Raw genomic sequence first — 115,343 nt, 5'->3', positions numbered from 1 at the left:
ATTTGCTATATGATTATCATCTGGCAAAGTCCATGGGAGATAACCTGCCTTACAGTGAGAACTATAAAAAAGCGTTGTATATTGATGCTGTTTTTAAGAAGTATGGAACTACGCAGGCTGTATTCGACTCATCTATGGTTTGGTATACACGCAACACAGAAGTTTTATCGAAAATCTATGAGAAAGTAAAGAAACGCTTGAAAGACCAACAGGACGAAGTTAATCATTTAATAGCTTTGCGAGATAAGAAACCGAAAATGACAGAACCAGGTGATAGTCTTGATGTATGGCCTTGGTTGCGTATGATACGTTTGACCGGCGAGATGATGAATAACCGTTATTCGTTCGTATTGCCTACCGATACTAACTATAAAGACCGTGATACCTTGGTTTGGGAAGTGAATTATCGTTTTCTGGAGCCAATGCTTGCTGATTCTTTGAGAGCGGTAGCTATGGGTATGCAGGTTATCTACGAAAAAGATACGATAAATCATCTGAAGACTATAACCCGCCCGGGAGTTCAGCAAATACGTTTATATGCTGATACGCTGGGAGCTATGAAGGAAATTAGAGGTTTCATTTACTATCCGATGTTAGGCGAGCAGAAAGGGGGAACGCTATTAGCAGACCATTTCACTATGACTCGTTATCATTGCAAAGATACTCTCGCTTTTGCTGTTCGTGACTCCCTGAATAAGATAGAAGCTCTGAAAGCGGATTCTCTGAAAAAGATTTCGGAGGAAGAAGTGGTGGATTCCTTGCATAAAGTTGCCGAAGAACATAAAGAGGATGTCCAACGTTTGACGCCGGAAGAAATGAACCGTCGTCGTACAGGAACTCAACGTGAAAAGAAACCGGAACAGATCGAGGTGGAGCAACATATCCAGCAAGAGAGAATAGAACAAAGAAAGGAACGGCAAATGAATCAGCGCAGGCAGCAACAGCAAAGACGTCAAACTCGTTAGTGATATGAAACGATTTGCATCTCATTATTTATTCATGCCTGATGTTGGTTTTATAAAACAGCAGGTAGTGGAAATAACCGATGAAGGAGTTGTTCGAGATACATTTCCACTAACGGAAGAAATAGAGTCGGTTGAATGGATGCCGGGAGTAATTGTTTTACTTCCTGCTGACCAGCTTGAAGAAATAAAAAACACTGGGATGATTTTAAAAAATATCCCAGTGTTTCAAATTAATCCTTCCAATATTCTAAATCAATCTTCCCGGTGTTTTGAAGAGTCATTAAAAGAATTAAAAGAGAAGGGGGAAGTATTATTCCCTGTTTTATTTTATCCGTTTGATTTTATTTCCATGCAGCCTGTCGACGGAACTCGGCACAGATTACTGCGGTAGCTATGGCTACATTGAGTGACTCGGAGGTTTCTTTTCCTTGTGGATAATTGGGAATATAAAGTTTTCTATTTATTAAAGTTTCTACTTCTTTTCCTATTCCATTTCCTTCATTTCCCATTACGATCAAACCATTGGCGGTTAATGGCTGTTCATACATATTTTTCCCATTAAGGAAAGTTCCGAATACAGGTATATCTTCACCGAGTGAACGAATAAAATCAGGGAGAGAGGTATAATGTACTTTTACCCGCGCAATCCCCCCCATAGTGGCTTGTATGGTCTTGGGATTATAAACATCCACTGTGTTTTGCGAACAAATAATATGTTCAATGCCGAACCAATCAGCTAAACGAACAATAGTCCCCAAATTTCCGGGGTCCTGAACGTCGTCCAATGCCAGGCAAAGGGAATGGCGGGCAACCCCCGGGGTCAGAGTATATTGGGGCTGTTCAAAGACAGCAAGCACCTGCTGCGGAGTTTTCAGTAAACTGGCTCGTGAAAGATCTTCTTGAGAAACTTCTGCTATTTCATTTACACGAAGATCAGGATGTTCCTGAATCCAGGATGCGGTAGCTGCCAGGAAACAACAGGGAAAATGTCCGAGTAAATCGCCTACTAGTTTAGGACCTTCGGCTAGAAAAACTCGTTCTTCTTTACGTATTTTCTTTAGCTCAAGCGAATGAATATACTTTATTTTGTTTTTACTTAACAATACCATAAACTTTATTTTGTGACAAAGCTATAAAGATATTTCCAATCTATCCTTACTTTCCTCTCTTTTTCTTAATTTATTTTCCTCATCGGAAAATATAATTTATCTTTGTGAGCGCATTTTTTATGCTATCGATGTAAAACCGTATGAGGAAAAAATTTCTTTATTTGCTTGCTTCTGCCGCTATTTTGTCACTTGCTTCGTGCACATCCACAAAGTTTGTGCCGGAGGGTTCTTACCTGTTGGATGAAGTCAAGATTCGTACGGACCAGAAGAATATACGGCCTTCATCTTTACGAATGTATGTTCGTCAGAATCCTAATGCCAAATGGTTCAGCCTGATTAAAACACAGTTATATGTTTATAATCTTTCGGGACGTGATTCTACCAAATGGGGGAATAAATTTCTACGAAGGATAGGTGATGCTCCTGTGATATATAATGAAGAAGAAGCGCAGCGTTCTGAAGAAGAAATCACAAAGGCTGTTCATAATATGGGATATATGGCAGCAACGGTAAAGCGTTCCACTAAAATAAAGAAGAAGAAAATAAAACTCTATTACGATGTAACAGCCGGAAAACCATACATCGTTCAATCTATAAAATATGATATCAACGATCCTCAAATAGCTGCTCTTTTGAAACAAGATTCAGCAAAAAGTTTATTGAAGGAGAAGATGTATTTTGATGTAAACGTGTTGGATGCGGATAGGCAACGAATCACGGATAAATTACTCCGGAATGGTTACTATAAATTCAATAAGGATTATATAGGCTATACCGCAGATACGGTACGAAATACTTATAATGTAGATTTGACACAACACTTGCACCCATTTAAAACTCATGTCAGTGATTCGGCAAAGGCACATCAACAATATTGGATTAACAAGATTAACTTTATTACGGATTATGATGTATTGCAGTCGTCGGCATTGAGCAGTGTGGAGATTAATGACTCTATTAATTATAAAGGGTATCCGATTTATTATAAAGATAAACTGTATTTGCGTCCTAAGGTGCTTACGGATAATCTTCGTTTTGCTCCCGGAGATTTGTATAATGAGCGCGATGTACAGCAGACATATTCCAGTTTTGGACGCTTGCCGGCATTGAAATATACCAATATCCGTTTTGTAGAAACGCAGATTGGAGATTCGACAAAGCTTGACTGCTATGTGATGCTGACTAAAAGTAAGCATAAATCTATAGCTTTTGAGGTAGAAGGGACCAACTCTGCCGGTGACTTGGGAGCAGCAGCTTCTGTTTCTTTCCAAAATCGGAATCTTTTTCGCGGATCAGAAACCTTTATGATAAAGTTTCGTGGCGCTTATGAAGTGATCTCCGGACTTCAAGCGGGGTATGCAAATAATAACTATACAGAATTCGGAGTAGAGTCAAGTATTAATTTCCCTAATTTTTTATTCCCTTTTGTGTCTTCTGATTTTAAACGAAAAATTAGGGCAACTACTGAATTCGGCTTGCAATATAACTATCAGATGCGTCCTGAATTTCTGCGTACAATGGCTTCTGCTTCATGGAGTTATAAGTGGACGCAACGTCAAAAAATACAACATCGTATTGATTTGATTAATATTGCTTTCCTTTATTTGCCGCGAATTTCAGAAAGATTTAAAGAGGACTATATAAATAAAGGTCAAAATGATATTTTTCAATATAATTATCAAGACCGCCTGATAATAAATATGGGATATAGCTATAACTATAATAGTGTAGGAGGGGCTATTGTTAATAATACAATCGCTTCCAACTCGTATTCCATTCGTTTTAATTTCGAGTCTGCGGGAAATATAATGTATGCTTTGTCGAAGATGACTGGAATTAGGAAAAACGCTAATAATGAGTATGCCATTCTTGGAATACCTTATGCACAATATATCAAGGGAGAGTTTGACTTCTCTAAAAATATCAGGATTGACTATCGTAATTCATTTGCATTTCATGCCGGTATAGGTATAGCTGTTCCATACGGGAACGCAAAAACTATTCCGTTTGAGAAACAATATTTTTCGGGTGGAGCTAACAGTGTTCGCGGATGGAGTGTACGAGATCTAGGTCCGGGGTCTTTTGCCGGTAAGGGAAATTTGCTCGATCAATCCGGAGATATTAAATTGGATGCCAGTATCGAATATCGAAGTAAGTTGTTCTGGAAATTTCAGGGAGCTGTCTTTATTGATGCTGGTAATATCTGGACTGTTCGTGAATATGCCAATCAACCGGGTGGAGTTTTCAAGTTTAATAAGTTTTATAAGCAGATAGCAGTAGCTTACGGGTTAGGGCTTCGTCTTGACTTAGACTTCTTTATTCTTCGTTTTGATGGAGGTATGAAGGCTGTTAATCCGGCTTTTGAGACTAAAAAAGAGCATTTTCCTATTATTCATCCTAAATTTAGTCGTGATTTTGCTTTCCATTTTGCAGTGGGATATCCTTTCTAACCAACCATTTATTGCCTTCTTTTATTAGTTGGAGTGTATCTTGCAGAGAAGAAAACCGTTCCGCTTTTCCATTGATAGGATTGATAATAAATGCATTTTTTATTTGGCAGATTACTGTTGCCATTTCAGAGTCAGGAGTTATCTCACTCGAAGTAATGATAGAAGCTTTTGCCGCTCCTTGTGTTTTGAGCTGATCCAAATGATTTTGCTGAATATTAGATGCTAAAAAACTAAGATAGGATAGTGAAGACGGAGTACTCCATTCTTCGGCAACCGGATAATTGAAATTATAAAAAGATTCACAGAAATTGATAGCTATCTCCTCCAATTGAGTCTTGGGGTTCTGTTTTTGGCATGAAAAACAGGTGAATGTTATTACTGAAAGGATTAATATATGTATCTTCTTCATAGCATAGAATAGTAATATAGTGGATAATAAAAAAGAGATGAAACTCGTTTGAGAAAGTTTCATCTCTTACATATTTATTCTTTAATTATTAGCGAGCTGCAAACATAAGGTTGCTCATTGTAGCTTGGCGAGCTGCCATCATGCCTTGAGCATCCAAAGTTACATTCATTTTTTCGCCGTTCGGTAAGAACAAATCGGCAGTACCGTCGTTGTTCATCTTTATGAGTTCAGCACTTTCACCGTTTGCAACTACATTCCATGTATTAGCTTCTTTGTTATAAATCAAATCCATAGAAGCAGTTTCACCTTCTTTAGTAATGGAATATCCATTTTCAAGTGTCTTTACCATGTAATTGCCGTTCTCTCCTTTTACTTTCTTTACGTCACCTACGTTAGCCATCGGATTGGAACCACTCCAGAACTCGATAGAATTAATAACTAAAGCATCAGCCAGGTAGGACACTCCGTAAACCGGAACAATGTTGAAAGCTAGAAATACAAGTTCATTTACAAATTTGCTTCCAATAGATTGGTTCCAAGAAGATAAACGGTTGAATAAACCAAATGAACCTACACAAGAACTGAACAATAGGCTGCCACTAAGTAGCACTGCAACTAAAGTAAGTTTCTCTCTTTTCATGTCGAAATGTTTTTTAATTAATAAAAAATGTTTATAATGCCTCTGCTATATGTATGCAAATATAATATTTTTTAATTAATCAAGGTTATTATTTTCAATATTTGTGTTACTTCGATTTTCGCCGTTGCAGTTCGTTTCCTATTATGTGGTCTATTGAATATTTACCAGGACCGGCAATATACATAAGAATGAATACAACTAAATAAATGAAAGCTAGCTCCTTAACTGTAAATATATCATTCGCATGAATCACAAAGAAAGCTATCGCCATTGTGAAAATCATCGGAATCATTGCCAGCCGATATAAGAAGCCAATGATAAAAGCCATTGAACAGACAAGTTCGCCAAAAATAGCTAATCCGAGGGATAGGGGACTACCTATACCTAACGGATCAGGAAATGCAGTTGACAGTTCCTGAAAGTTACTCCATTTTTGTATACCATGGTTCATTAATAATATTCCGAAGATTATCCGGACCGCCAATAAGAACAAAGAAACTTTTGCTGTATTTGGCTTTGTAGGGAATAAAAAATTATAAATCATAAGTTGTTCTTTTTTTAAGTTCATCTCTATTTATATAAACATAAAATATCTTGATTTTGTTCTTTGCTCCAATTAGAATCAGAAAAAGACAAATCGGTAATAAAAGGATATGTCTATCGCTCTTATTACCGATTTGCCGAATTTAATATAATAGAAAGTTTTTATTTATTCTTTATTCAATATATAGTGATCGGCAAGTGCTCCTGTTATTTCCTGTTTGTCATCAGTTAATAAACGCACCCTGTTTTCTTCTACTTTATAATAAGATATTTCTCCGTTTTCTTCTTTTAGAGTTAACAAGTTACCTTTTAAAGTATATGTACCTTTATCGTCGAACGAACTATCTCTATCAATATATACGGAGTGAAGCGTATATGTCTTATCTGGATTTAATATTAAGGTTGTTTCAATGCCCGGACAGTCGGCCGCAGGGAAAACACCTTTGTATGTTCCTTCGTAATCAAGCGAAGTTTCCGCATTATGCATATCAACAACTTCGATTGTGGTACTGTCTGTATCTGTACCTTTGTTTGTTTTTGAACTATTTCCGCACGCCGCCAATAGGGTACACGAACATACCAGAATAAAAATTTTCTTCATGATTATTTTTTTTAATGATTAATCTAATTTAGTTTAATATTGTAAAGGTATGAATAATAATTCGAATATTGGCAATGAAAAGAAATGGGCAACTTTATTTATGAATTAATAAACTTTGTATCTTTGCGAAAAATATAAAGATATGACACAACATACTTATGACAATGAATCTGTTCAGGAATTGCTGAACTGGGCAAAGAAAATGCTTGAAACTAAAAATTATCCGACCGAGAAATATGAATTAAATAAGTGTACTACTATAATCAATGGTAAGACTTATTTGGAATCCTTAGTTGCAATGATCGGCAGAAATTGGGAGAATCCTACTTTTCATCCTACTATCGACCAATTATGGGAATTTAGAGAAAAGTGGGAAGGAAAAGAAGAGAATAAAAAACCGTAGCATCATAGCTACGGTGATTTATAAAAAAAGGAGAACTTTTACAAGTTCTCCTTTTTCTGTTTTGTACACCCTCAGGGATTCGAACCCTGGACCCACTGATTAAGAGTCAGTTGCTCTACCAACTGAGCTAAGAGTGCAACATTAAATTTTTATTGCAACTTCGGAACTTGTACACCCTCAGGGATTCGAACCCTGGACCCACTGATTAAGACTGAGCTAAGAGTGCTTATTTCCTCGTTTGCGGTTGCAAAAGTAGGTCTTTTATTTTATTTGACCAAACAATAATGCAGCTTTTTTACTATCTTTTTTTCGTCTTTATTCGAATACATAAAGCTCGGAAGGCGTATTTCGCTTTAAAGCAAGCAGTTGCACATCTTTACCTACAATGACTCCTTTGTTCTTTAATTTCCATTCTACCGTTTTATAGGCTAACTCCGGATGATTATTATCTTTGCTTAAATGGCATAACCAAATATATCGTAGATGTTCGGTGATATTTTCTGCTAAAAACTCGGCAGTATCAGAGTTGCTCATGTGCCCTGTCTTACTTGTAATTCGTTCTTTCAGATATTGAGGGTATGGTCCCATTTTAAGCATTTCCTCATCATAATTTGCTTCGAGAATCAGATAATTGGCTTTACTTATATAATGAGCAGCCGTAGGAGTAATCTCTCCAAGGTCGGTTAGAAAGGAGAATACCTTGCCGTCAATTTCAATACAGTAACCTACATTATCCGTTCCGTCATGAGGAACTTCAAAAGATTCTATATGGAAATCTTCTAAAGTTATAGGCTCTTTTTTCTCCAAATAACGAACTGATGAACTAAGTTTTTCCGTCATACAATAACTACGGTTGATTCCGGCATGAATACGCGCCGTTGTATAAACAGGGATATTCAGTTTTTCTCCTAAATGACCTACAGCCTTGATGTGGTCAGCATGATCATGTGTTATAAATACAGCACGAATACTATCCATCAGGATATTAAAGTCTTTCAGTGTCTTTTTTATAGTACGGATACCAATGCCAGCATCTATTAGTATTCCATAGGTTTCAGTACCCAGATAATAACAGTTCCCACTACTGCCACTTGCCAGGCTTATAAATTTTACTTTCATGTTTTATCCTCTTTATTAAAAATGCAAAATGCCGTCAACTTTTACAGCAAAGTGACGGCAAATATACGCAAAAAAGAAGATATTTATCGAGAAGATTTCTTCTTTTTGTCGATGGATTCGGTGATTTTTGCAAATAATAGCAATGCTATGGCGGCAATCAATCCGATAGCGGCAAAGTAATACCATATATAGTGCGCATTTACACTGGCTGCTTCCCATGCAGCATGCGTCTCAAATAAGGTAGGGTCCGGACAATATTTAGTCAATAGAATACCTGCCAGACCAAAGCCGAAGATTGAGGAAAGAAAAGAATGCAAATGGCTAAAGCCTAAATACATCCCTTCTTCTCCTTTGGGTGCCTGCAAGGAAAAATATTCAAGATAACGAGGTGAAATAAAACATTCGGCAAGTGCCTGTACAATAATTCCGGCAACCATCATCAAAGTAATATTGCTCATGCCAGAGATAATATCGTTACCTAATAAATTACCGCAAGCCATCAATAAAGCAGAAAAAGGAATTAAGAACATTCCTACATTCATTGAAGTAATTGCACTCCGTTTCGCCATTAGACGTGTTATGAAACTAACAAAACACACTACCACAAAAGGGTTCACATTAGCAATCCACCCTGGTTTCGCCGTCTCACCAGCCATACGGATTACGTATTTAGGCATAGTGGCATAAAGTTGTTGCTGTACCATCCAAAATCCGGTGACAATCAGTATGAGAATCAATAAACGCCAGTTGGTGATAATTTTCATAAATCCCCGGCTGATTTCACGGAGACTTTTTCCTTCACCTGCTGTATGTGTAGATTTATAAAGAAGTATAACGGCAAGCAAAGCAATAATTGTCATAGCACCGGAGAAATAATTGATATAGATATAAGCTTGCTCACCGATCACATTGCGTAAAGGATCAATAATTGTTTTACCAGTGAAGGCACCTATATTAACCATCATATAAAAAATTGAATAACCGCGAGCGCGTGTTGCCTCTGTCGTTTCTTTAGCTACGGAAGCGGAAATAATAGACTTTATAAAAGAACCTCCGACCATAAGTATAAATAAGACAGGAACAATAATCCACCGGGTATAGCTATCTGGCAAACCGTTAAACTGCGTAGTAGCACCATAGTTGACTAATCCTGCCGTTTCCAGTAACGTAGGTAAGACGCCCAATCCTAAATATCCGATAGACAATAAGGAGAATGCTATAATCATTGATTTCCGGAAACCGATCTTATCAGCATAAGCACCAGAAAAAATAGGAAGCAAATACAATCCTCCGGAAAAAAGTCCGGAGATCATACTTGCTTCAAAATCATTAAAACCTAAAATTGTGGATAGATAAATAGTGAGAACGATGAAAACGGCATAATATGCCATCCGTTCAAACAGTTCGACTGTGTTGCTGACCCAAAATGCTCTGGTAAAGCCTTTGGCAGCACGCTGAGGGGAATTGTTCATGTAGTTATGTTTTTAGTTAAAATGTTAATTCAGCGCAAAGATACGTTTTTTTGGCAGACTGTCCGTATCTTTGTGTAAAATTAGGTATTTAAACAATTATGGTTATAGCTGTTGATTTTGACGGGACGATTGTAGAACATCGTTATCCACGTATTGGCGAGGAGATTCCATTCGCTATTGATACACTAAAGTTGTTGCAACAAGAAAAACACCGTTTGATATTGTGGAGTGTACGGGAAGGAGCGCTTTTGGACGAAGCAGTTGAATGGTGTAAAGCCAGAGGGTTGGAATTTTACGCAATTAATAAGGATTATCCTGAAGAACAAAAAGATCATCAGGGTTTTTCCCGGAAATTGAAAGCTGATTTGTTTATCGATGACCGGAATCTTGGCGGCTTACCGGATTGGGGAGTTATCTACGAAATGGTTAAGGAAAAAAAAACATTTGCCGATATATATAGCCAAAACGAAGAAGATACAGCACCACTGAAGAAAAAGAAAAGATGGTTTTCTTTTTAATCGGTGAAGAAATTGTACGTAACTCAATAAAAAATCCCTCTGTTTGGATTTTGATTCAAACAGAGGGATTTTTTATTGAGTTACTATCTGTTAGAACTTAAAGAAGTTCTTTGCATTATTATAGCTGATATCTTCAATCATTTGATTTACACGCTCTATTTCAGAAGCCGGGATTTCACCATTTTCCACATCACGTCCCACCAAGTTACATAATGTGCGGCGGAAATATTCATGACGCGGATAGGAAAGGAATGAACGAGAATCAGTCAGCATACCTACGAAGCGGCTCAAAAGACCAAGTACAGACAATGCATTCATTTGTTTTTCCATACCGTCTTTTTGATCCAAGAACCACCAGCCAGAACCGAATTGGATTTTGCCGGGAATGGAACCATCCTGGAAGTTACCCAACATAGTAGCAATTACTTCGTTAGCACATGGATTCAAGTTGTAAAGGATTGTTTTTGTTAGTTTACCATTGCTATTCAAACGGTCGAGGAATTTAGCCATAGCTTTTGCCGTTGTAAATTCGCCAATTGAATCAAAACCAGTGTCAGGACCTAACAGCTTGAACATTTTGGTATTGTTGTTGCGGATAGCACCATAGTGGAACTGTTGGGTCCAACCTTTTTCCCAATCCATTTCACCGAAAATCACAAGCATTGCTGACTTGAATTTCAAAATCTCTTCTTTAGTCAACTCAATGCCACCATATACCTTATTAAATATAGTTTTAATTTCTACATCAGTATAATCTTCTGCATAAAATTCTTCGATACCATGGTCGGACAAGCGACATCCTTGTTCTGCAAAGAAATCGTGACGTTTTCGTAAAGCAACAACCATGTCGTCAAAGCTGGAGATAGTAACACCGCTAACCTCTGATAATTTTTCTACATAGGCACGGAAGTCGGCAGGAACTTCTACTGCCATTGCTTTGTCCGGACGCCAAGTTGGTAACATTTTGATTTCAAATCCGCTTTCACGCGTTTTGATATGATATTCCAGCGAATCAATCGGATCATCAGTAGTACATACGGTTTCTACATGGTAACGACGCATCATTCCACGAGCTGAATACTCAGGTTGGGCAAGTTTCTCGTTACATTCATCATAAATTTCACGTGCAGTTTTTGGATTCAATATCTTATTAATGCCGAAAGCTGTTTTCAACTCCAAATGAGTCCAGTGGTATAGTGGATTACGGAACGTATAAGGCACTGTTTCCGCCCATTTTTCGAACTTTTCCCAATCTGTGGCTTTTCCCGTACAGAAGCGTTCGTCTACACCATTAGTACGCATTGCACGCCATTTGTAATGGTCACCGCCCAGCCATATTTCAGTCAGTGATTTAAACTTGTAGTCGTCGGCTACCATTTGGGGGATTAAGTGACAGTGATAGTCGATAATCGGCATTTTAGCCGCATGCTCGTGATACAACTTTTGTGCAGTTTCTGTCTGCAGCAAGAAGTTTTCATCCATGAAGTTCTTCATTATTACTGTGTTTTAAGTATATAAAATTATTACTTTCTACATTTATACCTATATAGTATTGATTTTAAAGCTAATAGGCGTAAATATCGTTTTAGTTTTATTAACCGTTATCGAACACAAAAATAGAAAATTTACTTGGAGTAACAAAATAATTCGTATATTTGCAGCGATTATTTATAATATTTAAGTTTTAGCACTATGGAGGACCAGAACTATACTATAAAAGACATAGCCCGTATGGCCGGTGTTTCTGCCGGAACAGTTGATCGAGTATTGCATAATCGAGGTGACGTGTCTTCAAAAAGTAAAGCTAAAGTACAAAAGGTATTGGATGAGATTCATTATCAGCCCAATGTGTTTGCTATCGGACTGGCGGCTAAAAAGAAATATACTTTTATTTGTCTGATCCCATATTATATAGAACATGACTACTGGCATTCGGTAGTGGGCGGTATAGAACGTGCACGGCAAGAGTTACGCCCTTTTAACGTGAGTGTGAACTACCTTTGTTATCATCATGGAGACAAGAAGAGCTATCAGGAGGCTTGTCACACTATTAGAGACAGCAGTGTAGATGCTGTGTTGATCGCTCCGAATTTCCGGGAAGAAACAATAGAATTAACATCTTATTTACAGGAAAATAAGATAGCCTACGCATTTGTCGATTTCAATATGGAAGAAGCGAATGCATTAACATATATTGGGCAGGACTCATATAAAAGCGGATACATTGCTGCTAAGATATTGATGCGTAATTATTCATTGGGAGAAGGGCAGGAGTTAGTGCTATTTTTAAGCAATAATAAAAATAACCCTGCCGAAATACAGATGCAACGCCGTTTGAAAGGTTTTATGAGTTATATAACGGAAGAATATGATAACTTGACAATTCATGAAGTAGTGCTCAATAAGTCCAATCAGGAAAATAACCAGCAGACGTTGGACGAGTTCTTTCAAGCACACCCGAAAGCTGTGCTCGGAATCGTCTTTAATTCCAGAGTCTATCAACTGGGGGAATACCTTCGCCACGCAGAACATAGCATGAAGGGATTGATAGGATATGACCTTCTGAAAGCAAATGTAGACCTTTTGAAATCAGGTGATGTACATTATTTGATAGGGCAACGTCCCGGATTACAAGGATATTGCGGGGTGAAAGCCTTGTGTGACCATGTAGTATTTAAGAAGAGTGTCGATTCCGTAAAGTATATGCCTATTGATATATTGATTAAGGAAAATATTGATTTTTATTTTGAATTTGTATAATATCAACTTTATAAATTACAACTAACATGAAAGCATTAAACAAAGGAACTGCTCCTAAGACACAACGTCCGGAGCGTATTATCCAGTTTGGAGAAGGTAACTTTTTACGCGCATTTGTAGATTGGATTATTTATAACATGAACCAGAAAACAGATTTTAATAGTAGTGTAGTAGTGGTTCAACCGATTGATAAAGGTATGGTCGATATGTTAAACGCACAGGATGATCTTTACCATGTCAATCTTCAAGGATTAGATAAAGGAGAAACTGTTAATAGCCTGACAATGATTGACGTAATCAGCCGTGCATTAAACCCATATACTCAAAATGACGAATTCATGAAGTTGGCAGAGCAACCGGAAATGCGTTTCGTTATTTCGAATACTACGGAAGCTGGAATAGCTTTTGATCCAACTTGCAAACTTGAAGATGCACCTGCTGCTTCTTATCCGGGCAAACTGACCCAGTTACTGTATCACCGTTTTAAAACATTTAATGGTGACAAGTCAAAAGGATTGATTATCTTCCCCTGCGAACTTATTTTTCTGAATGGACATAAACTGAAAGAGACTATTTATCAGTATATTGAATTATGGAACTTGGGTGGTGAATTTAAAACATGGTTTGAAGAAGCCTGTGGCGTATATGCTACATTGGTAGACCGTATCGTTCCCGGATTCCCGCGTAAGGATATCGATACTATTAAAGAAAAAATACAGTATGATGATAACCTCGTTGTACAGGCTGAAATTTTCCATTTGTGGGTAATCGAAGCTCCACAGAAAGTTGCAAAAGAATTCCCGGCGGATAAGGCAGGTTTGAATGTTTTATTCGTTCCGTCAGAAGCTCCTTATCACGAACGCAAGGTTACTTTGTTAAACGGCCCTCATACAGTTCTTTCTCCAGTTGCTTATTTATCCGGCGTAAACATCGTTCGCGATGCTTGCCAACATGAAGTAATTGGTAAATATATCCATAAGGTGATGTTTGACGAGTTGATGGAAACATTGAATCTGCCGAAGGATGAATTAGAAAAATTTGCTACTGATGTATTGGAGCGTTTCAATAACCCATTTGTAGATCATGCAGTAACAAGCATTATGCTGAACTCATTCCCGAAATATGAGACTCGTGACCTGCCAGGTATGAAAACATATCTGGAACGTAAAGGTAAGCTTCCAAAAGGATTGGTACTTGGTTTAGCCGCTATCATTACTTACTATAAAGGTGGTGTACGTACAGATGGCGCTGAAATTGTTCCGAATGATGCTCCCGAAATTATGAATCTACTGAAAGAACTTTGGGCAACAGGCTGTACAAAGAAGGTAACAGAAGGTGTATTAGGTGCCGAATTTATATGGGGAGAAGACCTGAATAAAATTCCGGGGTTGGCAGAAGCCGTGAAAGCGAATTTAGATTCAATCCAAGAAAAAGGTATGCTTGAAACTGTGAAGGATATTCTTTTATAAAAGGATTATATAAAGTCAGCCCCACTATTCTGAAAGAATGGTGGGGCTGACTTTATACTGTCGTCTTGAAATGCAATTCCTTATTCTTCGGCTGTGTGGAGAATGAATGTAGTAGCACCAATTGTCACAATAGCACCATCTTCAATCCGTATCCGGTCTTTGTCTCCCAAAATTTCATTCATGAGAAATGTTCCAGTAAGGCTCGGAGCGTCCCGCAGTGTATAAATGAACTTTCCTTGCTTGTTACGCTTTATGTTGATAATACAGTGACGGCGATCCATACTCATATCTCCGCTTTCGATAGGGGTATTAATGACAGTTCCTACACAACGACGCCCTATCACATTATCACCTTCCTGCAATGGTAATATTTGCTTAAAGCCGAATATATTTTCGATCACTGTGATATATCCGAATTCTTCTTTGTGTACTTCGGCTTCTTCTTCCAGATTTTCTTCTTTTCTAAGAGCTTTTACCTTACTTTTCCCCAACCGGATACTAAATTGCTTGCCGCAATGCTCACACTCAAATACGAGCGATTGGCCTTCGCTATACTTAGTTTCATCAAAATAAAGGTAATTCTCACATTTAGGACAAAGAACTCGTTTCATGTTTTTAAAAGGGGGATTTTATTTTGCCAGTAACCAGGCATTCTTATAAGTTTCGTTTTTTCTCAACTCTAGCAATTGCTTGGTTGCTTCTTCGCGATTATCAAATGAGCGTATGCTGACACGTACCTTGCCTGCCGTATTGAGGGCTTTGGCTTCTGCAAATCCTTTTTCCTTTAATTGATTTGCCATAGCTTCTGCATCTTTCATGCTGATTCCGCCTGCTACAATAATATGGAAAGGATGATTGAAATTTGCTTGTGATTTAGCAGCGACAGGAGCAGAAACTGTTTCTTGCTTGTTGACTTTTACTTCTTTAACCGCAATAGGCCTTGAGGTTTTAGCTTTATCTACTGTAATTTTGGGAACAGATGTCTTTTGCACCTGTTGTTGTGTACCCCTACTCTTTACAGAAACAGGAGTTACTACAACCGATTGTTTCTCTATTTGCTCAAAAAGTTCACCAGGCAATAATTGCGCATAGTTGTTTTTCTGAATATCTGTATTTTCTACCCGGTTTGAGAAAGCAAAAAACAGTATGACAGCAGCAATCATAGCTACTGCATTACGGAGATATACACGATTGATCCTTATCTCATAAGTTTTCTTCTCTCTAGTCAGATTGGCTGGTATCAAGACCTTCTCTTTTTGTTGCAAAGTAGCAAGTTCGTGTATCTCAAAAGAATCCAAACCATATAATGAAGGAGTCGTTATCTTACAATCATAAGGTATAAACTCATAATTTCCATAAATATTATAATGAATCTCACCAACATTTTCCAAATGGGCTTTCCCTTCTTCGTGGAGAATCTCGATAAATGCACTTACTTCTTTTTCTACGATGCGAGTTGCATCAGCAAAGCTGGTATCGTATGCTGACATATAAGATTGTACCAATACTCCATCATTCAATTTTAATTGAGGATTAAAACCAATCGTACGGGTAGGGGGTAAAAAAAGATTTTCTTCTTTTACATGAGTTGCGGGAGCATAGTGTGCAACAAATCCACCAAATCCCGGAACGATGACGCAGTCGTTCTCCAATAGTAAAGCCTCTATATGTTGTGCCAATTCAATCATGTGTGCAAAATTAAGAGATAAATTGAATATATCCCAGAAAACTACGAAAAATTCACTACTTTTGCATCGTTTTATTTAGCACTATTAACAATGAACTATATACAGACGGAAATAGACGGAGTATGGCTGATAGAGCCTAAAGTATTCTTCGACGAAAGGGGATATTTTATGGAAGCCTTTAAGAAAGAAGAGTTTGAATCTCATATTGGTCCTGTAAACTTTGTGCAGGATAATGAATCGAAATCATCTTTTGGGGTTTTACGTGGATTGCATTATCAAAAGGGTGAATATAGCCAGGCTAAATTGGTCCGTGTCATCAAAGGGGAAGTTTTAGATGTTGCAGTCGATTTACGTAAATCGTCACCTACATTCGGAAAGTATGTAAGTGTACTGCTTAGTGAAGAAAACAAGAGACAGTTTTTTATTCCCCGTGGTTTTGCCCATGGTTTTGCCGTATTGAGCGAGGAAGCTATTTTCACATATAAAGTAGATAATAAATATGCTCCTCAAGCAGAAGCTTCTATTCTATTCAATGACAAAACATTGGGAATAGATTGGCCACTGTCGGAAACACAAATGTTATTATCCTCTAAAGACAGAGAAGGGACTGCCTTTAAGGACGCCGTATATTTTGAATAAACGACTAACAAACAATAGATAAGTATGAAAATTGCAATTGTGGGAACAGGATATGTCGGCTTAGTGTCGGGTACATGTTTCGCTGAAATCGGTGTAGACGTAACATGCGTTGATACAAATAGTGAGAAAATAGAATCTTTGCAGAAGGGGATTATTCCAATTTATGAAAACGGATTGGAAGAAATGGTACTTCGTAACATGAAAGCAAAAAGGTTGAAGTTTACTACATCACTCGAAAGTTGTCTGGATGATGTGGAAGTTATATTCAGTGCTGTTGGTACACCTCCGGACGAGGACGGAAGTGCTGACCTGAAATACGTACTGGAAGTTGCCCGTACCATTGGCCGCAATATGAAACAATATAAATTGGTAGTAACAAAGAGTACTGTTCCAGTAGGAACTGCCCCAAAAGTCCGCGCTGTTATCCAGGAAGAATTGGATAAGAGAGGAGTTAAAATAGATTTCGATGTTGCTTCTAATCCGGAGTTCCTAAAAGAAGGAAATGCAATCAGTGACTTCATGAGTCCGGACCGTGTAGTGGTCGGAGTGGAGTCAGCCCGTGCAGAGAAGTTGATGTCTAAATTGTATAAGCCATTTTTATTAAATAATTTCCGTGTGATTTTCATGGATATTCCTTCTGCGGAAATGACTAAATATGCGGCGAATTCAATGCTTGCAACCCGTATCAGTTTTATGAATGACATCGCAAACCTGTGTGAGCTGGTTGGCGCAGACGTAAATATGGTACGTAGCGGAATTGGTTCCGATACTCGTATTGGGCGTAAGTTCTTATATCCGGGCATCGGATATGGTGGTTCATGTTTTCCTAAAGATGTAAAAGCTTTGATTAAAACGGCGGAACTAAACGGATATCCGATGCAGGTACTTCGTGCCGTGGAAGAAGTAAATGAACTTCAGAAAAGTGTGCTGTTTGATAAATTAGTAAAACAATTTAATGACAACTTAAAGGATAAGACCATTGCTTTATGGGGATTGGCTTTTAAACCGGAAACGGATGATATGCGCGAAGCCCCGGCATTGGTATTGATTGATAAGCTGCTGAAAGCCGGTTGTCAGATACGTGCATACGACCCTGCTGCCATGCAAGAATGTAAACGTCGGATTGGAGATTCAGTTTATTATGCTTGCGATATGTATGATGCAGTACTTGACGCTGATGCTTTGATGTTGGTGACTGAATGGAAAGAGTTCCGTTTGCCTTCATGGGCGGTTATCAGAAAAACAATGGCACAACAGATTGTGTTGGACGGTCGTAATATATATGATAAAAAAGAAATGGAAGAACTTGGATTCGTTTACTCATGTATTGGTAAATAAGATAATAAGAGTATCTTTACTACAAAATTGAGACAAATGATAAAGTATGTGGCAATATCGTTAATAGCTATCTTTCTTATGGCATGTACCGGCAATAAGAATTCGTATTTTTCCGAGGAGGAGAAGGAAGATTCGAATGCCAAGGAAATGTTGCAGGGGATTTGGCTGGACGATGAAACGGAGAGCCCGTTGATGCGCGTAGAAGGAGACACAATTTTCTATGCAGACTCGCAAAGTGCTCCAATTGCTTTTAAAATTATACGGGACACTCTTTATACTTATGGGAATGATACGACTTATTATAAGATTGATAAGCAGGCAGAACATATATTCTGGTTTCATTCCATAACGGATAATATCATTAAGCTGCATAAGTCGGAGGACTTTAATGATTCATTGTCTTTTGTCCGTGAGGAAGTGGTTATTCCCACCTATACTGAAGTAACCAAACGCGATAGTGTAGTGATTTATAATGGCGCTCGTTATCGTGCTTATGTATATATTAATCCTTCCAAGATGAAAGTTATCAAAACAACTTATTCTGAAGACGGGATTAGCATGGACAATGTGTATTACGACAATGTGATGCACATTTGTGTCTACGAAGGCAAGAAAAGTTTATTTGCCAGTGATATAACGAAGCAAATGTTTGATAAGGTTGTGCCCGAGGATTTCTTGGTACAGGCTATTTTATCTGATACCAAGTTTTTAAAAGTAGACCGGAATGGTTTTCATTATCAAGCCATTTTAGCCATTCCGGAGAGTTCTGTATATAGTATAGCAGAGTTGGAAATCAGTTTTGACGGTACTCTGACTATTGCTTCAACCAAATAAAGATTTAGTTCTGCCTGGGAGAGGGACGGTTGTTCCCTTTTCCTCCTCCATTGTTTCTTTTTCCTTTGAAGTTTCTTCTCTTTGAATAGTTGCCGCCCTTATTACTAAAAGAACGTGGCTTATATTCGGGAGCTTCACCTAATTCTGTTGGAATAGGAATTTTATAGATTTCTTTTTCAAGGAAGTTCTCTATACTTTTAAAGTTACTCTGCTCTTTTTCACTGACAAATGTAAGTGCAACCCCATCGTTGTTGGCCCGTGCCGTACGTCCGATACGGTGCACATAATCTTCACTATCATGAGGAACGTCAAAGTTGATAACCAGGCGGATATCGTCAATGTCAATGCCGCGTGCCACGATATCCGTAGCTACTAATATATTAATTCTTCCGGCTTTGAAATCATGCATAACTGCTTCTCGTTGGACTTGTTCAAGATCCGAGTGCATTTCTCCTACATTCAGCTTCATTGATTTCAAGGCTTTTGTCACTTCCTTAACCTTGATTTTAGAAGACGCGAAGATAATAACACGTTCGGGAACTTCATCCATAAAAAGGTTACGTATAATTCCCAACTTTTGATTCTCGTAGCAAACATAGGCAGCCTGGATAATTTTATCGGCAGGCCTTGAAACTGCAAGTTTTATTTCCGATGGATTATTCAGGATGGTATTTGCTAACTGCTGGATTTTGGCAGGCATTGTCGCAGAGAACATGATAGTCTGCCGTTCTTTCGGCAAGTATTTCACTATCTGCATAATATCATCATAAAATCCCATATCGAGCATACGGTCCGCTTCGTCCAATATAAAATAAGAAACCTTGGAAAGATCTACATATCCAAGACTTAAATGAGCGATTAAACGTCCGGGAGTAGCAATAACTACGTCAGCTCCTAATGTAAGCCCTTTTTTCTGTTGTTCGAACAGGATACCGTCGTTTCCACCATATACCGCCACACTTGATGCAGGCATAAAATAGGAGAAACCTTCCATTTGCTGGTCGATTTGTTGCGCTAATTCCCGGGTAGGAGACATGATAACACAATTAATCGCATCCTCCGGATGTTTACCTTCGGATAGTTTATTCAGTACGGGAAGCAGAAATGCTGCCGTCTTACCTGTACCTGTCTGTGCCACTGCTATCAAGTCTTTACCCTCAAGTATGATTGGAATTGCTTGTTCCTGTATAGGTGTACATTCGTCAAATCGCATGGCATCGAGCGCCTCAAGCACATTTGCATTAAGTTGCAGTTCGGAAAACTTCATTCTTTCAATTTATTTGTTAGCAAAGATAAACTATTTTTCTCTCTCAATTACATATTCAAATAAGAATCTTTGAACCCTAGGAAATAGAGTACTCCATCAAGTCCGATAGTGTTAATGGATTGCTTGGCATTTGCCACAACTTTGGGTTTGGCATGAAATGCAATGCCGAGTCCGGCAATTCCTAACATCGGCAGATCGTTTGCACCGTCTCCTACAGCAATTGTCTGTGCAATATCCACTTTCTCGACCTGAGCTATCAATCGGAGTAGTTCAGCTTTCCGCTTCCCGTCTACCACGTCTCCCAGATAACGTCCGGTCAGTTTCCCGTCAACAATTTCCAACTCATTTGCATATACATAGTCGATGCCGTATTTCTTTTGCAGGTATTGACCGAAATAAGTAAACCCTCCGGAAAGGATAGCAATTTTATAGCCATATTTCTTCAGTACATACATCAATCGGTCCACACCTTCTGTAATAGGCAGACTTTCTGCAATCTCCTGCATCACAGACTCGTCCAGTCCTTTTAAGAGTGCTACACGACGCGTAAAGCTTTCCGTGAAGTCTATTTCTCCCCGCATGGCACTTTCTGTAATAGCTTTAACCTGATCACCTACACCGGCACGGATAGCCAATTCATCAATAACTTCTGTTTCAATCAATGTAGAATCCATATCGAAACAAATTAGGCGGCGCATACGGCGGTACATATTATCTTGTTGGAAAGAAAAGTCCATTTCCAGTTCGCTTGCCAGTTTCATTAATCCTTCCTGCATAGCAACTCGGTCTTTGGGAGTGCCTCTCACGGAAAATTCGATACAGGCACGGGTACGTGTGTCTGTCTTGTCTTCATCTAATGGGATACGACCTGTCAGACGCTTGATAGCATCAATGTTCATACCTTGCTCGGCCAATATCTTGGTAGCTGCGGATAGTTGCAGCGCAGAAAGTTTGCGCCCCAACACAGTCAGGATATAGCGGTTTTTACCTTGCATACCTACCCAATTCTCATACTGTTCGGTCGTGATTGGCTCAAACCGAATCGTGACTCCCAATGAAGAAGCTTTAAACAACAGTTCTTTCATGATGAACCCGGAATGTCTTTCTTCACTTTTGAAAAGGATACCCAATGACAATGTGTTATGAATATCCGCCTGACCGATGTCGAGAATGGTAGCATCATATTTGGCAAGTATTTCAGTCACGGATGAGGTCAGTCCCGGGCGATCTTCACCAGTAACTCGAATCAGAATTAATTCAGTATTTGATGGTTGCATAAGAAATAGACTTTAATCCTGCAAAAGTAGAGAAAAAAGTTCGTTTTTATGCTAAATAACATAAAAAGTTATACTCAAAAAGTAAGATTTTTGCTTGTTTTTTTGGAAGTTAATTTAATAATTACTTACCTTTGCACTTAATCAGCGGATTCCTCTTCGCCTGATGCCTGAAAAGACAACGTTTCGGGAAGAAACCACTGTTTAAGGACAGTCCCGGATAGTATTAACTAAAACCGAATTACATGAAACATGTAAAATGGATTTTTGTTGTATTACTGATTTGTTCCTTGACCGCTTTCGTTGAGAAAGACAAACCGACCGGAGGTTTGAGTGAGGGTGATGTAGCCCCTGATTTTAAAATCGAATCTACATCAGAAGAGCAACCTGCATTTAAACTGGCTAATATGAAAGGCCGTTATGTGTTGCTAAGTTTTTGGGCAAGTTATGATGCGCAGTCCCGGATGCAAAATGTAAGTTTGAGCAATGTGCTTCGTTCTTCCCGTAATGTGGAAATGGTTTCCGTATCGTTTGACGAATATCAGTCGATTTTCAAGGAAACCGTTCGTAAGGACCAAATAGTTACGCCCACTTGCTTCGTGGAAACAGAAGGCGAGGACTCCGGATTGTTTAAGAAGTACCGTTTGAATCGGGGGTTCACTAACTATTTATTGGATGGAAATGGTGTTATTATAGCCAAAAACATCTCTGCTGCAGATCTTTCTGCTTATGTAAAAGAAGTCGGTTGACGATTTTGGAAATGTAAGGAGAAAGAGGTATTTTTCGGTTCGCTGTCTGGCGAATAATGAAGAATAGACAAAAGAGGAAATGGATACAACAAAAAAGTTCCGCCTACACTTGCTTTCAAGCAGGAATAGGCGGAACTTCTATTTTATATATTCTTTATCCTTCTATTTAGGCGCCTTCTGGTACAGGAAGAATGCGATACCCGCATAAAGGATGTTGGGAATCCACACAGCGATAACAGGAGGTACGTTTCCATTAATAGCAAAAGTTGAAGTAATTGTCTGGAATAAGATATAAGAGAAACTCAATCCTAATCCGATACCCAGATGAAGTCCCATACCGCCTTTTGTTTTCCGTGACGAAAGCGAAACACCAATAATTGTCAGAATGAAAGAGGCGAATGACATGGCAATTCGTTTGTGATATTCAATCTCAAATTCCTTAATATTGGCAAATCCCCTTCGTTTCTGTTTCTCGATATAATCACTCAATTGAGGACTGGTCAGCATTTCCTGTTGGTTCTTCATAATCAGGAAATCGGATGGTTCCATGTTGATTATAGAGTCGATTTTGTCTCCTTTGGTGATTTTTTCCTTTAAACCGTCTAATTCGCGTACCATATAGTCATGGATAGTCCATTTGTGGACGGTAGCAGTATCATAAGTTATACGGCGTGCGGTCAAATGTGAAACCAGTTTTTTATCGACAAATTTATCCAAAGAGAAACGGTTTCCTGTCTTCATTGCGTTGTTATAGTTATCTATATATGCAATGACACCACTATCCACTTCCAACTGTACGTTACGTGCCGTATTCTGCTTTTTAGGTTTGATGTACCTATCTTCAAAGTTCAGGCGCGTCACACTTCCTTTAGGAATCACATACGAGCTTAACATGAATGTTGTTAATGCAATAATGGCAGCAGAAATCATGTACGGACGCATCATTCTCTTAAAACTCATGCCGGTAGAGAACATGGCAATAATTTCAGAATTTTCCGCCAGTTTGGAAGTAAAGAAAATAACGGCAATGAATACGAACAGCGGACTGAACAGATTAGAGAAATAGGGGATAAAGTTCATGTAATATTCAAAGATGATTTTACTCCAAGGAGCTTCATGCTCCATAAGCTTGTCCATCTTCTCGTTGAAGTCGAACACTACTGCAATAGAAATGATTAATGCAATAGCAAATACGTATGTCCCCAAGAACTTCTTGATGATATACCAGTCCAGCCGTTTTATAAATCGATTGCTTTTCATTCCTTATAATCTAGTTGATACTCTTTTAACCATCATCGGTTTCCAAGTAGAAAAATCTCCGGCAATGATATGTTTCCGGGCTTCACCCACTAACCATAGATAGAATGCCAGATTGTGTATGGAAGCGATTTGCATTGCCAGCAGTTCTTGTGCGTGGAAAAGATGACGCAGATATGCTTTACTGTATAGAGTGTCTACGCTGGAAGCTCCGTCTACTTCAATAGGAGAGAAGTCCATTTCCCATTTTTTGTTTCGCATATTAATGATTCCATCTTTTGTAAACAGCATGCCATTTCGTCCGTTTCTTGTAGGCATCACGCAGTCGAACATATCGACTCCCCGCTCTATGCCTTCAAGAATATTGACAGGAGTGCCGACTCCCATTAAATAACGCGGTTTGTCTTTGGGAAGAATTTCATTGACGATCTCAATCATTTCATACATCTTGTCTACCGGTTCGCCTACCGCAAGACCACCGATAGCATTCCCGTCGGCACCTTTAGAAGCTACAAACTCTGCAGACTGCTTACGCAAGTCGGGATAAACACATCCTTGCACGATAGGAAAAAGAGATTGATTATAACCGTATTTAGGTTCGGTTTCATTAAAACGTTGTATACATCGGTCGAGCCACCTATGTGTCAACCCTAGTGACTTTTTGGCATACGCATAGTCCGAGTCTCCCGGAGGACATTCGTCAAAAGCCATCATGATATCGGCTCCGATCGTACGTTCTATATCCATGACTTTTTCCGGCGTGAAAATATGCTTGCTGCCATCGATATGAGAACGGAATTCAGCACCTTCTTCCCGTAATTTCCGGATTCCGGCGAGGGAAAATACCTGAAAACCACCGCTATCAGTAAGCATAGGACGGTCGAATCCGTTAAAACGATGCAGGCCACCTGCCTTTTCAATCACCTCTAGTCCCGGACGAAGATATAAATGGTAGGTGTTCCCCAGAATAATCTGCGCTCGAATATCCTCTTTCAGTTCTGTCAGGTGTACTCCTTTAACTGTGCCCAGTGTACCCACAGGCATAAAGATAGGGGTTTGTATTTGCCCGTGGTCTGTTGTAATCAAACCTGCACGGGCATTACTTTTAGTGTCTGTATATTGTAACTCAAATGTCATTCCTGGCTGGGTTTCTTAACAGATAAATCAATGGCGTCCGCCACTTTTTCGTTTGTCAGAGCTATTGCAAATACCTCCTTTATGTCATTTACATAGTGGAAAGTCAATCCTTTCAGATAGATATCCTGAATTTCATCAATATTTTTCTTATTCTCTATACTCATGATGATCTCCTTGATGCCGGCACGTTTGGCGGCTAGAATCTTTTCCTTGATACCACCTACGGGAAGCACTTTACCACGGAGAGTTATTTCTCCTGTCATGGCAATATTAGCTTTCACTTTTCTTTGTGTCAATGCGGAAGCCAAAGAAGTAGCCATAGTGATACCTGCTGACGGTCCATCCTTAGGAATTGCGCCTTCAGGAACGTGGATATGAATATTCCAGTTATCAAAAATATCTTCGTTAAGCTGCAAAAGTGAAGCGTGCGACTTGATATATTCAAGTGCAAGCATAGCAGATTCCTTCATTACATCTCCCAGATTACCGGTTAATGTGAGACGTCCGCCCTTGCCTCTGCTCAAACTAGTTTCAACAAAGAGTATTTCACCTCCTACAGCTGTCCATGCCAATCCGGTCACTACACCTGCGTAATCATTTCCCTGATATTTGTCACGTGTATATTCCGGTGCACCTAAAAAGTCATACAAGTCTGTCGGCTTAATTTCCGTTTTAGCAAAATATCCGTCCGTTGCATACTGACGTGCAGACTTACGAAGAATCTTGCCAATCTTCTTTTCCAGTTCACGGACACCGCTTTCGCGGGTATATGACTCTATGATAGCTTCCAATGTTTCTTTCGGAAGTTTAATATCACTCTTCTTTAATCCGTTAGCTTCCAGTTCCTTGGGGAGTAAGTGTTTACGGGCAATCTCAATCTTTTCTTCCGTGATATAGCCGCTGACTTCAATTAGTTCCATACGGTCGAGCAATGGACCGGGGATTGTATTCAAGTTATTGGCAGTTGCAATAAACAAGACTTTTGACAGGTCATAATCTACATCCAGAAAGTTGTCGTGGAAAGAAGTATTCTGTTCCGGGTCGAGCACTTCCAACAAAGCAGACGACGGGTCGCCCTGGCGGTCGGCACTCACCTTGTCTATTTCATCCAGAATAAAAACAGGGTTGGAAGCACCGGCTTTGATCAAGCTTTTGATGATTCGTCCCGGCATAGCACCGATATATGTTTTACGGTGTCCGCGAATTTCTGCTTCATCGTGTACGCCTCCTAAGGACATACGTACATATTTTCGTTTTAATGCAGACGCTATGGATTTTCCGAGGGATGTCTTACCAACTCCCGGAGGACCGTATAGACAGATAATAGGTGATTTCATGTCACCTTTCAATTTTAGTACAGCTAAATGTTCCAAAATACGCTCTTTCACTTTTTCCAGTCCATAGTGGTCTTTATTCAATGTCTTCTCTGCATTCTTTAAATTCAGATTGTCTGTCGTATAAACTCCCCACGGAAGGTTTAGCATGGTTTGAAGGTAGTTAAGCTGAACACTGTAATCCGGAGATTGCGGATGAGTACGTTCCAACTTGGCCAATTCTTTCAGGAAAGTTTCTCTGACCTCCGCATTCCAGCGCATACGTTCCGCCTTCTGACGCATTTCTTCAATTTCCTGTTCCTGACCGCTACCACCCAACTCGTCCTGAATCGTTTTGATTTGCTGTTGCAGGAAATATTCGCGTTGTTGCTGGTCGATATCTTCACGGGCACGCATTTGAATAGATGCCTTGATTTCAGCCAACTGGACCTCACGGTTTAAGATTTCCAATAGGTGATAAGTACGTTCACGCAATGAGTTAATGCTTAATAAATCCATTTTCTCATCTTTCTTGAACGGAAGATTCGAACAAATGAAATTAACCAGGAACATTGAATTATTAATGTTCTTGATAGCAAATGCCGAGTCCTGGTGCATTACATCTGACGATTTGATATAACGCATTGTCAAGTCCTTGCAGGTTTCTACCAAAGCTTGAAATTCCTTGTCGTCTTTACTTGGAACATCTTCTTCCAAGAGTTCAATTTCACCTTTTAAATATGGATGAGTCTCTGTGATGTCTTTTAGAATCAGACGTTTCATTCCCTGAAGAATAACAGTCGTTGTTTGATCCGGCATTTCCAGCACACGTACAATCCGTCCTACAGTACCCACATTATGTAAATCCTCCAACTTCGGGTCTTCCGTATGGGCTGATCTTTGACATACCACTGCGATGTCCTTATGCTTTTTCTCGGCATCACGTATAAGCTTGAGTGAGGATTTTCGTCCTACTGTTATAGGAAGAAAAACTCCGGGAAACAACACCATATTACGAAGGGGGAGGACCGGAAGAATTTCACCAGATTTGACATTCACTTCAAATGCTTGCTCGTCGTTGCCATCATAGTCAGTAATCAGCGAGAAGCCATTGTTATCACCTACATCTTCCAATAAGTATCTTTCTTTCATCTTTTCGTTTTAATTTAGTTTATGTCATACAAATATGCATAAATCGTTTGCAAAGTTAATTGATTCTCTCTAATAATAAAGCACTGTTAGAATAAAAACACAAAAACAATGCCAAAATATAGAGCGATCGGAGAAGTATTCCATAATAATTATTTATTTTTGGCGATTTCCAGTAAAATAGTAGAATAAAACAGGTTTAAAAACAAGTGATAAAATGTCAAATCCTTATTTTCAATTTAAGCAGTTTACGGTATGGCATGATAAGTGTGCTATGAAAGTTGGTACGGACGGGGTACTTTTGGGAGCGTGGACTTCTGTTCAAGGTGCGCATAATATTCTGGATGTTGGGACAGGAACCGGGTTGGTCGCTTTAATGTTGGCTCAACGTAGTTTGCCGAATACAAATATTGTAGCATTGGAAATTGATGAAGCTGCTGCCGGGCAGGCTAAGGAAAATATTGTTCGTTCTCCTTGGAAGAAGCAGATAGAAGTAGTACAGGCTGATTTTAGAAAATATCAATCTCCTGAGAAGTTTGACGTGATTGTTTCTAATCCTCCGTATTTTGTTGATTCATTAGGATGTCCAGATCAACAAAGAAATTCTGCCCGGCATAATGATTCTCTGACTTATGAGGAATTATTGGAAGGAGTAACCGGTTTATTGACAGAAAATGGAACTTTTACGATTGTGATTCCGAAGGATGTAGCTGATAGAGTAAAGATGATAGCTTCTGAAAAGAAATTGCAGGCAGTCCGGCAACTAAATGTGATAACTAAGCCCGGTGGTATTCCTAAACGTACTCTGATTACCTTTTCTTTTTCTAATCAGGAATGCATTGTGGAAGAACTATTGACAGAAGTTGCCCGGCATCAATATAGTAAGGAATATATAGCATTGACTCGGGAATATTATCTTAACATGTGAGTAGGGGATTTGTATTCTCTCGATATTAATGTATTTAAAATGATAAATAGAAAGAATCTGATATCGCAAGTACTATAGCTTTTCTCGTCTTTTCAATAGAATTGATGCAATAATGTTTTTTATGATTTTTAAGAGAAATCGTTTTTTTAAGAGATTGACTTCTAAAACAATCATAAAAGACAGAGGATGAATTCATCCTCTGCTACCCAAGCTGTTTGTATCAGGATTTAATTCTTTTACAGCCTCTTCTACTACTTTCTTGGTCGGCTTGCGATAAACCTCTGCCTGTTGTACCGGCATTATCTCATTCATCATTCTTTCATATCCTTTTTGTTCTAACAAATGAATTTCTTTTTCATTTGTTTCTTTTTGTTTTCTTGTTTTCATATGGTTTTTATTTTTTAAGTTTCTACTTTGAAAACAGAAAACAGCAAAAGATAGTTCATTTTACCAGAATATATTTTCGATTAATTCATCTCAATAAACGCATTAATACATATCTTTGTCCATGTAACAGATCCCTCTTTACTTAAATTATGAAAGAAAATAAGTATGATAGTCTTCTTCAAACAGGATTTGAAATATTCGAATTAATAGAACCACAACCGAACGAAGTGATGTTGAACACTATTCCGGAAATGAAAGATGAGCTTCGACGTCCTATGATGCTTTTGATTTCTGCCAAAAAGAAATATTGAAATGCAAACGAATGAATTTCAGGGTATTGAAAAATAATAAGTAAAAAACATCCGTTTAGCTATTGTCAATTAAAAAATACTCCCTATCTTTGCACCGCTTTTGAAAAGAACAATCCTTCAGAAAGTAGCGGGGTGTAGCGCAGTCCGGTTAGCGCACCTGCTTTGGGAGCAGGGGGTCGTGGGTTCGAATCCCGCTACCCCGACTACAAAGAAAAAGGAAGTTCTGTTAAAAGTTTTTCGGGGTGTAGCGCAGTCCGGTTAGCGCACCTGCTTTGGGAGCAGGGGGTCGTGGGTTCGAATCCCGCTACCCCGACGAAAATATTAAGTCAAGAAATTTAGAAATAAAAAGCTGATGCATACTATGTTTCAGCTTTTTTTGTTTTATACAAATGATAAGTTGATTCTACTTTGTTTGTGACAGATAAAGAAGGCAATTCTTTGAATTATCTTTGAACTTGTTTATAGATATATATTTCTATTTGTTCATCATCTATAATATAAAGCGGTGCTTTAGGAGAGATAAAGCATAGCTTTACGATATCTAAAGCTATGGGTTATGAATCAGAAACAGATACTTTCTTTTATTTATCGGGGATAGAAGGTGAAGACCTCTCTTTCATGAGTTTTTCATATTATCCACAAGATACACAAAAAGACTGCAATTATTTAGGAAAAGTGAGAATAAACTTACTTCCTTTACCTGATTCTGATTTTACATTAATACTCCCTTCATGTAAAGTCATAATTTGCTTACATAAACTAAGTCCGATACCGGAACCGGATGTTTTGGTAGTAAAGAAAGGTACAAATATCTTATCAAGAACATCGGGCAAAATACCTTCCCCATTGTCAGATACTGTCAGAAGCTTATTGCCAGCAGGCGAAATTATTACTTCTACCCGAATATCCTTATCAGATTGCCTACCACAGGCTTCACGGGCATTTTTCAATAAATTGATGAGAACTTGCTCTATTTGAGCCCGATCTATATATAAGGTTAGGTCTGATGAAGGGATTTCAAAATGGATATATTCTTCCGGGAATAATTTCTTTAAATCCATACACAGTTCCGTGATAGAAACTTTGGTGCAGACAGGAGTAGGGATTCGTGTCAAGCGACGATAATTTTCAACGAACTCCAATAATCCTTTGCTTCTTCTATGAATAGTCTGCATGGCTTGTAACATAATGGAATATTCTTTTTCTCCAAGCAGTTTGGGTATCCCCCTTTCGCTCAGTGTTTCTGAAAGAGAGATAATCGGTGTGATAGAATTCATTATTTCATGCGTCAATACACGTATCAGCTTTTGCCAGGCTTCCATTTCATTTCGTTCCAGTACGGAATGGATGTTTTTCAGGCTGATTATTTGTTGCTCTTTTCCTTGTGTTACAAATTTCGTACAAGAAATAGCCATTTCCAAAACAGTGCTGTTTTGTTCAATACGAATAATAGGAATATCATTAATTGCAGAAGCTCTCAGGAGTGCTTCCGGTAATTGTGAGATCTGTCCTAAATGCGTGATAGCAGCTTGGTTCATCCATTCTATATGTCCGGCTTTGTCGGTAACAAGTACGGCTGTATCTACCTTATTTAATAAGTTTTCGTAATATTGATGTTTGATTTCCTCTGCTAATAATCTTCCCCGAAAATCTTTTAGGCTCTCTGAAAGTTCTTTTGCCCACTCATTCATTATTTTATTTTTAAAAGGCGGGTGGAAAGTTTGCATCATGTCATTGTATCGAAGTCCGTCTGTCAGCCGTCTCAATAAAATTATTTGCTTGAATTGCATACGGTATAGGTGTATACCAAAGGTTATTAATAGTATGATGCAGATAACGGTACTGAACCATAACTGTTTTTGAAACAACAGGCAACTTCCGATAGAAAGCAGCATTATAAATAAGATGTGTAAAATCACTCTGATTGCAAATCGTTTCATAGGCCTAGTTTTTCAAGTTTACGATATAGGGCAAAACGGGTTATGCCCAGATACTCGGCAGCACGGGAGATATTCCCTTCGCTGAGTTTCATTGCTTTCTCAATAGCTTGACGCTCCAGTTGTTCCAGATTCAGTATCATTTCTTCTTCCTTCCTCTGTTTAGGACTGGCATGGAAAAGAAAATTCTCCGGTTTTAATAAAGAGCCGTCTCCTAATATAACAGCGCGCTCTATTGTATGCTGCAATTCGCGTACATTTCCGGGCCAGGCATACTTTAACAGTTTGTTTTTGGCTTCCCGAGTCAGGCCACGCATATCTTTTTTATATTTACGTGCATACCGTTGTAGAAAATATTCAGCTAGTAGAATAATATCATTTCCACGTTCACGGAGTGGAGGAATATGTATTTCAATGGTGTTGATACGATAGAGCAAGTCCTGGCGGAAATTTCCTTCGTCCACTAGTTGACGGATGTCCGCGTTTGTGGCACAAATCAGGCGGACGTCAATAGGAACAGTCTGCGTACTGCCTAAACGGTTGATTTGTCGCTTTTCAATAGCTGTCAATAACTTCGATTGCATAGGAAGTGAAAGGTTACCGATTTCATCCAGAAACAAAGTTCCGTTAGTGGCAACTTCCATTCGTCCGGCTTTTGATTTTTTTGCGTCGGTGAAAGCTCCTTTCTCAAATCCGAACAGTTCGCTTTCAAAAAGTTGTTCGGGAATACTTCCCAAGTCAATAGTGACAAAAGGTTTGCCGTATCGGGGAGAGCAGCGATAGAGAAGACGGGCGATTACGTCTTTTCCTGTTCCATTTTCTCCTAAAATAAGGATATTGGCATCTGTGCTGCTTAATTTATTTATTGTGGTGAAAACTTCCTGCATGGCAGGAGATTCTCCTATAATATCTCCTTCCGAAGAATTCTGACCGCTAAGTAATTCTACCTGCTCCTTCAAAATGTTTACTTCCCGTTGAGAGTGACGTAATCGCATTCCGGAAGTAAGAGTGGCCAGTAGTTTTTCCTTTTCCCACGGTTTGGGGATAAAGTCTGTTGCACCGGCTTTGATAGCCCGTACTGCTTTATCAGTATCTGCATAGGCAGTCATAAAGATGACAATCGCTTGCGGATCGATTTTCAATATTTGCTTCAAGCTTTCGAATCCTTCCTGACCACTAATAGCGTCACGGCTAAAATTCATATCTAATAAAATAAGATCAGGTTGAAAAGTGGTCATGAAATGTTCGATTCGGTCGGGAGTGGTGGCTACCTTTATTTTTTCTGTGTAAGGTTCCAACAGCAGGTTTAGAGCGAAGAGGACATCTTCGTTATCATCTACTATAAGTATCTTTCCCAGTTTGTTTACTTCTTCCATTCTTTTAGCTAATTAGAATATAATCTTTTTCCTTTACTGCACCGGCAAAGATATGGATAATAATCATGTGTTGTATGTGCGATTACGCACTATTTTCGTGCGTATTTGCACGCTATTTTAAAAAGAAAAACAAGTATATTTCATTGATATACAAATATTTATATAAATGGCACAGGTTTTGAATTATAAATAACAAATAAAACTAAGAATGAATCTGAAAATAATCTGCATAAGTATTGGAATCCTGGCGACGGAATTATTGGCTGCTCAAGATCAGACAACAGAACTGTCATTGGAACAAGTTGTGAAGATTGCTCGTCTAGAGTCTCCCGATGCGCAGACGGCACGTCATAGCTTCCGTTCGGCTTATTGGAATTATAAATATTATCGTGCCAATTATTTACCGACTTTGAACTTGACATCCGATCCTAATCTGAATCGTGCCATTAATAAGATAACAATGGGGGACGGTTCCGTTAAGTTTGTTGAGCAGAATTTGTTGAATACTGATCTGACTTTGAATCTTTCACAAAACATACCTTGGACAGGAGGTTCCTTGTTTCTTGAAACGTCCGCACAACGTATGGATTTGTTCAGCGAACATAAATATTCGTGGCAGACTTCACCTATCATGATAGGATACCGGCAATCGCTTTTCGGCTACAATAGTTTGAAATGGGATAAACGAATAGAACCGGTACGCTATCAGGAGGCAAAGAAAAGCTATGTAGAGACATTAGAACTTGTATCTGCCAATGCGATTAATAAATTTTTTGCTCTAGCCACTGCCCAAAGTAATTATGACATAGCATCCTTTAATTATGCGAATGCCGACACGTTATATCGCTATGCACAAGGACGTTACAATATCGGGACAATAACGGAGAATGAAATGCTGCAACTGGAGCTTAACCTTCTTACAGAAGAAACAAATCGTATGAACGCCCGTATTGAAATGGATAACTGTATGCAGGAACTCCGTTCATATCTGGGCATTCAGGAAGAGAGGGAGATTCGTGTACGTGTCAGTTCCCGGATACCGGATTTCAGTATTAATCTGAATGAGGCGCTAGCATTGGCGTATGAGAATAGCCCGGATATACAAACGATGAAACGGCGCAAGCTGGAAAGTGAAAGTGCGGTTGCGAGAGCCCGTGCCAATGCAGGTTTGAAAGCAGACATTTATCTTCGTTTCGGACTGACACAGACAGCGGATAAATTACCAGAGGCTTATCGAAACCTTTTAGATCAACAATATGTAAGTTTAAGTATCTCCCTACCAATTTTAGATTGGGGACGGGGAAAGGGACAGGTACGGGTAGCCCGTTCTAACCGTGACCTGGTTTATACGCAGGTGGAACAAAGCAGGACGGATTTTGAATTGAATGTCCGTAAACTGGTGAAGCAGTTTAATCTGCAAACGCAACGTGTCCGTATCGCTGCCCGTACAGATGAAACCGCCCAACGGAGGAATGAAGTTGCCCGTAAACTTTATATATTGGGAAAATCTACCATTCTTGATTTGAACGCTTCCATTTCAGAAAAAGATAGTGCACGCCGTAATTATGTATCGGCTTTATACAACTATTGGAGTTTGTATTACACACTCCGTAGCATGACACTTTATGATTTTGAGAGTAACAAGTTGCTGACGGAGGATTATAATCTCCTCATTGAATAGGATAGAATGATTTTTTATAATTGATATAAATATAAAAACTATATAACCTCATGGATATAAAATTAGAAAAGAAACCGTGGTACATTCGTTATAGATACTATCTGACAGGAGGACTTTTGTTTATCTCCTTTCTGATTTATGTAATCGTCCTTTCATTAGGTCCCAGGAAGCTGCGTGTTGATGCCGAGAATATTCAGATAGCGGAAGTGAAAGATGCTGACTTTATGGAATATGTAGATGTAGAAGGACTAATTCAACCTATATTGACAATTAAAGTCAATACCCGCGAAGCAGGAAGTGTAGAAAGCATAGTAGGTGAAGAAGGCAGTTTACTTCAGCAAGGTGATACTATTCTTATTCTTTCTAATCCGGACCTACTTCGTAACATTGAAGATCAGCGTGATGAATGGGAAAAACAAATGATTACCTACCAGGAGCAGGAGATTGAAATGGAGCAAAAGAGCCTGAATTTGAAACAGCAGGCCTTGACGAATAATTATGAGCTTGAGCGTCTGAAAAAAAGCATTGCTCTTGACCGTGAGGAATATCAAATGGGAGTAAAGAGTAAGGCCCAGTTGCAAGTAGCTGAAGATGAGTATAATTATAAACAAAAAAATGCAGCTTTGCAACAGGAGAGCTTGCGGCACGATTCTGCTGTGACAATGATTCGTAAAGAACTTATCCGCAACGACCGGGAAAGAGAACGGAAAAAATATGAACGCGTTCATGAACGTTTGAATAATTTAGTGGTAACGGCTCCGATAAAAGGACAGCTTAGCTTTGTGAAGGTTACTCCCGGGCAGCAAGTGTCTTCCGGCGAAAGTATTGCTGAGATAAAGGTACTTGACCAATATAAAATCCATACTTCGCTCAGTGAATATTATATTGACCGGATTACTACCGGATTGCCTGCTACCATTAATTATCAAGGGAAGAAATATCCGTTAAGAATAACGAAAGTTGTCCCTGAAGTAAAAGACCGTATGTTTGATGTCGATCTTGTTTTCACAGATGATATGCCTGATAACGTAAGAGTGGGCAAGAGTTTCCGTGTACAGATAGAACTAGGGCAACCGGAGCAGACGCTTATTATCCCACGCGGCAATTTCTATCAGGCTACGGGAGGACAATGGATTTATAAGGTGAATGCTTCAAAAACAAAAGCTGTTCGTGTACCTTTGTCTGTCGGTCGCCAAAATCCGCAACAATACGAAATTACAGAAGGTTTACGGCCGGGAGATTGGGTTATTACGACGGGATATGATACCTTTGGCGATGCTGAGGAATTAATATTAAGATAAACAGACAACTTTAAACAGATAGTATGAAAACACTGAAATATGCAGTACGCTTTTTATTACGTGCGAAATCATATACGACTATCAATTTACTCGGACTGACACTTAGTCTAGCCTGTTGTATTATCTTGTCCCGTTATATTTATCGTGAAACAACAGTAGATATGCATTGTATAGACCGTAATCAGGTATATGGAGTTCAAGTGTCGTTTGATGGAAACCGGGTGTTGAGTAAGGCAGAAATAGGAAAGCGTGATAGTACTTATATAGATGACAATGTTATACTGACACGTTCAAGTGTAATATTGCTTGAGAATGATTATGTAGATTATCAGACAAATCGTTTTTCTGTACATGCCTTAATAGCTGACAATGCTTATTTCAGACTTTTTCCTTATCAAGTATTGCAGGGAGAGATTTCTTTGGAAGTTCCGGAATCAGCATTGTTAATGGAAGATTTCGCCAAAAAACTTTTTGGTAAAGAAAATCCGCTAGGTAAGGTGTTACGTTTTTCTAACGGTAAAGATATCAAGGTGACAGGTATATTGAAAAAGCCGGTAAATAAACAAACATTCAATTTCGATATAGTACTTTCTCATGCATTTTCGACAGACTGGGGACGGATGCCTTTGGAGTTTATTCAGTTTACTTCTGAGAAGGCAGTGGAACAAGCCAATCAAATAGGGAGTTATCCCCGGTTTATAAATCAAGATTCTCGTTTCGGAGATGTTCGTAAATACACATTCTCTCTTATTCCTGTCAGTCAAATGTATTGGGAGCAAGCATTACTTTACCAAACAGGGCCTAGTATGCTTGTTAGTGGGAATCGTTCTCATCTATTCATTCTTGGAGGAATTTGTTTATTGATACTGTTTGCCGGGATTATCAACTTTATTAATCTTTATTCTGTATTAATGGTGAAACGAGGGAGGACTTACAATCTTCGAAAAGTATTCGGTGCCAGTGGCAATACACTGTTTACGCAAATTTTCACAGAAAACGTTCTACTGATAGCCGTTTCTATTGTGTTTGCATGGTTTATTGTTGAAATAACATCTGTTTTTGTATCCCACTTGTTGGATAGCCGGATAGTCTATACTAAATTCGACTGGATATTGTCGATATCTATCCTGATATTCCTGTCTTTGACTGTAAGCCTGTATTCACATATAAAATGCCAGCGCTCTTTACCGGCTGTTGCTCTCAAGGCATTAGGTACCGATAAACGTTCTATTCGTTTTCGTATGATATTCCTTTTTGTACAATATGTTGTTACCTTTTTATTGGTCTTACTTTCCATCTATTTTAATAAGCAATTCAATTTGATGTTGCAGACAGATCCGGGATTCCGTACAAAAGATATAATTCAGGCAAATATGATATATGAATCGAACGATTATTCTTCGTATACATCTGAAACTGTAAACCAACGTAAAGAAAGAGTTTTAGCGATAGATCAACTGATAGATAATTGTCCGGATATCCAAAGCTGGACAACCGGTTTTTATTCTATTCTTGGGTTTGATTATTCTGCAGGATTTCGAAATGCAAAAGGAGAACTGGTTACGTTGAATCAGAGTTATGTTACCGACAGTTTCTTTAAACTCTTTGAGATTCCTTTTATTGAAGGAGATTTATCGGAAGCAGATAAAGAACAAGGAGGTGAAATTATAGTTGTCAACCGTGCCGCATTGGCTGCTTTAGGCTACACAAGTTGCAAGGGGGCTACTATAATTAATGAGCAGATGAGAAAGATAAAACCCGATTTACAGGCACAACCTATTGGTGCCGTAATAGAAGATTATTATGATAGACATGTAGGATTGGGTGCTCGCCCTATGGTATTTATCGTAAATAAACGGTTGAAGGGAGATTACTATCAGATTGCTTGTTATCCGGGGAAAACTCAGGTAGTCATCAATTATCTGAAAGATATTCAGAAAAAAGTATATGGTACGGAAGACTTTAAATATTCACTATTGGATGATGATGTGGCGGCACTCTATAAAAACGACCGGCGAATAGCCATGGTATATGCTATTTTTGCATGTATTGGAATTATAATAATCTGTCTCGGATTATTCGGTATTTCATTATTTGATATTCGTCAGCGCTATCGGGAGATTGCAATTCGTAAAGTAAACGGTGCATTGGTGAAAGACTTGTACTTGCTGCTTGGATGTAAATATTTGGTTGTATTGGGAAGCGCTTTTGCGGTATCTATTCCATTGTCCTGCTACTTGATTTATCAGTATACTAAAGCCCTTGTGATAAAAGCTCCGTTAAGCATGAATGTCTTTCTGATAGCATTGCTCGTAGTAAGTTGTATCTCTTTAGGCACACTGTGCTGGCAAATAAAAAAGGCATCACGTATTGACCCGGCCAAAATAATGAAAATAGAATAAAAATAATAATATATGATACGACACTATTTGAAAGTTGCTTTTCGTAATTTACTGAAATACAAGACCCAAAATATAATTTCTATCATCGGTCTTGCGGTAGGATTACTATGTTTCTGCATATGTATGTATTGTAGTCGTTTTGTTGAGACCACCAACCATTGTTTCAGTAATTACACTCGCATTGTGGAATTAAACCTTTATGATTATCAGACGGAAACATATTTTTCCGGTACACAAGTGGCTTTATCCGAAGAACTCCGCACATGGGCAATGGGAGAGGTGGAAGCAATTTCTTGTATGACATACTCGCGTGAACGTTCTTATCTTGCCGAAATTTCAGAGGAAAAATCATTACCATACGAACTTGAAACGATAGAAATAGATACTTTATACAATAAGGTATTCACTCCCCAAATAGTAGCCGGAAATTGGAAGACGGCAAGCCGGACATCTAATGCCGTTATTTTAAGTGAATCTACTGCCATAAAGATATTCGGTAAAATAGAAAGTGCTATCGGTAAGCATCTGACTCTGGCGCGACGACTCCATACTTCGCCTGAAAGTACTCCGAAAACAGGAGGTATTGTTTATACGGTACAGGCAGTAATGAAAGATATCCCGCTAAACAATGGTTTTAGTTTTATGACGCATACTGATGCAATGGTTCTGAACGATAGTGAAGGACTTTTCCGAAGTACGAAACGTCACGATATGACAGGAGCCAGAACCTATGTCTTGCTTTCTCCCAATACGAATATAGCTGAACTGGAGCAGCAGTTTGCTAAGCGTAATTATAGTTATACTATGTATAATCAGTCTTATGCGGTTGTTGCTAATTATATTAGCGACAGGGCACAGAAGAAAGGTGCTTTTGTGTTGGGATGGGTGACAGGAATAGTCGGTACATTGATATTACTGGTCGGACTAATCAATTTCTTTCACTTTCTGATCGGTTCTTTTCTTAATCGCACTAAAGAATACAGTATTATGAAAATGGCAGGATGTAATTGGAAACAACAATTCTGCCTGCTGTTTGTACAATCATTGATTGTGGTGGTTATATCTTCCTTTTTAGTAATATGGGGAATAGAATTGATTGGCAACCGAATGGATTTTTCTCTACAGGGCATTACAATGACTTTTCCGCCCGAAATTCTTTTGATACACGCTATGCAATATATCATTCTTCTTATATTGCTCTGTGCTGCAATTTGTCTGTTTGTATCTGTCCGTATTCGCAGAATTTCGATACAAACAGGCATTCATGGAGGAGTAAATAAACGTCGAGGTAAGCAGTGGGGACGTAACCTTATGCTGGGAATCCAGTTCTTTATCTGCTGGATATTTGTATCATTCACTGTCGCATTGTTTTTACAGTCGGAGAAAACAACCCAAACATTGTTTCATACGCTTAACCAAAAAGAAAAAGAAGCGATTCTTAGCATTCCATTAGACTATTCGTTTATGAAAAATGAAGAGAAGTTAAGTGTGGTAGAACGTTTTCAGCAACATGCAGGGGTAAAAGATGTCTTATTGGCAGATATTGCTTATACACAAGGAGTATCCGGAAACCTGTTGATGACCGAGAAAGGGAATGACAACTCCTGGACTGATATCAATATTATGTGCGTTCCGCTGAATTTCTTTGCTTTTATGAATATTCCGATAGAGGAGGGCAGAACTATCCGGACAAAAAATGACCTTGTCATGGATAAAGTATGGCAAAACAAACAAAAGAAGAATGTAATTGGAATGAATTTTTATGACCAAAATAATGATTATACCGTATGTGGAGTTTGTACTCCTTTCCAGGCTGATGTCCATTATCATAGTGGCGGCTATGCTTTTATGCTCTATGATCCTTCTGAATATGTTGGCCATTGCTATGTAAAATGTTACCCTGAACAACAAAAAGAAGTCGTAAAGTGGATTGAGAAAATCCGTCGTGAAGTACTTCCGGAGAATATATCGTATCAGGTTCGTACATTTCAAGACGACCTATATGAAATACAGGCTATGGAATATATGCTGAAAGATACTATCCTGTTTTTCGCAATCGTCAGTATCATCATTACCTTGTTGGGTGTATATTCCAGCATTACCCTCGATACTGAACGTAGACAGAAAGAAGTGGCTATCCGTAAAGTAAATGGAGCCGGAATGTCGCATATTATCTGGTTGTTTACCCGTTTGTATATAACTTTGTTGATGGTTACCGCAGCTCTATCCTTTCCGTTAGTATACCTAGTGTTACAGCTATGGAAACAAATATATACGGTATTCTTTAACTGTGGATTCTGGTTCTGGACAGGGATTTTTATATCTGTTGCTATGATAACGGCACTAACGATTTGGTTTCGTATCTTGAAGATTGCCAGAGTTAATCCGGTGGAGTCTATCAAAAATGAATAGGAAAACCATATTTGAATTAGAAAATAAAAGAAAACAAAATGATACAGCACTATTCAAAAGTTGCTTTGCGCAATTTGATGAAATATAAAACCCAAAATCTTATATCAACCATAGGCTTGGCTGTGGGACTGCTATGCTTCAGTATTTGTTTCTATTGTAGCCGCTATATGCAGAGTGTTGACCAATGTTTTAATAATTATCATCGTTTGGTAGACATCAATTTAGCTGATGAAGGTAGGATGTTATCCGGTACTCCTGCAATATTGGCGGAGAAGTTGACAAAAGAATATGGACATGAAGTAGAAGCATATTCCAGAGTTGCTTATGCACGGCAACGGCCTTTTGATGTGTATACAAATGATGAAAAGAAACTACCCTATACATTTGAATGCATAGAAGTCGACTCGTTTTTTAATCGTTTGTTCACTCCGACTGTTGTGGCAGGTTCGTGGAGAGTGGCAGCCTATACTCCTAATGCGGTAGTAATAACAGAAAGTACAGCACGCAAATTATTTCCATATAATCAGGAGGCTATCGGTAAACGTATGGTGATGACAAGCAAAATATGGTCTTCTCCGAAAACAACTCCTGATAGCGGAGGTATCTCATACACAATTCAGGCTGTGATTAAAGATATTCCAGCCAATGTCAGTATGAACTTCATGCGGACAATTGAAGTTCTCATTCTGAACGATAGTGAAGGATTATTTAAAATGACCGGTAATAATGACCAGACAGGCGTTTATACTTACGGATTGCTTCATGAAGGCAGAACAGCCAAAGATTTAAATGAAGTGTATAGAAAGAGTAATGTCACTCACCGAATGTTTAATTGCGATTATGACCTGATTGTTTCTCCAATTGGAAAAAGTAATGGCAACTCTGACATGATAACCATCTTTAGCTCAATAACTAGCATTGTAGCAGTTTTAATCTTATTAGTTGCTTTACTAAACTTTTTCCATTTTCAGATTGGAAGTATAATCAATCGCCAACGGGAATTTACAATTCGGAAGATAATAGGAAATGATATGTTTCATCTGGCAATGATGCTTTTTGTGCAATTGTTTTTGGTCATTGTAATCGCTTCTTTATTTATGTTCGGACTCATAGAAATATTGTCTTCCGGAATGCATATTTCATTGTCTGATTTAAGTTTGTCCATTGATAGAGAGCGTTTGATGTTACAAGCCGGACAATATATTATCATTCTTCTCATAGCAACATTTGTGATCTGTTTTTCTGTTGCTTTTTATATCCGTAGGGTAAACATACAATTAGGCATGAGCAATGGGCTTAAAAGTAAAAAGCATTTCTTTCGTAATAGCATGTTAGGAATCCAGTTTTTCATTTGTTGGCTATTCGTTTCTATGACTGTCGCTCTTTATTTACAAACAAATACTACAATATCTACGCTGTACAATACGTTGACTAAAGCGGAGAAAAATAGCATATTAAGTCTTAAATTGGACTATACTTTTATGAAAAATGAAGAAAAAGTTGCGCTTGTTGAACGTATCCGGCAGTATTCAGGCGTGAAAGATGTCTTACTTTCTGAAGACGGTTACTTAAATGGTAGTCCGGATCGTACAGGCATACAATTAGATAAAGACTCGGATAGGTGGCTGGAAATAAATATAATGAGGGTAACGCCTGATTTTATTTCTTTTATGAATATCCCCTTGTCAGCAGGACAAAATATGGAAGGCAATAATGATATATTGGTCGATGAAATATTTATGAATGAAAAAGAAAATATACTGGGGACTACTCTTTATCATTATAAAGACGCTTATACTGTACGCGGTATATTGTCTTCTTTTACTCCCTCGGTTTATGCTTATAAAGAGGAGCAGACTCCTTATGTTTTCTTTCCTATGAAAGATAATGGAAATGTAGGTCATTGTTATATCAAGTGTTACACAGATAAAAAGGAAGAGGTCCGCCAATGGATGACCCAACTTTTGCAGGAAGTGTTACCGGAAAGTGTTGAGCCCGAAATAACAACTTTTTTGGATGATATCATTGAACAACAGGCCATGGAAACTAAATTCAAGAATATAACTTTATTTTTCTCTATTGTAAGTCTGATTATAACTTTATTGGGAGTATATTCAGCTATTACTCTTGACACCGAACGTCGGCAGAAAGAAGTGGCAATCCGGAAAATAAACGGAGCGGGAATAAAACAGATTATCTTACTGTTTTCCCGGTTGTATATGTTACTTTTGACAACATCGGCTTTATTAGCTTTTCCTGTGGTATACGTCATTCTCCATATGTGGAAAGAAATATATCAGATATTCTTTAATGACGGGATATTATATTGGGTAGGAATATTTGTAGGAGTAACTTTATTGACTGCACTAACCGTTATCTTTAGAATCCTAAGGATTGTACGACTCAATCCTGCGGAAGTTATCAAGAATGAATAAATTCAATAATTTTTAAATAGTACAATTATGATTAAAACAATTAATTTACAGAAGATTTTCAAGACAGAAGAAGTGGAAACTTGGGCATTGAATAATGTCAGTATTGAAGTGAAACAAGGTGAGTTTGTTGCTATTATGGGACCTTCCGGCTGTGGAAAGTCAACGTTACTTAATATTCTGGGACTGTTGGACAATCCGACAGGAGGAGAGTATTATCTGAATGGAATGGAAGTTTCGAAGTACACGGAATCGCAGCGTACAAATCTCCGTAAAGGAGTCATTGGTTTTGTATTTCAGAGTTTCAATCTGATAGATGAACTGAACGTATATGAAAACATTGAATTACCTCTGCTCTATATGGGTATCTCAGCTTCCGAACGTAAAAAGAGAGTGGAGACTGCCATGGAACGAATGGCTATTACTCATCGTAGCAAACATTTCCCCCAACAATTGTCAGGTGGTCAGCAGCAACGTGTCGCTATCGCCCGTGCAGTAGTTGCCAACCCTAAATTGATCCTTGCCGATGAGCCTACCGGTAATCTGGACTCAAAGAATGGTAAAGAAGTAATGGGGCTATTGAGCGAATTGAATAAGGAAGGAACAACGATTGTAATGGTAACGCACTCCCAGCATGACGCCGGTTACGCTGATCGCGTCATCAATCTGTTCGACGGACAAGTAGTAACTGAAGTCAGCATGTAACATTAAAAGAGTATGATGATAAAACATTATCTAAAAGTAGCTTTCCGCAATCTGGCGAAATATAAGGTACAAAGTATTGTGAGTATTTTAGGATTGGCAGTAGGCTTTGTATGCTTTGCATTGTCTACTTTGTGGATTCGTTATGAAATGACTTATGATACTTTTCACGAAGGTGCGGAACGTATTTATCTGGTGCGTGCACATTATGCACATGAACCTGGTAAGATATCCAATTCTACTCCTTATCCTTTAGCTGATTATTTACAGAAAGGTAATCCGGAAATAGAGACAATGGCTTCTACTTCCGTACAGAAAGTTAAATTTCGTGTGAAGGATACTGAGAAGGATGTTGTGTCGGCTACTGCAGATTCTGTTTTGATGAACTTTTTTAATATACGAGTATTAAGAGGAACAGTGAACTTCTTGAAGGGAACCAATGGGGAAATTGCTATAACAGAAGAATTTTCTAAAAGGATATTTGGAGAGGAAGAGGCATTGGGTCGGGAGGTAGAGGTTAGTGGACATGCTTCTAAAGTTGGAGCAATCGTGAGTGGCTGGTCTTCTCATTCCAATATTCCATATAGTATATTAACTTCTGCCAGACATTATACACAATGGGGGAGTGCGAATGAAAACTTATTTGTTCGCATTCGTAAGGGGACAAATGGGGAAGAATTTCAGAAAAAAATTGCTGCTCTCCGTATCAATGAGATTGAGAAGGAAAATGAATTGGGAGAGCTATTATTGACCCCGCTATCGGCTTTACGCTATTCCGGTTATGTATCTCGGGAAGATACCGTGATTACTTTTAGCTATATCTTATATTTTTCATTAGCCGGTGGATTGGTCATTATCTGTTCGTTATTTAATTATTTGACTCTCTATATCAGTCGGTTATATATGCGTAGGCGTGAAATGGCACTTCGCAAAGTGAATGGAGCAGGTAATAAAGATTTGTTTGTTCAGTTGACCGTTGAACTATTGATTGTTCAGTTTATAGCTTTGGTAGCCGGATTGTTCTTTATTGAAATATGTATGTCCCGTTTCCTCGAGTTCACACGAATAGCTCCCAACTCTTATTATGGAGAGATTTTAGTATATCTGTTTATTGTGATAGCTTTGTCTCTTTTGTTGGCTCAGATACCACTATATCATTTTCGTCGCCGAACTTTGCAAGACGCTGTCAAAGGGAAAGTTTCAGTAAACAGACCGTATGCTTTCCGTAAGTTCGGGATTGTTATACAATTGATAGTCAGTCTTGTTTTCATATTCTGTACAGTGGTTATAATGAAACAGATTTATTTCCTGAAGCATACAGACTTAGGAATGGAACGTCATAATATTGCCAATGTTGCATTATGGAGAGGTGATATAAAACAGTGGGGCGGTAAGATAGCAGCTTTACCTATGGTGACCGAAGTTCTGCCTCCCCGTTATTTTCCGATTATCCCTACCGGACCAATGATGTATGCGGAAATGAACCATTGGGAGGATATGTCTGAAGCAGTAGAAGAACCTATAACTGTTGGCATAATGCCTGCAATGAAGGATTTCTTTGATTTTTATGATTTGAAATTAATTGAAGGCGAACTGCTCTCAGAAAAGAATGCTCCCAATGATATTGTAATTGATGAAAATACACTTCGGATATTTGGTTGGAACCAAGGAGTAGGAAAGACTTTGGGATATGAGAAGGATGGCAAAATTCTTCATTCATATAGAGTGGTAGGAGTTGTCCGGAATTTCTGTTATCAACCGCCTACAAGTATTCCGGGATGTATCGCTTTACAACAACCTCAAGCACAAAATTATCTGCTGTTTCGTGCCAGTATTTTATTTAAATTTGAGGAAGGTTCCTGGCACGAATGCCGGAAAGCGATTGAGGCCATGCATAAAGAAGATTTTCCGAATGCCTATTTACGATTGTTTAATGAGGAGGAAGAATATGATAAGTATCTCCGTTCGGAAAGTACTTTAATGAAGCTGTTGACTTTCGTATCATTAGTTTGTATTCTGATCTCTTTGTTCGGAATATTCTCATTGGTTACATTATCTTGTGAACAACGTCGTAAGGAGATTGCCATACGTAGAGTCAACGGGGCACAAGTATATCATATTCTTCATCTATTTTTCCGTGAGTATTTATTGTTGCTGGCAACAGCTGTTATAATAGCTTTTCCTGTTGGATACGTTTTAATGAAACAATGGATTGATCGGTATGTAAGGCAAACGCCGATTGAGGTATGGATATATGTAGCTATATTTGGAATTATAGGATTTTTTATCTTACTATGTATAGGCTGCCGAGTATGGAAAGCTGTTTTGCAGAATCCGGCAGAAGTAATTAAGAATGAATAATAATTAATGGTGATATTATGATTACACATTATTTAAAAGTAGCTTTTCGTAACTTAGTAAAATACAAAACGCAGACACTTATCAGCATAATTGGATTATCGGTTGGGTTTACTTGCTTTGCGCTTTCCGTATTATGGATTCGTTATGAAATGACGTATGATAATTTTCATGAAGGAGCAGACCGTATTTATCTGGCAGGTGATAAATTTGATTTGCAAGGAGACGGATTCTCTTATTATTCGTCAAGTTTGTTGGCTGATTATATAATGAAAAACTGTCCGGAAGTAGAAAAGGCTTGTCATATAATACAAGAAGACATAATACCCATTGAATATGAGAAAAATGTATATCAGACACAACAATTAAGAGTTGATTCAAACTTTGTCTCAATCTTTAATATTATTGTATTAGAAGGAAGCAACCGTATGAGATTAGAGAATAACCAGATTGCCATTACTGATAAAATTGCTAAGCAAATATTTGGAACTGAATCTCCGATAGGTAAGCAATTTATATTTCCTAATACAAATAATACAAAGATGACAATAGTTGCAGTGGTAAAATCATGGGAAGGTCATTCTTTATATCCTTTTGATATATTATTACCTTATGAGGATCAAGATCCACATTGGGGGAGTCAACGAAGCCATACACTTTTCCGTATTTACCCTAATAGTGATATAAATGCATTGGAGAAAAGATTGGCTAAATATGAAGTGCAACAAGACTCATATAAACAGTTAATGTCTACTCCTATTGCTTTATTATCTACCTTACGAAGTACACATCCGAGAGAAGATGTTAATGTCAAATTGAATCACATTCGTCTTTTTGCCTGGATTGGAGCTTTGGTTATTATTTGTGGATTATGTAACTATTTAACAATGCTTGTTACTCGTATTCGAATGCGAAAACGTGAATTGGCATTACGGAAAGTAAATGGAGCTTCTAATGGTAGTTTGCTGTCATTGCTTCTTTGGGAATTGGTATTGTTACTCATTGTATCATCGGGATTAGGACTTATGATAATAGAACTCATTTTACCGGGCTTTAGATCTCTATCACAAATAGCCGAGGATACTTCATTCTATTATAGTGAAACGCTTATGTATATATTATTATTAATATTGATAACTATAAGTCTGGCAGCCATACTTATCCGATATGTCAGCAAGCAGTCTTTGCTTGATAGTATTAAACATAAATCAAATCTTCATCTTTCCGGTTGGTTTTATAAAGGAAGTGTTTCCTTTCAATTATTTGTTAGTATTGGTTTGGTGTTTTGTACTATGGTGATGATGAAACAGCTGGATTATCTATTGAATTCAAAAGAACTTGGGTTGAATAGACATAATATAGGAGTTATAGCTTCCGGTTATGGATTTGAAGGTGTTCCTTTTAAAGAAATTCTGGAACAAATGCCTGATGTTATAGAATGTTTATATGGCTTTTATACTCCTATTCCTAAAATGTCATTTTATAGTTATGAAGTGAGGGAATGGGAAGGACAGGCGGACAAAGAACAACGTATCAAGTTAGAGAAGGAAACCATCAATCAGGATTATGCTAATTTTTTCCAAGTTGAAGTTTTGGAAGGTAATATGTTGGATGAAAAAGACGGGAAAGAGGCGGTCCTTATAAATGAAGCTGCGGCAAAGGCTTTTGGTTGGGATCATCCTATTGGAAAGAAGATACACCTGAACGAAAAATGTATAGTAAAAGGGGTTATTAAAAATATTTATTATAATGCCCCGATACATCTGGTTACTCCAGCTATATTCTTCTTGCCGGACAACAAGCAAAAAAGTGAAAGTAGAGGTCATTTGATTTTTAAGTTTAAAGAGGGTACCTGGAAAAATGTTTCTCAAAAATTGAGAGAAGAAGCTTATAAAGTTAATCCGAATGCAGAATTACGTTTGATTAATATGGAGGAGAAATACGATGAGTACATGAAATCGGAAAATTCTTTAAGTATGCTATTGAGTATTGTTTCCTTTATATGCATAGCAATTGCCGTATTCGGCATCTTTTCTTTAGTTACTTTATCGTGCGAGCAACGTCGTAAAGAGATTGCTATTCGTAAAGTCAATGGTGCCAGTATAGGAACAATTCTGAATTTATTCTTTAAAGAATATCTGCTTTTGCTTATCATTGCATCATGTATCGCTTTTCCATTAGGATACGTCATTATGAAACATTGGCTTAAAAGTTATGTAAAACAGACTCCGATAAGTCTTTGGATATATGGAGGAATATTTATTGTAATGCTTCTTATCATTTTCCTGAGCATTATTTGGAGAGTATGGAAAGCAGCCCGGCAGAATCCGGCAGAAGTGATTAAAAGTGAGTAAGAATATTATTTAATAAAAGCAATATGAAGAACCAGTTATCAGCTATCAAGGCCCTGTTTCGTTTTAGAATTTATACGATAATAAATATTATAGGGCTTGCGATTAGTGTAGCGGCAACATTAATAATCGTACGTTATATTCATCAGGAAGTGACCGTAGACCACTTTTGCAAGGATCTGGATCAATTATATATATTGACAGCTCAAAGAAGTAACGGTCATATTTCAATAATTGACAATACGGACAGGAATAATGATCCTAATTTTATTGATCCGATGAAGAATCCGGAAGTAGAAAAGTATTCATATTGCATTTCTTTTAAGGATGATTATATCATAGTTGATGATCACCGTTTTCAAGCCAATGTTTTAGTGACCGATAGTTTCTTTCTACAACTAATGGATTATCCTGTCATTTCAGGCATTAAGACTATTCAACGTCCGGATGATGCGATCATTACCCGAAAATATGCTAAACATCTTTTTAAGGATGAAAACCCGCTTGGAAAGCAACTTGTTTCTTCCGCAGGCTATACACTTACTATACGGGGAATTGTAGATGAACCGGATACCAAATCCTCTTTGCAGTTTGATTTGATAACTCCTGTGAATCAGGGAAAATATATGGATTGGAGCCGAATGGGATTTTGTATAACACGTTTGGTTAAGGGTACGGAGTTGGCTAAGTTTAATGAAAAAATCTCTAAACCACAGTCATTGATTTGTTTTAGTCATTCACCTATACAATTCAGGCTTTTTCCATTGAAAGAGCTATATTTTAATAAGGTGGTAAGCTCTGCATCCGGTTTCTTCTTAAGAGGAAATAAAGAACATGTTATTGTGTTGTCTGTTGTAGCATGTATGCTGTTGCTGGTCGGAATTTTCAATTTTATCAATATCTACACGGTTATTATACTGAAGCGGGCGCGTGAGTTTGGAGTTAAAAAGGTGTATGGTGCGAGTGGTATTCAAGTATTTTCCCAAATATATGCAGAAAATCTATGTATGGTTGCTACTTCAATGCTGATTATATGGATGCTGATAGAGGTTACAGCAGGGTTATTCGCAACTGTATATTCAATACCCGTGAAACCGGATCTAAAGTTTGATTTACTACTGTCTCTTATTATATTGTTCGGGTTACCGTTAATTACGTCTATCTATCCCTTTTTAAGATACAATTACTCTTCACCTATCACCTCATTGCGTTCAGTCAGTGTCGGGGGACATTCCATTGTGTCTCGTGCATTTTTTCTATTCGTTCAATATATCATCACTTTCTGTTTAATTGTGGTTTCCTTGTATTTTGTGCGCCAGTTATATACTATGCTTCATGCTGATTTGGGTTATCGGGCAAAGGATATTATATCTTGCCAATTCCTGTCACACGAGACACAAAACAGGAGGTATGCAAGTGATGAAGAATGGCAGAAAGAGCACGATTTGGAACAGCACAAAGAACAAGTCATTAAGCAGAAAATGAATGCGTGTCCTTTGTTCGTTACATGGAGCTATGGTGAAATTCCTATAAATCTGGAACCTTACATTAACTTGGAAGCGGATAATGGAGAAAAACATAAAGTAGCCCTTATGAATGCCGATAAAGAGTATATGGATATGTTCGGATTGAAACTGAAAGAAGGGAGGGAGTGGAACGACAAAGATCAGTTTGCCCAGTATAAAATGATTATCAACGAAACAGCTAAGAAGTTATTTCAAATAAAGAATATAGAGGAGGCTTCATTACAGCCGGAATCACGTTTGTGGTGGAGTATGGGAATAGATGAAGGGAAAAATCCTCCTTTCGAAATAGTAGGAGTAATAGAGGATTTTCGGACAGGACATTTGGCGAAAGGAGATGCTCCTTTAGCTATATTATATGATAAAGGAGATAATCCTACTAACCCTTTGATAGCGACAATTGTGGAAGGAAAGCGTAAAGAAGCGGTTGATTTTCTGAAAGAGTTGCATGATGAAGTGTTGGGACAGGGAGAATTTGATTACTCGTTTGTGGAAGATGAAGTGAAAAAGTTGTATGATGAAGATAAAAGAGCCACTCAGATCTATGTCACTTTTGCCGGACTGGCTATCTGCATATCCTGTCTCGGCCTGTTCGGTCTGTCGTTGTATGATATTCGCCAGAGATATCGGGAGATAGCCTTGCGCAAGGTAAATGGCGCTACAGGCAAACAAGTGGCCTTATTGCTGGTACGGAAGTATATATATATACTGGGGGCGGCATTTGCAGTTGCTATTCCTTTGGCCTATTATATCATTCATGATTATACCAAGGACTTTACAGTGAAAGCTCCAGTCGGAGTCGATATATTTATAACAGGTTTTATTCTTACATTAATAATCTCTTTAGGAACATTGTTATGGCAGGTTCGTAGGGCTGTCCGCATCAATCCGGCATTGATAATGAAGAGTGAATAAATACAATGTTTTTTGTTGTTTTTAGTTTAAAAGACAATTGAATAAATTATCTTTGCACTATTCCAATTTTATATCAAATAGGAGAATGTGTATGAATAGAATGAAAGTTTTTTTATTGTTGGCAGTTATGATTGGTTTTAGTTCATGCCAGTCGAGAAGTAAACAAAACATAGAGCAGGAGGTAGAAGTTGACAGTTTGTCGACTAACCCAACTGAAGAGATAAAAATAATAACCGGAGTTGTAAAGGACGCTTCAATGAATAACTTTATGCTAATTACCTTGCAAGGAGATACACTCTTTATTAGTACAATGGATCAAGAGCCAAACGATGTAGCAGGCTTTGAGTTAGGAGATACGGTGAGAGTGAATTATATAGAAGAGGAGGAAGAACCCGGGTTAAATACTATACCGACCGCTCAAAAAGTGATTGTGATAGGAAAGAAAAACCGGAATCAATAAATAATTAATCTAACAATAACGTAGAATTATGAAAAAGAAAATGTTGGCAACAACTTTGTTGACAGGGCTATTGGCTGCATGTAGTGGAAACTCTGCTTCCGTCACAGGAGTATGGATTGAGCCTATCCCAGGAATGGAAGACCAAGTGCAGGGTATTAAACTGGAAGAAGGTGGTATTGCATCTTCCGTTAATATGGCTACATTAGTTTATAAAAATTGGAAGCAGGAAGGTGATCAACTGATTCTGGCAGGAAACAGTATTGGCAATGGGCAGACAATTGAGTTTATAGATACAATGAAGATAAAAAAAATAACGGCTGACTCGTTAGTTTTGGATAATCGGGGAATGGAGATTCGCTATGCGAAACAGAAATGATGTAATTTAATATGTGAACATACATTTCATCCAATAAATAAAAAAAGCTACTTCCCTTTTTATGGAATCAGGAAAGTAGCTTTTTTATATGATTCTAATACTGATTACAAAATATCCAAAGCCTTGAATGCTTTTACTAACTTCTCAACAGCACGGTCAATCTGCTCTTTTGTATGAGTAGCCATTAATGCCACACGCACCAATGTGTCTTGTGGAGCACATGCGGGTGGAATAACCGGATTTATGAATACCCCTTCATCGAAAGCCAGTTTAGTAACCATGAAAGTCTTGTCTGTATCACGTACATAAAGAGGAATGATAGGTGATTCGGTAGCACCGATTTCGAAACCTGCCTCACGGAAACGTTTCAAAGCATAGTTGGTAGCTTCCCACAGAGCTTCGAGTCTTTCCGGCTCATTCTGAATGATATGAAGAGCTTCTAAAGCAGATGCAGTAGCAGCCGGAGTATTGGATGCACTAAATATATATGTACGAGCATTGTGACGCAACCAGTTGATGATAGAAGAGTCAGCAGCGATAAAACCACCGATAGAAGCCAAAGACTTGCTGAAAGTACCCATAATCAGATCAATCTCATGAGTTAATCCGAAGTGGTCACAAACACCGCGTCCCTGCTTTCCGAATACACCTAAACCATGAGCTTCATCTACCATGATAGTAGCATTGTACTTATGTTTCAAACGTACAATTTCAGGTAAGTTTGCCAAATCGCCTTCCATGGAGAATACGCCGTCAACGATAATCAGTTTTACTGAATCTGGATTGCACTTTTGCAGTTGCTTTTCCAAATCAGCCATATCATTGTGCTTATATTTTAATTGCTGGGAGAAGGAAAGACGACGACCGTCTACGATCGAAGCGTGGTCACGATCATCACAAATGATATAATCATTGCGGTCTGTCAATGCAGGAATAACTCCGGAATTAACTGTGAAACCGGTTGAGAAACAAAGCGCTTCATCTTTACCTACAAAGGCGGCCAGTTCTTTCTCCAGTTGGACATGCAGATCAAGCGTACCGTTCAAAAAACGTGAACCGGCACAACCGGAACCATACTTGTGCATGGCTTGTATACCTGCTTCAATAACTCTTTCATCTCCCGTAAGGCCAGTGTATGCGTTGGAACCGAACATCAACACTTCGTGTCCGCCCATTTCTACTTCTGTACCCTGTTTTCCTTCAATCTCACGGAAATATGGGTAAACGCCCTGTGCCATAAACTTTTGTGGCAGGTCGTACTTAGCTAACTTCTCTTGTAATAATCCCATGAATTATAATTTATTATACTCATACTCAGATCACTCGCTGATGATCTAATAATCCTTTTTTCTTAACAAGTGTTTAAAACAGGGGGCAAAGATAACAAAATTTGCTTTTATCTGTTCTTTTTAAGGGAAAAAAGTTGCCTTCGTATGATTAGAAACCTCTAATAGATTAAAATTTAATATATTTGTATTACTTTTGTCGTCTACAATCGACAAGAATAGCATGAACGAAAGAATGAAGAAAATAATATTCGTCGTCAATCCTATTTCGGGTACACAAAGTAAGGAATTGATTCTTAGCTTGCTGAATGAAAAAATAGACAAGGCGAGATACTCTTGGGAAGTAGTGTATACAGAGAGAGCCGGTCATGCAGTAGAAATAGCCGCGAAAGCTGCCGAGGAAAAGGCAGATATAGTAGTAGCTATCGGAGGAGACGGAACGATCAATGAGATAGCTCGTTCGTTGGTGCATACGGATACCGCTTTGGGAATCATTCCTTGTGGCTCGGGCAATGGACTTGCACGGCACCTGCATATACCCATGGAACCGAAGAAAGCATTGGAAGTGCTTAATGAAGGTTGCATGGACGTAATAGATTATGGCAAGATTAACGGAACAGATTTTTTCTGTACCTGCGGAGTCGGCTTCGATGCTTTTGTTAGCTTGAAGTTTGCGCATGCCGGCAAACGTGGGTTATTGACTTATCTGGAAAAGACATTGCAGGAAAGTCTTAAATATCAGCCAGAAACTTATGAACTGGAAACGGAAAATGGAGTAACCAAATACAAAGCTTTTCTTATTGCATGCGGTAACGCTTCGCAGTATGGAAACAATGCATATATCGCTCCGCAAGCTACACTGACAGATGGATTGCTGGATGTGACCATTCTCGAACCGTTTACCGTTTTAGATGTTCCTTCACTCGCTTTTCAGTTATTCAATAAGACTATTGATCAGAATAGCCGTATCAAAACATTCCGTTGTAGACGATTGTGTATTCGTAGAACCGCTCCGGGTGTGGTACATTTCGACGGTGATCCTATGGAAACGGATGCTGATGTGAATATTGAATTGATTCAGAGAGGTTTGCGTGTGGTAGTGCCACAAGCAGCAGAAAAAGATGCGGCAAATGTGCTTCAAAGAGCACAGGAGTACATGAACGGAATCAAATTAATGAATGAAGCGATTGTAGATAATATAACAGATAGAAACAAGAAGATATTAAAGAAACTGACGAAAAAGGGGTAATAAATTTATTAATTACTACTCACGAATTACAAATTATTGCGTACTTTTGCAAAGTTTTGGCTCGTCCAAAATTAGAAACACGAGTGATAATTATCTAAATAATAAAATATATGTTCAGAACGCATACATGTGGAGAACTGAGAATCTCTGACGTAAATAAGCAAGTTACGTTGTCCGGCTGGGTGCAACGCAGCCGTAAAATGGGGGGCATGACCTTTATTGACCTTCGCGACCGTTACGGTATTACCCAATTGGTTTTTAATGAAGAAGTAAACGCAGAACTCTGTGAACGTGCCAATAAATTGGGACGTGAATTCGTTATTCAGGTGAAAGGAACGGTAAACGAACGTTTCAGCAAGAATGCAAATATTCCTACCGGAGACATTGAAATCATTGTTTCCGAACTGAACGTACTGAATACTGCAATGACTCCTCCGTTTACAATTGAAGATAACACGGACGGCGGTGACGATATCCGTATGAAATACCGTTATCTGGATTTGCGTCGTAATGCTGTCCGCTCTAATTTGGAGTTACGTCATAAGATGACAATCGAAGTCCGTACCTATCTTGACAAGTTAGGTTTCATCGAAGTAGAAACGCCTGTATTGATCGGTTCCACTCCGGAAGGTGCACGTGATTTTGTTGTGCCTTCACGTATGAACCCGGGACAGTTCTATGCACTTCCACAGTCTCCGCAGACTTTGAAGCAACTACTAATGGTTTCCGGTTTCGACCGTTATTTCCAGATTGCAAAATGCTTCCGCGATGAGGACCTGCGTGCCGACCGTCAGCCGGAATTCACACAGATTGACTGTGAAATGAGTTTCGTTGAGCAGGAAGACATTATCGCCACTTTCGAAGGAATGGCTAAACATCTGTTTAAAACCCTTCGTGGTGTGGAACTAACCGAACCGTTCCTGCGTATGTCTTGGGCAGATGCCATGAAATATTATGGTAGTGATAAGCCAGACTTACGTTTCGGTATGAAATTTGTGGAACTAATGGATATCATGAAAGGCCACGGATTTTCTGTATTTGATAATGCTGCTTACGTGGGTGGTATCTGTGCGGAAGGTGCTGCAACCTATACCCGTAAGCAACTGGATGCATTGACTGAGTTTGTGAAGAAACCGCAGATTGGTGCGAAAGGTATGGTATATGCCCGCGTCGAAGCAGATGGAACGGTGAAATCGAGCGTAGATAAGTTCTATACCCAAGAAGTATTGCAGCAGATGAAAGAAGCGTTCGGTGCGAAACCGGGTGATTTGATCTTGATCCTGTCCGGTGATGATGTGATGAAGACACGTAAGCAACTTTGTGAGCTTCGTTTGGAAATGGGTTCTCAATTAGGATTGCGTGATAAGAACAAGTTTGCTTGCCTTTGGGTGATAGACTTCCCGATGTTCGAATGGAGTGAAGAGGAAGGCCGTCTAATGGCTATGCATCATCCGTTCACTCATCCGAAAGAAGAAGATATTCCTTTGCTGGATACAGATCCTGCTGCTGTGCGCGCTGACGCATATGATATGGTTATTAACGGTGTGGAAGTTGGCGGCGGTTCTATCCGTATCCACGATGCACAGCTGCAAGCTAAGATGTTCGAGATTCTGGGCTTTACACCTGAAAAAGCACAGGCACAATTTGGCTTCCTGATGAATGCGTTTAAGTACGGTGCACCTCCTCACGGTGGTTTGGCATACGGACTTGACCGTTGGGTATCTCTGTTTGCCGGGCTCGATTCTATCCGCGACTGTATTGCGTTCCCGAAGAACAACTCAGGACGTGATGTAATGTTGGATGCGCCGTCTGCTATTGACCAGACTCAACTTGACGAATTGAATTTGATCGTTGATATCAAGGAAGGAGAGTGAAAGAATCAGTACGTATATTCCGTTTTATAGTAATCGGTACAATGAACGCTTTGATTATGGCGTTGGTTGTATGGTTAATGATGAAAGAAATATCATTCGACGGTGACTATATGGTGGCTAATATAACGGCGTACCTGATAGCTCAGATTCATAATTTTATCTGGTGTAAGTACTGGATATTTCCCGTAGAAAACAAAAAGAACAGTCTCTGGAAACAGATACTGCTCTTTTGCTCTGCTTTCGGAGTGGCTTACACCGCACAATTCTTATTTCTTATCCTGTTAGTAGAAGGATTGGACGTTAATGAATATCTTGCGCAATTTCTGGGCTTGTTTATTTATGGAGGTGCCAATTTTTTGGCTAATAAAAAGATAACTTTCCAATAAGAAGTCCATTATACAGTATATAGAAAGGGCACAGAGTGAAATGTAAAATTAAAACTCTGTGCCTTTCGTTTTTTAATATACGACTATTGATTATATCTCAAACTCTAGTCCAGAAAGCGTTTAGTCAGTCCTTCGTATTCGTCAATCCGACGGTCACGCAAGAATGGCCACCAACGGCGTACATTTTCCGAACGTTCCATATCTATTTCGACGACCATATTCTCCGGACGGTCATTACCTGCTTGCGCTAAGAATTCTCCTTGCGGACCGACCACAAAGCTATTTCCCCAAAATAGAATACCGTTAGTCTGTCCCGAAGGATCGGGTTCATGTCCTACACGGTTGACGGAAATAACAGGAAGACCGTTTGCAACAGCATGGGCACGTTGGGAGATAATCCATGCATTGAGTTGACGAGCTTTCTCATCATCCGTATCGCTACTTTCCCAGCCGATAGCAGTAGGATAAATTAAAAGTTCTGCACCTTTCAGCGCCATTAGACGGGCAGCTTCCGGATACCATTGATCCCAACATACCAATACTCCAAGTTTTCCTAAAGAAGTCTGGATCGGTTCAAACCCTATATCTCCGGGAGTGAAATAGAACTTCTCGTAGTAGGCAGGATCATCAGGAATGTGCATTTTACGGTATTTTCCTGCAATGCTTCCGTCACGGTCAAAAATAACGGCAGTATTATGATAGAGCCCGGGAGCACGTTTCTCAAAAAGAGAGGTGACAAGAACCACTCTATTAGCTGCTGCCAGTTCCGAATAAAATCCGGTGGAAGGACCGGGAATCGGTTCGGCAAGATCGAACAAATTAGTATTCTCTGTCTGACAGAAATAAAGCGAATTATGTAATTCTTGAAGTACAATCAACTGTGCGCCATGAGCAGCACAAGCCTCAATACTTTTCGCAAGATTCATTAAATTCATTCGTATATCTGCGGTATTGGATTGCTGTATCAATCCTACTTTTATCTTTCTCATAATGACTGTTTATTTAATAACTCCTTGTGGATATTGCATAGTGACACAATGTAAAGAACCGTGTTGCTTGATAAGCGCACGGCAATCAATTCCTACTATCTCATGTTTGGGAAATGCTTGTTGCAGTACTTCACCTGCTTTCCGGTCGTTTGCCGGCTGGTTGTATGTAGGATAGAGAACGGCATCATTCATTATCAGAAAATTAGCGTATGTGGCAGGCAGACGTTCGCAATTTTCTTCTATCTTATCGACCATAGGCAAAGCTAACAGACGATAAGGTTCTCCTGCCAGCGTACGGAATGTCTTCAGTTGTTCTTCCATTGCGCGCAGTGCTTCGTAATGCTCATCCTCTTTATCGTCACATTTCACATAAGCAATGGTATTTGTAGAACAAAAACGTGCTAGAGTGTCGATATGGCTGTCAGTGTCATCACCTGCCAGATAACCATGATCCAGCCAAAGAATCTTTTGCAGATAGAAGGTTGATTTCAGGTATTCTTCTATCTCTACTTGGTTGAGTTGTCCGTTCCGGTTGGGAGAGAGCAGGCATTCGGAAGTGGTGAGTAGAACACCCATACCGTCGCTTTCGATAGAACCTCCTTCAAGGACGAAACCGAGACGATTGACATAATGACCTTTTAATACTTCCGCTTCTACGGCGTGTCGGGTAATTCGATTATCCAAGTCGGAGGCAAACTTTAACCCCCAACCATTGAATGTGAAGTCGAGCAGGGAAGGAGTGCCGTTGTCTATCATGGTGATAGCACCATGGTCACGCGCCCATGTGTCGTTGGTTTCACATTCCAAGAAACGGACGTTATCCATATTTACGCTTGAAGCGATCTGTTCTCTCACGGCTTCCGGTTCGGGAGTGACAATCAGGAGTAATTCACGTTCTGCTATTTCCCGGGCTATGTTTATAAAACACTCCTGTACTTCTGTCAGCATATATGCCCAGTCCGTACCGGCGTGTGGCCATGTTAATTGTATGCCGCTTTGCGTATGCCATTCGGCAGGCAGATGAGGAGCTCTCATTTCCACCTGTACGGTCATATTCTTTCCGAAATTTAATTGTAAATCCTTCTCCGAACCACTGGGGCTGGGGAGTCCAACCATAATTCCCATTAGACTAATCTATTTAAGTTTATATAAATTGTTTAATTTAACTCGGCCATACACGGTGTTAAGCCTTGGTTTCCTGTTTAGGCTTCCGGTCGAAAAACGGATTCTTGGAGGATGCACTTACAGGAATTGCCATAACCATTTTGCAGTCTTTCAGCCAGTTCAGGCGTTGTGCTGCCAGTCCGGCAGAGAACATGACACGTGTGTCTACGCGCATATCGGCGGCTGTGGCACAAGCGGAACCAATAGCGATACCTACATCAATACTATTTATTGCGCAAGGGACTCCTTCCGTACGCCCGGCACAGGTTGTAAATCCACAATGGCCACAATTCAAGCCCTGCGCTTGCTCGCGCGTTCCTATTAATATAACACATTCGGCATTTAAGATGTTGTCAGCGTCACGAAGGAAAAATTTCATTCCGTGCTCTTCAACCATAGCAACCATTGTATCGGATAGTTGTTTAATCTCTTCATCAGTGATTAAGGCCACTTCAATAATATCAATTCCCTTTCCCTTCGGAGCAGTACGTGCAGCTGTCATCATCTGACGGGCAACCTGCAATATATGCTCGTGACGGGCATCTCTTTCGTTTAGTATCATAACTTTTCTCGAATTAATTAGTGAGGCAAAGATAACGTTTTTCAAGAAAATAGTACCTTTGCCGGAAAGAAAGAATTAAAAACGCCATGTTACATATCAATAATGCCTGTATCGCTTTTGGAACAGAAGTCCTTTTTTCCGGTTTTGAAATGAAATTGGAGAAGGGAGAGACAGCCTGTATCGTAGGACAATCCGGTTGTGGAAAGACTTCCTTACTAAACGCCGTAATGGGCTTTGTGCCATTATATGAGGGGACTATTAAAGTAGGCGGGACGTTACTGGATAAATCAACCATTGATCTTGTCCGCCGCCAGATTGCATGGATTCCCCAAGAACTGGCGTTACCTTTCGAATGGGTAAAAGAAATGGTATCTTTGCCATTCGAGCTGAAAGTAAACCGTTCCGTTCCTTTTTCGGAAGAAAGGCTTTTTATGTGTTTTGACGAGTTGGGGTTGGAGCATGAATTATACTTTAAAAGAGTAAATGAGGTTTCGGGTGGACAGCGCCAGCGCATTATGTTAGCTGTGGCCGCATTGCTCAATAAGCCGTTGATTGTAATTGATGAACCGACATCGGCATTAGATACCGGATCGACAGACAAAGTACTGGCTTTTTTCCGACGGCAGGCAGAAAAAGGGGCAGCTGTTTTGGCGGTATCGCATGATAAGGACTTTGCTTCGGGATGCCATTATTTAATAGAATTATAAACGAAATCTGTTAGGACGATATAAAACGAAACTTGTTGTGGGAACCATTGATATATCATATTATAATCTTTTTGTTGGCTTGCTGCTGCTTGCCATTCCCTTTTTCTATCTATGGAAATTTAAGACGGGATTGTTGAAACCTGCTGTGATAGGCACACTCCGAATGATTATTCAATTATTTTTTATCGGCATTTATCTGAAATATCTCTTTTTATGGAATAACCCCTGGATTAATTTTCTTTGGGTCATTGTTATGATATTCGTTGCGGGACAAACAGCATTGGTACGGACCGGACTGAAACGACGCATCTTACTGATTCCCATTACTGTGGGATTCTTGTGCAGTGTAATATTGGTCGGATTATATTTTATAGGTATTGTGCTTCAACTGGATAATATTTTTAGCGCCCAGTACTTTATTCCGATCTTCGGAATCCTAATGGGAAATATGCTATCGAGCAATGTGATTGCTTTGAATACATATTATAGTGGCCTGAAACGTGAGCAACAACTATACCGATATTTATTGGGAAATGGAGCTACGCGACAAGAAGCGCAGGCACCATTTATCAAACAAGCTATTATCAAATCCTTCAGCCCGTTGATTGCCAATATTGCCGTAATGGGACTAGTAGCCCTTCCGGGAACAATGATAGGACAGATTTTGGGAGGAAGCAGTCCGAATGTGGCTATCAAATATCAGATGATGATTATGGTGATCACATTCACTGCATCCATGTTGTCGCTGATGATAACCATTTCGTTAGCTTCGCGAAGGTCATTTGATGCATACGGAAAGCTCTTGGAGGTATCAAAAGAAGCTAAGAAATGACAATAATCGATCGTATATTTCAGGAAGTTGCCGGAATATCTATTCCACATTTCTTCATTACAGTGGAGTTTTCGGCAATGGGCTGCGAAATGCCGGAACGTATTGAAGCCTTTCTATGGGAAAAATATGAAATAATTCTTCGAGGCGCAAACGGTCGTAAGTTCGTTTATCACAAAGGAGAATGGCGGTTGATCTTTACATTTTTCCCCACAGATAGAGTCGTGGACGAGCGATATGCTTTGAAGAATAAAGTTCTATTCCGCCATGTATAATAACTTAACCTGCCCTACATATTAAATAATATAATAATAAATGATCCAATTAATTATATTTTTTAATATATTTGCCAATGTCTTTAAAGAATAGTACAATAACTGTTTAATTTTGAAAACGATGAAAACACATCTGATTGCTATTTTTTGTTTGGTATCTATTTCTTTAATGGGGCAAAAAACTTATGCTCCTGCATGGGAGTCCTTAGATACAAGACCTGTCCCTTCCTGGTTTGAGAATGCAAAGTTTGGGATTTTTATCCACTGGGGCTTGTATTCGGTACCAATGTGGTCGCCCAAGGGCACTTATTCGGAATGGTATAAATACTGGTTGGACCGGAAGACTCTACTTGGAAATGGAGATTTTACCGGGACAGAAGTTTATGACTACCATAAGAAAATGTACGGTGAGGATTTCACTTATGCTGATTTTGCTCCTATGTTTAAAGCCATGAGTTATGATGCTAACGAATGGGCGGATCTTTTTAAGCGTGCCGGCGCTAAATATATAGTGCTTACGACTAAACATCATGAAGGATTTGCGTTATGGCCGAGTAAAGAAGCTTCCAAATCATACGGAAGACCCTGGAATAGTATGGAAATTGGCGCGCATCGTGATTTGGTTGGAGAATATGTAAATGCTTTGCGTAAGACCGATTTGAAAGTAGGATGTTATTTTTCATTGCGGGAGTGGGATAATCCGTTATATAATCGTGAGACAATGGATTTATTCTATGAACGCCACTTTTTCCCACAATTAAAAGACCTGGTCAATAATTATAAACCGGATCTGATTTGGGCAGACGGTCCCGATTCTATGAATGATAAGATATGGCAGGTAGAACGTACATTATCCTGGCTTTATTCAGAATCTCCGGTGAAAGATAGTATTGTGGTAAATGATCGTTGGGCTAATAATACCGGGCGCAAACATGGGGATTATTATACCCGAGAATATAGTAATACAAATAGTACATATAATAAGCCTTGGGAGGAGTGTCGTGGCATAGGTTTCTCATTTGGTTTTAATCAGAATGAAGATCTGGAAGACTACACATTACCACAAGCCTTGGTGCTGACTTTGGTTAATGTGGTTAGTCAAGGTGGAAATTTACTGTTAGGTATTGGTCCTAATGCAAACGGAAAAATTCCTCCTATAATGCAAGAACGGTTATTACAAATTGGTGATTGGCTACGTGTGAATGGTGAAGCTATATACGGTACACGTATGTGGAAGCAATCTTTCCAATGGTCAAAAGGCAATAGAGAATGGAAACCCAAAGGCAAACATTATGTCAGTGGAAATGAGATTCTCAAACAAACCATTCATCCCGAACCTGGATATGCCGTGAAAGAGGTGTTTTTTACAAAAAAAGGAAATGACGTATATGCCATTTTGCCTCAATATCCCAAACCTACTGTTATTTTGAAAGGAATAAAAGTAACGAATAAAACTAGAATCTCCATGTTGGGATTAGACAAAAAGATTGTTTGGAAACAGAAAGGAGAGGATATTGTAATCACAGTGCCTTCTCTATATTATGATGAAATGCCATGCAATTATGCATGGACCCTTAAACTAGAAAATGTAATTTAGCATAAAGCATATTTATAAGCAATAACCAATAAATAAAAAAATGACATAACCTCTTTGGGTTATGTCATTTTTTTATTTTCTTTTATTACCAAGTTCTACTGAGACTTGGTATTGTCGTCTTTAAAGAATTTATTAGTTATATAATATCTACTACAAACATATTAACCTGCTGCAAATATATGTATAAATTTAGAATAAACCATTTATTTAATAAAATATTTTATTAAAATATTCGTTTTATCATTGATGAAAGGTTTCTAATCCAATATTCAGCCATATTTTACTTCTAAAATAAGTCCTTTTGTTGCTTTTCGCTCTCAAATATTTTACAGACTTCTCTATTATGCAAAATAAGTCTCAGTAGAACTTGGTAAATCTACTGCAATTCATTTAGACTTAATACTAAATATTTTTAGAAAACTACCGGGAGATATTTTTAATATAAACTCTAAAACAAAACGCCTATGGGAGAATAACTATTGTGAAAAGAAATTTTGGAAAATAATTTCAAATCAAACTTTATTTTTAATACTTATAACATGAAAAAAAAATATTCTTTATTTACTCTTCTTGTTGGTACATGCCTATGTTCGCTATCTGCATACGCAGTGCCAACTGATATAGCAACTCCTATAACTCAGGAGATAAATCAAAAATCTAAAAAGCAAATCAAGGGTACGGTTCTTGATGAAAATGAAGAACCTGTTATTGGCGCCACGGTCGTTGTTATAGGCGTAGCAGGAGGTGGAATAACAGATATGGACGGAAAATTCACATTGAGTGCTTTTCCGAATCAGGAGTTGGAAGTTTCATATTTGGGTTATCAGAATGCCCGTATTAAGGTGACTGATAAAAGTACGTATGTGATTCGTATGAAACCGAAAATTGATGAGTTGGAGGAGGTCACCGTTGTGGCTTTTGCAAAACAGAAAAAGGAGAGTGTAATTGCTTCTGTTTCAACTATCAAACCTGCAGAATTGAAAGTTCCCTCCAGTAACCTTACTACCGCACTAGCAGGGCGTATGTCGGGAATCATATCTTACCAAACTAGCGGTGAGCCGGGTAAAGACAATGCTCAGTTCTTTGTACGTGGTGTCACTACCTTCGAGGGTGAGACCCGTGCCAATCCTTTAATTCTCATTGATGGGATTGAAATGGGTACGGACGACCTGGCAAGACTTCAAACAGATGATATTGCAAGTTTTTCTGTCATGAAAGATGCTACTGCTGCCGCATTATATGGTTCGCGAGGTGCTAATGGGGTTATCTTGGTTAGCACAAAACAAGGTTCCGAAGGAAAAGCTAAAGTTTCTATTCGTTATGAACTGGCAATGTCACGTCCTACCAGGACTGTTGATTTGGCAGATCCTATCACTTATATGAAGTTGCATAATGAAGCAGTTCGTACACGTGATCCGTTAGGGGCCTTGCCTTATTCTGAAGAAAAGATTGCATCTACGGCAGCAGGATTAAATCCACAGGTGTATCCGGCTATTGACTGGAAAGAAATGCTGTTTAAAGATCAGGCAATCAATCATCGTTTTAATTTCAATATCAGTGGCGGAGGTAAAGTAGCCCGTTATTATTTATCAGGAAGTTATAGTAAAGATAGTGGTTTATTGCAAGTCAATGGGAAAAATAGTTTTAATAACAATATATCGTTGCAAAGAATGATAATGCGAGCTACGGTTAATATCAATATGACAAAAAGTACAGAAGTTGTAGTACGTATGTATGGTACTTTTGATGATTATACCGGACCACTAAAAGATGGTAGTAAATTCTATGAAATGGTAATGAACACTAATCCGGTCATGTTCCAACCCGTATATCAGCCGGACGAGAGATATAAGAATGCACCCAATATCTTATTCGGTAATGCGGGAACCAATGCGGACTATACAAATCCTTATGCCGAGTTGGTGAAGGGGTATAAAGATTATTCAGCCACTACCATAGTAGCTCAGGTAGAGTTGAAGCAGAATTTGGAGTTTATTACTAAAGGGCTGAATGCACGCGTATTAGCAAACACAAATCGTTATTCATATTTTGATGTAAGTAGACAGTATGTGCCATTCTTCTATCGTCTGGACTCATACGACAAGTTTACAAACACATATCAACTTAGTGCTTTGAATGAAGATAAAGGTTCGGAAGCGCTTCAATACACAGAAGGTCCCAAGACAATCAATACTTCTTATTATTTGGAAGCGGCCGTAGATTATAACCGTGTTTTTAATGAAAAACATACGGTAACAGGATTACTTGTAGGAACGATGCGTGAATATAAAGAAGCCAATGCAGGCTCTTTACTACTTTCGTTGCCTCACCGGAATATAGGTCTTGCCGGACGTGCCACTTATTCGTATGACAGTCGTTATTTTGGAGAATTAAACTTTGGTTATAATGGTTCCGAGAGGTTTGCCAAAAAGAACAGATGGGGATTCTTCCCTTCAATAGGCGCCGGCTATATTATTTCAAACGAACATTTCTATCCGGAAAGTTGGAAGAAAGTGATGAACAAGTTGAAACTGAAAGCAACTTATGGTTTGGTAGGTAATGACGCTATTGGAAATACCAAAGACCGTTTCTTCTATCTGTCAAACGTGAACGTGGCAGATGCTGGCAAAAACATTGCTTTTGGTACTGATTTGAGTTATTCGCATCCTGGCGGTGGTGTTTCGTTTGTCCGCTATCCCAATGAAGATATCTCATGGGAAACAGCATATAAAACAGATTTCGGCGTTGAGATAGGTTTGTTTGACAAAGTAGAGATTATAGCTGATTATTTTAGTGAACGTCGTAAAAATATCTTAATGACGCGTGCGCACGTCCCTTCTTTTATTGGTTTGCAAACAAATCCTTCAGCCAATGTCGGTGAAGCAAAAAGTCATGGTTTTGAAGCCTCTGTTGATTACAACCACTCTTTTTCTAATGGTATGTGGTTAATGGTACGTGGCAATTTTACTTATGCAACCAGTGAATATTCGAAATATGAAGAACCGGATTATTCTGATACTCCATGGCGTAGGCGCGAAGGAAATAGCTTGGCACAGACATGGGGATATGTTGCTGAACGATTGTTTGTCGATGAAGCAGATGTTGCAAATTCGCCCGTACAGAGTTTTGATAATCAGAAAGCAATGGCAGGTGATATTAAGTATAAAGATATTAATGGAGATGGTCAGATTACAGAAACGGATATGGTTCCCATTGGATACCCGACTTCTCCTGAAATCATATATGGCTTTGGTTTTTCTGCCGGTTACAAAGGTTTTGATCTCTCATGCTTCTTCCAAGGATCGGCACGTTCTTCATTCTGGATTGATCCGGAAAACACAGCTCCTTTCATTGGCAACCAAAGAACCTTATTGAAGGCTTATGCTGACGATCATTGGTCCGAAGAAAATCGTAACTTGTATGCTTTATGGCCTCGTTTGTCTGCAACAAAAAGAACGAACAACTATCAGAAGAGTACGTGGTTCATGAGAGACGGTTCGTTTTTACGGTTAAAATCAGTAGAAATGGGGTATACTATTCCGGAAAAGATAACAAAGAAAGCTCATATAAGTATGCTCAGATTCTATTTGAGTGGTACCAATCTGTTAACATTCAGCAAATTCAAACTTTGGGATGTTGAAATGGGAGGCAAAGGCTTGGGATATCCTGTTCAAATGGTTATTAATGCAGGTGTTCAATTAAACTTTTAGTTAATCCTTAAACTTGAAAAAGATGAAATTTAATACAATAAAAAGGACAACAAAGAATGTAATTATCGTCTTAATGGCGGGATTATTCGTTTCTTCATGCAGTGATTATCTGGATGTTGTGCCCGATAATGTTCCGACGCTCGATCATGCTTTTGCTAATCGGCACGCTTGCGAAGGATACCTGTTCACGTGTTACAGTTATTTGCCCGCAATGGGAGACTTTATTGAGACTCCTGACTTTCAGGGGGCGGATGAGTTTTATTTTGGTGAAATGACCACAGTAAAAAATGGGTTAGATCGCAAAATGTGGGGACTGACATTCGGACTTCAGAATAAAACGAATCCGATAGGCAATACTTGGGATGGCCAATACGAAGAACAATCCAACCAATTTGGTAAAGTCTGGTTCGGGCAACCTCTTTACAAGGCAATTCGCGACTGTAATATTTTCCTGGAAAATGTAAACCGTCCTTATGACCTGGAAGAATACGAACGCAAACGTTGGGTGGCGGAAGTGAAATTCTTGAAAGCATTTTATCATTTCTACCTGATGCGTATGTATGGTCCGATCGTTTTGATAAAGGAGAACCAGCCGGTTTCCGATACTCCGGAGCAAATGGCACAGTATCGTACTCCGTTTGACGAATGTGTGCAATATGTCAGTAACTTGTTGGACGAAGCCATTGTAGATCTTCCAGAGAAGATACAAGACCGAAGTAATGAAATGGGGCGTGCAACGAAAGCGATTGCTTTGAGTGTAAAGGCGCAATTGTTGACAATGTCAGCAAGTCCTTTATTCAATGGTAATCCGGATTATGCCAATGTGGTGGATAACAGAAATGTACATCTGTTTAGTATTGAAAAAGATGATAACAAATGGAAACTGGCAGCCGATGCGTGTAAAGCCGCGATTGATGCAATCGAAGCAGCTGACGGAGGTTTACTTTTTCCCGAAGATGTTCCTATGATTCCCGAACTGGTAGGTGTAGAGGTTGATACTTTAAAACAAGAGTATTATCTCCGTGCTATAATGATCTCCAAATGGAATAAGGAAACTGTATGGGGATCTGTGAAGAATCATTTTGTTGACCGAGTACAAAGATATACTAGTTGTAAGGTTTCTGCGAAAGAAGCCTCACAAGTGTGGGTATCGCAATTGTTTTCCCCTACATTTGATGTAGTGGAAGCTTATTACACCAAGAATGGCGTACCTATGGAAGAAGACCGTGAATTTGACTATCAACATCGTTATGAACCCCGTCTGGCTACTTCAGAATATAAATGGTATATCCGGGAAGGCGAATATACCGCCGGCTTGCATTTCGACCGTGAACTTCGTTTTTATGCCTCTATCGGTTTCAACAGAGCTATCTGGTGGGGAAACGGAAAATATGACTTTAAGAGAAAAGATTATAACAACAAGGATGAAGTACGTTATATTAGAGCTTATGCAGGTAATGCAAGTACAGAGATAGCCGGAAAATCAGGAGAGTCGTACAGTTTTACAGGATATTGGGCAAAGAAACTGCATAGCCCGTTAATGGATACTTCAACAGGAGGTTCCGGTACATGGGGAGGTGACGGAAGGATTCCGTTCCCGATAATCCGAGTGGCCGATTTATATTTGTTGTATGCAGAAACATTGAACGAATCTGCATCCACCCCACCGGATGATGCATACAAATACTTGGATTTAGTGCGCAAACGTGCCGGATTGAAAGGAGTTAAGGAAGCTTGGCAAAAATATTCCATTTACCCGGATAAGCCGTTGAGTAAAGAGGGTCTTCGTGAGATTATTCATCGTGAGCGTCGTATTGAGCTGGCTATGGAAGGCGCTCGCACCTGGGATTTACGCAGGTGGAAGGAAGCGGAGAATGAATTGAACAAAGATGTTCGCACTTGGAACATAGACGGAGCAGATAAAGAGGATTATTATAATGTAATATCAATAGATCGTCGCAGCTTCACCCGCAAAGAATATCTTTGGCCTATTAAGGAGTATAACTTGACGGTTAACAAGAATCTGGTACAAAATTATGGCTGGTAATTTAAAAAGAAGAATTATGAAAAAGATCGTTGGCATCATAAATATGTTATGCATTGCTATATTACTATATAGTTGTGCAGAAGAAAGTGTCGGGCAAACCCCGGTAGATAATATGCCTCCCCAAAATGTGACCGGGGTACAAGTGCAAAATACCCCGGGAGGAGCCTTGTTGACTTATACACTTCCGGATGATGAAGATTTGCTGTATGTGAAAGCGACATTTATTTTAAATAACGGGCAAAGGTCGGAAGTAAAATCTTCGGTATATACTAATATACTTGAATTACAAGGGTTTGGAGACACGAATGAACGTCTTGTGACTTTGGTATCGGTAGATAGAAGCCAGAATGAATCGGAACCGCTGGAAGTGAAAGTGCAACCATTGGAAGCACCCATTTTTGGCGTACAGAAAGAATTGAAACTGGAAGCTGCTTTCGGAGGCATTAATGTAACTTACAATAATCCGACAGAATCGAATATTGTGATTAATATTGATGTCATGAACGAGAAGAACGAGTATGTCTCTTTAGAGAAAATCTATACCAAAGCCAAAAATGGTGTCCGCAAGATTCGTGGCATGGCAGCGGAAGATACAAAGTTGAGATATTACGTCTCGGACCGTTGGGATAACATAACGGACAAACAGGACATCACCTTGACGCCAATGTTTGAGGAAAGAGTCCCGGCTAAATCAATAGAACCAATGCAAAGTCATAGTGCGCCCGTTGACTGGGGGTGGACATTGAATCGTCTATTCGATGATAATACTACCACCGGATATCAGTCGAAAGCTGATGGATATTGGCCTGCTTATTTTACGTTTAACGTGAAACAAGGTCCGGTAAAACTAAGCCGTATCAGGATACAGCAACGTAAGGATTATGAATATACGCATGGAAACTTGAAACGTTTCAGATTGTTGGGTAGAAATGATTATCCGTTGGCAGGTGCCCAAATTGATAATGAAAGCAATCCGGAAGAATATCTCAAATGGGAACCGGTGGGAGAATTTGAATCAATAAAACCTTCAAATTCATCGGTAAATACAAATGAAGATCTGGAATATGCAAGACAAGGCGAGGACTTTGATATTGATGTAAATATGCCGGCATATAAATATTATCGTGTTGAAGTGCTCGAAACCTGGAGTGGCGGATTATTCATGTGCTTCATGGAGTTCCAGATGTGGGGCAGACCGGAAGGCTTTGAATTTCCTAAATAAGAAATGACTAAATTAAAGAAAAATGAAAATGAAGAATAATTATAATTATCTATGGATTGTGCTAATATCCTTTCTTGTTTCTTGCTCTGATATGAATGATTTGCATCAGCCTTATTTGGATCAGGGAGAACATATTTATGCAGCAAAAGTGGATGCGGTAGTGGTTCGCCCCGGAAATGAACGCATTCAGTTGGACCTGTTCTATACAGCACAACGTATTAAAGAGTGTGTTATTTATTGGAATGTTCGTCAGAATTCTCTGGTAAAAGAGCTGCCGGCTTCCGGTGTTAATGGTGTTCCGGTATTGCTGGAAGATATGCCTGAAGGCACTTATTCTTTTGAGATTGTAACCAAGGACTTGTATGGCAATGAATCATTAGTGGTAGAAGCCAGTGGAAAATCTTATGGAAACAGTTATAAATCCGGTCTAATTAACGCCCGTTATTCGTCCATAACCAAATCAGGTGAGCAAACGATTATTACATGGAGAAATGTAGAGTTTGCAACTGAAATCGAATTTACTTATGAGACGGCGACTGAAGGAGAAAAGACGATAATGATTCCGGTAACAATTGACGGTAAGACAATACTTACAGACAATAAACCCGGAGGAGCATTTCATTATGTGACTTGGTATCGGCCCACCGAGTATGCAATAGATGATTTCAAATGCAATAATGTTGTCACAGGAGTTCTACCGGAATAAAAAGACTGTTCTCACGGAAAGAAGAAATTCCCCTTGATGATTTTGGGTAGTTGGAGGAATTTCTATCTTTCCTCATACAAGTTATTTGGTTCTTCTTCAAATTTGACGGTAAAATTAATTAGGAAAATAATAATTTGATAAGGAGAGGAATGGAGATACCACCGACTGGCTAAATTACCACCAAATTTGAAGAAGAATTCTTATTTCTATTATTTTACTGCAACATCTGCAACACACACTTGTATCAAACTTTAAATCAAAGAGTTATAGGTATTGCAGATACCGTTGCAGATGCATTGCAGATACTTTATCTGCAACACCAGCTTAGCTACCCTTTTTGATTGGTGTGGACAAGGATTTCAGTTCTTTTTTTGTATATATACTTCTAGTTTCCCTTATGGGAAATTACAGTTTCCAGCCTTAGAAACTCCGGTTTCGAGCGTATGAAACTACAGTTTCCAGCCTTGGAACTGGAGTTTCATACGCTCGAAACACCAAGTCTAACCGGTCGGGAGAAATCGTCCCCTGTTGGAAGAGGGCGGAGTCTTACTTTGCTTTGACTTTCCCATATAAGCAACGAAGCTGAACGAACTGTTCACCCAGTTGCACATATCCGCTTTCCAACATTTTTTCTGATACTTGAAATTTAGCGAGATGATGCCGTACATACTTCTCCATATCCGGCGATTGTTTTTTGACGAAAGCCTCTAAATCGACCTTTCCGTTTTCATGAATGAGAACTTTTGCTTTAACAGTACGGAATCCCCATTCTTTGCAATGTTTTGTCTCCGCTTTATCTATCCAGAAGATAGCGGTGGCGCTTATTGTGTCCGCAATACATTCTTCAGTATCACTGTTACTTACGTTGTCGGAAACTTCCTTTTCGGTATTCTCGCTCTGTTTCAATTGACAGGAAACTGCCAAAATAGTTAGTAGAAAATAGAATAAAATTGTTTTCATCGTGTTCAATAATTATAGGATAGGCGACAAATTTACTAAAAAAATGAGAACAAAGAGTGTTTGTTCCCTTTTATTTTCTTATATTTGCAACCAAATTTTCTACGAATAATGAAAATTAAGGAAATAGTAAGCGCCCTTGAACAATTCGCGCCTCTGCCATTGCAAGACGGTTTCGATAATGCCGGCCTGCAAATCGGATTGACAGATGCGGAAGCAGCAGGGGCTTTGTTGTGTCTTGACGTCACCGAGGCTGTGTTGGATGAAGCTATCGCGTTGGGATACAATCTCGTCATATCACATCATCCGCTGATTTTTAAAGGATATAAGTCCATTACGGGCAAAGATTATGTGGAACGCTGTATGCTGAAAGCAATAAAGAATGATATTGTGATCTATTCGGCACATACCAATCTTGATAATGCCCAAGGCGGAGTGAATTATAAGATAGCCGAAAAAATCGGACTGAAGAATCTGAAAGTACTTGAACCGAAGGAGAATAGCCTGATTAAATTGGTTACATTTGTTCCTAATACGCAAGCTGATGCAGTGCGGGAAGCGCTGTTTGCTGCGGGATGCGGAAACATAGGCAACTATGATTCATGCAGTTACAATTTAGAAGGAGAGGGGACTTTCCGGGCAAAGGAGGGAACGCATCCTTTCTGTGGGGCAATCGGCGAATTGCATCGTGAAGGAGAAGTAAGGATAGAGACTATCCTCCCTGCATTCAAAAAATCGGCAGTCGTCAGAGCCTTGCTGGCCGTTCATCCTTATGAGGAACCGGCGTTCGACATTTATCCGTTGCAGAACGACTGGACACAGGCAGGCTCGGGAATTATCGGTGAACTGGATGAATCGGAAACCGAACTTGAATTTCTGAAACGTATCAAAAAAACCTTCGAGGTTGGCTGTCTGCGCCATAATAAGTTGACGGGCAGGGAAATACGAAAAGTAGCACTATGCGGAGGTGCAGGCGCGTTTCTGCTTCCACAGGCAATCCGGTCGGGAGCGGATGTTTTTATTACAGGTGAGATAAAGTATCATGATTATTTCGGTCACGAAGGGGAAATCCTGATGACGGAAATTGGTCATTACGAAAGCGAACAATATACAAAAGAAATTTCTAATTTTGCGCTCCAATTGAGTAAAATAAATACGAATCCCATAAAATATTTGTAAGTAAAATGGCTAGAGAAGCAAAAAAAGATCCGAATGAGTTGACAGTAGAACAGAAGTTGAAGACGCTGTTCCAACTACAAACGATGTTGTCTAAGATTGATGAAATCAAAACATTGAGAGGTGAACTTCCATTGGAAGTACAGGACCTTGAAGATGAAATTGCCGGTTTGAGTACTCGTATCGACAAGATCAAAGCAGAAGTGGAGGAACTGAGAGTTGCTATTGCCGGCAAGAAGGTGGAAATTGAAACTGCTAAATCTTCAGTAGAAAAATATAAGTCGCAACAGGACAACGTTCGCAATAACCGCGAATACGACTTCCTGACCAAAGAGATCGAGTTCCAGACATTGGAAATCGAACTTTGTGAAAAGAGAATTAAAGAGTATTCTGCAGATAAAGAAGAAAAAGAGGCTGAAGTAGCAAAGAATGAACTGGTGCTTGACGAAAGGCAGAAAGACCTTGAACAGAAGAAAGGCGAACTGGACGAAATCATTTCTGAAACCAAGCAGGAAGAAGAAAAACTGAGAGACAAGGCTAAAGACCTGGAAACTAAGATCGAACCGCGCTTGTTACAGTCATTTAAGCGTATCCGTAAGAACTCCCGCAACGGTTTGGGTATTGTATACGTACAGCGTGATGCTTGTGGTGGTTGCTTTAACAAGATTCCGCCTCAGAGACAGTTGGACATCCGTTCACGTAAGAAGGTAATCGTTTGCGAATATTGCGGACGCATCATGATTGACCCTGAATTGGCTGGCATACAAATCGAGCACAAGGTAGAAGAAGCTCCAGCACCAACTACTAAAAGAGCTATCAGAAGAAAAACTGCTGAATAAGAGAAGTCATCCATTAACAAGTAGTTAAAGTTACTGTTTAATATAGGAAGCCCTGCAACAATGCAGGGCTTTTTTTATCAGTGTCCGTATAAACAGGGATCTCGTACCCAAGATAACATCACGCTGAATAGAAACTTTGTTCTGTCGTTACGCCGGTAAACAAACTCACCCTTTAGTTGTTATCTTTTCATTTCATAAAAACCTGAACTGAATATGAACATACGAGCATGGAGCATATCGCTCCTTTTGTTTCTTTCAACTGTGACTGCGGTTGGGCAAACTGCAAACCGCTATTTGAAAGCTCCTCTCCCTAACGGCTGGGAAGAAAATGGGGAAGTGTTTCAACAGACACTTCCGGTAGACGACCATTGGTGGAAATCTTTCGGGGACAGCAAACTGGATTCTCTGATTGCTTTGGCGGTAGACCGTAACTATTCCGTTGCAATGGCAATTAACCGCATCGCTGCTGCCCGTGCCAACCTTTGGGCCGAACGTGGCAATTTCTTTCCTTCAATCGGATTGAATGCCGGTTGGACCCGACAGGAAACAAGTGGAAATACAAGCTCAATTCCCCAAACTACGGAACATTATTATGATGCATCACTCAGCATGAGTTGGGAAATTGATGTGTTCGGTAGTATCCGCAAACGGGTAAAGGCACAGAAAGAGAACTTTGCTGCCAGTAAGGAGGAATATACCGGAGTAATGATTTCTATGGCGGCGGAAGTGGCTTCGGCCTATATCAATTTGAGGGAACTGCAACAGGAACTTGAAGTTGTGAATAAAAACTGCGCTTCTCAGGAAGAAGTACTGAAAATCACGGAAGTACGGTATAACACTGGATTAGTGGCTAAGCTGGATGTCGCACAGGCTAAGTCTGTGTTATATAGCACAAAAGCTTCCATTCCACAACTGGAAGCCGGTATCAATCAGTATATTACGATGTTAGCAGTTTTGCTGGGAATGTATCCGCAGGACATTCGTCCGGTACTGGAACCTGTCGGAATATTGCCCGACTATATGGAACCGATCGGCGTGGGAATGCCTGTCGATCTGTTGATGAGACGTCCCGATGTGCGGAGTGCGGAACGAAGCGTAAACGCACAAGCGGCATTGCTCGGAGCTTCAAAGGCGGACTGGTTGCCGAAAGTTTTTCTGAAAGGCTCGTTCGGTTATGCGGCTCGTGACTTGAAAGACTTGACAAAGAGTAAAAGCATGATGTATGAGATTGCACCGTCAATGAGTTGGACGCTTTTCAGCGGAGGGCAGTTGGTTAATGCTACACGACTGGCTAAAGCCCAACTGGACGAATCAATCAACCAATTCAATCAGACTGTCCTGACTGCTGTACAGGAAACAGATAATGCAATGAATTCTTACCGGAATTCAATCAAGCAGATTGTAGCGCTGCGCGAAGTACGCAATCAGGGAATTGAGACACTGAAACTTTCATTGGAACTTTATAAACAGGGGCTTTCTCCCTTTCAGAATGTGTTGGATGCACAGCGGTCTTTGTTGTCCTATGAGAATCAGTTGGTACAGGCACAGGGGAATTCGCTACTCCAGTTGATAACTCTCTACAAGGCTTTGGGAGGCGGTTGGCAAGAATAAAGAATCTATAAATAAAAATATAACCTAACGTAACGGATATGAAAAAACTAATGTATATTTTCTTTGCGCTGCCGATATTGACCGGTTGCAAGGAGAAAAAAAGCGCAGGAGCAATGGGAGGGATGCCAACTCCGGAAATTAGCGTAGCTAAACCAATAATAAAGAATGTAACTCTGACGAAAGATTATCCGGGCTATCTGACAACGGAAAAGACTGTAAACCTGGTGGCCAGAGTGAACGGAACGCTGCAATCGACTTCGTATACTGCAGGAGGACGGGTGAAACAAGGACAATTATTGTTTGTCATCGAACCTACCTTATATAAGGATAAGGTGGAACAGGCGGAAGCTGCACTAAAAACGGCCCAAGCCCAGTTGGAATATGCCCGCAGCAATTACAGCCGTATGAAAGAAGCTGTCAAAAGCGATGCCGTGAGTCAGATACAGGTACTTCAAGCGGAATCTTCCGTGGCAGAAGGTGTGGCGGCGGTCAATAATGCGGAAGCAGCTTTGAGCACGGCCCATACGAATCTGAGCTATTGCTATGTCCGCGCTCCGTTTGACGGAACGATCAGTAAAGCAACTGTTGATGTAGGCAGCTATGTGGGCGGTTCGTTGCAGCCTGTCACTTTGGCTACTATCTATAAGGATAATCAAATGTACGCATATTTCAATGTAGCTGACAACCAATGGCTGGAAATGTTGATGAACAACCGGCAAAGTGCACAGGAACTTCCGAAGAAAATAATGGTTCAGTTGGGCAAGGAAGGTTCGGAAATGTATCCGGCCACACTGGATTATCTGTCTCCGAACGTGGACTTGAATACGGGAACGTTGACAGTTCGTGCCAACTTTGACAACCCGCAAGGGATACTAAAGAGCGGATTATATGTAAGTATCACGTTACCGTATGGAGAAGCCGATAATGCCATGTTGGTAAAAGAGGCTTCTATCGGGACGGACCAGTTGGGAAAATACTTGTATCTTGTCAATGATTCTAACATTGTTCGTTACCGGCATATTGAGATAGGGCAGTTGATAGGTGATACTTTACGGCAAGTGACGGGAGGACTTTCTCCACAAGACAGGTATGTCACGAAGGCTCTGATGAAGGTCAGGGACGGAATGAAGATAAAACCGATGCCGTAAACTGAATATTAATCCTAAACTATAATCTTATGTTTTCTAAGTTTTTTATCAACCGACCGATATTTGCTACCGTCCTTGCCTTGCTGATTGTAGTAGCCGGTCTGGTGACACTCAATATATTGCCGGTAGCGCAATTTCCGGAGATTACACCGCCAACGGTACAGGTATCTGCTGTTTATCCGGGGGCAAATGCCGAAACCGTTGCCCAAACAGTAGGTATTCCTATCGAACAGCAGGTGAACGGGGTAGACGGTATGCTTTATATGTCCTCTAATTCATCTTCTTCGGGAGCCTATTCTCTGACGATCACATTTGCCGTCGGTACGGATATTGATATGGCAACCGTCCAGGTACAAAACAGGGTAAGCGTCGCACAATCATCGCTCCCCGAACCCGTAGTGGTGCAGGGAGTCACTGTACAGAAACAATCATCGAATATTGTCATGTTCCTGACAATGACCTCACAGGATTCTGTTTACAACAGTCTGTATCTGACCAATTATGCAAAGTTGAATCTCGTCGACCAGTTGACACGTGTGCCCGGAGTGGGTGCCGTGAATGTAATGGGAGCAGGGGATTACTCCATGCGTATCTGGCTCGATCCGGAAGCAATGCGTATCCGGAATATTTCACCGCAACAAGTTTATCAGTCTATCCAGTCGCAGAATATGGAAGTATCTGCCGGATATATCGGCCAGCCTATCGGGGAAGAGAATAAGAATGCTTTTCAATATACACTGAATGTGCAGGGGCGGCTCAGTTCTCCCGAACAGTTCGGAAATATTATCATCCACCGCGAACAGGATGGGGCCATGCTCCGTCTGAAAGATATTGCCAGGATTGATCTGGGATCTGCTTCTTACAGTGTGGTGTCCCGATTGAAAGGGCAGCCTACGGCGGCTATTGCTATTTATCAGCAACCGGGTTCCAATTCGCTGGATGTCTCGAAAGGAGTGAAAGCCAAGATGCAGGAACTGGCCGCCAACTTCCCGGCAGGAGTGTCTTATAATGTTACGTTGGATACTACGGATGTGATTCATGCTTCTATTGATGAAGTTATGGTTACTTTCTTTGAAACAACGCTGCTGGTGATACTTGTGATTTTCCTGTTTTTGCAGAACTGGAGGGCGGTGATTATTCCTTGTCTTACCATTCCGGTGTCTCTGATTGGTACACTGGCGGTAATGGCAGCATTCGGCTTTTCTATTAATACACTGACATTGTTCGGATTGATTTTGGCAGTTGCCATAGTGGTGGATGACGCCATAGTGGTGGTGGAGAACGCTTCGAGATTGTTGGAAACGGGACAATATTCAACTCGTGAAGCTGTGACGAAAGCTATGGGAGAAATTACCGGACCAATCGTCGGAGTGGTGCTTGTGTTGCTTGCGGTATTTATTCCGACTATGCTGATTAGTGGAATTTCCGGACAATTATACAAACAGTTTGCGCTGACTATTGCAGCTTCTACCGTATTGAGCGGTTTCAACTCCCTGACATTGACACCTGCTCTCTGTGCGTTGTTTCTGGAAAAGAGCAAGCCTTCTAACTTCCTCATATACAAAGGATTCAACAAGGCTTATGATAAGACGCAGGGAGCGTATGATAAGATAGTCAAATGGTTGTTGGCACGTCCCGGAATGGCTCTTGTGTCGTATGGCATATTGACGGCTATTGCCGTGTTGCTCTTTATGCACTGGCCGTCTACATTCATTCCGGATGAAGATGACGGGTATTTTATTGCGGTTGTCCAACTTCCGCCCGCAGCCAGTCTGGAACGTACACAGGCGGTAGGCGACAAGATTAACCGGATTCTAGATTCGTATCCGGAAGTGGAGAATTATATTGGAATTTCCGGATTTTCCGTCATGGGCGGAGGAGAACAAAGTAACTCGGCCACTTATTTCGTTGTACTGAAAAACTGGAGTGAAAGGAAAGGGAAGGAGCATACGGCAGCCGCTGTTGTCAACCGCTTTAATGGCGAAGCGTATATGACGATTCAGGCTGGGACTGTGTTTGCCATGGTTCCTCCCGCCATTCCGGGATTGGGAGCGTCCGGCGGGTTACAGCTTCAGTTGGAAGACCGGAGAAATCTGGGACCGACGGAAATGCAGCAGGCTATCAATGCCATGCTTGCCTCTTATCATTCCAAGCCGGCTTTAGCTTCCGTCTCCAGCCAGTATCAGGCAAACGTTCCCCAGTATTTTCTGAATATCGACCGGGATAAGGTACAGTTTATGGGCATCGCTTTGAATGATGTATTCTCTACATTAAGTTATTATATGGGTGCGGCGTATGTAAATGATTTTGTAGAATTCGGCCGTATCTACCAAGTGAAGATAGAGGCGCGCGACCAGGCGCAACGGGTGATTGATGATGTCTTGAAACTGAGTGTTCCCAATGCGGCAGGAGAAATGGTGCCTTTTTCATCTTTCACCAAGGTGGAGGAACAGTTAGGACAGGATCAGATCAACCGTTATAATATGTACTCGACTGCTTCTCTGACTTGCAATGTCGCTCCGGGAAGTAGCACAGGGCAAGCCATTCAAGAAGTGGAAGCATTGTTCAAGGAACAGTTGGGCGATGAATTTGGTTATGAATGGACTTCCGTTGCTTATCAGGAGACGCAGGCCGGGAATACAACTACCATTGTTTTAGTAATGGCTCTGATTGTTGCCTTTCTGGTTTTGGCTGCACAATATGAAAGCTGGACGAGTCCGGTGGCGGCTGTTATCGGATTGCCGGTAGCATTATTGGGAGCTATGATAGGCTGTCTGGTAATGGGAACTCCGGTCAGCATCTATACTCAAATCGGTATTATCTTGCTTGTTGCGCTTTCTGCCAAGAATGGTATTCTGATTGTGGAGTTTGCCCGCGACTTCCATGCCGAGGGTAACTCTATCCGTGAGTCGGCATTTGAAGCCGGACACGTCAGGTTGCGTCCTATCCTAATGACGTCTTTTGCTTTTGTATTGGGAGTAATGCCGTTATTATTTGCTTCTGGAGCAGGTGCACAGAGCCGTATTGCATTAGGTGCCGCCGTTGTTTTTGGTATGGCAATGAATACACTGCTGGCAACGGTTTATATACCTAACTTCTATGAATTAATGCAGAAATTGCAGGAGAAATTCAGCAAGAAAAAAGGAAATAACGATAAGCAGGAAGGGAGTATGTAAAGATAGAATACTATCCGGAAAGTATCCGGAAGACGACTGAATCAGGGTGTCGGTAGATGGATGTGATAGTGACGGTATGTGCTTTACATAGCGTCGCTATCGTGACCGGATAGCGACACTCTTTTTTATAAGTTATTATAGTCTGGAATATCCTGGAGGAAAATATAACTCTGGTGTTCATAATCCATTCGGCAGCAATAGTGTTGCATTCCATTGCTGACAATCAGGTAATCTACTTTCAGTACCATATTATACCGGGTTATCTGATCGAATACGGTCTGTGTGATTTCAATGTGCGGTGCCTTGTATTCCACAATCATGCGTGCCGATAAATCCCTGCGATAGAGCACTGTATCACACCGCTTGGTAGTGCCGTTCAACTTTACCATTACTTCATTGGCAAGAAGGGCGGTCGGATATCCTTTGTGTGCAATAAGAAAGTGAACGAAGTGTTGACGCACCCATTCTTCCGGAGTGAGAGCGACATATCGTTTGCGAATCACGTCGAAAATTACATTTTTTCCGTTTCGTACGTTTATTTTAGTGTCGAATACTGGTAGGTTTAACGATAACATTTATTATTTTTGTAAGTTAAATAATGGTTCCCATCATCGGGAGCACAAATTTAATAGATAATTATGAAAACAAAAGAAGAAATCGTAGCTAATTGGCTGCCTCGTTACACAAAACGTAACCTGGAGGATTTTGGAGAGTATATTCTGTTGACTAACTTCAACAAGTATGTCGAGATTTTCGCAAATCAGTTTAATGTTCCTATTTTGGGAAGGGATGCAAATATGATTTCTGCTTCTGCCGAAGGTATCACAATGATTAACTTCGGTATGGGAAGTCCCAACGCTGCTATCATCATGGACTTGCTGGGGGCTATTCGTCCCAAAGCGTGTTTATTCTTGGGAAAATGTGGCGGTATCGACAAGAAAAACCAGCTTGGCGACTTGATTCTTCCTATTGCGGCTATCCGTGGGGAGGGAACTTCCAACGATTATTTTCCTCCTGAAGTTCCTGCATTACCCGCATTTATGTTACAGCGTGCCGTTTCTTCGTCAATCCGTGACAAAGGCCGCGACTATTGGACCGGTACCGTATATACTACCAACCGCCGTATTTGGGAACATGATGATGTATTCAAGGAATATCTGAAAAAGACACGGGCTATGGCGGTCGACATGGAAACTGCAACTTTGTTTAGTTGTGGCTTTGCCAACCACATTCCTACCGGTGCATTATTATTAGTATCTGACCAGCCTATGACTCCCGACGGAGTAAAAACAGATAAGAGTGATAATTTGGTTACCAGAAATTATGTAGAGGAGCATGTTGAAATCGGTATTGCTTCTCTGCGTATGATTATTGATGAAAAGAAAACTGTTAAACACTTGAAATTTGACTGGTAAACCCAGTCTTTCTGAAAAATATATATGGCAAAACAAGAGCTGACCTGTGATGATATCCTCAAGGAATTAAAGGCAAAGCAGTATCGTCCTATTTATTATTTAATGGGAGAGGAATCGTACTATATCGACCTGATAGCCGATTACATTACTGATAATGTGTTGAACGATACGGAAAAGGAATTCAACCTGACTGTGGTATACGGGGCTGATGTAGATGTAGCGACTATCATAAATGCTGCCAAGCGTTATCCGATGATGTCCGAACATCAAGTGGTAGTAGTCAAGGAGGCACAAGCAGTGCGTAACATGGAGGAACTGTCTTACTATCTTCAGAAGCCGCTTCATTCAACTATCTTGGTAATATGCCATAAGCATGGTACATTGGACCGCAGAAAGAAGTTGGCCGCCGAAGTTGAAAAGACGGGTGTGCTGTTTGAATCTAAAAAGATAAAAGATGCACAGCTCCCAGCCTTCATTGCTTCTTACATGAAACGGAAAGGCGTAGACATGGAACCCAAGGCAACAGTCATGCTCGCTGATTTTGTCGGCTCAGATTTAAGTCGGCTGACAGGAGAACTGGAGAAATTGATTATTACTTTACCCGCAGGACAGAAACGTGTTACTCCCGAACAGATTGAAAAGAATATCGGCATTAGCAAGGATTATAATAACTTTGAATTGCGAAGTGCACTAGTGGAAAAAGACATTCTTAAAGCAAATAAAATAATAAAATATTTTGAGGAGAATCCGAAAACTAACCCGATTCAAATGACATTGTCTCTGCTGTTTAGTTTCTATTCCAACTTAATGTTGGCATATTATGCTCCTGACAAATCGGAGCAGGGAATCGCTACAATGTTAGGACTAAGAACGCCCTGGCAAGCTAAAGATTATATGGCGGCAATGCGTAAATATAGCGGAGTTAAGACGATGCAAATCGTTGGAGAAATACGATATGCTGATGCAAAATCAAAAGGAGTGAAAAATAGTTCTATGTCGGACGGAGATATTCTGCGTGAATTAGTGTTTAAAATTCTTCATTAGAAAAAGCGACTGTTTCACATCGATAAGAGGTATATACTTTTACTGTCATTCAAGTAAGTATATACCTCTTATTATATTCTCTATATTGAACCTTCCAAATGAATAGTTAGCATCCTAATTTTAAACTGAATATTTTACAAAATTACCACACTTTCTTTATCTGTTTTTCCTGATAGAAGATATGTGTTTCTGAGTTACTTTTCCCGTTTTGTTTTCATCTTACTTGATTCCCGAATTTTGTCTCTTTTAATAAATCCCATTGAAAAATCAAGATTAAATCAAAACTTGTAATGTATATAATATCCTCTTGATTTTTTAAGCGAAAACGAAAGAGAAACTTCCTTTTGTTTAAAACCTGGTCTGTCATTTTGATAGTTTTATGATTTTCTGTAATAATCTCCCCATTTTTTCTAGTTTATCTAAAGATTAATATCATAAAAATGGGAATAACACTCTGTATTATAGATTATTATGATAAAAATAAGGCCTCTAGAATTGAAAAAAAGTAGAGAATAGGTGAAGAGTACGTAAATATTGCAAGGATTTACCATTTTAGACCTGACATGTAAAAGATGATTTGAAAAGCGTTCGATATACATGGGTGAATTATAGATTTTTTCTCTTGTTTTATTGCTGATGCAACTACTCAATTTCACTTTTGTGTATCTTACACTTTCTGTTTGTGAAATATAATATTGTAATGCAAACACAAGTGTAACGAGAAGAAGCTATACACAAAAGTATATGATGTAAATTACAAGAATAAATAAAGTAGTATAAAGGTGAAAGGAGAGGGGTTAACACTTTATTTTTACACATTTATACACCTGTTTATCAGTAATATGCATGTGATATCTAAATTTTTACTATAATAGACTATATTATACACAATGTATTTTTGTGAATAACAAAATCAATAAATAAATTACGAATAATATATAATTAATAATTAGTTATTTACCACTTTTTATTAAACTTGAAATATGATTTAGAAAGATAGTGTTTTTATGAGTATACAAACATACTAATACATCAGTAAACAAATACATACATTTGTCATATCTATATTTTTAGATTTATGATTTGCATTTGTGAAACAAAATATTTACCTTTGTATATTCACATAAAGGATTTGTATTTTTGTGAAATCAGCATGTTATGCACACAATTGTAATCAAAAAAGGCTATATGGAAATAAAAGACAGAATTAGGATGATAATGGAGAGAGAAAAAGTTCCTCCCAGAGTTTTTGCTGAAACAATCGGAGTTCAGCAATCTACTCTCTCACATATTTTAAATGACCGGAACAAACCAAGCCTGGAAGTAGTGATGAAAGTTCACCAGACTTATAATTACGTAAATCTTGAATGGTTACTATATGGAAGAGGTGAAATGTTGGCTTCTGCTGAAGAATCTTCATTGGCTTCCTCTAATGGTGATTATCAACCTTCTTTGTTTGATGAGAATCCTGTAAATCCGTCCAAAGAGACGATTACTTTGGAAAATCGCAAGGAAATGGCATTAAGAAGTACCGGAAATACACCTAAAGAGATTGTAAAACAAGAGATTAGGTATATAGAAAAGCCTGCCAGGAAAATTACTGAAATAAGAATTTTCTTTGATGATAATACCTATGAAACGTTTAGACCTGAAAAATAAGTGGTAAAATCGCAGGTTTGAGCAAATTCCTGTATCTTTGTACCCGGAATACGAATTTATACTTTTTATATCCATACATGAAGAAATTTATTTTAGATCTGACGGTTACTGAGAATATCAAACTGCATGCTAACTATGTATTGCTAAAGTTGACTTCTCAGTCATTGCTGCCCGAAATGCTACCGGGACAGTTTGCCGAACTTCGGGTGGACGGTTCGCCTACTACATTCTTGCGTCGCCCTATCTCTATTAATTTTGTAGACAAACAGCGAAACGAAGTGTGGTTTCTCATCCAGTTGCTTGGAGACGGAACAAGGCGATTGGCAGAAGTAAATCCGGGTGATGTTATCAATGTGGTACTTCCATTAGGAAATGGCTATACAATGCCTCAGAATCCTTCAGATAAGCTTTTGTTAGTTGGTGGAGGTGTTGGAACAGCACCGATGTTATATTTGGGCGAGCAATTGGCTAAGAATGGTCATAAACCTACCTTTCTTTTGGGTGCACGTAGTGATAAGGATCTGTTGCAACTGGAAGAATTTGTTAAATATGGCGAAGTGTATACTACTACGGAAGATGGCAGTCACGGAGAAAAAGGATATGTTACCCAACATTCCATATTAAATAAGGTGCGTTTTGAACAGATTTATACTTGCGGTCCCAAGCCGATGATGGTAGCGGTGGCAAAATATGCCAAAAGTAATCAAATAGAATGTGAAGTCTCTTTGGAAAACACAATGGCTTGTGGAATCGGTGCCTGTCTTTGTTGTGTGGAGAACACGACAGAAGGTCACTTGTGTGTATGTAAAGAAGGTCCTGTTTTTAATATAAATAAACTACTATGGCAGATTTAAGTGTAAATATTGGTGAATTACAAATGAAAAATCCGGTGATGACCGCATCGGGTACATTTGGATATGGCGAAGAGTTCTCTGATTTCATTGATATAGCGCGAATAGGTGGTATCATTGTAAAGGGGACAACCCTTCACAAACGTGAAGGAAACCCATATCCGCGTATGGCAGAAACTCCTTCGGGGATGTTAAACGCTGTGGGACTGCAAAATAAGGGAGTTGATTACTTTGTAGAGCATATATATCCCCGTATAAAAGACATCCGGACGAATATGATTGTAAACGTATCGGGATCTGCCATTGAAGATTATGTGAAAACAGCCGAAATTATTAATGAACTTGACAAAATTCCTGCCATAGAGTTAAACATCTCATGCCCTAATGTAAAGCAAGGTGGCATGGCCTTTGGCGTGTCAGCAAAAGGAGCTTCTGAAGTAGTAAAAGCAGTACGTTCAGCTTACAAAAAGACACTTATCGTAAAACTCTCTCCGAACGTGACTGATATTACAGAAATAGCCCGTGCAGCAGAAGAAAGTGGTGCAGATAGCGTGTCATTAATCAATACATTGCTGGGAATGGCCATTGATGCAGAGCGTAAACGTCCTATCCTGTCGACTGTAACTGGAGGAATGTCCGGTGCTGCCGTAAAACCGATAGCATTACGCATGGTTTGGCAAGTTGCTAAAGCAGTAAATATTCCGGTCATAGGATTGGGAGGTATCATGAACTGGAAAGATGCCGTTGAATTTATGCTTGCCGGTGCGTCAGCTATCCAGATTGGTACAGCAAATTTCATAGATCCAGCTGTTACGGTTAAAGTAGCAGAAGGTATAAATAATTACTTGGATAGACATGGATGTAAGTCTGTGAAAGAAATAATAGGTGCACTTGAGGTATAATTGAAAACACATGATAACCCTTCGCATAAATTTTCATGAATAAGTGTTATTTTCCTCTTAACATATACTTATTGAAAGAGTCTTTTTAAATAAAGGAATTATCAAGAAAAAATGCGTATGAGGAAAATTAAATAAAATCCTTGAACAGGTCATAAATAAAAAACGACGGTGAAAACTCAATCCATTTCCACCGTCGTTTTTATTTGCATGTATTTTTACAATCAAGTTATTCTTCTAATAAATCAGGACGAAGTCTTTTCGTACGTTCTAATGATTGCTGCAACTCCCATTCTTTAATTTTGGCTTCGTGTCCGGACAATAGGATATCGGGAACTTTCCAACCATTATAATCGGCTGGCCGTGTATATACCGGTGCTGCCAACAAATTATCCTGAAATGAATCCGAAAGAGCAGACTGTTCATCGGAAATGACTCCGGGAATGATGCGGACAATAGCGTCTGCCATAACTGCCGCTGCCAGTTCACCACCTGTCAATACATAATCTCCTATACTGATTTCTTTCGTAATCAGATGCTCCCTGATACGAAAATCTATTCCTTTAAAATGGCCGCAAAGAATAATCAGGTTCTGAGCCAAAGAAAGAGAATTGGCCATAGGCTGATTAAATTGTTCTCCGTCAGGAGTAGTAAAAATCACCTCGTCATAGTCACGTTCTGCTTTCAAAGCATTGATGCAACGTTCAATAGGTTCGATCTTCATTACCATACCGGCAAATCCTCCGAAAGGATAATCATCTACACGACGATATTTATCTTCAGTATAATCGCGGAGATTATGGATATGAATCTCTGCAAGTCCTTTGTTTTGAGCTCGTTTCATTATCGAACAATTGAAAAAGCCTTCAATCATCTCTGGCAAAACCGTTATAATATCAATACGCATAATCTTTAATTTTTCGCAAAAGTACAAATATTCAAAGATAAACCTGTATTTTTGCCTTAAACAATCTAAGAATTATGGATATAAAAGAGAAAATAGAAGGATTACGTGCCGAACTTCATCGGCATAACTATAATTACTACGTGTTGAATGCTCCCGAAATATCCGACAAGGAGTTTGACGAGAAGATACGTGAACTTCAGGACTTGGAGCAGGCTCACCCGGAATATAAAGATGAAAATTCGCCTACAATGCGTGTAGGCAGTGATATAAATAAGAATTTTACGCAGGTAGCACATAAATATCCTATGTTATCTTTGGCAAATACTTATTCGGAAGCTGAAGTGACAGATTTTTATGATCGGGTTCGCAAAGCATTGAATGAAGATTTTGAGATTTGCTGTGAGATGAAATACGACGGAACATCCATTTCGTTAACTTACGAAAACGGAAAGTTAGTTCGTGCCGTCACTCGTGGTGACGGAGAAAAAGGTGACGATGTGACAGATAATGTAAAGACAATCCGTTCTATTCCACTTGTATTGCATGGCGATAATTATCCTTCTTCTTTTGAGATTCGTGGAGAGATTCTTATGCCATGGGAAGTGTTCGAGGAGCTGAACCGTGAAAAAGAAGCTCGCGAAGAACCTCTTTTTGCCAATCCAAGAAATGCGGCGTCCGGAACATTGAAACTTCAAAATTCAGCGATTGTAGCTTCTCGTAAGTTGGATGCGTATTTGTATTATTTGTTGGGCGATAATTTGCCTTGCGACGGGCATTATGAGAATCTTCAGGAAGCAGCAAAATGGGGATTTAAGATTTCTGATCTGACACGTAAATGCAAAACACTGGAAGAAGTCTTTGAATTTATCAATTATTGGGATGTTGAACGGAAAAATTTACCTGTTGCGACTGATGGTATTGTTTTAAAGGTAAATAGTCTTAGACAGCAAAAGAATCTGGGTTTCACAGCAAAATCTCCCAGGTGGGCAATTGCCTATAAATTTCAGGCGGAACGGGCGCTGACTCGTCTAAATAAAGTTACTTATCAGGTTGGTCGAACGGGAGCAGTCACACCTGTAGCCAATTTAGATCCGGTCCAACTTTCGGGAACTGTCGTGAAACGTGCGTCATTGCACAATGCAGATATTATTGAGGGGCTTGATTTGCACATCGGAGACATGGTATATGTAGAAAAAGGTGGGGAAATCATTCCTAAAATTACCGGAGTGGATAAGGACGCGCGTAGTTTTATGTTAGGTGAAAAGGTCAGGTTTATTACTAATTGTCCTGAATGTAATAGCAAATTGGTGAGATATGAAGGTGAAGCTGCCCACTATTGCCCTAATGAAACAGCATGCCCTCCTCAGATTAAGGGTAAAATAGAGCACTTTATTAGTCGGAAAGCCATGAATATTGATGGATTAGGGCCGGAAACAGTGGATATGTTCTATCGATTGGGATTGATTCACAATACGGCTGATTTATATGATCTGTCAGTTGAAAATATTAAAGGACTGGACCGTATGGGTGAGAAATCTGCTGAGAATATCATAACAGGAATTGCTCAAAGTAAAGCCGTTCCTTTTGAACGTGTGATCTTTGCTTTGGGAATTCGTTTTGTGGGTGAAACAGTAGCGAAGAAAATTGCCAAGTCATTTGAGAATATAGATGAATTGCAGCAGGCGGATCTTGAAACATTGATAAGTATCGATGAAATCGGCGAAAAAATAGCTCAAAGTATCCTTTCATATTTTGCTAATGAGTCAAATTGTGAGCTAATTAACAGATTGAAGGCTGCAGGATTACAACTTTATCGTACCGAGGAGGACTTAAGCGAATATACGGATAAACTTGCCGGACAATCTATCGTTATCAGCGGCGTATTTACTCATCATTCGCGTGATGAATATAAAGAGCTCATTGAGAAGAATGGTGGAAAGAACGTGGGAAGCATCTCTGCAAAGACTAGTTTTATACTTGCTGGAGAGAATATGGGACCTGCAAAGCTGGAAAAAGCAAAAAAACTAGGAATAACCATACTAAGCGAGGACGAATTTCTGAAACTTATACGGCTAAATAAATTAGAGATTATAATTAAAACTCATGATACAGACTAAATTGAAAGGAATGGGGGTAGCACTGATTACTCCTTTCAAAGAGGATGAGAGCGTTGACTATGACGCGCTGATGCGCATGGTAGACTATCTCTTGCAGAATAATGCGGATTTCTTGTGTGTGCTGGGAACTACGGCCGAAACACCGACTCTTACTGAAGAAGAAAAGAAAACCATAAAAAAAATGGTAATCGACCGCGTTAACGGAAGAATTCCTATTCTGTTGGGGGTGGGTGGTAATAATACTCGCGCCATTGTAGAAACTCTGAAAAACGATGATTTTACAGGAGTTGACGCTATATTGTCTGTTGTGCCATATTATAATAAACCTTCCCAAGAAGGTATTTATCAACATTATAAAGCGATTGCGGAAGCAACGGAACTTCCTATTGTATTGTATAATGTTCCGGGACGTACAGGAGTAAATATGACCGCCGAGACTACTTTGCGCATTGCACGTGACTTCAATAATGTTATTGCCATTAAGGAAGCATCCGGTAATATTACACAAATGGATGATATCATAAAAAATAAACCGGAAAATTTTAATGTTATCTCCGGAGACGATGGTATCACGTTTCCCTTGATTACATTAGGAGCTGTTGGCGTAATTTCAGTAATTGGCAACGCTTTTCCTCGCGAATTCAGTCGTATGACGCGTTTGGCACTACAAGGAGACTTTGCTAATGCACTGACTATTCATCACAAATTTACGGAATTATTTAACCTGTTATTTGTAGACGGGAATCCTGCAGGAGTAAAATCTATGTTGAACGCAATGGGAATGATTGAAAATAAACTTCGTTTGCCATTGGTTCCTACTCGAATTACTACGTTTGAAGCGATACGTAAGGTCTTGAACGAGTTAAATATTAAATGCTAATACAAGGAAAACCGATTCTTGTTGCGGTATATAAATGAATCACCCTTCACTTTAATTCTATCACGATGGATAGAGTAATGTGAAGGGTGATTTTTCTAGGATTGAAGATACATTTTCTTCGATGAAATGGGCAAAAAATAAAATCCTCCACATAATATGCAGAGGATTTCAGTGATCGCGACAGGATTCAAACCTGTAACCGGCTGATCCGTAGTCAGCTACTCTATTCAGTTGAGCTACGCGACCTAATAATAGTTTTGAAGAGTGACCGCGACAGGATTCAAACCTGTAACCGGCTGATCCGTAGTCAGCTACTCTATTCAGTTGAGCTACGCGGCCATTTTGTTAATTCGATAAGTGATCGCGACAGGATTCAAACCTGTAACCGGCTGATCCGTAGTCAGCTACTCTATTCAGTTGAGCTACGCGACCATTGTTTCGTTTTAACGGGTGCAAAGATACGTACTTTTCCCGAATTAGCAAGCATTTCAACGACTTTTTTGTAGAAAATTTATTCAATGAATCGGTAATTGAATAGTTGCCAACCAATACTCAGTCCGACATTCCACTCTCTTTTCGGTGAGCTATAATGATTTACATATGCCGAGATGTCTCCGAATGGTAATTGACACACAACAGATATTTCTCCTAAATATTCGAATTTAGAGAAGGCTTTTCCATAATATGCCTTATTCAATGAATTTCTTTCAATCGGATAAATGGGCATAAAACCATAAAATTCTCCTCGAAGATGAAACATCTGGTTTAAACGATAGATAGGCCGGATACCGGCACCAACAAACTGGTTGGCACGAAATGCTTCATTATAAGTGAGCTTACTATGCTGTGTGGGAGAAAATTCACCAGCCTGCATCATTGTTGCAGTATAGTTCTCTGAAAAATTCTTAGAGGCATATAATGCTTTCAAATACCACCCTAACACCCAATGTTCACTCATATTGTGGTATTTCTCTTTCATATAGGATAATTGCAACCAGGAGTGGTGCTCCTTATTATTATTTCCAGTAGCACCTTCTCCCGGATAGAATCGCTCTCTTCCAATGAAAATTTGGGCAATGAGGGCTTCTCTATAACCACGTGTCGGGTATTGTCGTGAGTTTAATGTGCTTCCGTTAAAACTGATAGAACCACCAAACAAATCGTAGCGACTTTTATCAAACTTATCGTTTCCAAAGTCTATTACACTTTTCTGAAAATATTTATCTTCTATCCTTGCAATCCCTATTCCAAACTCTGCCCGTTTGCTTGAAAGAAATGGCAGGCCTACTTGTAGCTTTAGGAATCGTTCATCCTTTTGGTTAAATGCCGGTTTGTCATTTCTGGAGAAAAGTTTATCCTTCTTGAAATAGTCGAAAGTACTGATAGATGCGATGAAGCGATATGAAGTAGGTATAGCAGTAGAAAAGTCTATTTTAGCCATAAACTGGGCATTATTGTATACCTTTCCAAGTTGGCCGTCAAAAACAAATTCCTTGGCATAGTAATTTAAATCCTGATAACTGAGCCCCAGATAAATCTGATTGGAATTAGATGTGGATATATTACCTCCTAATCTTACGGCAAAATTATTTTCCAATTTGACTTTCAGATGCAAATCGTAAGTATCATCTTCCGGATTATAGATAGCGTGTGGAATAATTTCGGAAATCATATTATCCGAAAGTAGACGGAAATACCCTTGTTTCAAGTCTTCGTAGCTGAATTCTTTGTTATCTGATTTATGAAATTCTTTTTTTATGTATGCTTGCTGTTGTGTGTTGGCACCGTCAATAATGATATTCTTGAATCGTAATTCAGGATAATTACTTCGGTAGACCATTCTTCTTAGACGTATATTATCAAGATTTACGCGTCGATGTATGCGGCTTTTTATCGAATCCATCATACTGAGAGTCCGATTATAACCTATATCATGTAATTCGTCAACACGTTGAAAATCCATAAGACCAACATTATCATACTTAAATGTCATCAAAATCCCCATTGAATCCGGAATAGAGTAGTCAGTTTTCTGCATTACCATATTTTCAATCTGGCTCATGAGATCATTTTCTTTAGGTTTAGTGGGATTAGCCGAAACGACACTTCCGATAATAATATCCGGATGAAAATCGTTCTTCATGACATCTGTCGGAAAATTATTATAAATTCCCCCATCATAGGCTAATACGTTATCAATCTCGATGGGCTTGAACATGAACGGAAAACTCATTGATGCTCTGACAGCATCTCCTAAATCGCCTTCTTTCATGATTAATTGTTTCTTATTGTATACGTCGGAGGCAATACAGCGAAAAGGAACAAAGAGTTTGTCGAAATCACCTTTACATGCTGCAGTGGCACGTGCGTACAGATCAACGAAAACCAGATTCATTTGAATTGGATTTACGACGCTAGTGGGCAGGAATTGAGGTTTCAAACTTTTTAGAGAATCTCTAAAGGAGAAACGAATATTGAAGAACTCAGGAGTAGGAAGATTCTTTTTAAAGTGATATACATATTTCTCTTCTACTTCTCCGGAATACCATCTTTTAAAGTCTTCTGACTTTAAAAGTTCTACCATGTCATCAGGAGAATATCCCATAGCATACAGAGAACCGATTATGGCCCCCATGGAGGTACCTGCAATATAATCGATAGGGATATTATTTTCTTCCAGAGCACGAATAATACCAATGTGTGTCAATCCTTTAGCACCGCCTCCACTTAATACAAGACCTACTTTTTGGGCATAGATAGCTGGTACGATTAGCCATAAAGTAATAAACACAAGAAGAATTTTTCTCATAACCCAAATCAAACAGTTGAACTTTTGTCTTTTTAAACGTTCAAATATATACAATACTTTTCAATTAATCGATATTTTATCAACCGTTTTAAATCGAAAAAGAGCATTACGACGTGTTTTAACGTCGAATGCTCTTTCCTGAAGTTATATAATGGATAAAGGGGCGATATTAAATCAGCTCGATACTACGCTTTACGAAGTTATTCAAAGCTTCACCTTTCAACATATTGTTTTGCAACAAAGCCAAATCAATAAGTTGACGAATCACTTTATTATTGCTGGCATAACCAACAAAAATAGCTTCTTTTTTACTTTTCAGATCATCCCATTTCTTATCCAAATCATTCAATTCGTCTTTTTCAGAGGTTGGGATATCTTCGTCCTTTTTGCCTTTTTGTTTATCTTTCAACTCATTACGTTGTTTATTGACAGCATCCATTTCCGACTGTATTGGGGCAACTTCTGCCTGGCAAGCACTTTCTTCTTCATTAAGCACTTCTTTTATTAACTTATGATCTGAATTCAATATTAAGTTGAACATATCAGGCATTTCTCCATAAAAACTCATTCCAGCCTGAATATTTGCCATTTCTTTCATACGGCGCATATATTCACTTTGGGTAATCATTACTGGAGCTGTGTTTTCTCCTAACGCTTGTGTCATAACGTTAAATTCAACCTTATCCATTTTAGGTAATTGACTCTTAAAGGCGATTGTAATAGCATCTTGTTTGCCTGCTTCCAATACTTCGCTTTTTCTATCTTCTTTTACAATAAGATTGTCAACAACATCACTATCCACACGGGTAAAACGAGATTTCTCGAATTTTTGTTCCAACATGCTTACCATAGCTACATCTAATTGACCATCCATCAACAAAACATCATAGCCTTTATTGGTAGCTGCCTCTATATAACTATATTGTTCATCCTTATTATTAGCATATAAATAAATCAGATTTCCGTCTTTGTCTGTCTGATTATCTTTAATCAAAGTTTGGTATTCTTCAAATGTGTAATGTTTACTATCCGTATCGGTGAAAAGGGCGAATTTCTGCGCTTTCTCGTAAAAATCCTCTTGAGTCAGCATACCATAATTGATAAATATTTTCAAATCATTCCACTTGTCTTCAAACTGTTTGCGGTCATTCTTAAAGATAGATTGCAAACGGTCGGAAACTTTCTTCGTGATATATGTTGATATCTTCTTCACATTCGAATCGCTTTGCAAATATGAACGGGAAACATTCAATGGTATATCCGGAGAATCTATGACCCCATGCAATAAAGTTAAAAAGTCCGGTACAATGCCTTCAACTGAATCTGTCACATACACCTGGTTGCAATATAATTGAATTTTATTCTTGTTCAGTTCAATATTACTTTTTACTTTAGGGAAATAGAGGATACCCGTTAAATGGAATGGATAATCCACATTCAGATGAATCCAGAAAAGTGGTTCATCAGACATCGGATACAACTTACTATAAAACGATTTGTAGTCCTCATCCGAAAGTTCACTTGGTTTGCGTGTCCACAAAGGAGTAGTATCATTAATGATATTATCTTCGGCTGTTTCTACTTGTTTGCCATCTTTCCATTCTTTTTTCTTTCCAAAGGCAATAGGAACAGGAAGGAAACTGCAATATTTTTTCAAAAGCTCAGATATACGGGATTCTTCAAGAAACTCTTTGCAGTCATCATCAATGTATAAGATGATATCTGAACCACGACCTGCTTTATCTACTTCTTCAATAGTAAATTCTGGGCTACCATCACAAGTCCATTTTACAGCTTGTGCACCATCTCTATACGATTTGGTGATGATTTCAACTTTCTTGGCGACCATAAATGCTGAATAGAACCCAAGTCCGAAATGACCGATAATAGCATTTGCATCATTCTTGTATTTTTCCAGGAAGTCATTAGCTCCTGAGAATGCGATTTGATTGATGTATTTTTCGATTTCTTCTGCAGTCAGACCAATACCGTGATCGGAGATAGTAATGGTGTCTTTACCTAATTCAACATGAATAGTCAAATCGCCTAGTTCACCTTTAAATTCACCAATAGAAGCGAGTGTATTTAGCTTCTGAGTGGCATCTACTGCATTGGATACTAATTCACGAAGAAAAATTTCATGGTCACTGTACAAAAACTTTTTGATGATAGGGAAAATGTTTTCTGTTGTAACCCCAATATTACCTTTTTGCATAATACGTATATTTTTTAATTTATCTATTTGATTGATTTTAGTTGATATATTTGTTCAGATAAACACAAAAAAAATGCCAGACCCTAAGGTCTGACATTATGGCATATCTTATGTGCCCTTATTGAAAATAAATCCTTTATTGAGGAGTAACGACTTTCATCTCCAAACCTCCTTTTTCTTCATTAAGAGAGACTTGAATTATATCTTTTTCTTTTAAAGAAGAAGATATGATAAGTTCAGATAATCCATCTTCCAAATATGTCTGAATTGCTCGCTTTAAAGGACGGGCACCATATTGTACGTCATACCCTTTTCCAGCAATAAATTCTTTCGCCTTATCTTCAACAACAAGTTTATAACCAATAGCTTCGATTCTATCATACAATCCTTTCAGCTCAATATCAATAATCTTCGTAATAGCTTCCAAGGAAAGTTGGTCAAATGTTATGATTTCATCTACACGGTTGATAAATTCGGGCGCGAATGATTTATTCAAAGCTTTCTGTATGACACTTCGCGAAAATTCTTTGTCATCCAGACGGCTTTGTGTTGCAAATCCGACCCCGCGACCAAAATCTTTCAACTGACGAGTTCCAATATTGGAAGTCATGATAATAACCGTATTTTTAAAATCTACCATTCTGCCATAACTGTCAGTTAGGCGACCTTCATCCATTACTTGAAGAAGGAGATTAAACACATCGGGATGTGCTTTCTCTATTTCATCAAGCAGGACGATAGAATATGGTTTACGACGCACTTTTTCTGTTAATTGTCCGCCTTCTTCATATCCTACATATCCCGGAGGTGCTCCAACCAGACGTGATACGGTAAACTTCTCCATATACTCACTCATATCTATACGAATCAACGCATCAGAAGAACCAAACATATATTTAGCTAATTCTTTGGCCAAATGAGTCTTACCAACTCCTGTCGGGCCTAAGAACATAAACGTACCAATCGGCTTGTTCGGATCTTTAAGCCCCACACGACTTCGGAGAATTGCTTTTACCAACTTTTCGATAGCGGTATCTTGTGCTATAACCTTAGACTGCAAGTCTTCTTTCATACCAGCAAGTTTGATTCCTTCTGCCTGCGCCATACGCTGCACAGGAATGCCTGACATCATTGATATAACATTGGCTATTTCTTCTGCATCGACAGTTTGCCTATTTTCTTTCAAGTTGGCTTCCCATTCTTTTTTCATCTCATCCAGTTGGGAGGAGAGCTCTTTTTCTTTATCGCGGAAACTGGCGGCGAGTTCGAAATTCTGTGATTTTACAGCTTCATTTTTCTTGCTCTTGGCTTCTTCTATTAACTTCTCTTGTTCTTCTATTTCTTTTGGAACATTGATATTCGTAAGATGTACACGTGAGCCTGCTTCGTCCAAAGCATCAATAGCCTTGTCGGGGAAATTACGGTCTGTAATGTAACGATCTGTCAACTTGACACAAGCTTCTAATGCCTCGTCTGTGTAGTACACATTGTGATGATCCTCGTACTTGTCTTTAATATTGCGTAATATTTGAAGAGTTTCTCCAGCAGTGGTAGGCTCTACCATTACTTTTTGAAAACGACGTTCCAAAGCACCATCCTTCTCAATATTTTTACGATATTCATCAAGGGTTGTAGCACCAATGCACTGTATTTCTCCTCTTGCCAATGCTGGTTTTAGCATATTCGCCGCATCCATAGAGCCTGCGGCAGAACCTGCACCTACAATGGTATGAATCTCATCAATGAATAAAATCACATTAGGGTTTCTCTGTAATTCATTGAGAATAGAACGAATACGTTCTTCAAACTGTCCGCGGTATTTGGTCCCCGCGACGACAGCAGTCATATCAAGAGCTACCACTCGTTTATCAAAGAGAATCCGTGAAACTTTCTTCTGAATGATTCTTAGAGCAAGACCTTCAACAATAGCTGATTTACCTACGCCGGGTTCTCCGATCAGAATTGGATTATTCTTTTTACGACGGCTTAAAATCTGCGCCAGGCGTTCTATTTCTCTTTCTCTGCCAACAACAGGATCCAACCGGCCTTCTTCTGCCGCTTTTGTCATATCAGTGCCGAAATTATCCAATACCGGCGTATCGTTAGACGGCTTTTTTGAAGCGGTTTGCGCTTGTTGCTGATGTTCTTCGGCATTACCTCTGCCACCGGAGCGTGATGAAGACATTTCTTCTTCGTCATCATCGTCTTCAGTAAAACCCATACCGGAATTAATATCCGGTTGCAATGTAGCTTGTTCCAATACTTTCACGTAATTTACATTATTTGATTCAAGTACGGAAGCTGCCATATTGTTTTTCTCTCTTAAGATTGCCAACAAAACATGTTCTGTGTCAGCAATGTTACTTTTCATTCCACGTGCTTCTAATATACACATTTTTAATATTTTCGCCGCATCATTAGACAACGGCACCTCTGTATCGGGCAATAGCATATCATCAGCTTCTGCCTTCAACTGAGCTTCAATCTGCTGCTTTATCGCAGCTAAATTGGTGTTGAGTTTAGACAATATCTCGATAGCTTTTCCTTCACCGTCGCGGAGCATTCCCAGAAGCAGGTGTTCAGGGCCTATATACCTACTTCTCAATCGATTAGCTTCTTCTTTACTATAGACGATAATGTCGGAAACTCTTTGTGAGAATTGATTATTCATACTTCTTCCTTTTCTTCTAAGGGTTATTTACTGGCAAATATACGCATTAAATCAGGTTTGTATTGCAATATTTGCTTTATTTCTTATATCTACAAATGGCGTGCCATAAAAACAGTGTATTTGTATTATATATATAAGGTATAACAAATATCAGACTATTTATTACTGTTATTAGCCTTGTTTTATTTCTAATATTTATTGTTTTTCTCATTTTGTTTTCGTATTTTAAAGTTTAGCTAAAGATCCTACAAGGAAAGCTTTAGGATGTCTATGAGAAGAATAAAACTTTCTTCCTAAAAACTTTCGTATATCGGGGAAAAGTAGTACTTTAGCGTGGTTTTTCACAAACCGTAGAATGTATAATTAATAATCATTTTAAATGCTTGAACAAGACAGAATTATAAAGATTAACATCGAGGAGGAAAGAAATGAAGTCATCGTACATTGACTACTCCATGTCGGTCATTGTTTCACGTGCCCTTCCGGATGTTAGAGATGGATTTAAGCCCGTTCACCGTAGAATTCTATACGGAATGATGGAACTGGGTAATACTTCAGATAAACCTTATAAAAAATCAGCCAGAATCGTGGGTGAGGTACTGGGTAAGTATCACCCTCATGGAGATTCTTCTGTTTATTTTGCAATGGTGCGTATGGCTCAGGAATGGGCAATGCGTTATCCCTTGGTAGATGGACAAGGTAACTTTGGTTCTGTGGATGGTGATAGCCCTGCTGCTATGCGTTATACAGAAGCACGTCTTAATAAGTTGGGTGAAGCAATGATGGATGACCTGTACAAGGAAACCGTTGATTTTGAGCCTAACTTTGATAATACGTTGGTAGAACCCAAAGTAATGCCGACGCGTATCCCAAATCTTCTTGTGAATGGAGCATCTGGTATTGCAGTAGGAATGGCTACTAATATGCCCCCGCACAACCTTGTGGAAGTAATTGAGGCATGTGACGCATATATCGATAATCCGGAGATTACTGTAGAAGAGTTGATGAACTTTGTTAAAGCGCCGGATTTCCCTACAGGTGGGTATATATATGGTGTAAGTGGGGTACGTGAAGCATATCTGACAGGTCGTGGACGTGTGATCATGCGTGCTAAAGCTGAAATTGAAACAGGACAGACACATGACAAAATCGTAATCACTGAGATTCCTTATAATGTAAACAAGGCAGAATTGATTAAGTATATAGCTGATCTTGTTAATGATAAAAGAATAGAAGGAATTTCGAATGCCAACGATGAGTCTGACCGTGAAGGTATGCGTATTGTTATCGATGTGAAACGTGATGCAAATGCTAGCGTAGTGCTGAATAAGCTCTATAAAATGACTGCTTTACAGACATCTTTTGGTGTAAACAATGTTGCATTGGTTCATGGGCGTCCTAAAACATTAAATTTAAGAGACCTAATTAAATATTTCATAGAGCATCGTCATGAGGTTGTTATTCGTCGTACTGAATTCGATCTTCGCAAGGCGAGAGAACGTGCACATATTCTTGAAGGCTTAATTATTGCTTCTGATAATATTGATGAAGTAATCCGTATTATTCGTGCTGCTAAAACTCCTAATGATGCCATTGCTGGCTTAATAGAACGATTCAACCTGACAGAAATTCAGTCCCGTGCAATTGTAGAAATGCGTTTGCGTCAGTTGACAGGTCTTATGCAAGATCAACTTCATGCAGAGTACGAAGAAATAATGAAGCAAATCGCTTATTTGGAAAGTATTTTGGCTGATGATGAAGTATGCCGCAAGGTAATGAAAGATGAATTGTTAGAGGTTAAAGCCAAGTATGGTGATGAACGTCGTTCTGAGATAGTTTATTCTTCAGAAGAATTTAACCCGGAAGACTTCTATGCTGATGATCAGATGATTATTACAATTTCTCATATGGGTTATATCAAACGTACCCCATTAACCGAATTCCGTGCACAAAATCGTGGTGGAGTAGGTTCAAAGGGGACAGAAACTCGTGATGAAGACTTTGTTGAGCACATTTATCCGGCTACAATGCATAACACTATGATGTTCTTTACACAAAAAGGTAAGTGTTACTGGCTGAAAGTATACGAGATACCTGAAGGTACAAAGAATTCCAAAGGACGCGCTATTCAGAATTTGCTAAATATCGATTCAGATGATAATGTAACTGCATACTTGCGTGTGAAGAACTTAGATGATTCAGAATTTATCAATAATCATTATGTATTGTTCTGTACCAAGAAAGGTGTAATCAAAAAGACGTTACTTGAGCAATATTCTCGTCCTCGTCAGAATGGTGTAAATGCTATTACTATTCGTGAAGATGACAGCGTAATCGAAGTTCGTATGACAAACGGTAACAATGAGATCATTATTGCTAATCGTAACGGACGTGCTATTCGCTTCCATGAAGCTGCTGTGCGTGTAATGGGACGTACTGCAACAGGTGTACGTGGCATAACATTGGATAATGATGGACAGGATGAAGTAGTTGGAATGATTTGTATCAAAGATTTGGAAACAGAATCTGTAATGGTTGTTTCTGAACAGGGATATGGTAAACGTTCTGAAATAGAAGATTATCGTAAAACCAATCGTGGAGGTAAAGGTGTAAAAACTATGAATATTACCGAAAAGACTGGTAAACTGGTAACAATCAAATCTGTAACTGATGAAAATGACTTGATGATTATCAATAAATCTGGTATCACAATCCGTCTGAAAGTAGCAGATGTCCGTATTATGGGACGTGCAACTCAAGGTGTCCGTCTGATTAATCTTGAGAAACGTAACGACCAAATAGGCTCGGTATGTAAAGTAATGACAGAAAGTCTTGAAGATGAAATTCCTGCTGAGGAAAAAGAAGGAACAATTATAAGTGATCCTAATGCAGATACACCGAATGCTGAAGACGTCACGGACGTAAATGAAAGTAATAACGATATTGAAGAATAGACATAATATTAATAATTAATCAAACAACAATCATGAAAAGAGTATTATTTTCGATGGTTTTATTGATGGCTGTTAGCTTCTCATTTGCTCAGATGAAGAATGTAAAAGAAGCAAAAAGCATTGCCAATGATGTGAAACCTAATTTTAAGCAAGCTGAACAGCTGATTGAAGAGGCTATGAAGAATCCTGAAACTAAGGATCTTGCTGACACATGGGACGTTGCTGGATTTATTCAGAAGCGTATCAACGAAGAGCAAATGAAAAATGCTTTTCTGAAAAAACCATACGATACATTAAAAGTATACAACAGTATTTTGAAGATGTATGAGTACTATAATAAATGCGACGATTTGGCTCAGGTACCTAATGAAAAAGGTAAGATTAAAAACAAATATCGTAAAGCAAATGCTTCTAGTATGTTGGCTGAACGCCCTAATTTGATTAATGGTGGTATCCAATATTTCAATTTGGATAAGAATAAGGAAGCATTAAAATTTTTCGCTACTTATGTAGAATCAGCTTCTTATCCGATGTTGGCTGATAAAGAGTTAGCTAAAAATGATACACTTCTTCCTCAAATTGCATATTATGCAACATTAGCGGCTGATAGAGTAGGCGATAAAGATGCTATTATCAAGTACGCTCCTTCAGCATTGTCTGATAAAGATGGAGGTAAGTTTGCTATGCAGTTAATGGCAGATGCTTATAAAGCTAAAGGTGATACTGCTGCATGGATTAAATCTTTGGAAGAAGGTATTCTTAAGTTTCCAGGAAATGATTATTTCTTTGCAAATCTAGTTGATTATTATAATACTTCTAATCAAGCTTCTAAAGCAATGGAATTTGCTGATAAGATGTTAACTAATGATCCTAATAATAAGTTATATTTATATGTGAAGGCATATCTTTATCATAATATGAAAGAGTATGATAATGCAATCGAATACTACAAAAAAGCTATTGCTGCTGATCCGGAATATGCAGAAGCTTATTCTAATGTAGGTTTAGTGTATCTGATGAAAGCACAAGATTATGCAGATAAAGCAACAACAGATATCAATGATCCTAAGTATGCTGAAGCTCAAGCGGCAGTGAAGAAATTCTATGAAGAAGCAAAGCCCTTCTATGAAAAAGCTAGAGCTTTAAAACCTGACCAGAAAGATTTATGGTTGCAAGGTCTTTACCGTGTATACTATAATTTGAATATGGGTCCGGAATTCGAAGAAATTGATAAGATGATGAAATAATATATTTCTTTGATGAAGAAAAAGAAGGTTACACAAAAGTTGCCTTCTTTTTTTATGCTTTTTAAAAATATGAGTTCATTAAAAAACAGCAAAAGGGAGCAAAGTTTATTTATTGCTCCCTTTTGCTATTAAACATAATGTTGATTATTCCACTGTTTAAAACACTAAAATTCTATTTCTTTTGATCATCCGTTCATAACAAGTAACGGCGTATCTGAATGAAAAATCATCTTACGAGCAATACTTGGATTGAATAATCGAGCGAATATATTTCTTTTGTATGAAGTCAATGCGATTATATCTATTTGATTATCTTTGATATATTGTTCAAGTCCTTTTAGTAGATTATCACTCATTACGACATCATAATGGATTTCAAGCCCTGGGTATTGCTTGTGAAAATATTCTTTTATGCCAACAAGTTTTATTTCATTCCACGTATCTTTTGATTCAGCAAGATGTATCAAAGATACTGAAAAATGAAATGACTTCCAACTATTGAAAAATGCATCAAAAGCTATTAAATCTCTTTGATCGAAATTAGTTATAAAAGCGATCTGTTTTACCTCACTGAATTGTTTGAATGGTGTATTCTCCGGAATAGCTAATACGGCTGTACGATTTCGGTCAATAACCTCAGCAGTTACACTGCCAATCAGATCTATATCTTTTTGATTTTTTCCTCGTGTCCCCATAATGATGAGTTTAGGACGTTGCTCTTTAGCGTATCTCAATATTTCTTCTTCTGGAATGCCTTCACGTAAAATACAGCTATATTTGACATCTGGAAATTCCCCCGATTCAACTTTATCTTTTATTTTATCAGATAAAGCTTTGAGATCAGAATGAACTTTGTGAATAATTGTTTTTACAGATTCTTCATCTCCAATTTGATAGTTGAATACATCTCCGTATGGCAATGACGATGCATATATAGGTGTAAAATATACATGCAACAAAATAATCTCTGCGTTCTCTGTTTTAGCTAGGTTGAAGGCAAATTCACATGCTTTCATCGAATAACTAGAGAAATCGACCGGAATTAAAATCTTATTTGATTTTTCTCCTTTTTTTGTTTCCTTCTCTCCTACTATACTTTCCGATAGCCAAGCAGAGCTTTCTGTGATTTTCAGTGCATGCGGTAGATCGCTTTCCTTAATTCGTAAGCGTACTCCAGAGGATACAACAGGCTGTATTTGGTTCACATTATGAATGTATGTCTCAATACCTTCATTTTCAAGTACATTTTTTAGAATCTGAGCTTTGGTATATGTCAGAATTGCTAGAGTTACTAATTTGTCTTCCATAATTGATACATTTTGAAGGTGAACAAATAAGAAATCCCAATTGTTTAACGCAATTGGGATTTCTGTTTGCTATATTTTAAACTTGCACAGATTCGGTAGCCTGTTCTTTTTGCATACTCATATTCAATTCATCTAGAATCTTTAAAGCCCGATCGAGAACTGTTGTATCGTCTAACATAACAAGCCCACCATCTGGACCGGGCTCAAGATGTATTCCGACACTTTTTCCCTCCTTGAAATTATGGCCTCCGAAAAAGTTTCGCACAGTATCTACGTGTAAACCAAGTTCGTCTGCTATTCGATGCATGCTACCGCTGGGCAATGAATCTTTAATCTTACGAAGTTCATTAAATGTTATTGTTCTCATGTCTCATAAATTTAATGGTTAGTACTATGTGATTTTTTATCACGCTATAAACTTAAGCAAAAAAAAAGATAAAACAAATTATTTGCTTATCTTTTTTTTCAAAATTGATAAAATCTATTAATACCTTTTATATCACTTCAATAGCAGAAGCTGGGACCCATCCTACTTTTCCATCTTCTAAGTGAATTTCTTTCCATTCTTTCATAGAATTGTCTTTGACGTTTACCTTTCTTCCTTCATGAAGAATAAATAAACTAGTACCACTTTCACTTGGAGTACTTCGCACTGTGACACTCGGATTCATAACTATCGCTTCGTTACGGTTTACCAAATTTTCTTTTTGTTGTGAAGCAAAAAGATTAGAGCATACTGTGATTATTAAAAAGATAATCCCTGAAATGAAGCCTATCTTTTTCCACATAATCTGTTTTGAAAATATAAAGAAGTAGAGAGATACTATCAGTAGAATGAAAGAAACAATTCCCCATGTGGCCCATGCATCTACACTCATACAATTAATCAAAGACTTAGTCCATGAGATAAAAAAGACTTCAGGAGTAGGTTCTACTTTATCTATTGTTTTGGCACGTGCTACTTCGAGATTAGCACGGATGTCGCTATTTCCCGGTTGCAAAAGCAAGGCACGTTCGTAATTAAGAACCGCCTTTGCTATTTCACCTATTTTATAATAACTATTTCCGAGGTTATAATAAACTTCAGATGCTTCTCCATTCTTTAGTAATGCTTCGTATATTTGAATGGCAGCCGCATAATCTTCTTTTATATATGCGGAATCTCCTTTAGTTTTTGTCACATCTTCCAATTTGTTATCAAGAAGTGTATGTGTATCGACATGGATAGAATCAGCTTCGTTTATTTGTCTGGGTTCAATGCTCAGTGAATCTTGCGCGAAGCAAGTTACCGACATTGATAAGAATATAAAAAATAATATTTTTTTCATGACACAATCTCTTCTAGGTTAATGTTTTATTGAATTCTCCATTTTGCTTATCACTTCTATTGAAGATGAATAAACTTTATCCATTGCCTGATTTTCATCTCCCGGAGCAAAACGGGCAAATTCACAGTCATTCAATGCATTCAGGAATTCCTTAATTAGCTCTTCACTCACTCCATGATTTCTCAATTTTTCCTCAATATTATCTTTAGACAAACGGGATACCGGAATATTCAGTTTATCACTGATATAGCCCCACAATGCTTTCAAAACTTCATCATAGAAAGCATCTTTCTTATTTTCAGAAAGCAGTTTACCAGCCAGCTTCATACGTTTTATTGCTACTTTATTAGCCTTCTTCGTTCTCATCTTCGCTACATTGGCATTCTCTGCTGCTTGTTTGCGATAAATTATAAAGAAAAGAATAAAGGCAAGAGCCGGAATAATATAGAATAGCCAGTACGACATTGAACCATAGAAGAAGCTTCCTTTAGGTTGAAAAGTCACTTCGTTTTGTTTAATATAGCGAATATCTTCACCCAAGACTTTCAAATCCTCCTTATTGGTGAAGTTAGCAATAACTTGATCTGCATTTCCTGCACCTTTCTCTACGTTTATTACATAATCTTCTGTATTCAGAGTTTTATAAGATTTGGAACGGATATCGAAATAACTAAAAGATACACCCGGAATTTTATATGTTCCGGCATGTCTAGGGATTGCTAAATATTCAATAACTTTATTCCCAGTAAGCCCTTCTTTTGTTAATCTCACCTGATTATCAACTTTAGGATCGTACACTTCAAAATCATCTGGAAATTTGATTTCCGGATTGGAAATAAGTTTCAGATTACCCGTTCCGGAAATCACTAATTTAATAGTTATTGCATCATTCGTTTTTAACTCCTTACTGTTGATAGAAGAAGAAATGTTGAACTCTCCTACTCCACCTAAGAAGTTTGTCGGTTTACCAGCCGGAAGTGGATTAACATTGATGGCTATTTTAGGAGTTGTGATAGGCTTCTTAATCTCTATAACATTGTTTCCTCCGTTAAAAAAAGCATCAAAAGGATCGGCTGACTGTACTGGTTTATTTACCGTCATTTGGAACTGTGCAGGCTCTATAAATAGTTTGCCCGACTGTTGTGGAAAGAGCACGAATTGGCGATAAACAGTTGTATAGTAGTTACGACCTTTATAATGCTCAGGTGTCCATCGAGCATTTGTAGTCATTTCGATTTCCTGTGAATGAAAACCCTTGAAGTCAGGTAACTTGGCATTATTAAGCTGTAAGTTAGATTCTCTGGTATATATTTTATATGTCAATACGAACGCTTCCTGCTCATAAACATTTGTCTTACTTGCAGTTGCTGTAATAAACAAATCTTGGTTAGATACACTTGCATTCGATGAAGGCTGTATGGAAGAACTATTATCATTATTCCTCCTGCTACTATTATGATTTTGATCTTGTGGCAATACTTTTATTTTCACTGAGTTAGATATCATTTGATTACCGTCAGCTGCTATTGAAGCACCAGGAACAGTAAACTCACCGGCAGTATTGGCCATCAATATATAAGTGAAAGTAATACTACTAGTAGATGATACACTACCATTCACAATCTGAGTACTACTTTGTTCTGATCGGCTTGGCCCCATTAAAACATCAAATCCTTTGATAGAAGGAGCACGAAAATCTTTTACTTTCTGTGTTGTAACCGTATACGATAGCCTAAATTGATCGCCTACCACCACCACGTCCGGAGCAGAAGCAACAAACGACACTTTATCAGCGAAAGTTTGGGTGCTATATGCCATCAATGTCATTAATATAATAATTAGTTTTCTCATTGCTTATGAAATTTATATCGTCAACTTAATATTACCAGTCTTTTTCCAAACGCCCACCTTGCAACACTTTCTGTTGTTTCTTCACTTTATCCTGCACATCCTTTTCATCCTGCATCACAGAATTAAGTAATTGTTCTGCATTCTCCTTCGACATTTGATTGTCTTTCTTTTCAGATTTTGGAGGTTGTTGCTGATCTTTCTTTTCATCCTGTTTTTGATCATTCTGTTTGTCTTTATTCTTATCTTGTTGTTGATCTTGCTTCTGTTGCTGGTCTTTGTTTTGATCTTGATTTTGGTCCTGATTCTGCTGTTGATCTTTCAGCATTTTTTGGGCAAGTGCCAAATTATATCGAGTTTCATCGTCAGCTGGATTATTGCGTAACGACATTTTATACGCTTCTACTGCTTTTGCATAATCTTTACCAGCTTGAAAAAGAACCCCCATATTATGATAAATATGAGCCAGTTTCATTTTGTCTTTTTCGATTTTGCCGGCAGCTACATATTGTTCCATAGCATCCTGAAACTTTTGTTGCTGTGAGAGAGTATTCCCCAGATTATACATGGATACTGTCGACTTAGGGTTTACTTCTAAAGCTTTCCGATAATTCACCTCCGCATCTACAAATACGCTGTCATTAAACAAACGGTTTCCTTTACGGATGTAGTCACGCTCTGCTTTCTGTGCCGAGACACTGGCTACCGATAGTAGAAAAATAGTGAATAGAATATATTTACTTCTTAACATATGCATAGCTATTTCTTATTAGAAAATAGGTGAACGTTTTTGAACAAAGGATTTTTACGATCTAGAATTAACAATTCTGCTAACAATAATATTAAAATAATCCATGCAATAGCTTGAAACTGTTCGTTAAACTCTGTATACACTTTCGACTCAACATCTGATTTCGCCATTTTATTCACTTCCTGATTAATAGCTTTCTGAGCAGAGTTAGTATTATCTACTCGTACATAAATACCTTTTCCTTCTTTGGCAATTTCCTGACACATAGCTTCGTTTAAGCGTGTGACAATAACATTCCCTTCACGGTCACGACGATAATCATTTGTACCTTCTATGGGAATAGGTGCACCATCAGGCATACCCACCCCTAATACACTTACTTGAATACCTTTTTCAGCTGCAACTTTAGCAGCTTCTACAGCTCCGCCTTCATGGTTTTCACCATCTGTAATTACAACAATGGCACGTCCCACTCCTTCTTGAGGTGTAAAACTCCGTACAGCCAAATTAATAGCTTCTCCAATAGCCGTACCTTGTTTAGAAATCAATGAAGGACTAATCGACTCCAAAAACATCTTGGCAGAAATATAGTCGCTGGTAATCGGTAACTGTGTAAATGCATCTCCTGCAAATACAATCATACCGATTTTATCATTATCCAGTTCATCAACTAACCTGGAAATTAATCTTTTAGCTTTTTCCAGACGACTTGGCTGTACGTCCTGTGCCAACATCGAATTTGAAATATCCAAAGCAATAATAACTTCTACCCCTTTACGCTTCACTGTTTCCTGTTTGGAGCCAAACTGAGGACGTGCTAATAATACAGAGAACAAGCCGATAACAACAAATATTATCCAAAATTTTATATCCGGACGATATTTGGATACATCAGGCATCAACTGGGCCAGTAAAACCGGATCACCAAAACGTCGAATATTTTTTCTTCTCCTGTAATTGGAATACAAGTAGAAAACTGCTAAAAAAGGTAATAGCAACAATAAATATAAATATGTAGGTTCTTCAAATCGGAACATTTTCTTCTTATTTTACGATTGACAAATAACGATTGACAAACATCCTTATGGAATCTTTTTGAGTATTGAGTTACGCAATAACACTTCTAATAACACACAAAGGAAAGCCGCCAATGCAAACCACTGATATTCTTCGTCCCTCTTACTATACTCCTTTACATTCAGTTTAGTTTTTTCCAGTTTATCAATTTCCTCATATACTTCTTTTAGTTTCGAGTTACTCGTAGCCCTAAAATAGTTACCATCGGTTGTACCTGCAATCTGTGTCAACGTTTTCTCATCAATTTCCACCGGCATATTTACATATTGCACCGTATTTCCAACTGGATAGGGATAAGGTGCCATACCATTCGTCCCCACCCCAATAGTATACACGCGAATACCAAAACTTTTGGCTATCTCAGCAGCCGTCAATGGAGAAATATCCCCTTTGTTATTAGTACCGTCTGTCAATAAAATAATCACCTTAGACTTTGCCTTACTATCTTTCAGTCGGGTTACTGCATTTGCTATTCCCATACCTACTGCTGTACCATCTTCGATAAGGCCACATTTGATATTATGAATCATATCCAATAAAACAGCATGGTCGACAGTAAGCGGACATTGAGTGAAAGTTTCACCTGCAAATAAAGTTATACCGATATTATCGTTAGGGCGGCCGTTAATAAATTCAGCAGCTACATCCTTTGCAGCTTCCAACCGATTCGGCTTTAAATCCTCGGCTAACATACTAGTAGATACGTCAATAGCGAGCATTATATCAATCCCTTCTATTTCGCTATTCTGCCATTTATTAGTCGTTTGCGGACGTGCAAGCACTAGAATAACCAGCACTAAGGCAATAACACGCAATAAGAATGGAACATGCAACAAATAGTTCTTATAGCTTTTAGGTGTATGTGCATATACACGAGCATCCGAAATTTGAAGAGTTGCTTCACTTTTCTTTTGCCTCAGAATATACCATACAATATAAGGTATAAGTAATAATAGCAAAAACAGATATTCAATATTGGCAAAAATCATTTCATTTATGATTTAACAGTTTACTATTTAGTATTCAAGCTATATATACTTTTAAGCAAAAAGATTATATAGCTGCATACCTATATATATAAAGGTACCTATCAATGCGGTTGACAAAATTGCGATTCCGCAAATTAACAATACTTTTGTCCGCAAAGAACGCTTCTCTATAATTGTAATTTCCGTTGGTTGCGGTTTTTGATTTTCTTCTTCAGGTTGCTTCGTTTCATTAATAAAGTCAATAGCATTGATCAGATTGGCATCATTCTCGTTCATTTGCGGATCGTGCTTCGCGAACTTCACTAGATCGGCTGTCTGGAAAAGCTCCTTCAAATCAGAAATAGCTTCTTTATCCTTCATTTCTAATAGCTTGTCAATAATCTCAGATGAAGTCATTTCAAGCGCATTGAAACCAAAACGATCTTTTATATAGGTGCGAAGTGTATCAGTCAATTCTGTGTAATATTCCTTCGGTTGTCCTTTCTGCCATACTTTCTCATTCTTGATACGCTCTATCTCTTTCATTGCAGCCTGATGGGGCGGCAATTTAGGTTCTACCTTTATTTTGCGGATAATAGGTTTGTTATCCCGGATACGAACTATGAGATAAATCAATAGACCAAGTAAAGGCAAAGCCAAGAATGAACAGCCAATTAACCCATACCAGTCTTCCCATGCGAAAGGAGCTTTCATCACGGTTTTCTGTCCAAAAAATTGGTCTGGATGTAATGTGTCAACCGGTATTGAATATACTTTCAATGCCAAAGCTCTTGATCTATACTCTTTGCCATCTACTGTAACAGGCATTGGTGGTAGATAATACAAAGCCGAGTCAAAAGAAGTAACAGTATACTCTTGAGTAATCATCATACGCTGACGATCGTTCAAGAACTGAGTATCCGGCTTGGCAGTTTCTATAATTTCTACCCCTCGTACCAGTGTATCGGTATAAGCGGGAAAAACAGCCCGTTGCTTGGCATCCATAGCTACTTGTAATTGTATTTTCGCTTGTTCACCAATCAGTATCTGCAAAGAATCTATCTTTGCCTCCACTGTTACAGATTGTGCTCCTACTCTATCAATAGACAGTAAACATAACAATGCTATCAGAATAATATTTTTATTCATCTTTGATTTCATTAGTTTCGTTTGGCAAATAAATTCAACAATGCCTTTACGTAATCCTGGTCAGTTCTTACAGATACAGAGTCTACGTTACTTTTAGTAAATGTATCATTCAATTCTGTCTGTTTTTGTATCCACCAGTCGCGATGTGCCCGACGTACAGCTTTGGAAGAAGTATCAATCCATTGCTCATGTCCTGTTTCTGCATCTTTTATCCGCATCAATCCCACCGGAGGAAGATCACTGACTCTCCTATCATAAACCTGTAATGCTACTACATCATGTTTCCGGTTAGCAATAGTCAAAGCATTTTTGAAACTTTCCTGATCGATAAAGTCGGATAAAACAAACGCAGTACAGCGTCTTTTCATAACATTAGTCAGATATTCCAATGCAAGACGTATATTAGTGCGATGACTTTCCGGCTGAAAATCAATCAATTCACGAATAATATATAGAATATGCTTACGTCCCTTCTTGGGAGGAATAAACTTTTCTATCCGGTCTGAAAAGAATATCACACCGATTTTATCATTGTTTTGGATAGCAGAGAAAGCAAGAGTAGCGGCAATTTCCGTTATCATGTCTTTCTTTAATTGCTTGACCGTACCAAATTCTAAACTTCCGGAAACATCGACCATCAACATAACTGTCAGTTCGCGTTCCTCTTCAAACACTTTCACATAAGGTTTGTTGAAGCGCGCCGTCACGTTCCAGTCTATGTCACGTATGTCATCCCCAAATTGATACTCACGAACCTCCGAAAAGGACATTCCTCTACCTTTGAAAGCCGAATGATATTGGCCTGCAAAAATATTGTTAGACAATCCTCGTGTCTTGATTTCAATTTGGCGAACCTTTTTTAGTATTTCACTTGTTTCCATTTATAAAGTAGTTAAGTGGTAAGTAGTTAACTACCAATTAAGGTACTTCAACCTTATTCAAAATCTTACTGATGATTTCGTCCGAAGTCATACTGTTTGCTTCGGCTTCGTATGTCAGTCCAATACGGTGACGGAGCACGTCATGCGCAACAGCACGTACATCCTCTGGAATCACATAACCGCGGCGTTTAATGAAAGCATACGTACGGGCAGCTAAAGCAAGATTGATAGATGCACGAGGCGAACCACCAAATCCGATCATATCTTTCAATTCTTTCAGGTCATATTTTTCCGGGAAACGAGTTGCAAATACAATATCTACGATATAGCGTTCAATCTTTTCGTCCAAATACACCTGACGAACTACTTTTCGTGCTTCGATAATTTCCTCTGCCTTCAGAATTGGCTTTATATTGAACTTTTCTCCATTTATATTCTGGCGAATAATCAACTTTTCTTCCTCTAGTTTTGGATAATCGATAACAACTTTCAGCATAAAACGGTCAACCTGTGCTTCAGGAAGCGGATAAGTACCTTCTTGTTCGATAGGATTTTGAGTTGCCAATACAAGAAAAGGCTCCGGTAATAAGAAAGTCTCTTTACCAATAGTAACCTGACGTTCTTGCATAGCTTCCAGCAAAGCACTCTGAACCTTGGCAGGAGCACGATTTATTTCATCGGCTAATACAAAGTTTGCGAAAATCGGTCCTTTTTGTACTTTAAACGATTCATCTTTCTGACTGTAAACCATTGTACCGATAACGTCAGCAGGCAATAAGTCGGGGGTAAACTGGATACGGCTATATTTAGCGTCAATCAAAGAAGCAAGAGTTTTAATAGCCAAAGTTTTTGCCAAACCAGGCACACCTTCCAAAAGGACATGACCATCGGAGAGTAATCCGATAAGCAGTGATTCAACCAAATGTTTCTGACCAACAATGATTTGGTCCATACCTGTCGTAAGATTGGTAACGAAAGCACTTTGTCTTTCAATCCGCTCATTTAGCTCGCGGATATCAATTGATTCAGCCATAAATACTTAATATTTTATTATTTAATTCCCATTAATTTGATGTAAGCCTTGCCTGTGTATAAGGCTTTTTATTTTGCTTCCAAAAGTACGCCATATAATTAACGATTGCAACTAATTTTTATTAAAAAACAATGCGAAATCTTTAGATTAAGGTACTTTCATACGCTTTTGTACATCCATAACACTTCCCCCGACCAGTACAAGTAATGTATAGCCGGGGGAGTAGATAGTTATAATTATTCTTTTGTAAGTTCCGGTATTTTGATTGTAGTACCATAAGGCACGTTATTCGGATTTTTAATCACATCCGGATTATGCTTCACTATATATGGCCACATCGCTTTTGTACCATAGAAACGTAAAGAAACTCTTGTTAAAGTTTCACCTTCCTTGATTGTATACTTTATCTTTGTTCCTGTTATTTTATATGATGCAGAATCAGGATAAACAGAAGCTGAAGGTTGCTGCTGGACAGGCCTACTCTCAGCCTTTGCAGAAGTTAATATCTCTTCTTTTTTTACAATTGACTGTGGCTCAACAACGTTCTTCGGTGTAGTAACAGTTACTTCTACAACAGTATCTTTATGTTCAATAGTATCGGAAAGCTGCGCTTCAGTTCGAACAGGTTGAGTTGTTACAGGCGGCATATCGAGGGTATTCTTGTCAGATGAAGAAGAAAACAGGTCCGGATAATAGATAAATAAAATCACACCTCCACATAGTAACAATACTATGACGATTACAGCTATCAAATAAGGAACAGGAGATTTCTCCTTTTTAACAACCTCTTTTTTAGATATCGGGCTAACAGTAGTTTGTACAGAAGCTTTAGTCGGCTTTGTAATTTCCGACTGTGGTGATACTATTGGAATTTCGGGCTTTAGATTTGCTTTCAGAAGTTCTTGTTCAATAATCTGCTCTGCCGTAATTTTTTCTTTCTCTTTTACTGGTTGTTCTGGCTGTTGTTGTTCAACCATAAGTGATTCTTCAACCACTACTTTTTCTTCAATAGACTGTTCCGTTATTCGTTCCTCCTGAACCGTATCCACTTCTTCGGAAGAATCTTGTTCAGCAATCTGACTTTCATTTTCTACTATAGGATTAGAAGTATTCTCTTGACTTTCCTCCTTTTTATTATAATCTTCTATTGTTGAAGCAAGAATTTCCTCACCTACTTCTTCCTCTTCCACTTCTTCTACCGGAGTATCTTCCAATACTGTGTTTTCATTCAACACAACAGTCTCGAAATGTGCAAAAGGTTTATTAATTGTATCTCTCAAATTCGCGTCCGGAGAAAATGAAACCTTTGTATGCCCTTTTATCTGGAAACGTTCACCTGTGTTAACATTGACACTTTCCCGGCTATCTACATCGATAAGTTTGAAAGTTCCCAATCCTTTGATTTTTACAGTCTTCTCGTTTTCCAAGGCTTGTTCAATCAAGAGAAAAAACTCTTTTACGAACACCTCGGCATCCTTCTTGGTCATGCTATGTTTAGCAGCCAACAAGTCAGTAAGGTCTTGAATTGTTAGTCTTTCATTCATAACGGGAAATATTTATTTAAACTTATCTTTCAATGTATTGCTAGGTTTATAAGATAACACCAATTTGGGAGGAACCAACATACGTTGTTTACTTGCCGGATTAATTGAAATACGTTCCGCTTTCTTTTTTACTTCAAAAGAACCGAATCCTTGTACTGCAATCACGTTACCTTCTTCCAGTTCTTGTATCATATCAGACAGTAAAGAACCTATTAATTCGGAAGTATCCTTAATGGTGTACCCCAGTCTTTCAGCTAGTTCAGATGTAAATTCCTTATTATTCATAGTCATTTATTATCTTTGCATATAAATCAAAATCGTCTGCATCTACTACTTCTACTTGATAAAACTTTCCGATCTCAAGCTCTTTTTCAGAACAATTAATCAATACTTCCGGATCTACTTCCGGCGAATCAAATTCAGTTCTTCCGATATAATAATCGCCTTCTAACCGATCAATGATAATTTTCATCTGTTTACCGACTTTTTCTGCACTCAACTCTGCCGATATGCCCTGCTGAATATCCATTAATTCATCAAGTCGGGCTTGTTTCACTTTTTGCGGAATAGAATCTTCATAAGTTTCTGCAGCATAAGTACCTTCTTCTTCCGAATAAGCAAAAGCTCCCATTCTATCGAAGCGTACTTTACGGACAAACTCCTTTAACTCTTCAAAATCTTCCTCTGTTTCTCCAGGATGTCCTACCATTAAAGTTGTTCGCAGGTGAATACCAGGGACTTCTTTACGGAATTGTTCAATCAGTCTGTAAGTATCCTCCTTTGTCACTTGCCGACGCATCAGCTTCAACATATTGTCACTGATATGTTGCAAAGCTATATCCATATACTTGCAAACATTGCCACGTTCACGCATTACACGAAACAAGTCAATCGGGAAATGTGCCGGATACGCATAATGCAGACGAATCCATTCTACTCCTGGTATTTCCGAAATGCGTTCAATCAATTCCGGAAGCATTTGTTTCTTATACAAATCAACTCCGTAATAAGTTAGCTCCTGTGCTATAACCTGAAACTCTTTCACGCCTTGCGACACCAGATACCGGACTTCATCCAAGATTTCTTCTATCGGTTTAGATATATGACGTCCTGTAATAATCGGGATAGCACAATACGAACATTTACGATCACATCCTTCCGATATTTTCAGATAAGCATAATGCTGCGGAGTGGTCAGCGTCCGTTCAATATACAACTCCTCATGATAGCTTTTCCCCAAATCATGCAAAAGTTCCTTCCAGTTGAATTTACCATAGAATTTATCTACTTGTGGTATTTCAATAGCCAGCTCCCTGAGATAACGTTCAGAAAGACAACCCATTACAAAAAGTTTCTTTAAGTCACCTTCTTCCTTTCTTTTGGCAAACTCCAGAATCATATTGATAGATTCTTCTTTGGCATCGCCGATGAAACCGCATGTATTGATGACTGCAATTTCCCCTTGTGGAGTTTCAGTATCATGAGTCACGCTATATCCTACTTCTTCCAGTTGACGCATCAACTGCTCAGAGTCCACCAAATTTTTAGAGCATCCCAAAGTGATTATATCTATTCTCTTTCTTTTCATGCATTTTCTCCAAACAAGGAATCAACAAATTCGTTTTTGCGGAATACTTGTAAATCCTCCATTCCTTCACCCAAACCGATGTATTTAACAGGAATCTTAAATTGGTCGGAAATACCAATTACAACACCGCCTTTAGCAGTCCCATCAAGTTTAGTGATAGCCATAGCGGTAACCTCCGTTGCCAGAGTAAACTGCTTGGCTTGTTCAAAAGCATTCTGTCCTGTAGAGCCGTCCAATACAAGTAATACTTCATCCGGTGCATCAGGCACTACTTTCTTCATTACATTTTTAATTTTGGTCAGCTCGTTCATCAGGCCGACTTTATTGTGCAAGCGTCCGGCTGTATCAATAATAACGATGTCAGCATTGTTGGCAACAGCAGAGCTAAGGGTGTCATAAGCTACCGATGCAGGATCAGCACCCATTTTCTGTTTAACGACAGGCACCCCTACCCGCTCTCCCCAAATCATCAACTGTTCTACAGCAGCCGCACGGAATGTATCAGCGGCTCCCAAGTAAACAGATTTACCGGCTTTCTTGAATTGATAAGCCAGTTTGCCGATAGTTGTAGTCTTTCCCACTCCATTGACCCCTACTACCATAATCACATAAGGCTTTCTTTCGATCGGAACATCAAAATCAGCTACATCATCCGAGTTATTCTCGGTCAACAAAGCGGCTATTTCGTCACGTAATATATGATTCAATTCCTGAGTATTCACATATTTATCCGCAGCGGCACGTTTTTCGATGCGCTTAATAATATTCAAAGTCGTCTCTACGCCTACATCCGACGTAATCAACACTTCTTCCAGATTATCCAACACTTCGTCATCTACCTTTGACTTACCAGCCACGGCACGAGCGATTTTACTAAACACGCTCTCTTTGGTTTTAGATAACCCCTTATCTAAAGTTTCCTTCTTCTCCTTTGAAAAAAAACTAAAAAATCCCATATTGACAGTTGTTTGTATAATACATAATGCTACAAAGATATAACAAAGGATTGAAAAGTAAAAAAAAGAAGCAATAAAAAATCCCCTCATTGTTTGTCAATGAGAGGATTTTGTATTTATAGCGCGTATGCTATTTCAATTATTTTTTGAAAAAGTCTTGTACTTTTTCATTCGGAACCATTTGCTCATCAAAAACGTATGCTCCAGTCTTAGGAGATTTTACCATTTTGATAACCTTAGTATAAGCACGACCTTCTTTAGAGCCTTCGTGCAAACTTGCTACTGTTTTCTTTGCCATGGGTTATACTTCTTTATTATTTAATTTCCTTGTGTACTGTTACTCTTTTCAGAATTGGGTTGTATTTTTTCAACTCAAGTCTTTCTGTAGTATTCTTTCTGTTCTTAGTTGTGATATAACGAGATGTTCCCGGCATTCCACTGTCTTTGTGTTCTGTACATTCCAGAATCACCTGCACTCTGTTACCTTTTGCTTTCTTTGCCATTGTAAGTTTTCTCCTCTACGTTTAGCCGATTACTTTAATGCTTTTCCAATCACAATAACCTTTAGCCACAGCTTCAGTCAGCGCAGCATCCAGTCCTTTTTTGTTAATAATACGCAACCCGTTAGCGCAAATGCTAAGGCTGATCCAACAATCTTGTTCTACATAGTAGAACTTTTTATTAAACAAGTTCAAATCAAAGGTTCTTTTAGTTCTTCTCTTTGAGTGTGAAACATTGTTGCCAATCATGGCTTTCTTTCCGGTAATTTGACAAATCTTC

General features: G+C 38.8%; 92 protein-coding genes, 6 tRNA genes and 2 pseudogenes (1 of these 100 running past the window's edge). 51 read left to right on the top strand and 49 right to left on the bottom strand.

All coding sequences use genetic code 11. The features are described 5' to 3' along the window. A protein-coding gene (locus BHV72_RS12510; RefSeq protein ID WP_022042385.1) for a DUF4296 domain-containing protein crosses the window boundary here: on the top strand, positions 1 to 965 show its 3' portion. 112 nt of this gene lie to the left of the window's left edge; 965 of the gene's 1,077 nt are visible here — the last part of the coding sequence; its start codon lies off the left edge, out of view; its stop codon occupies positions 963 to 965. 4 nt (positions 966 to 969) lie between these two features. Continuing rightward, positions 970 to 1,356, top strand: coding sequence for a hypothetical protein (locus tag BHV72_RS12505; protein WP_005681028.1), 387 nt, complete (start codon positions 970 to 972; stop codon positions 1,354 to 1,356). Here BHV72_RS12505 and BHV72_RS12500 read toward each other — a convergent pair. Beyond that, the gene (locus tag BHV72_RS12500; RefSeq protein WP_022042386.1) at positions 1,307 to 2,074 is read right to left on the bottom strand and encodes an RNA methyltransferase; all 768 of its coding nucleotides are present in this window, start codon (positions 2,072 to 2,074) and stop codon (positions 1,307 to 1,309) included. The genes BHV72_RS12505 and BHV72_RS12500 overlap by 50 nt on opposite strands. Positions 2,075 to 2,214: 140 nt before the next feature. Between BHV72_RS12500 and tamL the strand changes: the two genes are divergently transcribed. Next, positions 2,215 to 4,524 carry a translocation and assembly module lipoprotein TamL gene (gene tamL / locus BHV72_RS12495; RefSeq protein ID WP_022042387.1) on the top strand — a complete coding sequence of 770 codons (2,310 nt, stop codon included), beginning with the start codon at positions 2,215 to 2,217 and terminating at the stop codon, positions 4,522 to 4,524. Here tamL and BHV72_RS12490 read toward each other — a convergent pair. From BHV72_RS12490 to BHV72_RS12475, 4 genes are all read right to left on the bottom strand, one after another. Next, entirely contained in the window at positions 4,478 to 4,933 is a 456-nt protein-coding gene (locus tag BHV72_RS12490; protein ID WP_055256345.1) for a nuclear transport factor 2 family protein, read from the bottom strand. The genes tamL and BHV72_RS12490 overlap by 47 nt on opposite strands. A gap of 88 nt (positions 4,934 to 5,021) precedes the next feature. Next, the gene (locus BHV72_RS12485) at positions 5,022 to 5,573 is read right to left on the bottom strand and encodes a DUF3332 domain-containing protein (RefSeq protein WP_005675902.1); all 552 of its coding nucleotides are present in this window, start codon (positions 5,571 to 5,573) and stop codon (positions 5,022 to 5,024) included. A 106-nt stretch (positions 5,574 to 5,679) separates the two neighbouring features. Next, positions 5,680 to 6,117, bottom strand: a complete 438-nt coding sequence (locus tag BHV72_RS12480; protein WP_022042389.1) for a DoxX family protein — start codon at positions 6,115 to 6,117, stop codon at positions 5,680 to 5,682. Between the two features lie 165 nt (positions 6,118 to 6,282). Continuing rightward, positions 6,283 to 6,717: a copper resistance protein NlpE gene (locus BHV72_RS12475; protein WP_005675900.1), complete on the bottom strand. Its 435-nt coding sequence runs from the start codon at positions 6,715 to 6,717 to the stop codon at positions 6,283 to 6,285. A 142-nt stretch (positions 6,718 to 6,859) separates the two neighbouring features. On the opposite strand from BHV72_RS12475, the gene BHV72_RS12470 reads away from it, so the two are divergent. Next, positions 6,860 to 7,120 carry a DUF6965 family protein gene (locus BHV72_RS12470; protein ID WP_005675899.1) on the top strand — a complete coding sequence of 87 codons (261 nt, stop codon included), beginning with the start codon at positions 6,860 to 6,862 and terminating at the stop codon, positions 7,118 to 7,120. Positions 7,121 to 7,184: 64 nt separating this feature from the next. Here the strand turns inward: BHV72_RS12470 and BHV72_RS12465 are convergent. The 3 genes from BHV72_RS12465 to BHV72_RS12455 form a co-directional block, all read right to left on the bottom strand. Next, positions 7,185 to 7,257, bottom strand: a tRNA-Lys gene (locus BHV72_RS12465). Positions 7,258 to 7,435: 178 nt separating this feature from the next. After that, a complete protein-coding gene (locus BHV72_RS12460; protein ID WP_005675898.1) occupies positions 7,436 to 8,239 on the bottom strand; it encodes an MBL fold metallo-hydrolase in 804 nt (267 codons plus the stop codon). An 83-nt stretch (positions 8,240 to 8,322) separates the two neighbouring features. Further along, positions 8,323 to 9,711, bottom strand: a complete 1,389-nt coding sequence (locus BHV72_RS12455; protein ID WP_022041476.1) for a peptide MFS transporter — start codon at positions 9,709 to 9,711, stop codon at positions 8,323 to 8,325. A 98-nt stretch (positions 9,712 to 9,809) separates the two neighbouring features. Between BHV72_RS12455 and BHV72_RS12450 the strand changes: the two genes are divergently transcribed. Continuing rightward, positions 9,810 to 10,229, top strand: a complete 420-nt coding sequence (locus tag BHV72_RS12450; protein ID WP_005675895.1) for a BT0820 family HAD-type phosphatase — start codon at positions 9,810 to 9,812, stop codon at positions 10,227 to 10,229. A gap of 90 nt (positions 10,230 to 10,319) precedes the next feature. Here the strand turns inward: BHV72_RS12450 and uxaC are convergent, their stop codons facing one another. Next, positions 10,320 to 11,723, bottom strand: a complete 1,404-nt coding sequence (gene uxaC, locus BHV72_RS12445; protein WP_122118236.1) for a glucuronate isomerase — start codon at positions 11,721 to 11,723, stop codon at positions 10,320 to 10,322. A 198-nt stretch (positions 11,724 to 11,921) separates the two neighbouring features. Here uxaC and BHV72_RS12440 point away from each other — a divergent pair, with 198 nt between their 5' ends. Together BHV72_RS12440 and BHV72_RS12435 are read left to right on the top strand one after the other, a co-directional pair. Continuing rightward, positions 11,922 to 12,989 (top strand): LacI family DNA-binding transcriptional regulator, encoded by a 1,068-nt coding sequence (locus BHV72_RS12440; protein WP_005675893.1) that lies wholly within the window; start codon positions 11,922 to 11,924, stop codon positions 12,987 to 12,989. A 26-nt stretch (positions 12,990 to 13,015) separates the two neighbouring features. Then, a complete protein-coding gene (locus BHV72_RS12435) occupies positions 13,016 to 14,458 on the top strand; it encodes a tagaturonate reductase (protein ID WP_122295135.1) in 1,443 nt (480 codons plus the stop codon). Positions 14,459 to 14,538: 80 nt separating this feature from the next. On the opposite strand, the gene BHV72_RS12430 is transcribed toward BHV72_RS12435, so the two are convergent. After that, a complete protein-coding gene (locus BHV72_RS12430; protein WP_122295133.1) occupies positions 14,539 to 15,069 on the bottom strand; it encodes an FHA domain-containing protein in 531 nt (176 codons plus the stop codon). Between the two features lie 18 nt (positions 15,070 to 15,087). After that, positions 15,088 to 16,146: an HU domain-containing protein gene (locus BHV72_RS12425; RefSeq protein ID WP_122295132.1), complete on the bottom strand. Its 1,059-nt coding sequence runs from the start codon at positions 16,144 to 16,146 to the stop codon at positions 15,088 to 15,090. Positions 16,147 to 16,236: 90 nt separating this feature from the next. On the opposite strand from BHV72_RS12425, the gene rfbC reads away from it, so the two are divergent. Genes rfbC through BHV72_RS12410 form a run of 3 tightly spaced genes read left to right on the top strand, consistent with a single transcriptional unit; the run spans position 16,237 to position 18,957 of the window. After that, positions 16,237 to 16,785 (top strand): dTDP-4-dehydrorhamnose 3,5-epimerase, encoded by a 549-nt coding sequence (rfbC, locus tag BHV72_RS12420; RefSeq protein WP_005681034.1) that lies wholly within the window; start codon positions 16,237 to 16,239, stop codon positions 16,783 to 16,785. Positions 16,786 to 16,809: 24 nt separating this feature from the next. After that, positions 16,810 to 18,123 carry a UDP-glucose dehydrogenase family protein gene (locus BHV72_RS12415; RefSeq protein ID WP_005675886.1) on the top strand — a complete coding sequence of 438 codons (1,314 nt, stop codon included), beginning with the start codon at positions 16,810 to 16,812 and terminating at the stop codon, positions 18,121 to 18,123. Between the two features lie 36 nt (positions 18,124 to 18,159). Beyond that, positions 18,160 to 18,957 (top strand): DUF4738 domain-containing protein, encoded by a 798-nt coding sequence (locus BHV72_RS12410; protein ID WP_122295130.1) that lies wholly within the window; start codon positions 18,160 to 18,162, stop codon positions 18,955 to 18,957. 4 nt (positions 18,958 to 18,961) lie between these two features. Here BHV72_RS12410 and BHV72_RS12405 read toward each other — a convergent pair whose 3' ends face one another. Beyond that, complete coding sequence (locus BHV72_RS12405; protein ID WP_005675884.1) at positions 18,962 to 20,224, bottom strand: DEAD/DEAH box helicase; 1,263 nt, start codon at positions 20,222 to 20,224, stop codon at positions 18,962 to 18,964. Positions 20,225 to 20,271: 47 nt separating this feature from the next. After that, positions 20,272 to 21,501, bottom strand: coding sequence for a phosphoserine phosphatase SerB (gene serB, locus BHV72_RS12400; RefSeq protein ID WP_005681036.1), 1,230 nt, complete (start codon positions 21,499 to 21,501; stop codon positions 20,272 to 20,274). Between the two features lie 242 nt (positions 21,502 to 21,743). On the opposite strand from serB, the gene BHV72_RS12395 reads away from it, so the two are divergent. After that, positions 21,744 to 22,247: a thioredoxin family protein gene (locus tag BHV72_RS12395; protein ID WP_286856111.1), complete on the top strand. Its 504-nt coding sequence runs from the start codon at positions 21,744 to 21,746 to the stop codon at positions 22,245 to 22,247. 162 nt (positions 22,248 to 22,409) lie between these two features. On the opposite strand, the gene BHV72_RS12390 is transcribed toward BHV72_RS12395, so the two are convergent. Genes BHV72_RS12390 through lon form a run of 3 tightly spaced genes read right to left on the bottom strand, consistent with a single transcriptional unit; the run spans position 22,410 to position 27,106 of the window. Next, a complete protein-coding gene (locus tag BHV72_RS12390) occupies positions 22,410 to 23,507 on the bottom strand; it encodes an LptF/LptG family permease (RefSeq protein WP_005675881.1) in 1,098 nt (365 codons plus the stop codon). 3 nt (positions 23,508 to 23,510) lie between these two features. Then, on the bottom strand, positions 23,511 to 24,641 hold the full coding sequence (tgt, locus tag BHV72_RS12385) for a tRNA guanosine(34) transglycosylase Tgt (RefSeq protein ID WP_005675880.1): 1,131 nt from the start codon (positions 24,639 to 24,641) through the stop codon (positions 23,511 to 23,513). Next, entirely contained in the window at positions 24,638 to 27,106 is a 2,469-nt protein-coding gene (lon, locus tag BHV72_RS12380) for an endopeptidase La (protein WP_022043037.1), read from the bottom strand. The genes tgt and lon overlap by 4 nt, the downstream gene beginning before the upstream one ends. Before the next feature lie 214 nt (positions 27,107 to 27,320). Between lon and BHV72_RS12375 the strand changes: the two genes are divergently transcribed. Continuing rightward, on the top strand, positions 27,321 to 28,031 hold the full coding sequence (locus BHV72_RS12375; RefSeq protein ID WP_286856110.1) for a tRNA1(Val) (adenine(37)-N6)-methyltransferase: 711 nt from the start codon (positions 27,321 to 27,323) through the stop codon (positions 28,029 to 28,031). A 192-nt stretch (positions 28,032 to 28,223) separates the two neighbouring features. On the opposite strand, the gene BHV72_RS12370 is transcribed toward BHV72_RS12375, so the two are convergent. Then, entirely contained in the window at positions 28,224 to 28,418 is a 195-nt protein-coding gene (locus BHV72_RS12370; protein WP_005675876.1) for a hypothetical protein, read from the bottom strand. Positions 28,419 to 28,585: 167 nt separating this feature from the next. Here BHV72_RS12370 and BHV72_RS12365 point away from each other — a divergent pair. The 3 genes and pseudogenes from BHV72_RS12365 to BHV72_RS12355 all read left to right on the top strand — a co-directional run. Beyond that, positions 28,586 to 28,729 (top strand): annotated as a pseudogene (locus BHV72_RS12365) (methyltransferase); the annotation flags it as partial. 128 nt (positions 28,730 to 28,857) lie between these two features. After that, a tRNA-Pro gene (locus tag BHV72_RS12360) sits at positions 28,858 to 28,932 on the top strand. Between the two features lie 35 nt (positions 28,933 to 28,967). Further along, a tRNA-Pro gene (locus BHV72_RS12355) sits at positions 28,968 to 29,042 on the top strand. A gap of 349 nt (positions 29,043 to 29,391) precedes the next feature. Here BHV72_RS12355 and BHV72_RS12350 read toward each other — a convergent pair. After that, positions 29,392 to 30,669 (bottom strand): sensor histidine kinase, encoded by a 1,278-nt coding sequence (locus BHV72_RS12350; RefSeq protein WP_286856109.1) that lies wholly within the window; start codon positions 30,667 to 30,669, stop codon positions 29,392 to 29,394. Beyond that, positions 30,666 to 32,042, bottom strand: a complete 1,377-nt coding sequence (locus tag BHV72_RS12345) for a sigma-54-dependent transcriptional regulator (protein ID WP_286856108.1) — start codon at positions 32,040 to 32,042, stop codon at positions 30,666 to 30,668. The genes BHV72_RS12350 and BHV72_RS12345 overlap by 4 nt, the downstream gene beginning before the upstream one ends. Positions 32,043 to 32,250: 208 nt before the next feature. On the opposite strand from BHV72_RS12345, the gene BHV72_RS12340 reads away from it, so the two are divergent. The 11 genes from BHV72_RS12340 (at position 32,251) to BHV72_RS12290 (ending at position 50,955) form a co-directional block, all read left to right on the top strand. Next, entirely contained in the window at positions 32,251 to 33,723 is a 1,473-nt protein-coding gene (locus BHV72_RS12340) for a TolC family protein (RefSeq protein ID WP_286856107.1), read from the top strand. 50 nt (positions 33,724 to 33,773) lie between these two features. After that, positions 33,774 to 35,024: an efflux RND transporter periplasmic adaptor subunit gene (locus BHV72_RS12335; RefSeq protein WP_005675869.1), complete on the top strand. Its 1,251-nt coding sequence runs from the start codon at positions 33,774 to 33,776 to the stop codon at positions 35,022 to 35,024. A gap of 23 nt (positions 35,025 to 35,047) precedes the next feature. Further along, complete coding sequence (locus BHV72_RS12330; RefSeq protein ID WP_122264263.1) at positions 35,048 to 37,426, top strand: ABC transporter permease; 2,379 nt, start codon at positions 35,048 to 35,050, stop codon at positions 37,424 to 37,426. Positions 37,427 to 37,438: 12 nt separating this feature from the next. Then, positions 37,439 to 39,838 carry an ABC transporter permease gene (locus tag BHV72_RS12325; RefSeq protein ID WP_286856106.1) on the top strand — a complete coding sequence of 800 codons (2,400 nt, stop codon included), beginning with the start codon at positions 37,439 to 37,441 and terminating at the stop codon, positions 39,836 to 39,838. 38 nt (positions 39,839 to 39,876) lie between these two features. Beyond that, positions 39,877 to 42,273 (top strand): FtsX-like permease family protein, encoded by a 2,397-nt coding sequence (locus BHV72_RS12320; RefSeq protein WP_032854967.1) that lies wholly within the window; start codon positions 39,877 to 39,879, stop codon positions 42,271 to 42,273. Between the two features lie 27 nt (positions 42,274 to 42,300). Continuing rightward, positions 42,301 to 42,975, top strand: a complete 675-nt coding sequence (locus BHV72_RS12315; protein WP_005675863.1) for an ABC transporter ATP-binding protein — start codon at positions 42,301 to 42,303, stop codon at positions 42,973 to 42,975. A 15-nt stretch (positions 42,976 to 42,990) separates the two neighbouring features. Then, positions 42,991 to 45,333 carry an ABC transporter permease gene (locus BHV72_RS12310; protein WP_286856119.1) on the top strand — a complete coding sequence of 781 codons (2,343 nt, stop codon included), beginning with the start codon at positions 42,991 to 42,993 and terminating at the stop codon, positions 45,331 to 45,333. Between the two features lie 17 nt (positions 45,334 to 45,350). Next, complete coding sequence (locus BHV72_RS12305; protein ID WP_286856105.1) at positions 45,351 to 47,684, top strand: ABC transporter permease; 2,334 nt, start codon at positions 45,351 to 45,353, stop codon at positions 47,682 to 47,684. Between the two features lie 23 nt (positions 47,685 to 47,707). Next, positions 47,708 to 50,119, top strand: coding sequence for an ABC transporter permease (locus tag BHV72_RS12300; protein ID WP_122140683.1), 2,412 nt, complete (start codon positions 47,708 to 47,710; stop codon positions 50,117 to 50,119). Between the two features lie 91 nt (positions 50,120 to 50,210). Beyond that, positions 50,211 to 50,579 carry a hypothetical protein gene (locus BHV72_RS12295; RefSeq protein WP_005675857.1) on the top strand — a complete coding sequence of 123 codons (369 nt, stop codon included), beginning with the start codon at positions 50,211 to 50,213 and terminating at the stop codon, positions 50,577 to 50,579. A gap of 28 nt (positions 50,580 to 50,607) precedes the next feature. Then, a complete protein-coding gene (locus BHV72_RS12290; RefSeq protein ID WP_005675856.1) occupies positions 50,608 to 50,955 on the top strand; it encodes a lipocalin-like domain-containing protein in 348 nt (115 codons plus the stop codon). Positions 50,956 to 51,059: 104 nt separating this feature from the next. On the opposite strand, the gene spt is transcribed toward BHV72_RS12290, so the two are convergent. Next, a complete protein-coding gene (gene spt / locus BHV72_RS12285) occupies positions 51,060 to 52,244 on the bottom strand; it encodes a serine palmitoyltransferase (RefSeq protein ID WP_005675854.1) in 1,185 nt (394 codons plus the stop codon). Between the two features lie 220 nt (positions 52,245 to 52,464). Between spt and BHV72_RS12280 the strand changes: the two genes are divergently transcribed. From BHV72_RS12280 to BHV72_RS12270, 3 genes are all read left to right on the top strand, one after another. Then, a complete protein-coding gene (locus BHV72_RS12280; protein ID WP_022043028.1) occupies positions 52,465 to 53,490 on the top strand; it encodes a diacylglycerol/lipid kinase family protein in 1,026 nt (341 codons plus the stop codon). Between the two features lie 110 nt (positions 53,491 to 53,600). Then, positions 53,601 to 55,364: an aspartate--tRNA ligase gene (aspS, locus tag BHV72_RS12275; RefSeq protein WP_005675851.1), complete on the top strand. Its 1,764-nt coding sequence runs from the start codon at positions 53,601 to 53,603 to the stop codon at positions 55,362 to 55,364. Continuing rightward, complete coding sequence (locus BHV72_RS12270) at positions 55,361 to 55,750, top strand: GtrA family protein (RefSeq protein ID WP_032837757.1); 390 nt, start codon at positions 55,361 to 55,363, stop codon at positions 55,748 to 55,750. Before aspS ends, BHV72_RS12270 begins: the two co-directional genes overlap by 4 nt. A 104-nt stretch (positions 55,751 to 55,854) precedes the next feature. Here the strand turns inward: BHV72_RS12270 and BHV72_RS12265 are convergent, their stop codons facing one another. From BHV72_RS12265 to BHV72_RS12255, 3 genes are read right to left on the bottom strand one after another with little or no spacing between them, the layout of a single operon-like run. Continuing rightward, on the bottom strand, positions 55,855 to 56,739 hold the full coding sequence (locus tag BHV72_RS12265) for a carbon-nitrogen hydrolase (RefSeq protein ID WP_286856104.1): 885 nt from the start codon (positions 56,737 to 56,739) through the stop codon (positions 55,855 to 55,857). Between the two features lie 9 nt (positions 56,740 to 56,748). Continuing rightward, positions 56,749 to 57,864 (bottom strand): agmatine deiminase family protein, encoded by a 1,116-nt coding sequence (locus BHV72_RS12260; protein WP_149928050.1) that lies wholly within the window; start codon positions 57,862 to 57,864, stop codon positions 56,749 to 56,751. Between the two features lie 58 nt (positions 57,865 to 57,922). Further along, positions 57,923 to 58,465: a ferredoxin domain-containing protein gene (locus BHV72_RS12255; RefSeq protein ID WP_022043024.1), complete on the bottom strand. Its 543-nt coding sequence runs from the start codon at positions 58,463 to 58,465 to the stop codon at positions 57,923 to 57,925. Positions 58,466 to 58,551: 86 nt separating this feature from the next. Between BHV72_RS12255 and BHV72_RS12250 the strand changes: the two genes are divergently transcribed. The 8 genes from BHV72_RS12250 to BHV72_RS12215 all read left to right on the top strand — a co-directional run bounded on the left by BHV72_RS12250 (position 58,552) and on the right by BHV72_RS12215 (position 69,558). Beyond that, positions 58,552 to 59,172 (top strand): ABC transporter ATP-binding protein, encoded by a 621-nt coding sequence (locus tag BHV72_RS12250; RefSeq protein ID WP_005675845.1) that lies wholly within the window; start codon positions 58,552 to 58,554, stop codon positions 59,170 to 59,172. 37 nt (positions 59,173 to 59,209) lie between these two features. Continuing rightward, the gene (locus BHV72_RS12245; protein ID WP_005681132.1) at positions 59,210 to 60,004 is read left to right on the top strand and encodes an ABC transporter permease; all 795 of its coding nucleotides are present in this window, start codon (positions 59,210 to 59,212) and stop codon (positions 60,002 to 60,004) included. After that, positions 60,001 to 60,276, top strand: a complete 276-nt coding sequence (locus tag BHV72_RS12240; protein WP_005675842.1) for a hypothetical protein — start codon at positions 60,001 to 60,003, stop codon at positions 60,274 to 60,276. Before BHV72_RS12245 ends, BHV72_RS12240 begins: the two co-directional genes overlap by 4 nt. Positions 60,277 to 60,445: 169 nt before the next feature. Then, positions 60,446 to 61,873 (top strand): alpha-L-fucosidase, encoded by a 1,428-nt coding sequence (locus BHV72_RS12235; protein WP_005675841.1) that lies wholly within the window; start codon positions 60,446 to 60,448, stop codon positions 61,871 to 61,873. A gap of 539 nt (positions 61,874 to 62,412) precedes the next feature. Then, positions 62,413 to 65,583: a SusC/RagA family TonB-linked outer membrane protein gene (locus tag BHV72_RS12230; RefSeq protein ID WP_229127052.1), complete on the top strand. Its 3,171-nt coding sequence runs from the start codon at positions 62,413 to 62,415 to the stop codon at positions 65,581 to 65,583. 22 nt (positions 65,584 to 65,605) lie between these two features. Further along, positions 65,606 to 67,630 (top strand): RagB/SusD family nutrient uptake outer membrane protein, encoded by a 2,025-nt coding sequence (locus BHV72_RS12225; protein ID WP_149928054.1) that lies wholly within the window; start codon positions 65,606 to 65,608, stop codon positions 67,628 to 67,630. Positions 67,631 to 67,646: 16 nt separating this feature from the next. Next, positions 67,647 to 68,852 (top strand): DUF4959 domain-containing protein, encoded by a 1,206-nt coding sequence (locus BHV72_RS12220; protein ID WP_240050704.1) that lies wholly within the window; start codon positions 67,647 to 67,649, stop codon positions 68,850 to 68,852. Between the two features lie 28 nt (positions 68,853 to 68,880). Beyond that, on the top strand, positions 68,881 to 69,558 hold the full coding sequence (locus BHV72_RS12215; protein WP_005681138.1) for a DUF4998 domain-containing protein: 678 nt from the start codon (positions 68,881 to 68,883) through the stop codon (positions 69,556 to 69,558). Positions 69,559 to 70,104: 546 nt separating this feature from the next. Here BHV72_RS12215 and BHV72_RS12210 read toward each other — a convergent pair. Beyond that, complete coding sequence (locus BHV72_RS12210) at positions 70,105 to 70,518, bottom strand: DUF4891 domain-containing protein (RefSeq protein WP_286856103.1); 414 nt, start codon at positions 70,516 to 70,518, stop codon at positions 70,105 to 70,107. A gap of 108 nt (positions 70,519 to 70,626) precedes the next feature. Between BHV72_RS12210 and BHV72_RS12205 the strand changes: the two genes are divergently transcribed. From BHV72_RS12205 to BHV72_RS12185, 5 genes are all read left to right on the top strand, one after another. Next, a complete protein-coding gene (locus tag BHV72_RS12205; protein WP_286856102.1) occupies positions 70,627 to 71,694 on the top strand; it encodes a Nif3-like dinuclear metal center hexameric protein in 1,068 nt (355 codons plus the stop codon). Between the two features lie 5 nt (positions 71,695 to 71,699). Then, positions 71,700 to 72,530 (top strand): zinc ribbon domain-containing protein, encoded by an 831-nt coding sequence (locus tag BHV72_RS12200; RefSeq protein ID WP_005675833.1) that lies wholly within the window; start codon positions 71,700 to 71,702, stop codon positions 72,528 to 72,530. A gap of 213 nt (positions 72,531 to 72,743) precedes the next feature. Then, positions 72,744 to 74,141, top strand: coding sequence for an efflux transporter outer membrane subunit (locus BHV72_RS12195; protein WP_055256339.1), 1,398 nt, complete (start codon positions 72,744 to 72,746; stop codon positions 74,139 to 74,141). A 38-nt stretch (positions 74,142 to 74,179) separates the two neighbouring features. After that, positions 74,180 to 75,289 carry an efflux RND transporter periplasmic adaptor subunit gene (locus BHV72_RS12190; RefSeq protein ID WP_022043018.1) on the top strand — a complete coding sequence of 370 codons (1,110 nt, stop codon included), beginning with the start codon at positions 74,180 to 74,182 and terminating at the stop codon, positions 75,287 to 75,289. Positions 75,290 to 75,318: 29 nt separating this feature from the next. Further along, the gene (locus BHV72_RS12185) at positions 75,319 to 78,465 is read left to right on the top strand and encodes an efflux RND transporter permease subunit (protein WP_055256338.1); all 3,147 of its coding nucleotides are present in this window, start codon (positions 75,319 to 75,321) and stop codon (positions 78,463 to 78,465) included. A 125-nt stretch (positions 78,466 to 78,590) separates the two neighbouring features. Here the strand turns inward: BHV72_RS12185 and BHV72_RS12180 are convergent, their stop codons facing one another. Beyond that, positions 78,591 to 79,040 (bottom strand): type I restriction enzyme HsdR N-terminal domain-containing protein, encoded by a 450-nt coding sequence (locus BHV72_RS12180; RefSeq protein ID WP_005675829.1) that lies wholly within the window; start codon positions 79,038 to 79,040, stop codon positions 78,591 to 78,593. 63 nt (positions 79,041 to 79,103) lie between these two features. Between BHV72_RS12180 and BHV72_RS12175 the strand changes: the two genes are divergently transcribed. From BHV72_RS12175 to BHV72_RS12155, 5 genes are all read left to right on the top strand, one after another. Further along, the gene (locus BHV72_RS12175; protein WP_005675827.1) at positions 79,104 to 79,880 is read left to right on the top strand and encodes an AMP nucleosidase; all 777 of its coding nucleotides are present in this window, start codon (positions 79,104 to 79,106) and stop codon (positions 79,878 to 79,880) included. 24 nt (positions 79,881 to 79,904) lie between these two features. Continuing rightward, positions 79,905 to 80,924 carry a DNA polymerase III subunit delta gene (gene holA / locus BHV72_RS12170; RefSeq protein ID WP_005675826.1) on the top strand — a complete coding sequence of 340 codons (1,020 nt, stop codon included), beginning with the start codon at positions 79,905 to 79,907 and terminating at the stop codon, positions 80,922 to 80,924. A 1,188-nt stretch (positions 80,925 to 82,112) separates the two neighbouring features. Continuing rightward, the gene (locus BHV72_RS12165; RefSeq protein WP_032838141.1) at positions 82,113 to 82,583 is read left to right on the top strand and encodes a helix-turn-helix domain-containing protein; all 471 of its coding nucleotides are present in this window, start codon (positions 82,113 to 82,115) and stop codon (positions 82,581 to 82,583) included. A 77-nt stretch (positions 82,584 to 82,660) separates the two neighbouring features. Next, positions 82,661 to 83,437 (top strand): dihydroorotate dehydrogenase electron transfer subunit, encoded by a 777-nt coding sequence (locus BHV72_RS12160; protein WP_005675822.1) that lies wholly within the window; start codon positions 82,661 to 82,663, stop codon positions 83,435 to 83,437. Next, positions 83,425 to 84,336 (top strand): dihydroorotate dehydrogenase, encoded by a 912-nt coding sequence (locus tag BHV72_RS12155; protein WP_005681149.1) that lies wholly within the window; start codon positions 83,425 to 83,427, stop codon positions 84,334 to 84,336. The genes BHV72_RS12160 and BHV72_RS12155 overlap by 13 nt, the downstream gene beginning before the upstream one ends. Positions 84,337 to 84,562: 226 nt before the next feature. Here BHV72_RS12155 and trmD read toward each other — a convergent pair whose 3' ends face one another. Next, the gene (trmD, locus tag BHV72_RS12150; protein WP_005675820.1) at positions 84,563 to 85,240 is read right to left on the bottom strand and encodes a tRNA (guanosine(37)-N1)-methyltransferase TrmD; all 678 of its coding nucleotides are present in this window, start codon (positions 85,238 to 85,240) and stop codon (positions 84,563 to 84,565) included. 74 nt (positions 85,241 to 85,314) lie between these two features. Between trmD and ligA the strand changes: the two genes are divergently transcribed. Both ligA and dapA read left to right on the top strand, forming a co-directional pair. Next, a complete protein-coding gene (gene ligA / locus BHV72_RS12145) occupies positions 85,315 to 87,357 on the top strand; it encodes an NAD-dependent DNA ligase LigA (protein WP_286856101.1) in 2,043 nt (680 codons plus the stop codon). Beyond that, positions 87,344 to 88,237 (top strand): 4-hydroxy-tetrahydrodipicolinate synthase, encoded by an 894-nt coding sequence (dapA, locus tag BHV72_RS12140; protein ID WP_005675818.1) that lies wholly within the window; start codon positions 87,344 to 87,346, stop codon positions 88,235 to 88,237. Before ligA ends, dapA begins: the two co-directional genes overlap by 14 nt. 172 nt (positions 88,238 to 88,409) lie before the next feature. On the opposite strand, the gene BHV72_RS12135 is transcribed toward dapA, so the two are convergent. From BHV72_RS12135 to BHV72_RS12110, 6 genes are all read right to left on the bottom strand, one after another. Further along, positions 88,410 to 88,483, bottom strand: a tRNA-Arg gene (locus BHV72_RS12135). A 19-nt stretch (positions 88,484 to 88,502) separates the two neighbouring features. Beyond that, positions 88,503 to 88,576: transfer RNA gene (locus BHV72_RS12130), tRNA-Arg, on the bottom strand. Between the two features lie 19 nt (positions 88,577 to 88,595). Then, positions 88,596 to 88,669 (bottom strand) — tRNA-Arg (locus tag BHV72_RS12125). Between the two features lie 79 nt (positions 88,670 to 88,748). Further along, complete coding sequence (locus BHV72_RS12120) at positions 88,749 to 91,046, bottom strand: patatin-like phospholipase family protein (protein WP_022041522.1); 2,298 nt, start codon at positions 91,044 to 91,046, stop codon at positions 88,749 to 88,751. Between the two features lie 169 nt (positions 91,047 to 91,215). Then, the gene (gene htpG / locus BHV72_RS12115) at positions 91,216 to 93,261 is read right to left on the bottom strand and encodes a molecular chaperone HtpG (protein ID WP_005675814.1); all 2,046 of its coding nucleotides are present in this window, start codon (positions 93,259 to 93,261) and stop codon (positions 91,216 to 91,218) included. A 136-nt stretch (positions 93,262 to 93,397) separates the two neighbouring features. Continuing rightward, the gene (locus BHV72_RS12110; protein WP_022041521.1) at positions 93,398 to 95,932 is read right to left on the bottom strand and encodes an ATP-dependent Clp protease ATP-binding subunit; all 2,535 of its coding nucleotides are present in this window, start codon (positions 95,930 to 95,932) and stop codon (positions 93,398 to 93,400) included. A 379-nt stretch (positions 95,933 to 96,311) separates the two neighbouring features. On the opposite strand from BHV72_RS12110, the pseudogene gyrA reads away from it, so the two are divergent. Both gyrA and BHV72_RS12100 read left to right on the top strand, forming a co-directional pair. Continuing rightward, a pseudogene (gene gyrA, locus BHV72_RS12105) lies at positions 96,312 to 98,886 on the top strand (DNA gyrase subunit A). A gap of 32 nt (positions 98,887 to 98,918) precedes the next feature. Next, positions 98,919 to 100,133, top strand: a complete 1,215-nt coding sequence (locus BHV72_RS12100) for a tetratricopeptide repeat protein (RefSeq protein ID WP_005675811.1) — start codon at positions 98,919 to 98,921, stop codon at positions 100,131 to 100,133. 185 nt (positions 100,134 to 100,318) lie between these two features. Here the strand turns inward: BHV72_RS12100 and BHV72_RS12095 are convergent, their stop codons facing one another. The 17 genes from BHV72_RS12095 to rpmB form a co-directional block, all read right to left on the bottom strand. Then, positions 100,319 to 101,440, bottom strand: coding sequence for a universal stress protein (locus BHV72_RS12095; RefSeq protein ID WP_005675810.1), 1,122 nt, complete (start codon positions 101,438 to 101,440; stop codon positions 100,319 to 100,321). A 76-nt stretch (positions 101,441 to 101,516) separates the two neighbouring features. Further along, entirely contained in the window at positions 101,517 to 101,807 is a 291-nt protein-coding gene (locus BHV72_RS12090; RefSeq protein ID WP_004295969.1) for a hypothetical protein, read from the bottom strand. Positions 101,808 to 101,934: 127 nt separating this feature from the next. After that, positions 101,935 to 102,768 (bottom strand): tetratricopeptide repeat protein, encoded by an 834-nt coding sequence (locus BHV72_RS12085; RefSeq protein WP_022041517.1) that lies wholly within the window; start codon positions 102,766 to 102,768, stop codon positions 101,935 to 101,937. An 18-nt stretch (positions 102,769 to 102,786) separates the two neighbouring features. Then, entirely contained in the window at positions 102,787 to 104,619 is a 1,833-nt protein-coding gene (locus BHV72_RS12080; RefSeq protein ID WP_286856100.1) for a BatD family protein, read from the bottom strand. A 31-nt stretch (positions 104,620 to 104,650) separates the two neighbouring features. Next, positions 104,651 to 105,367 (bottom strand): tetratricopeptide repeat protein, encoded by a 717-nt coding sequence (locus BHV72_RS12075; protein ID WP_171028041.1) that lies wholly within the window; start codon positions 105,365 to 105,367, stop codon positions 104,651 to 104,653. 8 nt (positions 105,368 to 105,375) lie between these two features. Next, positions 105,376 to 106,404, bottom strand: a complete 1,029-nt coding sequence (locus BHV72_RS12070; protein ID WP_005675805.1) for a VWA domain-containing protein — start codon at positions 106,402 to 106,404, stop codon at positions 105,376 to 105,378. A 45-nt stretch (positions 106,405 to 106,449) separates the two neighbouring features. Then, positions 106,450 to 107,433 carry a vWA domain-containing protein gene (locus tag BHV72_RS12065; RefSeq protein WP_005675803.1) on the bottom strand — a complete coding sequence of 328 codons (984 nt, stop codon included), beginning with the start codon at positions 107,431 to 107,433 and terminating at the stop codon, positions 106,450 to 106,452. 51 nt (positions 107,434 to 107,484) lie between these two features. After that, on the bottom strand, positions 107,485 to 108,573 hold the full coding sequence (locus BHV72_RS12060) for a BatD family protein (protein ID WP_005675802.1): 1,089 nt from the start codon (positions 108,571 to 108,573) through the stop codon (positions 107,485 to 107,487). Further along, entirely contained in the window at positions 108,573 to 109,442 is an 870-nt protein-coding gene (locus tag BHV72_RS12055) for a DUF58 domain-containing protein (protein ID WP_005675801.1), read from the bottom strand. Before BHV72_RS12055 ends, BHV72_RS12060 begins: the two co-directional genes overlap by 1 nt. A gap of 37 nt (positions 109,443 to 109,479) precedes the next feature. Continuing rightward, complete coding sequence (locus BHV72_RS12050) at positions 109,480 to 110,475, bottom strand: AAA family ATPase (protein ID WP_005675800.1); 996 nt, start codon at positions 110,473 to 110,475, stop codon at positions 109,480 to 109,482. A 236-nt stretch (positions 110,476 to 110,711) separates the two neighbouring features. Further along, positions 110,712 to 112,019, bottom strand: a complete 1,308-nt coding sequence (locus tag BHV72_RS12045; protein ID WP_122295394.1) for an HU family DNA-binding protein — start codon at positions 112,017 to 112,019, stop codon at positions 110,712 to 110,714. A gap of 12 nt (positions 112,020 to 112,031) precedes the next feature. Further along, the gene (locus tag BHV72_RS12040) at positions 112,032 to 112,304 is read right to left on the bottom strand and encodes an HU family DNA-binding protein (protein WP_022041515.1); all 273 of its coding nucleotides are present in this window, start codon (positions 112,302 to 112,304) and stop codon (positions 112,032 to 112,034) included. Further along, entirely contained in the window at positions 112,297 to 113,607 is a 1,311-nt protein-coding gene (gene rimO / locus BHV72_RS12035; RefSeq protein ID WP_005675797.1) for a 30S ribosomal protein S12 methylthiotransferase RimO, read from the bottom strand. The genes BHV72_RS12040 and rimO overlap by 8 nt, the downstream gene beginning before the upstream one ends. Next, entirely contained in the window at positions 113,604 to 114,563 is a 960-nt protein-coding gene (ftsY, locus tag BHV72_RS12030; RefSeq protein WP_005675796.1) for a signal recognition particle-docking protein FtsY, read from the bottom strand. The genes rimO and ftsY overlap by 4 nt, the downstream gene beginning before the upstream one ends. 139 nt (positions 114,564 to 114,702) lie before the next feature. Continuing rightward, a complete protein-coding gene (locus BHV72_RS12025) occupies positions 114,703 to 114,861 on the bottom strand; it encodes a DUF4295 domain-containing protein (RefSeq protein ID WP_004295982.1) in 159 nt (52 codons plus the stop codon). 16 nt (positions 114,862 to 114,877) lie between these two features. Further along, complete coding sequence (gene rpmG / locus BHV72_RS12020; protein WP_002560155.1) at positions 114,878 to 115,066, bottom strand: 50S ribosomal protein L33; 189 nt, start codon at positions 115,064 to 115,066, stop codon at positions 114,878 to 114,880. Between the two features lie 21 nt (positions 115,067 to 115,087). Further along, positions 115,088 to 115,343: 50S ribosomal protein L28 (gene rpmB, locus BHV72_RS12015; RefSeq protein ID WP_286856099.1), on the bottom strand; the 256-nt coding region annotated here is incomplete at its 5' end.

It is taken from the genome of Bacteroides sp. 43_46, assembly GCF_001915455.1.
In the GTDB taxonomy this organism is placed as follows: domain Bacteria; phylum Bacteroidota; class Bacteroidia; order Bacteroidales; family Bacteroidaceae; genus Bacteroides; species Bacteroides caccae.
This window is presented reverse-complemented; position numbering and strand designations above follow the sequence as displayed.

Excerpts from the sequence above, each read along its gene's own strand:
- BHV72_RS12505 (WP_005681028.1), top strand. The coding sequence starts at position 970 with ATGAAACGATTTGCATCTCATTATTTATTCATGCCTGATGTTGGTTTT.
- BHV72_RS12500 (WP_022042386.1), bottom strand. The coding sequence starts at position 2,074 with ATGGTATTGTTAAGTAAAAACAAAATAAAGTATATTCATTCGCTTGAG.
- tamL (WP_022042387.1), top strand. The coding sequence starts at position 2,215 with ATGAGGAAAAAATTTCTTTATTTGCTTGCTTCTGCCGCTATTTTGTCA.
- BHV72_RS12490 (WP_055256345.1), bottom strand. The coding sequence starts at position 4,933 with ATGAAGAAGATACATATATTAATCCTTTCAGTAATAACATTCACCTGT.
- BHV72_RS12485 (WP_005675902.1), bottom strand. The coding sequence starts at position 5,573 with ATGAAAAGAGAGAAACTTACTTTAGTTGCAGTGCTACTTAGTGGCAGC.
- BHV72_RS12480 (WP_022042389.1), bottom strand. The coding sequence starts at position 6,117 with ATGATTTATAATTTTTTATTCCCTACAAAGCCAAATACAGCAAAAGTT.
- BHV72_RS12475 (WP_005675900.1), bottom strand. The coding sequence starts at position 6,717 with ATGAAGAAAATTTTTATTCTGGTATGTTCGTGTACCCTATTGGCGGCG.
- BHV72_RS12470 (WP_005675899.1), top strand. The coding sequence starts at position 6,860 with ATGACACAACATACTTATGACAATGAATCTGTTCAGGAATTGCTGAAC.
- BHV72_RS12460 (WP_005675898.1), bottom strand. The coding sequence starts at position 8,239 with ATGAAAGTAAAATTTATAAGCCTGGCAAGTGGCAGTAGTGGGAACTGT.
- BHV72_RS12455 (WP_022041476.1), bottom strand. The coding sequence starts at position 9,711 with ATGAACAATTCCCCTCAGCGTGCTGCCAAAGGCTTTACCAGAGCATTT.
- BHV72_RS12450 (WP_005675895.1), top strand. The coding sequence starts at position 9,810 with ATGGTTATAGCTGTTGATTTTGACGGGACGATTGTAGAACATCGTTAT.
- uxaC (WP_122118236.1), bottom strand. The coding sequence starts at position 11,723 with ATGAAGAACTTCATGGATGAAAACTTCTTGCTGCAGACAGAAACTGCA.
- BHV72_RS12440 (WP_005675893.1), top strand. The coding sequence starts at position 11,922 with ATGGAGGACCAGAACTATACTATAAAAGACATAGCCCGTATGGCCGGT.
- BHV72_RS12435 (WP_122295135.1), top strand. The coding sequence starts at position 13,016 with ATGAAAGCATTAAACAAAGGAACTGCTCCTAAGACACAACGTCCGGAG.
- BHV72_RS12430 (WP_122295133.1), bottom strand. The coding sequence starts at position 15,069 with ATGAAACGAGTTCTTTGTCCTAAATGTGAGAATTACCTTTATTTTGAT.
- BHV72_RS12425 (WP_122295132.1), bottom strand. The coding sequence starts at position 16,146 with ATGATTGAATTGGCACAACATATAGAGGCTTTACTATTGGAGAACGAC.
- rfbC (WP_005681034.1), top strand. The coding sequence starts at position 16,237 with ATGAACTATATACAGACGGAAATAGACGGAGTATGGCTGATAGAGCCT.
- BHV72_RS12415 (WP_005675886.1), top strand. The coding sequence starts at position 16,810 with ATGAAAATTGCAATTGTGGGAACAGGATATGTCGGCTTAGTGTCGGGT.
- BHV72_RS12410 (WP_122295130.1), top strand. The coding sequence starts at position 18,160 with ATGATAAAGTATGTGGCAATATCGTTAATAGCTATCTTTCTTATGGCA.
- BHV72_RS12405 (WP_005675884.1), bottom strand. The coding sequence starts at position 20,224 with ATGAAGTTTTCCGAACTGCAACTTAATGCAAATGTGCTTGAGGCGCTC.
- serB (WP_005681036.1), bottom strand. The coding sequence starts at position 21,501 with ATGCAACCATCAAATACTGAATTAATTCTGATTCGAGTTACTGGTGAA.
- BHV72_RS12395 (WP_286856111.1), top strand. The coding sequence starts at position 21,744 with ATGAAACATGTAAAATGGATTTTTGTTGTATTACTGATTTGTTCCTTG.
- BHV72_RS12390 (WP_005675881.1), bottom strand. The coding sequence starts at position 23,507 with ATGAAAAGCAATCGATTTATAAAACGGCTGGACTGGTATATCATCAAG.
- tgt (WP_005675880.1), bottom strand. The coding sequence starts at position 24,641 with ATGACATTTGAGTTACAATATACAGACACTAAAAGTAATGCCCGTGCA.
- lon (WP_022043037.1), bottom strand. The coding sequence starts at position 27,106 with ATGAAAGAAAGATACTTATTGGAAGATGTAGGTGATAACAATGGCTTC.
- BHV72_RS12375 (WP_286856110.1), top strand. The coding sequence starts at position 27,321 with ATGTCAAATCCTTATTTTCAATTTAAGCAGTTTACGGTATGGCATGAT.
- BHV72_RS12370 (WP_005675876.1), bottom strand. The coding sequence starts at position 28,418 with ATGAAAACAAGAAAACAAAAAGAAACAAATGAAAAAGAAATTCATTTG.
- BHV72_RS12350 (WP_286856109.1), bottom strand. The coding sequence starts at position 30,669 with ATGAAACGATTTGCAATCAGAGTGATTTTACACATCTTATTTATAATG.
- BHV72_RS12345 (WP_286856108.1), bottom strand. The coding sequence starts at position 32,042 with ATGGAAGAAGTAAACAAACTGGGAAAGATACTTATAGTAGATGATAAC.
- BHV72_RS12340 (WP_286856107.1), top strand. The coding sequence starts at position 32,251 with ATGAATCTGAAAATAATCTGCATAAGTATTGGAATCCTGGCGACGGAA.
- BHV72_RS12335 (WP_005675869.1), top strand. The coding sequence starts at position 33,774 with ATGGATATAAAATTAGAAAAGAAACCGTGGTACATTCGTTATAGATAC.
- BHV72_RS12330 (WP_122264263.1), top strand. The coding sequence starts at position 35,048 with ATGAAAACACTGAAATATGCAGTACGCTTTTTATTACGTGCGAAATCA.
- BHV72_RS12325 (WP_286856106.1), top strand. The coding sequence starts at position 37,439 with ATGATACGACACTATTTGAAAGTTGCTTTTCGTAATTTACTGAAATAC.
- BHV72_RS12320 (WP_032854967.1), top strand. The coding sequence starts at position 39,877 with ATGATACAGCACTATTCAAAAGTTGCTTTGCGCAATTTGATGAAATAT.
- BHV72_RS12315 (WP_005675863.1), top strand. The coding sequence starts at position 42,301 with ATGATTAAAACAATTAATTTACAGAAGATTTTCAAGACAGAAGAAGTG.
- BHV72_RS12310 (WP_286856119.1), top strand. The coding sequence starts at position 42,991 with ATGATAAAACATTATCTAAAAGTAGCTTTCCGCAATCTGGCGAAATAT.
- BHV72_RS12305 (WP_286856105.1), top strand. The coding sequence starts at position 45,351 with ATGATTACACATTATTTAAAAGTAGCTTTTCGTAACTTAGTAAAATAC.
- BHV72_RS12300 (WP_122140683.1), top strand. The coding sequence starts at position 47,708 with ATGAAGAACCAGTTATCAGCTATCAAGGCCCTGTTTCGTTTTAGAATT.
- BHV72_RS12295 (WP_005675857.1), top strand. The coding sequence starts at position 50,211 with ATGAATAGAATGAAAGTTTTTTTATTGTTGGCAGTTATGATTGGTTTT.
- BHV72_RS12290 (WP_005675856.1), top strand. The coding sequence starts at position 50,608 with ATGAAAAAGAAAATGTTGGCAACAACTTTGTTGACAGGGCTATTGGCT.
- spt (WP_005675854.1), bottom strand. The coding sequence starts at position 52,244 with ATGGGATTATTACAAGAGAAGTTAGCTAAGTACGACCTGCCACAAAAG.
- BHV72_RS12280 (WP_022043028.1), top strand. The coding sequence starts at position 52,465 with ATGAACGAAAGAATGAAGAAAATAATATTCGTCGTCAATCCTATTTCG.
- aspS (WP_005675851.1), top strand. The coding sequence starts at position 53,601 with ATGTTCAGAACGCATACATGTGGAGAACTGAGAATCTCTGACGTAAAT.
- BHV72_RS12265 (WP_286856104.1), bottom strand. The coding sequence starts at position 56,739 with ATGAGAAAGATAAAAGTAGGATTGATACAGCAATCCAATACCGCAGAT.
- BHV72_RS12260 (WP_149928050.1), bottom strand. The coding sequence starts at position 57,864 with ATGGGAATTATGGTTGGACTCCCCAGCCCCAGTGGTTCGGAGAAGGAT.
- BHV72_RS12255 (WP_022043024.1), bottom strand. The coding sequence starts at position 58,465 with ATGATACTAAACGAAAGAGATGCCCGTCACGAGCATATATTGCAGGTT.
- BHV72_RS12250 (WP_005675845.1), top strand. The coding sequence starts at position 58,552 with ATGTTACATATCAATAATGCCTGTATCGCTTTTGGAACAGAAGTCCTT.
- BHV72_RS12240 (WP_005675842.1), top strand. The coding sequence starts at position 60,001 with ATGACAATAATCGATCGTATATTTCAGGAAGTTGCCGGAATATCTATT.
- BHV72_RS12235 (WP_005675841.1), top strand. The coding sequence starts at position 60,446 with ATGGGGCAAAAAACTTATGCTCCTGCATGGGAGTCCTTAGATACAAGA.
- BHV72_RS12230 (WP_229127052.1), top strand. The coding sequence starts at position 62,413 with ATGAAAAAAAAATATTCTTTATTTACTCTTCTTGTTGGTACATGCCTA.
- BHV72_RS12225 (WP_149928054.1), top strand. The coding sequence starts at position 65,606 with ATGAAATTTAATACAATAAAAAGGACAACAAAGAATGTAATTATCGTC.
- BHV72_RS12220 (WP_240050704.1), top strand. The coding sequence starts at position 67,647 with ATGAAAAAGATCGTTGGCATCATAAATATGTTATGCATTGCTATATTA.
- BHV72_RS12215 (WP_005681138.1), top strand. The coding sequence starts at position 68,881 with ATGAAGAATAATTATAATTATCTATGGATTGTGCTAATATCCTTTCTT.
- BHV72_RS12210 (WP_286856103.1), bottom strand. The coding sequence starts at position 70,518 with ATGAAAACAATTTTATTCTATTTTCTACTAACTATTTTGGCAGTTTCC.
- BHV72_RS12205 (WP_286856102.1), top strand. The coding sequence starts at position 70,627 with ATGAAAATTAAGGAAATAGTAAGCGCCCTTGAACAATTCGCGCCTCTG.
- BHV72_RS12200 (WP_005675833.1), top strand. The coding sequence starts at position 71,700 with ATGGCTAGAGAAGCAAAAAAAGATCCGAATGAGTTGACAGTAGAACAG.
- BHV72_RS12195 (WP_055256339.1), top strand. The coding sequence starts at position 72,744 with ATGAACATACGAGCATGGAGCATATCGCTCCTTTTGTTTCTTTCAACT.
- BHV72_RS12190 (WP_022043018.1), top strand. The coding sequence starts at position 74,180 with ATGAAAAAACTAATGTATATTTTCTTTGCGCTGCCGATATTGACCGGT.
- BHV72_RS12185 (WP_055256338.1), top strand. The coding sequence starts at position 75,319 with ATGTTTTCTAAGTTTTTTATCAACCGACCGATATTTGCTACCGTCCTT.
- BHV72_RS12180 (WP_005675829.1), bottom strand. The coding sequence starts at position 79,040 with ATGTTATCGTTAAACCTACCAGTATTCGACACTAAAATAAACGTACGA.
- BHV72_RS12175 (WP_005675827.1), top strand. The coding sequence starts at position 79,104 with ATGAAAACAAAAGAAGAAATCGTAGCTAATTGGCTGCCTCGTTACACA.
- holA (WP_005675826.1), top strand. The coding sequence starts at position 79,905 with ATGGCAAAACAAGAGCTGACCTGTGATGATATCCTCAAGGAATTAAAG.
- BHV72_RS12165 (WP_032838141.1), top strand. The coding sequence starts at position 82,113 with ATGGAAATAAAAGACAGAATTAGGATGATAATGGAGAGAGAAAAAGTT.
- BHV72_RS12160 (WP_005675822.1), top strand. The coding sequence starts at position 82,661 with ATGAAGAAATTTATTTTAGATCTGACGGTTACTGAGAATATCAAACTG.
- BHV72_RS12155 (WP_005681149.1), top strand. The coding sequence starts at position 83,425 with ATGGCAGATTTAAGTGTAAATATTGGTGAATTACAAATGAAAAATCCG.
- trmD (WP_005675820.1), bottom strand. The coding sequence starts at position 85,240 with ATGCGTATTGATATTATAACGGTTTTGCCAGAGATGATTGAAGGCTTT.
- ligA (WP_286856101.1), top strand. The coding sequence starts at position 85,315 with ATGGATATAAAAGAGAAAATAGAAGGATTACGTGCCGAACTTCATCGG.
- dapA (WP_005675818.1), top strand. The coding sequence starts at position 87,344 with ATGATACAGACTAAATTGAAAGGAATGGGGGTAGCACTGATTACTCCT.
- BHV72_RS12120 (WP_022041522.1), bottom strand. The coding sequence starts at position 91,046 with ATGAGAAAAATTCTTCTTGTGTTTATTACTTTATGGCTAATCGTACCA.
- htpG (WP_005675814.1), bottom strand. The coding sequence starts at position 93,261 with ATGCAAAAAGGTAATATTGGGGTTACAACAGAAAACATTTTCCCTATC.
- BHV72_RS12110 (WP_022041521.1), bottom strand. The coding sequence starts at position 95,932 with ATGAATAATCAATTCTCACAAAGAGTTTCCGACATTATCGTCTATAGT.
- BHV72_RS12100 (WP_005675811.1), top strand. The coding sequence starts at position 98,919 with ATGAAAAGAGTATTATTTTCGATGGTTTTATTGATGGCTGTTAGCTTC.
- BHV72_RS12095 (WP_005675810.1), bottom strand. The coding sequence starts at position 101,440 with ATGGAAGACAAATTAGTAACTCTAGCAATTCTGACATATACCAAAGCT.
- BHV72_RS12090 (WP_004295969.1), bottom strand. The coding sequence starts at position 101,807 with ATGAGAACAATAACATTTAATGAACTTCGTAAGATTAAAGATTCATTG.
- BHV72_RS12085 (WP_022041517.1), bottom strand. The coding sequence starts at position 102,768 with ATGAAAAAAATATTATTTTTTATATTCTTATCAATGTCGGTAACTTGC.
- BHV72_RS12080 (WP_286856100.1), bottom strand. The coding sequence starts at position 104,619 with ATGAGAAAACTAATTATTATATTAATGACATTGATGGCATATAGCACC.
- BHV72_RS12075 (WP_171028041.1), bottom strand. The coding sequence starts at position 105,367 with ATGTTAAGAAGTAAATATATTCTATTCACTATTTTTCTACTATCGGTA.
- BHV72_RS12070 (WP_005675805.1), bottom strand. The coding sequence starts at position 106,404 with ATGTTCCGATTTGAAGAACCTACATATTTATATTTATTGTTGCTATTA.
- BHV72_RS12065 (WP_005675803.1), bottom strand. The coding sequence starts at position 107,433 with ATGATTTTTGCCAATATTGAATATCTGTTTTTGCTATTATTACTTATA.
- BHV72_RS12060 (WP_005675802.1), bottom strand. The coding sequence starts at position 108,573 with ATGAAATCAAAGATGAATAAAAATATTATTCTGATAGCATTGTTATGT.
- BHV72_RS12055 (WP_005675801.1), bottom strand. The coding sequence starts at position 109,442 with ATGGAAACAAGTGAAATACTAAAAAAGGTTCGCCAAATTGAAATCAAG.
- BHV72_RS12050 (WP_005675800.1), bottom strand. The coding sequence starts at position 110,475 with ATGGCTGAATCAATTGATATCCGCGAGCTAAATGAGCGGATTGAAAGA.
- BHV72_RS12045 (WP_122295394.1), bottom strand. The coding sequence starts at position 112,019 with ATGAATGAAAGACTAACAATTCAAGACCTTACTGACTTGTTGGCTGCT.
- BHV72_RS12040 (WP_022041515.1), bottom strand. The coding sequence starts at position 112,304 with ATGAATAATAAGGAATTTACATCTGAACTAGCTGAAAGACTGGGGTAC.
- rimO (WP_005675797.1), bottom strand. The coding sequence starts at position 113,607 with ATGAAAAGAAAGAGAATAGATATAATCACTTTGGGATGCTCTAAAAAT.
- ftsY (WP_005675796.1), bottom strand. The coding sequence starts at position 114,563 with ATGGGATTTTTTAGTTTTTTTTCAAAGGAGAAGAAGGAAACTTTAGAT.
- BHV72_RS12025 (WP_004295982.1), bottom strand. The coding sequence starts at position 114,861 with ATGGCAAAGAAAACAGTAGCAAGTTTGCACGAAGGCTCTAAAGAAGGT.
- rpmG (WP_002560155.1), bottom strand. The coding sequence starts at position 115,066 with ATGGCAAAGAAAGCAAAAGGTAACAGAGTGCAGGTGATTCTGGAATGT.